At 57.5% G+C, this 110564-nt stretch carries 79 protein-coding genes, 3 tRNA genes and 5 pseudogenes; 37 read left to right on the top strand and 50 right to left on the bottom strand.

Translation table 11 applies throughout. The annotated features are described in order from the left end of the window. From IPM39_24380 to IPM39_24370, 3 genes and pseudogenes are all read right to left on the bottom strand, one after another. Positions 1–1489: pseudogene (locus tag IPM39_24380) on the bottom strand (SAM-dependent DNA methyltransferase). 265 nt (positions 1490–1754) lie between these two features. Further along, positions 1755–1826 (bottom strand) — tRNA-Gly (locus tag IPM39_24375). Positions 1827–1861: 35 nt separating this feature from the next. Then, positions 1862–3556 carry an AMP-binding protein gene (locus tag IPM39_24370; protein MBK8989162.1) on the bottom strand — a complete coding sequence of 565 codons (1695 nt, stop codon included), beginning with the start codon at positions 3554–3556 and terminating at the stop codon, positions 1862–1864. Between the two features lie 323 nt (positions 3557–3879). Between IPM39_24370 and IPM39_24365 the strand changes: the two genes are divergently transcribed. The 3 genes from IPM39_24365 (at position 3880) to IPM39_24355 (ending at position 8207) form a co-directional block, all read left to right on the top strand. Continuing rightward, positions 3880–5517, top strand: a complete 1638-nt coding sequence (locus tag IPM39_24365) for an ATP-binding cassette domain-containing protein (protein MBK8989161.1) — start codon at positions 3880–3882, stop codon at positions 5515–5517. A gap of 363 nt (positions 5518–5880) precedes the next feature. Then, positions 5881–7863: a S8 family serine peptidase gene (locus IPM39_24360; GenBank protein MBK8989160.1), complete on the top strand. Its 1983-nt coding sequence runs from the start codon at positions 5881–5883 to the stop codon at positions 7861–7863. 95 nt (positions 7864–7958) lie between these two features. Next, entirely contained in the window at positions 7959–8207 is a 249-nt protein-coding gene (locus IPM39_24355; protein MBK8989159.1) for a hypothetical protein, read from the top strand. A gap of 348 nt (positions 8208–8555) precedes the next feature. Here the strand turns inward: IPM39_24355 and IPM39_24350 are convergent, their stop codons facing one another. The 14 genes from IPM39_24350 to holB all read right to left on the bottom strand — a co-directional run bounded on the left by IPM39_24350 (position 8556) and on the right by holB (position 24774). After that, positions 8556–8819: a hypothetical protein gene (locus IPM39_24350; protein MBK8989158.1), complete on the bottom strand. Its 264-nt coding sequence runs from the start codon at positions 8817–8819 to the stop codon at positions 8556–8558. Positions 8820–8850: 31 nt separating this feature from the next. Beyond that, on the bottom strand, positions 8851–9987 hold the full coding sequence (locus IPM39_24345; protein MBK8989157.1) for a hypothetical protein: 1137 nt from the start codon (positions 9985–9987) through the stop codon (positions 8851–8853). 10 nt (positions 9988–9997) lie between these two features. Continuing rightward, the gene (locus IPM39_24340) at positions 9998–11416 is read right to left on the bottom strand and encodes an MBOAT family protein (GenBank protein ID MBK8989156.1); all 1419 of its coding nucleotides are present in this window, start codon (positions 11414–11416) and stop codon (positions 9998–10000) included. Positions 11417–11433: 17 nt separating this feature from the next. Further along, the gene (locus IPM39_24335; protein ID MBK8989155.1) at positions 11434–12525 is read right to left on the bottom strand and encodes an SGNH/GDSL hydrolase family protein; all 1092 of its coding nucleotides are present in this window, start codon (positions 12523–12525) and stop codon (positions 11434–11436) included. A 10-nt stretch (positions 12526–12535) separates the two neighbouring features. After that, on the bottom strand, positions 12536–13600 hold the full coding sequence (locus IPM39_24330) for a hypothetical protein (protein MBK8989154.1): 1065 nt from the start codon (positions 13598–13600) through the stop codon (positions 12536–12538). 161 nt (positions 13601–13761) lie between these two features. Beyond that, positions 13762–14142, bottom strand: a complete 381-nt coding sequence (locus tag IPM39_24325; GenBank protein MBK8989153.1) for a nuclear transport factor 2 family protein — start codon at positions 14140–14142, stop codon at positions 13762–13764. A gap of 594 nt (positions 14143–14736) precedes the next feature. Next, positions 14737–16485 carry a glycerol-3-phosphate dehydrogenase/oxidase gene (locus tag IPM39_24320; GenBank protein ID MBK8989152.1) on the bottom strand — a complete coding sequence of 583 codons (1749 nt, stop codon included), beginning with the start codon at positions 16483–16485 and terminating at the stop codon, positions 14737–14739. A 62-nt stretch (positions 16486–16547) separates the two neighbouring features. Then, positions 16548–18140: an FAD-binding oxidoreductase gene (locus tag IPM39_24315; protein MBK8989151.1), complete on the bottom strand. Its 1593-nt coding sequence runs from the start codon at positions 18138–18140 to the stop codon at positions 16548–16550. Between the two features lie 86 nt (positions 18141–18226). After that, on the bottom strand, positions 18227–18931 hold the full coding sequence (gene fadR, locus IPM39_24310) for a fatty acid metabolism transcriptional regulator FadR (GenBank protein ID MBK8989150.1): 705 nt from the start codon (positions 18929–18931) through the stop codon (positions 18227–18229). A gap of 234 nt (positions 18932–19165) precedes the next feature. Beyond that, positions 19166–20929, bottom strand: a complete 1764-nt coding sequence (locus IPM39_24305; protein MBK8989149.1) for a hypothetical protein — start codon at positions 20927–20929, stop codon at positions 19166–19168. Positions 20930–21223: 294 nt separating this feature from the next. Continuing rightward, complete coding sequence (locus IPM39_24300) at positions 21224–22267, bottom strand: M42 family metallopeptidase (GenBank protein ID MBK8989148.1); 1044 nt, start codon at positions 22265–22267, stop codon at positions 21224–21226. A gap of 43 nt (positions 22268–22310) precedes the next feature. Next, a complete protein-coding gene (locus IPM39_24295; GenBank protein MBK8989147.1) occupies positions 22311–23087 on the bottom strand; it encodes an inositol monophosphatase family protein in 777 nt (258 codons plus the stop codon). Between the two features lie 10 nt (positions 23088–23097). Next, positions 23098–23661: a hypothetical protein gene (locus IPM39_24290; GenBank protein ID MBK8989146.1), complete on the bottom strand. Its 564-nt coding sequence runs from the start codon at positions 23659–23661 to the stop codon at positions 23098–23100. 99 nt (positions 23662–23760) lie between these two features. Then, a complete protein-coding gene (gene holB, locus IPM39_24285; protein MBK8989145.1) occupies positions 23761–24774 on the bottom strand; it encodes a DNA polymerase III subunit delta' in 1014 nt (337 codons plus the stop codon). Between the two features lie 180 nt (positions 24775–24954). Between holB and IPM39_24280 the strand changes: the two genes are divergently transcribed. Genes IPM39_24280 through IPM39_24270 form a run of 3 tightly spaced genes read left to right on the top strand, consistent with a single transcriptional unit; the run spans position 24955 to position 28491 of the window. After that, positions 24955–25602, top strand: a complete 648-nt coding sequence (locus IPM39_24280) for a hypothetical protein (protein ID MBK8989144.1) — start codon at positions 24955–24957, stop codon at positions 25600–25602. Between the two features lie 16 nt (positions 25603–25618). Beyond that, positions 25619–27175, top strand: a complete 1557-nt coding sequence (gene hutH / locus IPM39_24275; GenBank protein MBK8989143.1) for a histidine ammonia-lyase — start codon at positions 25619–25621, stop codon at positions 27173–27175. Positions 27176–27222: 47 nt separating this feature from the next. After that, on the top strand, positions 27223–28491 hold the full coding sequence (locus IPM39_24270; GenBank protein ID MBK8989142.1) for a thiolase family protein: 1269 nt from the start codon (positions 27223–27225) through the stop codon (positions 28489–28491). A gap of 220 nt (positions 28492–28711) precedes the next feature. On the opposite strand, the gene IPM39_24265 is transcribed toward IPM39_24270, so the two are convergent. Continuing rightward, positions 28712–28903 carry a hypothetical protein gene (locus IPM39_24265; GenBank protein MBK8989141.1) on the bottom strand — a complete coding sequence of 64 codons (192 nt, stop codon included), beginning with the start codon at positions 28901–28903 and terminating at the stop codon, positions 28712–28714. A gap of 153 nt (positions 28904–29056) precedes the next feature. Here IPM39_24265 and IPM39_24260 point away from each other — a divergent pair, with 153 nt between their 5' ends. Further along, positions 29057–31990, top strand: a complete 2934-nt coding sequence (locus IPM39_24260; GenBank protein MBK8989140.1) for a tetratricopeptide repeat protein — start codon at positions 29057–29059, stop codon at positions 31988–31990. A gap of 93 nt (positions 31991–32083) precedes the next feature. On the opposite strand, the gene IPM39_24255 is transcribed toward IPM39_24260, so the two are convergent. Together IPM39_24255 and IPM39_24250 are read right to left on the bottom strand one after the other, a co-directional pair. Next, positions 32084–33373 (bottom strand): hypothetical protein, encoded by a 1290-nt coding sequence (locus tag IPM39_24255; GenBank protein ID MBK8989139.1) that lies wholly within the window; start codon positions 33371–33373, stop codon positions 32084–32086. A 218-nt stretch (positions 33374–33591) separates the two neighbouring features. After that, the gene (locus tag IPM39_24250) at positions 33592–34860 is read right to left on the bottom strand and encodes a glycosyltransferase (protein ID MBK8989138.1); all 1269 of its coding nucleotides are present in this window, start codon (positions 34858–34860) and stop codon (positions 33592–33594) included. A gap of 214 nt (positions 34861–35074) precedes the next feature. Between IPM39_24250 and IPM39_24245 the strand changes: the two genes are divergently transcribed. The 4 genes from IPM39_24245 (at position 35075) to IPM39_24230 (ending at position 39947) form a co-directional block, all read left to right on the top strand. Beyond that, positions 35075–35869, top strand: coding sequence for a thymidylate synthase (locus tag IPM39_24245; GenBank protein MBK8989137.1), 795 nt, complete (start codon positions 35075–35077; stop codon positions 35867–35869). A gap of 11 nt (positions 35870–35880) precedes the next feature. Next, the gene (locus IPM39_24240; GenBank protein ID MBK8989136.1) at positions 35881–36417 is read left to right on the top strand and encodes a dihydrofolate reductase; all 537 of its coding nucleotides are present in this window, start codon (positions 35881–35883) and stop codon (positions 36415–36417) included. Positions 36418–36446: 29 nt separating this feature from the next. Beyond that, positions 36447–38657: an ATP-dependent Clp protease ATP-binding subunit gene (locus IPM39_24235; protein MBK8989135.1), complete on the top strand. Its 2211-nt coding sequence runs from the start codon at positions 36447–36449 to the stop codon at positions 38655–38657. A gap of 81 nt (positions 38658–38738) precedes the next feature. Further along, on the top strand, positions 38739–39947 hold the full coding sequence (locus tag IPM39_24230) for a hypothetical protein (protein ID MBK8989134.1): 1209 nt from the start codon (positions 38739–38741) through the stop codon (positions 39945–39947). 31 nt (positions 39948–39978) lie between these two features. Here IPM39_24230 and IPM39_24225 read toward each other — a convergent pair whose 3' ends face one another. The 4 genes from IPM39_24225 to IPM39_24210 all read right to left on the bottom strand — a co-directional run bounded on the left by IPM39_24225 (position 39979) and on the right by IPM39_24210 (position 44231). After that, the gene (locus tag IPM39_24225) at positions 39979–41313 is read right to left on the bottom strand and encodes a ferrous iron transporter B (GenBank protein ID MBK8989133.1); all 1335 of its coding nucleotides are present in this window, start codon (positions 41311–41313) and stop codon (positions 39979–39981) included. A gap of 111 nt (positions 41314–41424) precedes the next feature. Further along, the gene (locus tag IPM39_24220; protein ID MBK8989132.1) at positions 41425–42297 is read right to left on the bottom strand and encodes a 50S ribosome-binding GTPase; all 873 of its coding nucleotides are present in this window, start codon (positions 42295–42297) and stop codon (positions 41425–41427) included. Next, positions 42294–43340 carry a FeoA domain-containing protein gene (locus IPM39_24215; GenBank protein MBK8989131.1) on the bottom strand — a complete coding sequence of 349 codons (1047 nt, stop codon included), beginning with the start codon at positions 43338–43340 and terminating at the stop codon, positions 42294–42296. Before IPM39_24215 ends, IPM39_24220 begins: the two co-directional genes overlap by 4 nt. 174 nt (positions 43341–43514) lie before the next feature. Further along, positions 43515–44231, bottom strand: coding sequence for a sulfotransferase (locus tag IPM39_24210; protein MBK8989130.1), 717 nt, complete (start codon positions 44229–44231; stop codon positions 43515–43517). Positions 44232–44561: 330 nt separating this feature from the next. Between IPM39_24210 and IPM39_24205 the strand changes: the two genes are divergently transcribed. Continuing rightward, positions 44562–44945 carry a response regulator gene (locus IPM39_24205; protein ID MBK8989129.1) on the top strand — a complete coding sequence of 128 codons (384 nt, stop codon included), beginning with the start codon at positions 44562–44564 and terminating at the stop codon, positions 44943–44945. Positions 44946–44953: 8 nt separating this feature from the next. Here IPM39_24205 and argH read toward each other — a convergent pair whose 3' ends face one another. Continuing rightward, complete coding sequence (gene argH, locus IPM39_24200) at positions 44954–46333, bottom strand: argininosuccinate lyase (protein MBK8989128.1); 1380 nt, start codon at positions 46331–46333, stop codon at positions 44954–44956. Positions 46334–46350: 17 nt separating this feature from the next. Continuing rightward, a complete protein-coding gene (locus IPM39_24195; protein MBK8989127.1) occupies positions 46351–46923 on the bottom strand; it encodes an MOSC domain-containing protein in 573 nt (190 codons plus the stop codon). A gap of 313 nt (positions 46924–47236) precedes the next feature. Between IPM39_24195 and IPM39_24190 the strand changes: the two genes are divergently transcribed. From IPM39_24190 to IPM39_24180, 3 genes are all read left to right on the top strand, one after another. Beyond that, positions 47237–48466, top strand: a complete 1230-nt coding sequence (locus IPM39_24190; protein ID MBK8989126.1) for a M20/M25/M40 family metallo-hydrolase — start codon at positions 47237–47239, stop codon at positions 48464–48466. Positions 48467–48905: 439 nt separating this feature from the next. Then, the gene (locus IPM39_24185) at positions 48906–51572 is read left to right on the top strand and encodes a valine--tRNA ligase (GenBank protein MBK8989125.1); all 2667 of its coding nucleotides are present in this window, start codon (positions 48906–48908) and stop codon (positions 51570–51572) included. Between the two features lie 32 nt (positions 51573–51604). After that, a complete protein-coding gene (locus IPM39_24180; protein ID MBK8989124.1) occupies positions 51605–51931 on the top strand; it encodes a DUF971 domain-containing protein in 327 nt (108 codons plus the stop codon). Between the two features lie 32 nt (positions 51932–51963). On the opposite strand, the gene IPM39_24175 is transcribed toward IPM39_24180, so the two are convergent. The 6 genes from IPM39_24175 to IPM39_24150 all read right to left on the bottom strand — a co-directional run bounded on the left by IPM39_24175 (position 51964) and on the right by IPM39_24150 (position 59472). Further along, entirely contained in the window at positions 51964–52197 is a 234-nt protein-coding gene (locus IPM39_24175) for a hypothetical protein (protein MBK8989123.1), read from the bottom strand. 97 nt (positions 52198–52294) lie between these two features. Further along, on the bottom strand, positions 52295–53539 hold the full coding sequence (lysA, locus tag IPM39_24170; protein MBK8989122.1) for a diaminopimelate decarboxylase: 1245 nt from the start codon (positions 53537–53539) through the stop codon (positions 52295–52297). Between the two features lie 7 nt (positions 53540–53546). Continuing rightward, positions 53547–55610: a hypothetical protein gene (locus IPM39_24165; protein MBK8989121.1), complete on the bottom strand. Its 2064-nt coding sequence runs from the start codon at positions 55608–55610 to the stop codon at positions 53547–53549. Next, positions 55611–56168: a GNAT family N-acetyltransferase gene (locus IPM39_24160; GenBank protein MBK8989120.1), complete on the bottom strand. Its 558-nt coding sequence runs from the start codon at positions 56166–56168 to the stop codon at positions 55611–55613. A gap of 7 nt (positions 56169–56175) precedes the next feature. After that, positions 56176–58119 (bottom strand): ATP-dependent zinc metalloprotease FtsH, encoded by a 1944-nt coding sequence (ftsH, locus tag IPM39_24155; protein ID MBK8989119.1) that lies wholly within the window; start codon positions 58117–58119, stop codon positions 56176–56178. A 99-nt stretch (positions 58120–58218) separates the two neighbouring features. Further along, complete coding sequence (locus IPM39_24150; protein ID MBK8989118.1) at positions 58219–59472, bottom strand: serine/threonine protein kinase; 1254 nt, start codon at positions 59470–59472, stop codon at positions 58219–58221. 22 nt (positions 59473–59494) lie between these two features. On the opposite strand from IPM39_24150, the gene IPM39_24145 reads away from it, so the two are divergent. From IPM39_24145 to IPM39_24080, 14 genes are all read left to right on the top strand, one after another. Then, positions 59495–59567: transfer RNA gene (locus IPM39_24145), tRNA-His, on the top strand. Positions 59568–59621: 54 nt separating this feature from the next. Next, positions 59622–59694 (top strand) — tRNA-Arg (locus IPM39_24140). 166 nt (positions 59695–59860) lie between these two features. After that, the gene (locus IPM39_24135) at positions 59861–60769 is read left to right on the top strand and encodes a YitT family protein (GenBank protein ID MBK8989117.1); all 909 of its coding nucleotides are present in this window, start codon (positions 59861–59863) and stop codon (positions 60767–60769) included. 53 nt (positions 60770–60822) lie between these two features. Continuing rightward, entirely contained in the window at positions 60823–61791 is a 969-nt protein-coding gene (locus tag IPM39_24130; GenBank protein MBK8989116.1) for a hypothetical protein, read from the top strand. A 67-nt stretch (positions 61792–61858) separates the two neighbouring features. Then, positions 61859–63787, top strand: coding sequence for a DNA topoisomerase (ATP-hydrolyzing) subunit B (gyrB, locus tag IPM39_24125; GenBank protein ID MBK8989115.1), 1929 nt, complete (start codon positions 61859–61861; stop codon positions 63785–63787). 5 nt (positions 63788–63792) lie between these two features. Beyond that, the gene (locus tag IPM39_24120) at positions 63793–65208 is read left to right on the top strand and encodes a F0F1 ATP synthase subunit beta (GenBank protein MBK8989114.1); all 1416 of its coding nucleotides are present in this window, start codon (positions 63793–63795) and stop codon (positions 65206–65208) included. Continuing rightward, positions 65205–65582 (top strand): F0F1 ATP synthase subunit epsilon, encoded by a 378-nt coding sequence (locus IPM39_24115; GenBank protein ID MBK8989113.1) that lies wholly within the window; start codon positions 65205–65207, stop codon positions 65580–65582. Before IPM39_24120 ends, IPM39_24115 begins: the two co-directional genes overlap by 4 nt. A gap of 62 nt (positions 65583–65644) precedes the next feature. Beyond that, complete coding sequence (locus IPM39_24110; GenBank protein ID MBK8989112.1) at positions 65645–65998, top strand: AtpZ/AtpI family protein; 354 nt, start codon at positions 65645–65647, stop codon at positions 65996–65998. After that, positions 65995–66339 carry an ATP synthase subunit I gene (locus tag IPM39_24105; GenBank protein ID MBK8989111.1) on the top strand — a complete coding sequence of 115 codons (345 nt, stop codon included), beginning with the start codon at positions 65995–65997 and terminating at the stop codon, positions 66337–66339. The genes IPM39_24110 and IPM39_24105 overlap by 4 nt, the downstream gene beginning before the upstream one ends. Further along, on the top strand, positions 66323–67015 hold the full coding sequence (locus tag IPM39_24100; protein MBK8989110.1) for a F0F1 ATP synthase subunit A: 693 nt from the start codon (positions 66323–66325) through the stop codon (positions 67013–67015). The genes IPM39_24105 and IPM39_24100 overlap by 17 nt, the downstream gene beginning before the upstream one ends. Positions 67016–67054: 39 nt before the next feature. Next, on the top strand, positions 67055–67333 hold the full coding sequence (locus tag IPM39_24095; protein ID MBK8989109.1) for a F0F1 ATP synthase subunit C: 279 nt from the start codon (positions 67055–67057) through the stop codon (positions 67331–67333). Between the two features lie 2 nt (positions 67334–67335). After that, positions 67336–68151 (top strand): F0F1 ATP synthase subunit B, encoded by an 816-nt coding sequence (locus IPM39_24090; GenBank protein MBK8989108.1) that lies wholly within the window; start codon positions 67336–67338, stop codon positions 68149–68151. Then, entirely contained in the window at positions 68141–69655 is a 1515-nt protein-coding gene (locus IPM39_24085; GenBank protein MBK8989107.1) for an alternate F1F0 ATPase, F1 subunit alpha, read from the top strand. Before IPM39_24090 ends, IPM39_24085 begins: the two co-directional genes overlap by 11 nt. A gap of 34 nt (positions 69656–69689) precedes the next feature. Then, entirely contained in the window at positions 69690–70604 is a 915-nt protein-coding gene (locus IPM39_24080) for a F0F1 ATP synthase subunit gamma (GenBank protein MBK8989106.1), read from the top strand. A 99-nt stretch (positions 70605–70703) separates the two neighbouring features. On the opposite strand, the gene IPM39_24075 is transcribed toward IPM39_24080, so the two are convergent. Next, complete coding sequence (locus IPM39_24075) at positions 70704–71750, bottom strand: LacI family DNA-binding transcriptional regulator (protein ID MBK8989105.1); 1047 nt, start codon at positions 71748–71750, stop codon at positions 70704–70706. A gap of 408 nt (positions 71751–72158) precedes the next feature. Here IPM39_24075 and IPM39_24070 point away from each other — a divergent pair, with 408 nt between their 5' ends. The 4 genes and pseudogenes from IPM39_24070 to IPM39_24055 all read left to right on the top strand — a co-directional run bounded on the left by IPM39_24070 (position 72159) and on the right by IPM39_24055 (position 77971). Continuing rightward, positions 72159–73592 carry a carbohydrate ABC transporter substrate-binding protein gene (locus tag IPM39_24070; GenBank protein ID MBK8989104.1) on the top strand — a complete coding sequence of 478 codons (1434 nt, stop codon included), beginning with the start codon at positions 72159–72161 and terminating at the stop codon, positions 73590–73592. 153 nt (positions 73593–73745) lie between these two features. After that, entirely contained in the window at positions 73746–74642 is an 897-nt protein-coding gene (locus tag IPM39_24065) for a sugar ABC transporter permease (GenBank protein MBK8989103.1), read from the top strand. Next, positions 74642–75478, top strand: a pseudogene (locus IPM39_24060) (carbohydrate ABC transporter permease). The gene IPM39_24065 and the pseudogene IPM39_24060 overlap by 1 nt, the downstream one beginning before the upstream one ends. Before the next feature lie 210 nt (positions 75479–75688). Next, a pseudogene (locus IPM39_24055) lies at positions 75689–77971 on the top strand (glycoside hydrolase family 3 C-terminal domain-containing protein). 222 nt (positions 77972–78193) lie between these two features. On the opposite strand, the gene IPM39_24050 reads toward IPM39_24055, so the two are convergent. The 3 genes from IPM39_24050 to IPM39_24040 all read right to left on the bottom strand — a co-directional run bounded on the left by IPM39_24050 (position 78194) and on the right by IPM39_24040 (position 82589). Next, positions 78194–78481, bottom strand: coding sequence for a hypothetical protein (locus tag IPM39_24050; GenBank protein MBK8989102.1), 288 nt, complete (start codon positions 78479–78481; stop codon positions 78194–78196). 196 nt (positions 78482–78677) lie between these two features. Continuing rightward, entirely contained in the window at positions 78678–80675 is a 1998-nt protein-coding gene (locus IPM39_24045; protein ID MBK8989101.1) for an acetoacetate--CoA ligase, read from the bottom strand. Positions 80676–80930: 255 nt separating this feature from the next. Next, entirely contained in the window at positions 80931–82589 is a 1659-nt protein-coding gene (locus tag IPM39_24040) for a DEAD/DEAH box helicase (GenBank protein MBK8989100.1), read from the bottom strand. A 387-nt stretch (positions 82590–82976) separates the two neighbouring features. On the opposite strand from IPM39_24040, the gene IPM39_24035 reads away from it, so the two are divergent. Further along, the gene (locus tag IPM39_24035; protein MBK8989099.1) at positions 82977–83669 is read left to right on the top strand and encodes a response regulator transcription factor; all 693 of its coding nucleotides are present in this window, start codon (positions 82977–82979) and stop codon (positions 83667–83669) included. Positions 83670–83728: 59 nt separating this feature from the next. Here IPM39_24035 and IPM39_24030 read toward each other — a convergent pair whose 3' ends face one another. Next, the gene (locus IPM39_24030; GenBank protein ID MBK8989098.1) at positions 83729–84004 is read right to left on the bottom strand and encodes a 30S ribosomal protein S20; all 276 of its coding nucleotides are present in this window, start codon (positions 84002–84004) and stop codon (positions 83729–83731) included. Positions 84005–84145: 141 nt separating this feature from the next. Then, positions 84146–91477 (bottom strand): pullulanase-type alpha-1,6-glucosidase, encoded by a 7332-nt coding sequence (gene pulA, locus IPM39_24025; protein ID MBK8989097.1) that lies wholly within the window; start codon positions 91475–91477, stop codon positions 84146–84148. 502 nt (positions 91478–91979) lie between these two features. Here pulA and IPM39_24020 point away from each other — a divergent pair. After that, positions 91980–92930 carry a MoxR family ATPase gene (locus IPM39_24020; GenBank protein MBK8989096.1) on the top strand — a complete coding sequence of 317 codons (951 nt, stop codon included), beginning with the start codon at positions 91980–91982 and terminating at the stop codon, positions 92928–92930. A gap of 3 nt (positions 92931–92933) precedes the next feature. Next, complete coding sequence (locus IPM39_24015; GenBank protein ID MBK8989095.1) at positions 92934–94244, top strand: DUF58 domain-containing protein; 1311 nt, start codon at positions 92934–92936, stop codon at positions 94242–94244. A 9-nt stretch (positions 94245–94253) separates the two neighbouring features. Here the strand turns inward: IPM39_24015 and IPM39_24010 are convergent, their stop codons facing one another. The 11 genes and pseudogenes from IPM39_24010 to IPM39_23960 all read right to left on the bottom strand — a co-directional run bounded on the left by IPM39_24010 (position 94254) and on the right by IPM39_23960 (position 107278). Further along, positions 94254–95264 (bottom strand): class I mannose-6-phosphate isomerase, encoded by a 1011-nt coding sequence (locus IPM39_24010; GenBank protein MBK8989094.1) that lies wholly within the window; start codon positions 95262–95264, stop codon positions 94254–94256. A gap of 51 nt (positions 95265–95315) precedes the next feature. Further along, a pseudogene (gene glgB, locus IPM39_24005) lies at positions 95316–97527 on the bottom strand (1,4-alpha-glucan branching protein GlgB). Positions 97528–97625: 98 nt separating this feature from the next. Beyond that, on the bottom strand, positions 97626–98543 hold the full coding sequence (locus tag IPM39_24000) for a CoA transferase subunit A (GenBank protein MBK8989093.1): 918 nt from the start codon (positions 98541–98543) through the stop codon (positions 97626–97628). Between the two features lie 100 nt (positions 98544–98643). After that, a complete protein-coding gene (locus IPM39_23995) occupies positions 98644–100203 on the bottom strand; it encodes an aldehyde dehydrogenase family protein (protein ID MBK8989092.1) in 1560 nt (519 codons plus the stop codon). Between the two features lie 313 nt (positions 100204–100516). Next, on the bottom strand, positions 100517–101104 hold the full coding sequence (locus tag IPM39_23990; GenBank protein MBK8989091.1) for a histidine phosphatase family protein: 588 nt from the start codon (positions 101102–101104) through the stop codon (positions 100517–100519). A 20-nt stretch (positions 101105–101124) separates the two neighbouring features. Continuing rightward, entirely contained in the window at positions 101125–102276 is a 1152-nt protein-coding gene (locus IPM39_23985; GenBank protein MBK8989090.1) for a site-specific integrase, read from the bottom strand. Positions 102277–102446: 170 nt separating this feature from the next. Further along, on the bottom strand, positions 102447–102659 hold the full coding sequence (locus IPM39_23980; GenBank protein ID MBK8989089.1) for a hypothetical protein: 213 nt from the start codon (positions 102657–102659) through the stop codon (positions 102447–102449). A gap of 13 nt (positions 102660–102672) precedes the next feature. Beyond that, positions 102673–103692: an ABC transporter ATP-binding protein gene (locus IPM39_23975; GenBank protein ID MBK8989088.1), complete on the bottom strand. Its 1020-nt coding sequence runs from the start codon at positions 103690–103692 to the stop codon at positions 102673–102675. Between the two features lie 138 nt (positions 103693–103830). Further along, positions 103831–104796 (bottom strand): ABC transporter ATP-binding protein, encoded by a 966-nt coding sequence (locus tag IPM39_23970; GenBank protein MBK8989087.1) that lies wholly within the window; start codon positions 104794–104796, stop codon positions 103831–103833. A gap of 5 nt (positions 104797–104801) precedes the next feature. Then, complete coding sequence (locus IPM39_23965) at positions 104802–106163, bottom strand: ABC transporter permease (protein MBK8989086.1); 1362 nt, start codon at positions 106161–106163, stop codon at positions 104802–104804. After that, on the bottom strand, positions 106160–107278 hold the full coding sequence (locus tag IPM39_23960) for an ABC transporter permease (protein ID MBK8989085.1): 1119 nt from the start codon (positions 107276–107278) through the stop codon (positions 106160–106162). Before IPM39_23960 ends, IPM39_23965 begins: the two co-directional genes overlap by 4 nt. A 399-nt stretch (positions 107279–107677) precedes the next feature. On the opposite strand from IPM39_23960, the pseudogene IPM39_23955 reads away from it, so the two are divergent. Beyond that, a pseudogene (locus IPM39_23955) lies at positions 107678–108960 on the top strand (ISNCY family transposase). A gap of 492 nt (positions 108961–109452) precedes the next feature. Here IPM39_23955 and IPM39_23950 read toward each other — a convergent pair. After that, the coding region (locus tag IPM39_23950; GenBank protein ID MBK8989084.1) for a hypothetical protein at positions 109453–110564 on the bottom strand (1112 nt) is incomplete at its 5' end.

Genomic DNA, 110564 nt, shown 5'->3' with positions numbered 1-110564 from the left:
CGGGCAAAGCCGCTATCTTCCTTTAACCGCGCTATCCGTTCCGGGCTGGCCTGGAAGTTTAGCTTCAACGGCCGTTCCACGGTAATGCGCTGATAGCCAAAATCGGCGTTGTCGAAGATTTTGCAATACGCATTTTCCGCAAAATCGCCAAACAACTGTGTGATCTTGTCAATGTCGGCCGGGGCGATCTGCTTGCGCTTGCTGCCAAACTTTTTGCGCATCGGCGTATCAAACCGGTGGCGTTAATCAGTTGAATTTTGCCCTGGCGCGGCTTCGTCTTCTGGTTGGTAATAATCCAGATATAGGTGGCGATGCCGGTGTTGTAAAACATATCGGTTGGCAGGGCGATAATCGCCTCCAGCCAATCATTCTCAATAATCCAGCGCCGGATTTCGCTTTCACCGCTGCCCGCGCTGCCCGTAAACAGCGGCGAGCCATTCAACACCACCGCCAGCCGGGAGCTATTCCCATCGCGGTTAAACTTGCTGATCATGTGCAGCACAAACAACAGCGAACCATCACTGACGCGCGGCAGCCCAGGGCCAAAGCGCCCTTTGTAGCCCCGCGTGCTGTGTTCTTTTTGGATCACGTCCTGCACCATCTTCCACTCCACGCCAAACGGCGGGTTGGAGAGCAGGTAATCAAACTGCTGATCGGGCAGCCCATCTTCGGAAAAACTGTTACCGGGGTAGATGTTTTTGGCGTTCTGCCCCTTAATCATCATGTCCGATTTGCAGATGGCGTAACTTTCGTCATTCAGTTCCTGCCCATACACTTCCAGATGGGCATCCGGGTTCAGTTCGCGCAGGTACTCTTCGGCCACGCTCAACATCCCGCCCGTGCCGCAGGCCGGGTCATACAGCTTGCGGATGATGCCCTTTTGGGTAAGGGCGGCGCTGTCTTCCTGAAAAAGCAGGTTAACCATCAGGCGGATGACTTCGCGGGGGGTGAAATGCTCCCCGGCCGTTTCGTTGCTCTGCTCCGAAAAGCGGCGGATCAACTCCTCAAATATATAGCCCATCGCCAGATTGCTCACCTTGTCGGGGTGCAAATCGGCGGCGGCAAACTGTTTGACGATAAGATAGAGCAGGTTGTGTTTATCGAGTACGGTGATTTGTTGGGGGAGCTTGAAACGCTCGATGAAGATTTCGCGGGCGTCGGCGCTGAAACCGTTGATCATGTGGTTGAGATTGGCGGCGATGTTGTGGGGGTCGTCGAGCAGTCTGGCGAAGGTGTAGCGGCTGGTATTGTGGAAATTTTGGCCGCTCGCCATGTTGAGCATTAGCTCGCGCATGGTGTCATCAATGTTGGCTGGCAGGGCGCCGACTTTGGCGAGGACGGCGTCTTTGCTCGGTTCCAGTACACAGTCGAGGCGGCGTAAAACGGTGAAGGGGAGGACGACTTTGCCATAGTCGGACTGTTTGTAGCTGCCTCGCAGGGTTTCGGCGATGCTCCAGATGAAGCTGACGTGTTGGCCGTAGTTGGTCATGGAGGTTCCTTGTATATGAGAAAAAAGCCACCCGAAAAGATTACCTGAAGTGTGTGGGTTCGGTAACGGCCGTTTGGGTGGCTGAATAACGATTCAATTGTGCAAAAAATAAGTGCTTAGGCGACTAACCCGGCAACCTGGCCGCATCCCTCTCGGTCAAACCCACACGCCCATAAAGATAACATAAAAAATAACGGCTGGCTACCGTGCCAGAGAACGCAAAACGGCCGTTTTCCACACTGGGAAACGGCCGTTTACCTTTCAGAGCGAGCGACGGGACTCGAACCCGTGACATTTAGCTTGGGAAGCTAACGTTCTACCACTGAACTACGCTCGCAACTGCTCGGATTATAGTCACCGGTCAGGGGCGTGTCAAGCGCGCCGCGCCTGCAGCCATTTGTCCCGGTTGGCGGCGCGGGCGATTTTGCCGCTGGACGTTTTGATCAGCCACTTGGCGTCTACCAGTTCCACAAAACTAACCGTCACCCCGCTCTGCCGTGCCACCTCCTGGCGGATGGCCTTCACCAACGCCTGCCGTTCGTCGGGGTCGCTGACGGCCGTTTCCACCACCACCGCAATTAATTCTGTCCCTTCCCGTTCATCGGGCACGCCAAAAACCACCGCCCGACCAGCGCGCACGCCCGGCACATTGTTCACAATCGCCTCAATGTCCTGCGGATACACATTCTTACCGGCGTTAATGATTAAATCCTTGCTGCGGCCAATTACATATACCTCGCCATCAGCCAGGTAGCCCCGGTCGCCGGTGCGCAGCCAGCCGTCCTGGAACGGCTGCAAATCGGGGCGGTGGTGGTAGCCGCTGAGCATATAGCTGCTGCGAATCGCCAATTCGCCAACGGTGCGGTTGGGCAGGCTGTGACCGATGGCGTCTAACACGCGCACGGCCGTGCCGGGGATGGGTGGGCCGCAGGAGACTTTGACGGCCGTTTCTGGCGCGTCGGGCGCACTAATCTTCGCATAGCCAGTTTGGTCCAATACCGACTGGTCCACAAAATCCAGCCGCGCCGGCTGGCCCGGCGGCGTCTGGGTGACGGCAAAAGTGTTTTCGGCCATGGCATAACTGACGCCCAACATGACGGCCGTGACGCCGTTGGCGGCGAATTTTTCCAGGAACAGTTGATGGCTGTCGTGGCGCACCGGTTCGGAGCAGTTGATGAACAGGCGCATGGCGGCCAGCGACAAGCCCTCCTTGTCCCGCTGGCGGATGCGGCGGGCCATGTGGTTGTAGGCAAAGTTGGGCAGCCAGCAGAGTGTGCCCCGGTGGGTTTGGATGGCTTGCAGCAGCAGGGCGGGGTGCTGCACCCAATCGAACGGCGACAGCAGCACCAGCGGCACGCCCTGCATCAGCGGCAGCAGGAACCCGGCGATGAGGCCCATGTCGTGGTACAGGGGCAGCCAGCTTACGATGACGTCTTGCCCGGTCAGGTGGATGGCGTCGCTGTAGGCGGCGAGTTGGTTGAGGACGGCCGTATGCGACAGCGCCACCCCTTTTTGCAGCCCGGTCGTGCCGGAGGAGTGCTGGAGCAAGGCGGGAGAATCGTGAATTGTGAATTGTGAATTGTTTCGTTCCACACTCTCAACTCCCAACTCCCAACTCCCCACTCCCAACTCCCCACTGCTGTAAACGGCGCAGGCCACGTGGGCGGCCAGGGTTGGCGCGAAGGCGTCGGTGGTGAGGATGGCGCGGACGCCGGAGAAGCGCACCAATTCGGCCAGGTTGCGCAGGTAGATGGTCGGGTCCAGCTTTTCCGTGAGGGTGGGGAACATGGAGGGCACGGCCCCGGCCAGCAGCGCCCCCCAAAACAGATAAATGCTTTCCAGGTTTTGCGTGTGGGCGATGATCACCAGGTCGCCGGGCTGGATGCCGAATTGGCCCAGGGCGTGGGCGGTGTGGGATACGGCCGTTCTAAATTCACGCCGCGTCACATGCACATCCGGCTGGTCGGTCGCCACGTAGATAATGGCGTCCTGGCTGTCGTCCGGGTCGGTGAGGACGTGGGCGTCCAGAAGGGTGTGGTAAAACGGCCGTGTGGTTTGTGTCAGCATAGCACCATTTCTCCTAACGCTTGAATTTTAAGCCCCGTGGCGAGAATTACCAAAAGAACTAAACTGAAATCAAGTTGAAACCCAGCGTTTTTGTGCATTGTCATTCCTTCGGCGCTGCTCAGAACAAGTCTGAGCGCAGTCTTCGGCCCTGAGCGAAGCCGAATGGGGAAGAATCCCTATTTGTCGGCCGCCAGGGGATTCTTCTTCGAAGACTCGTCAGAATGACAGTGCTTCCAACCAAATCGTGACCATCGCAGAATTTGATTTATTTGCCAGAAAACCCTATCATCCCTCGTTCGACATTTTACAGAAGGAAACAAATAATGATAGCGACCAGCAATCTCACCCTGTCCTTTGGACCACGGGTGCTTTTTAAGAACGTCAGTCTCAAATTTCTGCCCGGCCACTGCTACGGACTGATCGGCGCCAACGGCGCGGGCAAATCTACCTTTCTCAAGATTTTGGCCGGGGAAATCGAATCCACCAGCGGCGAAGTAATCACCGATCCGAAAGACCGTATCGCCGTGCTGCAGCAGGACCAGTTCGCCTTTGATGAGTACCGCGTGTTAGACGCGGTTATCCTGGGGCATAAAAAGCTGTATGACCTGATGCAGCAGCGCGATGCGCTGTACGCCAAAACGGATTTTTCCGATGAGGATGGTGTCTTGGCGGCGCAGTTGGAGTCGGAATTTGCCGACCTGAATGGTTACGATGCCGAAGCGGAAGCGGCCACGCTGCTGAAAGGGCTGGGCATTGACGAAACGCTGCTAGACCGGCAGATGGCCGAGTTGGAGGCAACGCAAAAGGTGCGCGTGCTGCTGGCGCAGGCTATGTTCGGCAACCCGGACATCCTGCTGCTGGACGAGCCGACCAATCAGTTGGATCTGAAAACCATCCGCTGGTTGGAAGATTATCTGATGCGCTTCAACAATACGCTTATCGTTGTTTCCCATGACCGGCACTTTCTGAACGATGTTTGCACCCACATTGTGGACATTGATTTCAACCAGATTCGCATGTACGTGGGCAATTATGAATTTTGGTATGAGGCCAGCCAGTTGGCGATGCAGCAGCGCAAGAACGAGGGCAAAAAGCGGGAAGAGAAGATCAAGGAATTGGAGTCGTTTGTGCGTCGGTTTAGCGCCAACGTGGCCAAGGCGCGGCAGGCGACGTCGCGCAAGAAGTTGATCGAGAAATTGACGGTAGATGATCTGCCGACCAGTTCGCGCCGTTTTCCGTATGTGGGCTTTGCCGCGGAACGGCCGTGTGGCAAAGTGGTCCTGCGCGTGAAAGACCTGACAAAGAGCGTGGATGGCGCCCCGGTGCTGTCGCATTTCAGCCTGGAGGTAAACCAGGGGGACAAGATCGCCTTTATCGGCGAGAATGACCTGGTGAAGACGACCTTGTTTGAGATTTTGGCGGGGGAGATGGACCCGGATGACGGCCGTTACGAGTGGGGAACCACCATCACCACATCTTATTTCCCCAAGGAAAACAGTCAATACTTCGACACCGACGACAACCTGATTGACTGGCTGCGCAAGTTTTCGCCGGGCGAAGACAGCGATACCTTCATTCGCGGCTATCTGGGGCGAATGCTTTTCTCCGGTGAAGAAGCGTTAAAACCGGCGCGGGTCCTCTCCGGCGGCGAGAAGGTGCGCTGTATGTTGGCCCGCATGATGCTCAGCGGGGCCAATGTGCTGCTGCTGGACGAACCGACCAATCATCTGGACCTGGAGGCTATCTCCGCGCTGAACGAGGGTCTCATCAAATTCCCGGAAGTGGTGCTGTTTGCTTCCCACGATTATGAATTTGTCAACACCATCGCCAACCGCATCATTGAACTGGCGCCCGGCGGGGTGATTGATAAAGTGATGAGTTTTGAAGAATATCTGGAAGACGAAGCGGTGAACCAACTGCGTCAGGCGTATTACCATGGGGACCATGCGCTGCGTTTGTAGCGGCTAACAAACTTGCAGCAATTCTCAATTTGAAATCCAGCCGTAGGGGCGGGACAGCATTTTTGCCAATCACCAATGCCTTGCCTCCCGCGCCGTCTCGCCCTTCTTTGGTCCTATTGGGCGAGACGGCGCGGGAAAATGCTGTTCGCTGCGGCTCCCGTCCGCGCCGTCCCGTCCCTACGCTAACACCAGGGCAAATTGAGAATTGTTGGAGGGCTGTTTAATCCTCGTTTTTTATCCACTTTTGCTGGAAAATAGCAGTATACTGCTGCCGACAAGCCTCGTTAAGCTGTTTTGTTACCCCGTTCTTCGATAATGTTGTTTTACAATTGCACAGTAAGCCTACACATATTAGGAGATCGTATGAATCGCAAAACCCTTTTGATTGCTTTGCTTGTTTGTTTTCTTGTTGTGGCTGTGCCGGTGAGTTTGTACGGACAAACCCCAGACACACCAGCGCCGGACGCCGGCCAGACATTTGGTGATTTGCGCGACGCCCTGCCCACCGATCAGGTCATCATCCAGTTCACCGATGCGGCGGCCGAAGCTGCCTTGTTGTCGGCCCGCAACGAAGGCCCGCTGCCAGAATTGAGCGCCGCCGCCGGGGTAGATGTGGCCTATTTTCGCGCCATGTCGGGCGATGCCCACGTGCTGAAGCTGACTGAACGGCTGCCGGCCGAAAAAGTCGCCCAGATTGCCGTGGATCTAACGGCCGTTCCCGGCGTTGCCTATGCCGAACCCGACCTGATCAAGACCACCGGCCTCGGCGCGGCGCAAATGCCCGCCGTGCCTGATCTGGCTCCCAACGACACCCGTTACGGCGATCAGTGGCATTATCGCTACACTCCCGGCACTTCTGAGGGACTCAATCTGGAACCGGCCTGGAATATCTCCACCGGTTTGGTCAGCACCGTGGTCGCTGTGCTGGATACGGGCATCCTGAACCACACCGATCTGGCCGGTAAAACGGTGGCCGGGTATGACTTTATCACTGATGTGTTTACAGCCAATGATGGCAACGGCCGTGATAGTAACCCGGCCGACCCTGGCGATTGGATTTTAGCCAATGCTTGTTTCGCCGGCAGCGATCCTTCTGATAGTTCCTGGCATGGTACGCACGTGGCTGGAACCATTGGCGCGGCTACCAACAATAGTCTGGGCGTGGCCGGGGTAAACTGGAACGCCAAGATTTTGCCCATTCGTGTTTTGGGCCGATGCGGTGGCACAACGTCCGACATTGTGGATGGGATGCGCTGGTCGGCCGGTCTGGCTGTCGCCGGCGTTCCGGCCAACGCCAATCCGGCCAAAGTGTTAAACCTTAGTTTGGGTGGGTTTGGCACTTGTACCAGCACCTGGCAGTCGGCCGTCAATGATGTTGTTGCGACCGGGGCCACCGTCGTCATTGCCGCCGGCAACGACAATGCCAACGCCGCCAATTACTCCCCCGGCAATTGCAATAACGTTATCACCGTGGCGGCCACCAATCGCAGTGGTGGCCGTGCCTATTACAGCAATTATGGCAGTGTCATTGAAGTCAGTGCCCCTGGCGGCGCGCAGAGCTTTGCCAACGACCCCAATGGCATTTTGTCAACATTGGACTCTGGCGCAACAACGCCTGCCAACAGCAATACCTACGCCTATTACCAGGGGACCAGCATGGCGACGCCGCACGTCGCCGGGTTGGCTTCGCTGATCCTGGGGATGCGGCCGGGCTACACCCAGGCGCAGGTTTTGTCGCTGCTGCAAAGCACGGCCCGCAGCTTCCCGGCCGGCAGCACCTGTAACACCAGCAATTGTGGCTCCGGCATCGTAGACGCCTATCAGGCCCTCAACGCGCTGAACGTCACCTTTACCGACTTTGTTTACCTGCCGGGCGTCTTCAAGTCAGCGGCGCCCCCACCGCCTCCGCCACCGACATGTACCCCGCAAAGCGGCGAGTCGAACAATATTAACGATGCGTTGATCACCTGCACCGGCCATACCGCCACCGGGCAAGTCAGCGCGGCCGACCGGGATGACGTGTATAAGATTATGATGCAGGCCAATCAGCATTTGCGTATTGTCATGACCGGCAGCGGCGGTGATGCGGATTTGTATCTCTTCCCACCAGGCACAACCGATGTGAATACCGACCCGGCCGCGGCTGCTTCGCTGAACGATGGCAACGATGAGCTGATCGAGGGCACAACGTTGGTCGGCGGTTATTGGTACATTGACGTTTATTCCTACTCTGGAACCACCAATTATGCTGTAACTGCTACGGTGACGAACATGTTAACCGGCGAAGCGGCGACGCTTCTGCTGACGCCGGAAAATACGCAGCCCACATCGCGCCAGAGCAAATAAACAATAAGACCTGACAGGTCTGTGACCATAAATAAAAAGCGAGGGCGAGTGTCATAAACGCTCGCTCTCGTGTTACTTCCAGCCAGGAGAACCCCATGTCTGCCATTTGTACCTTTGATTATGACATAGCCGTCACCTACCCCGACGAGCAAGTCCTTCAAGATCGCGGTGAATTTGAAATTGCCTTTGACAATGCCGCTTTGAAGGAATTGAGTGAAATTGACTTGTTTGGCGAGCTGGTGTTTGCGATTTTGGAATCATTTCACCAGGAATTCACCGAGCGCGGCGGGCTGCTAGACAGCCCAGACGTGACGGTTTCGATCCGCAATATCACCTGGGATTAGTAGGGGCTGCGTCTTTTGCCAGCGTTGTTTGGCAAAAGTCGGCGTCATTCTGACGAGTCTTCGCTCCGAAGTTAGTGCCTGGTGCAGTCTGGCGCAAGTCTTTAGCATATTTTTCCCTCTCCGCAACCCGCTCCCACTGGGAGGGGAATAAGGGGAGGGAATTTATCCAACAAAGATTTAAGCATTGGTGTACTAGCAGCCTGTCGGAGAACTCAGGATAGGTACACGGATTGAACGGATTCGACGGATTTTTACGGATAAATCACCAGAAAATCGGTGTAAATCCGTTAAATCCGTGTCATCCGTGTATCCATTTCTACTTTTCCGACAACCTGCTAGACGTTTGCTTCAACGGCCGTGCAAATCCCGCTCCACACGGGCGACCATCTGGTTGAGCGTGTCTAGTTTGTCCACCGTCAGGTCGGCGTCGGGGATGTAGACGCCAAATTCATCCTCCACATACACGCCAAACTCGGCCAGGGCAAAAGAATCTATCAACCCGCCGGTGATGATACCTTCGTCGTCTTTCAGGGGGTAGCTGGCGTCGCGGACCAACTCGCGGGTAATAAAGGCCCGCAATTTTGCGCGAATGTTTTGTTCATCGTTCATCATTCCCCGCTCCTCATTCATCATCCATCATTCATCATTCCAAAAACGGCCGTATCCCCTCCGCCACCATGTCCGCATACAACTTGCTGCCAACGGCCGTCAGATGCACCGGCGTGTCGCTAAATTCGGCGGCGGGAATGGCATCCCACAGGTCCAGGTAAGGCCAGCCGTGGGCAGCGGCCGCTGCCGCCAGCATTGCCCGATACTGGTCGTAGGCCCAACGGGGATAAAAAGAATTGTAGCGCAAATCGCTGTTCTGGCCGCGGCTGATAAACATCGGCTCGTTGATCAGCAGGACAGGCACATCCCCGGCCAGGGTGAAGCCGGCGGTCAACACGTCGAAGGCCAGGTCGCCGGTGGTGAGAGTGGCCGGTTCGGTGAAGGTCTGCCAGCTAACGTCGGCCTCGAAGTCGCTGCGGCGCGGTTCAAATTCGGCGGGGATGGTCTGGTCTATGCCGGTAGCCGCCCAGGCGAAGCCAAACTGCTGCAAGCGCAGCCAATCGGCCAGACTGCGGCGCTGCCCAACCAGGCTGCGCTGCCAAAAGGTGGGGGTGACAAAACGGCCGTCCGCCGCATCCAGGTCCAACTCATAGGTGGCAATCAGGCGGCGCAGGCGCTCCGGGTTGTTTTGCACCAGCGGCGGGAACACCTGCTTATCACGCGGGAATGATTCCAGCGTCACCGGCCACAGGATCAAGTCGGGGTCGGTTTGCCGGGCCGCATCCAGCAGCAGCAGGTCTTTGCTCAGGGCCATGACCGGGTAGCCCAGGTTGTAGACGCGCACGGAACGGCCGTCGGCTGCTGCCAGCCCCAGCCCGTTCAACTGACCGGCCAATGTGTCCGCATTGTCCAAAAACCAACCCCACGTGCCTGAATCGCCGACGAGCAGGACGCGAAATTCGTCGGCCCCTTTGGGCTGGCTGATGGCGTGGCTGGCGAGCATGGCTGGCACATTGTGCAGGCTGAGGTTGTAGCTTTCGGCCGGATTTTCGCCGTAGGGCAGGCGCAGCCGCCCTGGCAGCAGTCGGTTGTACAGCGACAATTTCCCCAATGCTTCCAGCGGGTATAACCAGGCAAACAGGGCGTTGAGCAGCAGAAAGAGAACGGCCGTTTTGCCCAAAACCCGCCCAATCACCCTCCAATTGACGATTGACGATTGACCATTGACCATTGACAATTTGCTACCAGCCTATGCCAAGTAGTTTGGCGAACGTCGCCGCCGCCTGGTCCACGTCTGGCAGCAAGAACCAGACCCAGCCGACGACGACAAAATGAAAGGTGATAAACCAGCCAAACAGCGCCCAGGCCCGTTTTTGCCCCGGCTTGCCTTCCAGGGCGCGATACCAGCGGCGGGTGCGGTCGCTCCACTGCTTGTGGATGAACAGCCCGACGCCGTGCCACAGGCCCCAAATCAGAAAGGTCCAGGTGAGGCCATGCCACAGGCCGATGGTGGTCATGGTGGCGATTTGGGCGATGAAGACGATGAGGGTGGGCGACGGCCGGGGTTTGCGCCGCAGCAGCGTGCGCGACAGCGGCGTAAAGACATAAAACCGCGCCCAACTGCTCAGAGTCATGTGCCAGCTTTGCCAGAAGGTGGTGATATTGGTCTGGAGATAGGGGCGGTTGAAGTTTTCCGGCAGGCGAATGCCCAACAGCAGCCCGACGCCGATGGCGATGTCCGTGTAGCCGGCAAAATCGAAGTAGAGGCGCAGGGCGTAGCCATACAGCAGCGCCCACAAAGCCAGCGGGGAGGTGACTTGGGTGGCGTTGACGGCCGTTAATGACATCCCTTGCGCCAGCGAATCGGCGATCACCAATTTTTTGAACAGCCCGGCGGCGATGCGCAGCCCGGCCTCGCCAAAGCGGGCGGCGTCCAGGACGACCAACTGTGGCAGGGCGCGTATATCTTGCACAAAGCGCTCGGCGCGGTCTATTGGCCCGGCGATAAAAGCCGGGGCGAAGATGATGTAGGTGACATACTCGCGCAGCGAGAGGTGGGGCAGCAGGCCGGTTTGCCGGTCGCGCAAGGTGTGGATGAGGCGGAAGGCGACGTAGGAGAAGCCTAACCAGGCCAGGTCGGCGGGGGCAGCCAGGGATGGGTTTTGGCCGCTGAGCGAACGCCAGAATTGGGCAGCGGCCGTCGCCAATGGTGCACTTTTTAACACCACAAACAAACCCACGACCAGTACAATGCTGCCGGTCAACACACGGCGCTGATCGGCCCGGTCGGTCAGGCGAGCGATGAGCAGAACAAAGCCGCCGAGCAGCAGCAGGGCGACGGCCGTTAGCCAGGGGGAGGGCGGCCGTGAAGCGGTCAGACGATAGGCGCCGTCCAGGTAGCGATTGAAGGCCATGCCTACGACCAGGGCAAATAAAACGAACAGCGTCAGGCGGTCTTCAGGCCAGGTGGTTTGGCGGGCGGCGGCGTCCGGTGGGCGGGTCAGCAGCCAGCCAAGTACAGCCAGGGCCAGGGTGGCCGTAGGCAGCAGGGTGTCGGCAAAGCGGGGAGCCAACGGCGCTTGCAGCCAGTAGATCGCCAGCGTGCTGCCAATCAACAACACCCAGCCCCACCCGTTTTGCCCTTTTCTGCCTTTGTCCATTGCCATTAAATTCTTCATCACGGCAGGGTGGAAATATCGAAAGAGGGAACGGCCGTTTCCTGGGTCAATACCGCCCGAATCTCGTCTATCATCATGATGACGGCCAGGTTATACACGCTGTAGCCACGCTGGAACGCTTCTGGCGAGACGTATTCATAGCGCTCATAGTGCGTCAGATGAATGTTGTCTGACCCCAGGCCGCGATTGGGCAGTGTGTCGGCCAGCAGGTCAAAATCCAGCAGCGGCACATTAAATTGGGCGGCGATGCGGCGCACGTCGTTGTTGTTGCGGTTGTCTTCGCCTTCGTAGCGGTCGGCTTTGGTGATGAGGACGGGGATGACGCCGTTGTCTATGGCGTAGGTCACAATTTTTTCCAGACGGTCGTCAAACTGGTCGCTCTGGTCGTTGGTTCCCAGGGCAATGAGCAGGATGCTGGGGTTGTGCAGGCGAAATTCGCAGGCCAACATGTGTTCGTTGGGGTTACAGCGCGGTTCGGTGACCAATTCGGTGCGGAAGACGGCCGTGCCGTGCAGCCCCACGTGCAGCGCCGCGCCAAAGCGCACCCAGGAGCCTTTGTAGTAATCAAGGGTCGGCTGGAGATAGGCGTAATCGCCCAGGTCGAAGACGCGCTGGTCAAAACGCATCAGGAAATCGGCCGTGGCCGCGCCGCTGTCGCCCAATTTGGCGAATGCCTGGGGGCGGCGGTCCATCGTCTGCCCGGCGGCGGCGATGGCGCGAATGTTGGTCTGTACGGCCGTTGGCAGCACAATAAACGCCGTTTTGGGCAGGCCGTTGATTTGCGCGCCGGGGGGGATGGGGGTAGGTGTGGGTGAACTGGTGTAAGTGTGGTAGCGGGTTGGTGTGGTGGTTGGTTGGCTGGTGGGGTTGGTGGTGGGTTGGATGGTGGGTTGGGTAGTCGGCTGGGCGGTGGGTTGGGTGGTGGGTTGGAGGGTGGCGGTGGGCAGTACGGCCGTTGGGTGCAGCGTGGGCAGGTCGGCGGCGGGTTGGGCGGCCAGGGTTTGGCAGCCGGCCAGCAGCAGGGTAACGGCCGTGAATAAGGCGGTCAGAGGTAACATGTTGATGGCGTGGCGGCAGTGTAAGCGGCTCATCGTTTGGGTCCTAAGAATTGGGTTGGGCGACGGCCACCACCTGGCGAATGGCGTCCAGAACCATCAGCGCCGTCAAATCGCTGACCGGGTAGCCTTTTTCCAGCACGCCGGCCTGGGTGTAATCGTTGGCGCCGGACATGGTGAGATGAATCCCGTCACCAGACAATCCCCGGTCTGGCAGTGTCTCGGCCACTACGTCATAGTCCCACAACGGAATGTGGTACGCGGCAGCCAGTTCACGCAAAATGATGTTATTGGCATTGACTTCGCCTTCAAAGCGATCGGCTTTGGTGCTGAGGACGGGGATAATGCCTTCGGCCAGCAGTTGTTCGATCAGTTTGCCCATGTTGGCCGCAAAATCGGCTGCGATCTGGTCATTGGTCCCCAGGCGGATGAGGGTGATGCTGGGGTTTTGCAGACGAATCTCGCAGGCGATGGCGTTTTCGTCTGGCAGACACACGTCCCGGTCAGCCCAGCCCAACTGGAACAGGGTGCGCGCCGACAGGCCCACATCGGCGGCCTGACCGAAGCGGGCAAAGGAGCCGGCATACTGGTTGATGGTCGCCTGTAAATGGGCGTAAATGCCCAGGTTGTACTGGTTGCTGTCGAAGCGGGCCAGGAAATGGGGCGTCAGAACGACGCTGTCGCCTATCTTGGAGAAAGCATTGGGGCTGCGCCCTAACTGCTGCCCCAGGGCGTAGATGTCGCGGATGTGGTCTTGGGTGGCTGCGTCCATGAGCAGAAATTGGTCTAACGTGAGGCCGTTGACCACTGCCTGGGGGGGAACGGCCGTTGCCGTCGCCGTTGCCGTCGCCGTAGGTGCGCGTGTTGGTGTGGGTGTGGCCGTCAGCGTGGTCGTTGTGGTCGGCTGCGGGGTGGGCGTCTCGGTGGGTACGGCCGTGCTGGTGGGCGAGGCGGTTGGTGAGGTAGTGGTGGTCGGTGAGGTCGTGGTGGTGGCGATGATGGTGGTAGGGATGGGGGAACGGCCGTTGCAGGCCGCCAGCAGCGCCAGAGCCAGGATACCGATTAACTTGTGTACAACCGGGGAATGATGAAGAGAATGATGGCGCAGCATTGGCAACGATTACTTGTCTAAAATCCCTGATAAATCCACTGCGGCGCACTGTCCGTCGTCACAATGATCAGCAAAACCACCAGCACACACAGCCCCACCACCAGCAAATTCTCCCGACTCAATACTTTGTTCCGCACGTCACAATTCACAATTCACAATGATCACTCCGCTTCCCCACACCATTTCCACTCGCCATCTTCCTGGACGACGCGATAATTGGTCAGGGGAAACTCGGTGTCTTCTGTGCCGTAAGTGGCGACGATTTTACCCTGGCAGCGCACTACGTCGCTGCTGCCGTCGCGGGTGCAGGCCATATCCTGAATCTGCACACCACTCACACTGTCGAAAGTGCGCGTTTCACGTTCCAGAAATTGCTCCATGTCGGCGCACAGCAAAGCGCGGATGGTCTCTGCATCGCCGGTGGTTTTGGCTTGCAGGTATTGTTCCACGGTTTGCGCCGGATCGCCTTCGCCGCCGCCGCCGCAGGCCGCCAGCAGCAAAAGCACAGCGGCGAAGAGTAAAATAATCAGGCGTTTGGTCATGACATGTTTCCTCAAGAGGGCCAGATTACCGGCCAGAGTGCAAATCGGTGGAATTATATGCGCCTTGAAGCTTTTGAACCAATGTCACGTTTCGTGTTGAAGTTTATCATGGTTATGCCCCTGGACTGCTCCTATCAGCAATTCTCAATTTGCGATCCAGCCGTAGGGGCGGGACAACATTTTTGCCAATCACCAACGCCTTGTCTCCCGCCTGTCCCGTCCCTACTATCACACCAGGGCAAAGCATTGGCGAAATACTGACAGCTTCGCGTTCAAAATTGAACGCGGATTTTCACGGATGCAGCGAATCTTCTCAATATTTTAGGGGTCAATCGGTGGCAAAGAGGTAAAAGCCGGGTTTACCCGGCGTTGTTTTGTAGACCGGCGCTTTAGCGCTGGTCGTCGCCGGTTATCCCCTGCGCCTGGAGCTAAAGCCCCAGGCTAAAAAATGACGCCCCGTAAACAGGGCTAAAGACGGCCGTGGCGATAGCGACAAACCTCTCGGAAGTTCCCCCGATTATTGAGATGTTACGGTGCAGCGGATTAACGCAGTTTTTGGTCATCGTTATCCGCGAAAATCTGTATTATCCGTGTTTACCCGCGTGCCATTCTTCGGGTAAACAGATACCATCCCACGACTACCAACCCGACGGCCGTCGCCAGCAGCAGCGGCCGCTGCCATCCCCCATCCGTCTCGTCCGCCACATCCGCCAACTCAGCTTGCTTCGCAGCGGCCAGCAGCGCCCGCCAATCCGGGACGAGCGCCGCGTCGGGGATGTTGTAGCAGCCGCGTACCAGCGCCAGATAAGCCGCCTGTTCGCTTTGCCAACGGCCGTCATCCCACCCCAACTCCGCCTGACAAATGGCCTGAATGCGTGGCAGCAGCGCTGCGCCGCCCGCCGGCAGCAAAATGCCTAGGCGCACCCGCCGCAGCAGCAAATCATCCAGATGAACCACCGCCTCGGCGCGGGCCGCCCAGCGTAGTTCCGCCCACACCGTCTGCGTGCCGGGGATAACCTCCAGTTCGCCCGGCTGCGCCGCGGCCGCCAATTCCGGGGCCGCCGCGCCATAGCGCCCCAACAGGCGGCGGCGTACCTCTTCGGCTAATTGTTCGCCGCCGGGCAGGGCCACGTCCACCGGATTTAGCACCGGCAGGTTGTTGTCGGCTTGCGGCAAATCGGGCAGCAGGTGGCGCACCTCCTTCAGCGCGTCCAGGGCGATGAGGCGGAAGGTGGTCAGCTTGCCGCCGGTCACCGTCAGCAGACCGTTTTCCACCCAGACTACGTGGTCGCGCGATTCTTCCGATGGGTCTTCTTTGCCGCTGCCAATCACCGGGCGCACCCCGGCAAAGGCGGCCACCACGTCGCCCAGGCCAATGCCCAGCGATGGGAACTGCGCTTCCACCGCCGCCAACAAGTAGGCCGTTTCGTCGGGCGAGATACACGGCTCTTTGTCCAGCGAATTGTGGTGGTCCACGTCGGTTGTACCCACCAGAGTCACGCCCTCCCAAGGGAAAATCATCACCGGGCGTTGGTCAATGGGGTGTAAAAAGCTGATGGCCTGGGCCACCGGCAAACGCCAATTGGGAAAGACCAGGTGGCTGCCGCGCAGCGGCCGTATCTTGGCCGCGCCGCCCACCTGTTCACGCAGCGTATCGGCCCAGGCTCCGGTGGCGCTGACCACGACGCGCGCTGTGACATCGGCCGTTTGCCCGGTGAGTGCGTCGCCTAACGTGAGGCCGGTGACACGGCCGTTTTCATCCCGCAGCACAGCTTCGGCGGCGACGTAGTTGATGGCGACGCCGCCATCGGCCACCGCCTCGGCGATGACGCGCAGCACCAGCCGGGCGTCGTCTGTCTGGGCGTCGCCGTAGCGGAAGCCGCCCTTGAGCCCGGCGCTGGTCAGGTGCGGCGCGAGCATCTGGAAGTCGCGTGGGCTGTAATACTTGTGGCTCCATTGCAGCGCCAACAAATCGTAAACCGTCAGCCCGGCGCGGAAGACCAGACGGCCGGTTTTATCGCTTTTGTAGGTCGCCAGCAAAAAGCCCAGCGGGTCAATCAGCCCTGGCCCTTCGGCCAATAACTGCTGCCGTTCCAGCACCGAGGCGCGTGTCAGACCGATTTTGCCTTCCTTGAGATAACGCAGCCCGCCATGCACCAGTTTGGAGGAGCGGCTGGATGTGCCCCAGGCGAAATCTTTCTGCTCTACCAGCAGCGCCCGCAGCCCCAACCGCGCCGCCTCGCGCAAAATGCCCGCGCCCGTTATGCCACCGCCGACGATAACCAGGTCCCACGGTTGGTCTAACTCCCGCCAAACTTCTTCACGCCAATCACCCGTCCACATAATTTTCTCCCGCAATGACAGTGAGATTGGACCAATCTCTAAAGATTGGTCCAATCTTGAGCCTACCCCACTAATTTCCCAGGATTCATCACGCCGTAGGGGTCGAAGCGGCGCAGGGCGTCTTGCAAGACGGCCATGCCCAATTCGCCCTTTTCCGCTGCCAGATAGGGCGCATGGTCTACGCCCACGCCGTGTTGGTGGCTGATGGTTCCCTGGTTGGCGACCACGGCCGTCGAAGCCGCCGCCTTCAATTTGCCCCACCGCGCCAACACCACTTCTGGGTCGTTGGTCAGCCGGAACAGATAGGTGGTGTAGATGCTGGCCCCGGTCGTATAGACGTGCGACAGGTGGGTGAAGACGTGGACCTTTTCGCCTTCGTCGGCCAGGGTGGTGTGCAGCGCCGCTTCGATGGCAGTTATGGTTTTGTCTACGTTGGACCAGGGGACGGCCGTTTCCAGCGTATCCACCGCGTAACCCATTTCCCACAAAGTGTTGCGCAAATAGGGCGTGTGGAAGCGACCCTTGATCCATTGTTTGCCAAAAGTTTGTCCCACGTGGACGCCGCCGTATTCATTGGCGGCTTCGATGGCTGTTTTGCGCGCCATCTTCACCAGCGCGCTGCTGCCCGTCGCGCCAATCATCAGCATGGCTTTGTCTTTGTCCACGCCGCGCAGCCCCAGCAGGGCCTCCAGCCCACCGATAAGCCGTTCATGCCCGGCCAGGGCCAGGGTGGTGGTGGTTTCGACGGCCGTACTCAGCCGCAGCATGGAGACGGGTACACCCGCCTGGGCCATCTGGCGCACGGCCGTTTGCCCCTGGGCAAAACTGGGGAAGAACACTGCGTGGAACTCTTCGCTTTCCGGCAGTGGGCGGGCGCGCACGGTGGCTTCCGTCAGGATGCCCAGCCGCCCCTCAGAGCCAAGCACCAATTGGCGCAAATCTGGCCCGGCAGCCGAGGCAGGGTGGGGCGGCAGCGTCCACGTCCCGGCCGGTGATTCGAGTGTGCCGCCGGCGAACAGGTCTTCGATACGGCCGTAGCCCCTGGACTGCTGCCCACTGGAGCGTGTAACCACCCAGCCGCCCACCGACGACAGTTCAAACGACTGCGGGTAATGGCCCAGCGTGCAGCCGTGGGCGCGAAGCTGCGCCTCTACGTCTGGCCCTGGCGTGCCCGCGCCAAAGGTCGCCAGCAGGCTGTGCCGGTCGAAGTGGCGCAGTTGGTTCAGCCGCCCCAGGTCCACCGTCAGCACCGGCGCATCGCCCGGCTGCGGGTTGATGTGACCGACGACGCTGGTTCCCCCGCCATAGGGGATGATTGTGACGCCAGTTTCAATGGCGTATTGGATCAGTTCCCGCACTTCGGCGTCTACGGTGGGGAAGGCGACGCCATCGGGGAAGGCCGGGAAACGGCCGTAGCGCATCGCCACCCAATCGGGCAAACTCTGGCCGCAGGCGTGGCGCAGCCGTGTTTCTGGCTCCTGGTTGATGAGTTTGTGGGCCGACAGACGGGAGGGCGGCACGCCGGTGACCACGTCGGCCAACGCCGCGTCGCGCTGCGGCGCGCCGGGTCCAACCCGTGCTGTCAGGAATTCAACGGCCGCAGCCGGTAGAGGATAATCCGTGGTGGTATCACCCCACCCATTCCATCGTCTCATCCTGAATACTCCTTTGATAGGACGCGGATTTGCGCGGATGAAATCAAAAAATCCGCGTCTATCCGCGTTTATCTGCGCCCAATTCTCTATTCTTTGGCCTGCGCTCGTGCGGCCTGCCAGAGCTGGATGCTTTCGGCCATGGTGGCGCGGGTCAGCGCTTCGGCGCGGTCGGCGTCGGCTTGTTGGGCGGCGGCGTACAATTCGGCGTAAAACGTCCGCGACCGGGCGCGGGCATCGGCGCTGGCAAAATAGACCTGGGCCAATTGCTCATAGAAGCCGGTGAAGCCATTGAGAATGAGCGTATAAATGGCGTTGTTGGATTGGATGGTGAGGTGGCGGTGCAGCTGCCAGTCGTAGGCGGCGTAGACGGCCGTTTCATCCGCCAACGTCGCATAACCGGCCAGGAAGTTGGCGACGGCCGTTGGCGCATGGCTGACGGCGGCCCGCGTGTAGGCCGGGGCCAGGTTCAGGCGTACCTCCAGCAGATTGGTCACAAAACCGCGCGGCAGGTGGTCCGGGTAGCCCACCAACGCCCCCAGGACGTTTAGTCCACCATCTTGCCAGAAATTGTTGACGGCCGTAGATTTGCCCTGATGTACCGTCAGCCAGCCGTCGCGGGCCAGCCGTTGGATGGCTTCGCGCAGCGTGGGGCGGGTGACGCCCAATTGTTCGGCCAATGCGCGCTCGGCCGGTAGGGTAGAGCCGGGCGGAAAATCACCGTCCAGTATGGCTTGTACCAATGATTGTTCGGCGTAGCCGTTAGGTTTTTGTGGTGCAGCCCAGTTGTTCATGGCGTTCGTACCTGATAGGGTGACAAGGTGACAAGAGTCGTTATTATTCGCAAATCGTTACTGGTAAGTGGTCTGACCAGTTTTTAGAAGTATGGCATATTGCCCGGCGACTGTCAAGCAGGCCAGAAAGCAAAACCGGACAGGAAAACCATGTTTCCTGTCCGGCGCAAGCACAACTAACAAGGAATCGTTGCCAGTCAATACAGAACTGTCAACCCCCAATTTTTGACGGCGCTAATCCACAAAATCCCAGCCAAAGTCCAGGTCTAACCGTTGTTCACCTTCGCTGAGAACGACGGTGTGGCGGCCGACGCCGACGGCCGGCCAGGTCCAGTTGCCGGGGATGAGCAAATCTACGTTGGCGCGGCTGAGGGCGTCCATGAAGACGCAGTACGTGCCGCCGGAGAGGTCGCCGAAGAGGTAACGGCCGTCTTCCCCCGTCACATTGGTGGTCAAAACCAGATTGGCGGCCGGAATTGTGCCATCATTGGGGCACACGCCGCTGGCCAGACTGATGGTGATGCCCGACAGAGCCGGTTCGCTGCCCGTCTGCGAGCCATCACCGATGAAGGTGTTGCTGCCGGTGGGGTACTCCCAACAGCCGCGGCCGGGATTGCTGTTGACGCAAAAGTCATCCCAGACAATGCCGCCGAGGGCGGCCGAATTGGGCGCGGGCGTGGCTAAAGGTGCGGCATTTTCGGCGACGACAATTTGCAGCCAGAAGGCATCGCCAATGAAGCCGTCAATGCCAAACGGATCGCCATTGGCGTCGGCGATTTGCCAGTTGCCGCGATAGGTTCCGGGGGTGGTGGGCGCAACCATATCTACGGCGATGTCTATCGGCTGGCCGGGAGCCACCGGACGGGTGAAGGTGATATTGCTAGCCGCCGACATCTGTTCGCCGCCGACAAAAGCCACGCTGTACTGGGTGGTCCAGATGCAGGTGCCGTTGTTGCGCAGCTGCCAACGCTTGGTGAACTCTGTGCCCGGGCGGAAGCTGGTGTCGTCGGGAATGTTCAGGTCTTGGATAAATTCGATGCTGTTGATACAGTCGGCGGCGTTTACTTCTGAAAGGGGCAAGAACTGGTAATCCCAACCAAAATTAACATCGCTGATCACGCCGCCGGCCGTCAGGTCTACGGTGGTTTCGCCCAGGTCCACTTCGGGGAAGGTCCAACTGCCGGGGATGAGGATTTCGGCGTTTTGCTCATCCAGCGGATCAATAGAAACGCAGTAGACGCCGGGGGCGAGTTCGGCGAAGGTGTAGCTGCCGGCGATGTCGGTGACGGCCGTGCCAATGCCCACCGCCGGGCATTCCCCGTCGCCCAGGCTGACGCGCACGCCTTCCAGTCCCGGTTCGCCGACTTCCAACAGCCCGTTGGCGGCAAAACCACCGTCGGCCAGAGCCACGCAGCCTTCGGGTGGGGCCGCTTCTGCGCTGCTTTCGCCGCTGGCAACGGCGCACAGGTCATGCCAAACGCGGCCGGTAATCGTGCCATTTTCGGCGGGCACGGCCGTTAACGTGTTGTCCATGTCCAGCGTAAAGGAACCACCGATGCCATTGACGCTGACGGTGTATGTTCCGGCGGGCAGGTCTAGCACGTCCAGGGCGATGGTTTCTTCAAAAGGCACTAACGCCTGGGTGCAGATGCGGTCCGGCGCCTGGACGGTGGTAACGGCGATGGTGAAGGCATTGCCGTTTTTCTGGCTGATGATTTCGTTGATGGACGCACAGCCGTTGGGCAGCATCCCGCGCGCCTGCACGTTGATCTGCACCGGAAACGATTCGAGCTTTAAGATTTGCACGCTTTCTACGGTCGCCAGACCATAGACCGGTTCGCTGAGGGGGGTGGCGGTGGGTACGGCCGTTAGCGTCGCGGTTGGTTCGACGATGGGCGTGGGTAAGGCAGTTGGTTCAGGTTCCTGGCCGCCACAGGCGACGGCCGTTAGCGCCATGAGCGCAATTAAAACAGCAAGAACTAGACGTGAATGATTCATATTCCTCTCTCCTCTTTTGCGGCCGTATTCCGTATTCCGGCATGGTTCATTGAGCAAAATATCATCTTTACAAATTTACGCGGCATTGTCATTCCTTCGGCGTTGCTCAGGACAAGGTCTGAGCGAAGCCTTCGGAGCGAAGCATCCCGCTCCCGCCAGAGGAGGGGGATGCTTCGGGGGATGCTTCGGCTTCGCTCAGCACAGGCTCTCAGCATGACGCGCTTTCTTGCCAAATTTGTAAAGCCATATCGCCTGGAATGAACCATGCCCGTATTCCGTAGACGGCCTACGGCGTCAGCTTAGCAGATAAGCGACGACAAGCTGTGTCGTTTGCAGCAGCGCATCCCGATGGGTGCGCTCGTAATGGTGGGAAGCGTCTACGCCAGGGCCAATCAGGCCAACGCGCACGTTGCCGCCGGCGCGCCAGTACGCTTGCCCATCAGAGCCGTAAAACGGATAAATGTCCGTTTTGTAATTGAGCTGATTGGCGGCGGCCAGCGCCTCCAACTCCCGCCGGAAACCCATATGATACGGTCCGGCCGAATCTTTGGCGCAAATGGTCACGGAATATTCATTCGATTCTTGCTTGGGTGCAACGACGGCCATGTCTAAGGTGAGCAAATCTGCCAGGTCCGGCGGGAAGCCGGCCGCCGCGCCGTGCCCCACTTCTTCATAATTGCTGATATGGATGGTGGTGGTCTGGCTGGGCTGCAAACCGGCCTCGGCCAGGGACAGCAGAGCGGCATAGATGATGGCGACGCACGCCTTATCGTCCAAATGGCGGGAGCGGATAAAACCAGTTTCGCTCACCTCGACGCGGGGGTCGAAGGCAATGACATCGCCCACACGGATGCCCAGGGCCAGGGTGTCGGCGGTGGAATGGGTGACGGCGTCTATGCGGACCTCGACGTTGTTGTCGTTGCGGGGGGCGTTGCGTTCTTCCCCGGTATGGGCGTGGATAGAAGCAGTGGTAGGCAAAATCGTCCCGCGATAGGTCTGCCCGCTGCTGGCGAAGATAGTGACGCCCTCGCCCTCCACAGAGGTCCACGACCAACCGCCTAACTGGGTCAGCCGGAGACGGCCGTCTTCCTTCACCTCACGCACCATCGCGCCCAACGTGTCAACGTGGGCTGTCAGGGCGCGCGGCGCACCATGATGAACACCGGTCCAGGTTCCCGCCAGAAAACCTTTGGCAGACAGGTGCATGGCAAAAGGCAGGTCGGCAAATGCCTGCTGCACATAGGCCATCGCCCGGTCGGTATCGCCGGTAGGGCTGGGCGTATTGAGCAGTCCGACTAAAAAATCCACCAGTTTTTCCAGGTTGATGGGGGGGATCATGGGCTTAGTTCTCCTATTTGTCACCTTGTCTAGTATAACACTGTCAGACCTGGTGGACACAATCCATCACCTGCGTGAAGAGACGGCCGTTGGTGGCGATGCTCTCTTCGGCGTAGATGGTGGGGTTACCCTGCCAGTCGGTAAAGGTCCCGCCTGCCTCTTCCAAAATCACCTGGAAAGGCCCGCAGTCCCACAAGGCCATAATCGGGTCTATATGAACTTCGGCGCGGCCGGTGGCTACCAGGCAGTAGCCATAGGCGTCGCCCCAGGTGCGCTGCACATAAGTGGCGTCAATCAACCGCTGCCAGACGGCCGCCCTGTCGCCGAAAGTGTTCAGGTCGCTGCCCAACAGCACGGCGTCGGCCAATTTATCTACGGTGGAGACGTGGGCGCGACGGCCGTTCCAATAACAGCCGTGTCCGCGCAAAGCGTACACCGTCTCTTTAAGCGCCGGGAAATGGGCCACGCCCAACAGCGGTTCGTCGTCTTTGGTCAGGGCCAGCAGCGTGGCGTACAGCGGCACGCCGGAGACAAACGACTTGGTCCCGTCAATGGGGTCAATCAGCCAGCGATAGCCAGACGTGCCCGGCTGCTGCCCAAATTCTTCACCCAACAGGCCATGATCCGGCCAATAGCGGGTGATCAGTTCGCGCAGTTTTTGCTCCGATTGGCGGTCGGCGATGGTGACGGGGGTGTTGTCGGCTTTGCGCTCGGCGGCCAGACCAGTCTGGAAATGGCCCAGGGTGATGCGCCCGGCCTGCCAGGCGGCATCCAGGGCAAATTCTAACAGGGTTTGCGGATTGGGTGTGTGTGTGTCCATGGTTCCTTGTTTATTCGACGACTGTCAGCCATTGCGACGGCCGTTGGCTGTAGTTCATATAGCGCAGCAAGGTGCTGCCATCGGTAAAGCCCAGCGGCAAAAATGCGCCCAGGGAAAACACCAATAAATTGTCCAAAAAGGTGATGCTGGCGACCATAAAAGGCACGCCGCCCACAAATTTGGCCGCCAGCGCCAGCCCACCAAAGATCAACGTCAGCCCGGCGCTGGCGATGGGGCCGCCCAAAGCGCGGCGGATGTGGATGTGCGGTGGTAGTGTCGGTTCTTGCGGCGGGTAGAGCGACTGCGCCAGCGGCCCGGTGAAACAAATCCCACTCATCGGATAGCCGGTCTGTTTGGCTGCCTGGGCGTGGCCCAGGTTGTGCCACAGTTCGCTGAACCAATGGAGCAAAGTTGCCAGAAAGCCGCCGAGAATGGCCTGCCCTGGTTTTAGCTTGAAGGCTTTGCGGCCGATCAGGCTGTAAGCCAACCATACCAGCGCAATGCTAAGGATGGCTGAGGGTTTGACGAGAATTTTAAGGTCGGCAAGAGAGCCGAGTTTGATGCTCTTGTTCATGAAATCGCGCCTCCCGATTGATTACGGTGGATTGTACTTGCACTTTGGGGAGCGGCAAAATGAGACCGGCGGCCAATCAAACTTTTCGGCCTGGCGGAGTCAGGCAAAAGGGTAGGTAAGAAAGAGGATTTCGACGACGAGGCGGGTGTTGGCGTTGCGCTGCAATTGGCGGATGGCGAGCTGGGTCTGCTGCAAACTGGACAGGGCTTGTTCGGCGGTCCAATTTTGCGCGGCCTGGCTGACTTCTGCCTGTTGGTCTACGTTGGTGAGGGCGAGATCACGGCCGTTTTCCCCCTGACTGAGCAGCGTGACATCGCGCCACCAACTGAGCCAGGTTTGCAGAATTTCTGGCAGCAGTTCCGGCTTGCGCCCCAGCTTATCGGCCAGGGCGAAACGGTCGGCGCGGTCACCGGCCAGGGCTTGTTGTAAATAATCCAGGTTTTGCTGCCGTTCACTGAGAATGGTGGCGTCTTCGTAGGCGCGGATGGCCCAACCTAAACGGCCGTCGGCCAGGTGGGACAGCAGGTAGGCTTTGTCCTCAGGCACTTGCCAGCGGCTTTGCAGGCTGTCTTCGATGAGGCGGGCGGGTAACGGCCGCAGCGCAATCGTCCGGCAGCGCGAGTTAATCGTCGCCAACATGGTGTCCGCGTCGTTGGCCGTCAGCAGCAAAACGACATTGCGCGGCGGTTCCTCCAGCGTTTTCAGGAAGGCGTTGGCCGCCCCTTCGGTAGCTGTGTCGAAGCGTTTCAGGATGGCAACTTTGGTGCGCGCTTCGTAGGCGGCCAGATTGAGCGCCTGCTGCAAGGCGCGAATTTCGTCAATTTTCAGCGTCAATTTACCCCGCCCGCTCACTTCTGGGGTGATCAAACGCACGTCGGGGTGGCGGTTGGCGGCAATAAGTTGGCAGGAACGGCACAGACCGCACGGCCGTGCCGCCGGGTCTGCGGCCGTGCAGTTGAGCGCCTGGGCAAACGTCCGCGCCAATGTGGTCTTGCCAATCTGGTCTGGCCCGGTGAGCAAATAGGCGTGCCCCGTGCGCTGGTGGGTGATGGACCCCGCCAATAACTGTGCGGCCCATTCGTGGCCGATTACCTGGTCCCATTGTGTCGTCATGGCGGAAATTGTAAACGGGATCATTCGGCCGGGCAAGCACGCTGTCCAAGCGCGCTGCCGATGGGTAACTGGGCAGCTGCATGATTGGCTGGCAAACCAACCATCCATGCAACTAACCAACGTCTCCAAATCAGCTATAATTACGGCTATGAGCCATCATCTTGAAAGGGAAACGCCGCGATGAAAAACCGATTGTTCTTGTTTGCCGGCATTCTCAGCTTTGTCAGCGCCTTTTTTGTCGTAGCCGGCTTACTCATTTCTTATTTGCTGACGCCGCTGCCGCCGCAGGATTTACGCGCCATAGAAGCGATTAGTCGGACCTTTATCTTCTTGTTTGCCCCCATCTTACTGCTGCCGACCATCCTGGCTGTTTATCGTCTATTGGTCCAGGATTTTCCGCTGCTGGCGCTTGTCTCGCTTATTTTGGGCCAGGTCGGGTTTGGTGGTCTGCTGATCTGGAGTTTCTTGACCGCTTTTTTGCTGCCAGCCGATACGGCCAACTATCTGCCAGTTTTGTATGTGGAGTTGATGTTGATCGGGCTGTGGACGCTGATTACGGCCGCTGCCCTTCTGGTCTTCGAGTCTAAAAACCTCATCCAGGGTAACAGGCGTTCTTTCCTGTATGGCTTCTTGTTCCTGTCTGGGTTGGTGGGCGGCATCGCGCTGATACTGTATGGCTGGAATCTTTTACGGCCGTTGTCCATGCCCAGCGCCGCCAACTACAGCATCCTTATCTGGCTTGCCAGCTACCCACTCTGGTTGATTGGCCTGGGGGCCAGCCTGCTCACCTACAGCCGCGAACCGGCTTTGCTGCTGCCTGGTAGTTAGTGATGGATTTGCGCGTATGACTCCTTTGACGATTTCTGGCGATCAATTACAGGTAGATGACGTGGTGGCGGTGGCCAACGGCCGTTCCGTGCGCCTGAACCCAGATGTTCTAACCAAAATCCAGCGCTCCCGTCAGGCGGTGGATGATCTGGTCGCTCGCGGCGAGGTTGTTTATGGCATCACCACTGGCTTTGGCCGGTTCAAGGACAAAATCATCTCCGCGGCCGAAGTCCGGCAGCTTCAGGTGAATCTGGTGCGCAGCCATGCCGTCGGCGTGGGGCCAGACCTGCCAGAGCGCGTGGTGCGGGCCATGTTGTTGGTGCGCGCCAATACTCTGGCTCTGGGCTACTCCGGCGTGCGCCCGGAACTCATCTACCTGCTGCTGGATATGCTCAACGCCGGGGTTCACCCGCGCATCCCGGCGCAAGGCTCCCTGGGCGCCAGCGGTGATCTGGCCCCGTTGGCCCATTTGGCCCTGGTGGTCATTGGCGAAGGCGAGGCGTGGCATCAGGGAGAATTGATGGACGGCCGTTCCGCCCTGCTGCGGGCTGGGTTACGGCCGTTAGAGCTTCAGGCCAAAGAAGGGTTGGCGCTGCTCAACGGCACAGCCTTCATGGTTGGCATGGGCGCGCTGCAAGTGCGCCGGGCCATCAACCTGGCCCTCACCGCCGATGTCGCCGCCAGCCTCAGCCTGGAGGCGCTGCACGGCACAGACCGCGCCTTCGACGAGCGCGTGCATCGCGTCCGCCCCCATCCCCGCCAGATTGACTGCGCCGCCTTCTTGCGCCGCGTCCTGGCCGGCAGCCAATTCCTACGCGGCCACGATTCGCGCAATGTCCAAGACCCTTACACCCTGCGCTGCGTGCCCCAGGTGCATGGCGCGGTGCGCGACGCCATCGCCTACGCCCAATGGGTCATCGGCATCGAACTCAACGCCGTCAACGACAACCCCATCATCTTTGTGGATGAGGCGACCGGTGAAACAGACGTGATTTCGGCCGGTAATTTTCATGGCGAACCGATCGCCATTGCCATGGATTACATGGGGCTGGCCCTGACCGAGTTGGGCAACATGAGCGAGCGCCGCGTCGCCCGGCTGGTAGACGCCGACAGCAACGGTGGTGTGCTGCCGATGTTCCTGACACAAAACGGCGGCCTGGAAAGCGGGCTGATGATGGTCCAATATACGGCCGCTGCCCTGGCTTCAGAAAACAAAGTGCTGGCCCATCCCGCCAGCGCCGACTCCATCCCCAGCAGCGCCAACATTGAAGACCACGTGAGTATGGGAGCAACGGCCGTGCGCCAGGTCGCTCAAATCCTCGACCATGTGGAAACCATCGTCGCCATCGAACTGCTGGCAGCCGCGCAGGGCATAGATTTCCGCCGCCAGCAGATGGGTGGGCAGCCAGTCCAGGGGGTGGGCACACAGGCGGCCTACACCCTCATCCGGCAAAAGGTTCCCTTCCTGGCGCAAGATGCCGTTTTAGCCCCCTATATCGAAGCCACGCGCCGCCTTGTCGCCACCGCCGCCATCAAAGAAGCCGTTGAAGCCTGCCTGACGCCAATCCCTTAACCAATCAACAAACCAACTCTCAAAAACCAACTCCCAAAGGATTTCCCATGAACGAAGTTGCCATTATCAACGCAGTACGCACCCCCATCGGGCGGCACGGCGGCGCATTGGCCGATGTGCGCCCTGATGACCTGGCCGCCCTGGTCGTGAGGGCGGTTGTAGACCAGGCCGGCATTGATCCGCACATTATTGAAGAGGTATACCTGGGCTGCGCCAACCAGGCTGGTGAGGATAACCGCGATGTGGCGCGAATGGCGGCGCTGTTGGCCGGGCTGCCGCAGCAGGTGGCCGCCGTCACCTTTAACCGGCTGTGCGCCAGCGGCCTGAACGCCGTCAATCAGGCGGCGCGGGCCATCATGGCCGGCGAAGGCGACGTCTTTATCGCCGGCGGCGTGGAATCTATGAGCCGCGCACCGTACTCTTTCCCTAAAAATGCGCGCGCCTGGGGGCCGCCGGGCAATATCACCGGCTACGACACCACGCTGGGTTGGCGCTACCCCAATCCCCAAATGGCCGAGCTGTTCCCGCTGGAAGCGATGGGCGAAACGGCCGAAAATATCTACGAGATGAGCCGCGATGGGCAGATCGCCGGCGGCGAGATCAGCCGGGCCGAGCAAGACGCCTTCGCCTACGAGAGCCAGCGTCGGGCGTGCGAGGCGATCAACAACGGCCGTTTCCGCGCCGAAATCCTGCCTGTGCCCCTGCCGCAGCGCAAGGGCGACCCCCTGCTGGTAGACACTGATGAACATCCACGCATCCGCCGCGCCGCCGATGGCTACGAACTGGATACCACCCTGGAAATGCTGGCCCAACTGCGCCCTGCCTTTCGCAAAGGGGGCACAGTGACGGCCGGTAACGCCAGCGGCCTGAATGATGGCGCATCCGCCCTGCTGCTGATGTCGCGCCAGAAGGCGGACGAGTTGGGCCTGAAGCCGCTGGCGCGCTGGGTGGCTTCGGCGGCGGCCGGGTTAGACCCCCGCGTGATGGGTCTGGGGCCGGTGGCGGCCACGCATAAGGCGCTGCGCCGGGCCAACCTGACCTTGGCCGATGTGAACCTGGTGGAGTTGAACGAAGCGTTTGCCGTGCAGTCGCTGGCGGTGATGCGCGAATTGGGTCTGGACCCGGCCATCGTCAACGTGAACGGCGGGGCGATTGCTCTGGGCCACCCGTTGGGCTGCTCCGGAGCGCGCATCCTGACGACGCTGCTGCATGAAATGGGCCGCCGGGCGAACGAAGGCGCGACGATGCGCTTTGGTCTGGCGACCTTGTGTGTAGGTGTTGGGCAGGGGGAAGCGACGGTTATTGAGCTGCTGTAGGTGGGGCGACGTTTAAAATAGGAACGGCCGTTAAGTACTGGCATAACTTAACGGCCGTTCCGTAGAACTCCCCGTGTCGCAAATGGGCGTCACAAAGATGCTGGTTCTAAAAAGAATGGAGCTAGTATCCGTGGGCCGAGGTCCGCATTCCGTTATCCGATGACATTTTCCAGAGATAGCACCCTGCGGATTAGCGAAAACGGGTTCCCGCTTACGGCTGCTAGGTTAACTTCACCGGTCCATCAATCTGCTCCCGCAGATAGGCCACGAAGGCATCCCAATCGGCAAATCCGACGCGCACGGCCGTTTTTGTGTTTTCCAAACTCAGCCGGACGTTGACCTGGCTGTTGTCACTCTGTAAATCACGCCAGATGCGGAGCATATGGACTTGGTAATCTGTATTTAACTGCATATTTAACCTCGATAATTGAAGTTTGGGATAATGTGCTGCCTTGCCATCACCATTGGGCATACCTTAACAGGCCATCGTTAATCTATCGCTAATTGTTTGCCGCGCTTTTAACTTTTCTCGCAGCCAGGGGCGTTGGTATAATTGTCAATTACGATGACCGAACTTCAACTTAGGCTGTTGGGCAATCTGCAAATCGGGCGAGCAAGCCAACAGGACATCACGCTGAACTTCTCGACGAAAGCGCAGGCTTTGCTCTGTTACCTGGCGGAAACGGGCCATACCCAACAGCGAACCACGCTGGTTGGCCTGTTGTGGGGCGAAAGACCGGAGGAGGATGCCCGGCGCAGTTTACGAGTCGAGTTCACCAAGATGCGCCCATACCTGGACGACCACCTGGACATTACCCGGTTAACGGCCGCATTCCTTCGTGAAAGCCCCTATTGGTTAGATACCGAAGCCTTCACCCACTTTTTGAACCTGGCGCAAACGGCCGACAGCGCCTCTGAACGCGCTTACCTGCGTGAAGCTGTCAACCTGTACCGGGGCGAATTTATGGCCGGATTTATGGTGTCTGACGCCCCAGATTTTGAGGAATGGGTGTTGGCCTGCCGCGAACGGTATCGCCAGTTGGCGATTCAGGCGTTGACCCGGCTGACAGATATTTGCCTGGAACAGCAAGATCATTCCGCCGGAATTGAGTATGCGCAGCAGGTGTTGGTGATTGATTCCTGGCGCGAAGAGGCCCACCAACAGTTGATGCGCTTGCTGCTGCTAGACGGCCAGCGCACGGCCGCGCTGCGGCAGTATGAGATTTGTCGCCAGGTGTTGGCCGACGAATTGGGCATTGAGCCAGCAGAACAAACGCAAACGTTGGCTGCCCAAATCCGCCAGATGGAGACGGGGCAGGTGTTGGCCGATAAACGGCCGTTCCCCCCACCCACCGCCGCCACACCCACGGCCCTGCCGTTCCAACCACCCGATCTCATTCCCCACTTCCTGGGCCGCGAGGCCGAACTGGACGACCTGGCCGCTCGTCTGGCCGATTCCGCTGCCCGGCCCATAATCGGTTTGGTGGGCATGGGTGGGGTTGGCAAATCGTCGTTGGCGATTCATCTGGCCCATCGTCTGCGCGCCCGGTTTGCCGATGGCGTGTTGTGGGCCGACGCCGCCAGCGAACCAACAACCATCGCCGCCCGCTGGGCCGCCGCCTTTGGCTACGACTTCAACAGCCTGCCCACCGTGTCTGAAAGATTGGCTGCCGTGCGCCGTTTGTTAGCCGACAAGCATCTGCTCATTGTGTTGGATGATGTGACGGTGGCCGCTCGTGTGAAGCCGCTGCTGCCCGAAGATGGCCGCAGCGCCATCCTTTTTACCACCCGCAGCGCCGACATCGCCGACGCCCTGGGCGCGGTCGGCGTGAATCTGGATGTGCTGACGCCTGAGAACGGCCGTTCCTTGTTAGCCAGCATCATCGGCCAGGCGCGTGTTCAGGCCGAAAGCGCCGCCGCCGAAGAGATTGTCCACGGCTTACAACACCTGCCGTTGGCCCTGTCCATTGCCGGGCGCTATCTGGCCGCCCGCCCGCGCCGCCGCCTGACCGATTTTGCCCGCCGCCTGTCCAACGAGGTGGAGCGGCTGAGGCTGCTTACGGTGGGGGATACGGCCGTATTGTCTTCCTTCAACATTAGCTGGCAGGCGCTCGATGGTGAACATCAACGGGTGTTTGCGTTGTTGGGGGTATTTAACGGCCGTGGTTTCACCGCCGAAGCCATCGCCTACATCGCCGATTTAGACCCGTATCTGGCGCAAGACCGTCTAGATCGGCTGGTCTCGCTCTCCCTGCTCAATGAACACTCGGAACGCCACTACCGCCAGCACGCCTTGCTGGCCGACTTCGCCCGCGACAAAATAGGCCCCAACGATGACCAGCCTATCGGCCGCATGGTAGACTATTTCCGCCAATTTTCCCGCCGCCACCACGCAGACTACCGCCTGCTGACGCTGGAATGGGACAATCTGGATGCGGCTCTGGATATCGCCTATCGGCGTCAATCATGGGAACAGGTGTTTGAATTTGCCCAGATGCTGCACGCGGCCTGGTTTGCCCGCGGGCGCTTTGAGTTGGCGCGGCAGGCGAACGAGTGGGGCGTCAGGGCCGCGCAAGCGGTGAACGATAGTTATCAGGAGGCGCGTGCCCTTTACCGCTGGGGACGGGCTGCCCTGGAGCAAGCCGATCTACAAGTTGCCGCCGATCTGTTTCAACGCAGTTTGGCCTTGTTCCGGCAGATCAACAATCCGGCCGGCATTGCCGATTGCCTGTACGACCTGGCGCGCATCGCCATCACCCAGGGCGAATTGTATGAGGATGTGTCGGCCTTGCTGGTCGAAAGCCTGCACATCCGCGAGCAGTTGGGTGACCAGGCGGGCGTTGCCGCTGTGTTGTTTCGCCAATCCCGGCTGGCTGAATCTTATAACCAAAAGGATGAGGCTGAAGCGTTGGCTTTGCAGGCGTTGGCCCTGCAAGAAGCAGCCGGCGACAAACTGGCTATGGTGCGCACGCTGCATCATCTAACCTGGACTTATATTGGTCTTGATGGTCTGGCCGATAAGGCTGTGGCCTTTGCGGACCGCGCCCTGCAGCTGGCCGAAGAGGTGGACGACGTGGGTGAATTGGCCCTGGCCTGGTATGCGCGAGGCGGCGCGGCGCGTGTACAGGGTAAGTATGACGAGGCGTTGTATTGGCTGGGAAAAAGTTATGAACCTTTGCAGCGCATGGGCGATAAACATTCTGTGGGGTTGGTGCTTTATCTGAAGATGCTTATTTATCGCGATGCAGCGCGTTATGAGGAAGCGCTGGTGAACGCGGAACAATGTGCGTCCATTTTTACTGAATTGGGCGATAAGCGGCGAGTCGCCTGGACGGTAGGCAATATAGCCCGACTTCATCACAAATTGGGACGAACCGTCGAGGTTCGTCCCCTGTTAATGGAATCGGTCGCGTTGGCAACTGCGGTGCAAGACACCGTTTGGGTGGGAAAGATGCAAATGGCTTTGGATTCGCTGGATGAGGCGTCGAGTGGGGAGTAGGGCAGGCGGTATTCAGTATTCAGTGTTCGGTGTCCAGTTACTGAACACCGGTCACTGAATACTGAATACTGAACATTGGACACTTCCCATTCATCAGCCGCCGCTGCCGCCGCCGCCTTCTGGTCCTTTCATCGGCCAGCCGCCGGCGGCGAAAAGTTCGGTCCACACGGCCGTTGGCAGGGCATTGTGCGGATTAGCCCGGCTTTGTGTCTTGAACCAGTCGCGCCAGGTCTGCGTTTCGCCCAATCGCCGCCGATTGTCGGTTATCTCATCCCCCGTATAAACCACAACCTGATCGCTTTCGAGCTTGAGCTGGTTAACCTGCGTGTTGGGGCTGCTTTTCAGCCACAGTTCAAAGGCGGTGTACAGCGTCTCCGGGTCTGCTTTTGCATTCGGCAGGTCTTGTGACCAAACGGCCGTCGCTTTGACGCCGCGTTGGGTGGTGAGGTATTGCAGTATGGACACGGCCGTTTCTTCCACCACCTCTCTGGCCGTTTGCACCGATACCTCGGCCAAACCACCAGACAGGCTGAGGACGCGCGGTTTACCGCGTGTGGACAGGGCTTGCTGCCAGCGCGCATCCAGGGCGACGGCCGCTTTTTTGCAGCCCATCTCTTGCAGCAGGCGGGTGTAGATAAACGGCCGTATCGCGTCCGCCGGGTGTTCACCATCATCTTGTGTTAAATGCGAGATGGGGTTATCCAGCAGCAAATCCTGAAAATCGAGGCCAATGACCGGCCCGGCCACTAATGCGCCATACACGTCGGCGAAAATCTCTTCCAGCCAGCCCTCCGCCCAGATCGGCAGCGCTGGCAGCAGCAAAGCGTCCAGCGTCGCCGCCAGGCCAGGCGCGTGGCGGTAGACGTAATGCCCCACTTCGTGCGGAATCGCCAAAAAATCATGGGCGGTGGTGACGCAGGTGAAAGGCAGCCCCACCAGGGCCAGCGGCGCATAGGGAATGACGCGGATGTGGGTGGATTTGGTGAAGTAGGTGGCTGTGGCGGCCGGTTTGATGAGCCGGGCGCGTGTCGCCAGACTCAGAGCGTCTTGGGCCAGGGCGTCGGCTTTGGCGAGGGCGTTTTGCATAGCGACCGAGCCATCTTGCCGTTGGTCTACAGCCAACTGCACGGCCGTCATGTCAAAACTGGCCTGGTCCAGCGTGGCCCGCAGCACATTCTCGGCCGGATGTTCCGGTGATGGCAGCAAACGGCCGTTCTGAAAACCCTCCAGGAAAAAATAAAACTGGTCTTTGGCAAATGCGTGCAGGCAAGCTGTCAACGCTTGAAACGTGGGCGTAGACAATTGGCTGTAATCGCTCTGCATCTCGGCCAGGGTATCGTCTACCCCTTGCCAGCGGTTATCCCACACAGATGGATTGAACATCGTTACCCCTCCTTTGGGTATTGTCGGCTGTTTGGCGATTGTTGGCACAAAAACCGGGCGCGACGAACAAAATCGTCGCCGATCATAAGTATGTGTTTGACAAACTACAGTGCTTTACACGATGTTGTAAGTATCGGCTATCGGGGGGATGCGAATCAAGCCACCGGTGGCAAAATGTACGCAAAATTCACGCAGGGGACTGGCGGAGATCTGTTGGTCTAGCGGCAGGTGTTGTTGGCAAACTGCTCAATGGCGGCGCAGCTGTCGTGCAGCGCCTGGTTGAAGTTGATGCGTGCGGCGCAGCGGCGGCTGTTGGCGGCCACGGCCGTATCGTTCAGCAGGTGGTCTAATTTGCGGGCAACGGCCGTGCCGGTAAACTTCTGCGGCCATAAATACTCGCCTACGCCCAACCGCTTCAGGCGCGCAGCGTTGTCTGGCTGGTCGTGGCTCATGGGCATCACCAGCAGCGGAATCCCGGCGGCCAACCCCTGGGCCATCGTGCCGACACCGCCATGAAACACCAGCGCGGCTGTACGTGGTAACACCTGGCTAAAGGGCAAGTAGGGCGCACAGCAGATGGTATCGGGCAGATTGGTTGGCATCTGTTCGGCGTGGCTGGAGACGAACAGGCCGCGCCGCCCCAATAATTGACACGCTTCCAGAGCCGCCTGAAAGAACCGCGCCCCGTGCTGCATGGCCGAGCCGGGCGTAAAGAGGATGGGTGGGCTGCCGTTTTCTAAGAAATCATGGATGGCCGGGGGGAACGGCCGTTCCGTCTCCCGCTCAAAGTGGATAAAGCCGGTTAATTGGGTATGTGGCGGCCAATCGGGCTGCGGCGGCGCGTACCAATCGGGGAAAAGCCCCAACACCAACTGCGTGGAGTGCATCCATTGGTGGAAGACGCGGCGGATGGGCGGCAGGCCCAATTCGGTGCGGAACCGATTGAGTTCTGGCAGCACAACCGGGTCTACCACGCCCCCATCCATCAGGCGGAACCAGAGGCTTTTTAGCGATGGGGGCAGCCAATCTGGCAGAATGACAGGGCCATTGACCGGCGCTTGATGAACGCTGCGCAAAACGGCCGCTTGCAAATGGGCGGAAATCATCGGGATGCCCAATTTCTCTTGGGCCAACCGCGCGCCAAAGGCCAGCGACGGCGCAATCACCACCGTCTTCCGGGGATCCATTGCCTGCAAAATGGCGTATAAGGTGCGAGTGGCCGGGAGGAGAAACTGGAGGGCAGTGAATTCAAACGCTTTGGTGGGATGCCATAGGAGTGGGTTCGCTGCAGCTTGCTGGTAGGCTTCGGCCGTGCCCAATGGGATAAACTCCAGGCCCATTTGGCGGATCAGGGGTTCAAAGTAGGCGCTGGTGGTGATGGTGACCTGGTGGCCGCGTGCTTGCAGCCCACGCCCCAGGCTAATCACCGGATGCACATCGCCGGCGCTGCCGATGGTGGGCAGTAGGAAATGGGTTTGTTTGTACATAGCAGTATTATGACAGAAACGGCCGTTTCCGACATTTCATTTGGGTGCGTTGTCATTCTGGCGAGTCTTCGAGGAAGAATCTTTTTCCCGCCATTTGACTAACCTTAGACCATTGCAAAAACCAGCAAAAAAGAGCGTTTGTCTGCGAAATCTGCGTCCAAAAATCTTTTTCCCACAGGCTGCTAGATGGGGGTTGTGATATACTTTTTCACCGATGAAACAATACCTGAATTTGATGCAGCATATTCTCGACAACGGCGTTCGCAAAGAAGACCGCACCGGCACGGGCACGCTGAGTGTCTTTGGCTATCAGATGCGCTTTGATTTAGCCGCCGGTTTCCCGGCCGTGACGACCAAAAAGCTCCACCTGCGCTCCATCATCTATGAGCTGCTGTGGTTTTTGCAAGGTGATACCAACGTGAAGTATCTGCAAGATCATGGCGTGACCATTTGGGATGAGTGGGCCGACGAGCATGGCGACCTGGGTCCGGTGTATGGCTACCAGTGGCGCAGTTGGCCGGCGTGCGACGGCCGTACCATAGACCAGATAGCCCAGCTCATCACCCGCTTGCAAAGCAGCCCGGATTCGCGCCGCCACATCGTTAGCGCCTGGAACCCGGCGGGCGTGGACCAGATGGCCCTGCCGCCCTGCCATACATTGTTTCAATTTTATGTGGCCAACGGCCGTCTCTCTTGCCAGCTTTACCAACGCAGCGCCGATGTGTTTTTGGGTGTGCCCTTCAACATCGCTTCTTACGCGCTGCTGACGTTGATGGTGGCCCAGGTTTGCGGCTATCAGCCCGGCGAATTTATCCACACATTTGGCGACGCCCACCTCTACCTCAACCACCTGGATCAGGCGCGTTTGCAGCTTTCGCGCCAGCCTTATCCACTGCCGCATCTGGCGCTGAATCCTGGCGTTGGCTCCATCTTCGCCTTCCACTACGAAGATTTCACCTTGCACAACTACCAAAGCCACCCGGCCATCAAAGCGCCCATTGCTGTGTAGCTCTCGCTCCTATGATCATCTCACTAATCGCCGCTATGGATAAAAACCGCATGATTGGGCAGAACGGCCGTCTCCCCTGGCGTTTGCCGGCCGATATGCAGCATTTTGTCGCCCTGACAATGGGTAAACCGGTCATTGTGGGGCGCAAGACCTATGACTCCATCCAGCCAAAATACAAACCACTGCACGGCCGTACCAACATCATCCTCACCCACAGTCTGGATTATGCTGCGCCGGGCTGCATCGTTGTTCACACCATTGACGAGGCGTTAGCCGCCGCCGGCGATGCGCCAGAAGTGATGGTCATCGGCGGGGCGAACACTTACGAGCAATTCCTGCCGCTGGCTGACCGCCTCTACCTCACCATCATCCACGCCGAATTCGACGGCGACGCCGCCTTCCCACCCTACGACGCCACCGCCTGGCGCGTCACCAGCGACGAAGCCCACCTGGCGGATGATAAAAACCCCTACCGCTACCAATTCCTGACCCTGGAGAATTGTCAATTGTCAATAGCCAATAGCCAATTGCCAACCGTTGACAATTGATAATTAACAATTGACAATTGACCATTGTTATGAACAACCTAAACCCCAACATCCCTTCCCCCGAATTGTCCCGGCTGATGACGACGGCCGTTACCAAACTGCGCGACTATCAGCTTACCCTGCTCACGCCGCAGCTGTTGCTGCGGGTGTTTTTGGACGATAATACGGCCGTTGCCCATCAGATTTTGCGCCGCCTGCAAAAAGAGCGCGGCTTCGATTGGGACGATCTGGTGCGGCGCGTGGAACAAGTGACCCACCTCAGCAAAGGGCGCGACGCCAAATTTAACTATACCGACGACTTTGGCAAAGACACGCCGCTGGCCGATGAAACCCTCATTATCCTGGATGAAGGGCTGACCCTGGCCCAATCACGCGAAGAACTCAAGGTCAACAGCGGCCACGCTCTGGCAGCGATGGCGCAAAAAAATGTGACCACGTATGCTGTTTTGCAGCGCATCGGTATCACCACGGAAGCGGTGATCGAACTGCTGGCCGAAAGCAGCGCCGATGGTATGCCCATTATTTTTGATTATGTAGACGACGCCCAACGGGGGCAGGCGCAAGCCGTCTACCAGCGGGAGGCGCTGCTGAATGAACTCATCAGCCTGCTGGCTTTGACGCGGCGGCGCCACGTCATCCTGGTTGGGCCAGAGGGCGCGGGCAAGCGGACCCTGGTCTACAGTCTGGCGCAGCTGCTGGCCGAAGGCAAAGGCCCGACCGGTTTGCGCTCGGTGGTGGAAATCAACGAACCGGCTTTGTTAGAGAATCCTCTGGCGACGATGCGCGTGGCCCTGCGGCGCAGCAGCGGCGGCATTTTGCTGGTCCCGGAAATCGAACGCTTTTTTGCCGACCGGCTGCGGGCGCGCCTGCCGGAAAACGTGACCCGCGAACTGCACAAGGCGATGTTAGGCGGCGAGCATGTCATCATCGGCACGGCCACGCCGGGGGTGTATGACCGGCTCAACAGCGACCCCATCATCCGCCAAAACACCCAGCGGCTGGACGTGCCTGCCGCCACCAAAGCGGAAGCGACGGCCATGCTGTTGTTCCACCAACAGCGTTTAGAGCAGGAGTATGAGATTGAAGTGACGCGGGAGAGCCTGGAAACGGCCGTTACCCTGGCCGGCCAATACATCAAAACCATCGCCCTGCCGGCCGCCGCCGTGCAGTTGGCCGACCGCGCCTGCGCCCTGGTGCGCATGGTCAAGCAGGAGCACATTGCCAATCTGCCCCAGGTAGAAGCCGACGGCCGTCTCAGTCCTGACGATGTGATGGTCGCCGCCAGCCAGATGACCAAAATCCCCATCGCCAAACTGAGCGCCGATGAGCGCGGCAAATACGCCAACATGGTGGACCATCTGCATCAGCGCATCATCGGCCAGGAGGAGGCGATTTTAGCCATCAGCCGCGCCGTCAAAACGGCCCGCGTGGGACTGCGCGACCCCAAACGGCCGATTGGCTCTTTCCTTTTTCTCGGTCCCAGCGGCGTGGGCAAGACAGAGCTGGCCAAGGCGTTGGCCGAATTTATGTTTGGCACAGAGCAGGCGATGTTGGTGCTGGACATGAGTGAGTACCAGGAAGAAGCCAGCGTCAACCGGCTGATCGGCTCGCCGCCGGGTTATGTGGGCCACGAGGCGGGCGGGCAGTTGACCAATTTTGTGCGGGAACGGCCGTATACCGTCGTCTTGTTCGATGAGGTGGAGAAGGCCCATCAGCGCGTCTTCGATGTGCTGCTGCAAGTGCTGGAAGAGGGCCGCCTGACTGACAGCCAGGGTCGCCTGGCGACTTTTGGCGAGACGGTGGTGATCATGACCAGCAATTTGGGGTCCGGCCACATGCAGGTCCCGGTCATCGGCCAATTGGAGCGTGAACGAGTATTAAACGACGTGAATCGCTTCTTCCGTCCCGAATTTCTCAACCGGCTGGATGAAATTATCTTGTTCCACCAGTTGGACAACGAGCAGTTGGCGCGTATTCTGGACCTGCTGCTGAAAAAAGAGCTGCAACTGGCGGGAAACCAGGGCATTCAACTGACGCTGACCGATGAGGCGAAGGTTTGGCTGCTGGCGCAAAATGATGAGCCGCAGTTTGGCGCACGGCCGTTGCGCCGCATCATCGCCCGACACCTGCGCGAACCATTGGCCGATTTTCTGCTAAGAGAAGGTGGGGAACGGCCGTCTGGCAGCCAGACCACCATCACCATCGCCGTCAACGAATTGGGGCTGGATTTTCAGATCTAAGGGTTCGTTTGCAATTAACTTTGGAGTTTCCAGATTGGACCAATCTTGGAGATTGGTCCAATCTCACCAGGTTAAAAACATATGAACCCTAAGTACTTGACTGAGTCAATGAAACCGGCCGTTAAAGTTCCCCTCCTCACGTTTCTGGCGGCCCGCGTGCTTTTGACGGTTTGGGGGATTGTGGTGCCGCTGCTCATCCCCGCGCCGCTGGGGCCGGATGATGTGGCACGGCCGTATCTCGACCAACCTCACCTCGATTCCGGCGCTGCCGGGCTGCTGCTTGGCCCCTGGCAGCGCTTCGACGCGCAGCGCTACCTGCGCATCGCCCAGGAAGGCTACGTCCACGAAGAGGATTCTGTCTTTCCACCGCTTTATCCATTGGCGATGCGCGGATTTGGCTTGCTGTTTGGCGGCGGACCAACGGCCAACCTGGTCGCGGCGCTGCTCATCAGCAACCTGGCGTTTGTTGGGCTGCTGCTGCTGTTTTATCGGGTGGTGGAAGCAGAATTAGGGGTGCAGTTTGCGCCGCGGGCGCTGTTGTATCTGACTTTTTTCCCGGTGGGTTTCTATTGGCTGGCGCCTTATTCGGAGTCGTTGTTTGTGCTGCTGGCGTTGGGTTCGGTGTGGGCGGCAAGGGGACACGGCCGTTTCCTGCTGGCGGGCATTCTCGGTTTTTTGGCGTCGCTCACCCGGCTGACGGGCTGGGTGCTGCTGGTTCCGCTGGCGTATGAGTGGTGGCGGCAGGGGGGGAAGGAGTTTTTATTACAAAGGGACAAAGGGACGAAAGGAATAAAGGGGCTTTTGGCGGTAGGACTGCCGGGGGTAGGTACGGCCGTTTTCTTGCTCTGGCGCTGGTGGGTCGGCTTGCCGCCCATCAACCAGATATATCAACAATACTGGTTCCAGACTACCGGCTTGCCGGGCACAGATTTGCTCCGCGCCCTGCAAACCATGTTTTTGGGCGGCACAGCCCGCGCCGGGGAATTTACCCTCTGGTTTGATTTTTTTTGCGCCGGGCTGCTCGTTGTTGGCGCAGTTTTGGCCTTTCGGCGGCTCAACGTCACCTATGGTCTCTATTCGGTTATGCTGCTGCTGTTCATGCTGCTGCCCGTCTCCGCGGTGAAGCCGTTGTATTCTTTTTCGCGTTATGTGCTGGCCTTTTTCCCGCTCTTTATGCTGCTGGCGTTGGCAGGCAAAAACGGCCTGGTTCACCGGTTGATTTTTTACCCATCTTTTGTGTTGTATCTCTATTTCAGCGGCCAATTTTTCTTGTGGGGTTGGGTCGCCTGAGGCAAAGGCGCTGCCCGGCAGCGCCTTTGCCTTAACTGAGCAGCCGCCAGATTTGGGCGACAAAGAAGGTGACGATGAAGCCCATCGCCAGCGGCAGCAGGGCGGCGACGGCCGTCCATTTTTTGCTGCCTGTCTCCTTATAGATGGTGTAAATGGTCGTCGAGCAAGGATTGTGCATGAGGGAAAAGAGCATCAGGTTGACGGCCGTCAACAACGTCCAGCCGCCTGCCGTAAACAGCGCCACATAGTCAGACGTGGAATTCATTTCAAACATCACGCCCGCGCCGGCGCCGCCCTCTCCACCGGTCACCAGCACTGTCAACATCAACACCGTCGGAATGACAATCTCGTTGGCCGGGATTGCCACTACATAAGCCAGCAAAATGACCCCATTCAGGCCGACGAGGATGCCCAACGGATGAAGCCAGGTGACCAGATATTCGGCTATGCTGGTCCCGCCGACAGTGATGTTGGAGATGAGCCAGATGGCCGCGCCGGCCGGCAGGGCGAAGACCACTGCCCGCCACAACACGTAAATGGTGCGGTCAATAAACGAAGTGTAGATGGTGCGCCACACCTGGGGCGGCCGATACGGCGGCAGCTCCAGGCTAAACGTAGACACCTCGCCGCGCAGCACCGTGCGCGACAAGCTCCAGGAAACGGCAAAACTGAGCAGCACGCCCAGCATCGCAATGCTGACCACCGCCAGGGCCGAAATCAGCCCGGCCAGGTAAGCCGGCGCCATCGCGCCAATGAACACAGTGGCGATGAGGATTTGGGTGGGCCAACGGCCGTTACACAAAGCAAAATTGTTGGTGATAATGGCGATCAGCCGCTCGCGCGGGCTGTCTATTACCCGCGTCGCCACCACCCCGGCGGCGTTGCAGCCGAAGCCCATCATCATGCTCAGCGCCTGTTTGCCGTGCGCCCCCGACTTGTGGAAGATGTTGTCCAGGTTGAAGGCCACGCGCGGTAAATAACCAAAATCCTCCAGCAGCGTGAACAGGGGGAAGAAAATCGCCATTGGCGGCAGCATCACGCTGACCACCCAGGCCGTTGCCAGATACATGCCGTCAATCACAAATCCGGCCAACCACCAGGGCGCGCCAACGGCATTTGCCAGACCATGCAGCCAGGGAACGGCCGTGTCAATCAGCAGCGACGCCAAAAATTGCGACGGATAGTTGGCCCCGGTGATGGTCAGCCAGAAGACCAACGTAAACAGCAAAATCATCATGGGGAAACCCCACACCTGGCTGGTCACAATCCGGTCAATCGTGCGATCCAGGTCGAAGCGCGGTTTTTCATCCGGCCGGGTTACGGCCCGGTCGGCCAGCCGCGCCGCATCGGTATAAATATCTTCCATCAGCCGGTCGTGAAAATCGCGCCCAATTTGCCAGCGCAGCGCTTCGGCCGTCTGCAAAATATCGTCCACGTTTGGTTGAGAGGGTATCAGCTGTGTCACGTCGTTTTCTCCTTAAGCCGTTTCCAGCCGCAAGACCAGGTCTTGGGCCGCCTCCGGTGACTGGCGGCTCAGGTCGCCCAGTTCGCCGCTGTGGATAGCCGCGGCGATGCGCGGATCGCCATCCAGCAGCCGCAGCGCCACCCAGCGGGCATTGGGCACGTTGGGAAATGCCTGTTGTATCTGCCGCACCAACGTCGTCAGGGCCGATTGGATGGCCGATGAGCCTGTTTGAATGCGATGCGGTTTGCATACGGTTTGCCCCGTCGCCACATCGCTGACCGCTTGCAGCAGCTCCTTCAGCCCTTCACCCTGGCGCGCGGACGTGGGCACAACCGGCACGCCTAAATCGCGCGCCAGCCGCCGGTCGTCCACCGTCAGGTGGTGGCGGCGCGCCTCGTCCATCAGATTCAGGCAGACAACGGCGCGGTCGGTCACTTCCAGCACTTGCAGCGCCAGATTCAGGTTGCGTTCCAGGCGTGTGGCATCCACGACGATAATGGTCACGTCGGGTTGGCCAAACAGCAGAAAATCGCGGGCTACTTCCTCGTCCAGACTGGTGGAAAGCAGAGAGTAGGTTCCCGGCAAATCCACCATTTTGAAGCGATTGCCACCGTAACTAAAGCCACCTTCGGCGCGGGTGACAGTTTTCCCCGGCCAGTTGCCGGTGTGCTGGCGCAAGCCGGTGAGGCTGTTGAACACCGTGCTTTTGCCGGTATTGGGATTGCCTGCCAGGGCAACCACATAATCCCAATCGGTCATGTCTACGCCCAGCTTCAGCAGGTTGCCGGCATTGTGCGCCGGGCATGTGGCGCAGGCGGAGGAAGCATGGGGGATTGGCGATTGGGCGTCAGAGATTGGGAGTTGGGGGTTGGTTTTAGCGTTCATCGTCCCTCGTTCATCGTTGGTGTTTTGATGCGGATCAGGTTAGCTTGCTCATGGCGCAGGGCAATAAGGGCGTCGCGGATGATATAGGCGGTAGGGTCGCCGCTGGGACTGCGCATTTCGGCCGTGATGCGGGTGCCGGGCAAAATACCCAGGTCCATAAAACGCCGCCGTTCGGCCCCGCGGCATTTGTTGGAAATACCGACCACTTCCGCCGATTGGCCGATAGGTAGACGGTTGAGGGTTTCGCTGCCGATTGGGTCGGTGTCTTCGATTTTGGCGGCGAACGGCTCGGCTACCACCGAAATGTTGGCGGCCAACATGGGGGCCAATAGGTGTTCATCGCCGTTGGCCCAAAAGCGCACTCGTTCAGGCCCGGCTTCGATGATGCGCACCGGCATCCCCGGATACAATCCTTCGGCGACCAGCTGCGCGTACACAATGGGCGGTTCGTCTTCCAGATGGACAATGCGGCCGGGCTTTCCCAAAGGCAGATTGGTAAGCGGCTGCCCACCGTGGCTGACGACCTGGCCCGTGGCCGTGGGAATCGGGTCGCCGTGGGGGTCGTAGCGCGGGTGGCCCAGTTGGTCGGCCAGGGCGTTTACCTGTTCTATGGTGAGGGAATGTTCCAGACGTTCGGCACGGCCGTGCCATTCAGCCTCTTCAAAACCAGTTTCTTGCGCCAGGTAATGCTCCCACAGGCGGTGGGCGCGGATGATGTGCAGCGCCGCTTCGCGCCCGGTGGCGGTCAGGTGAATGTCGCCGCCGGCTATGGCGACCAGTGCGCCATTTTGCATGGCGACCAGCAGGTGGGCGGTGTCGTCCAGGTTGGCGTGAATAGCCCCGGCAATGCTTTCGATGGTCGGGCGGCGTCCTTCCATTTCGCATTTGTAGATGTGTTTGAGGGCGTCTTCGCTTTGCACGCGCTCGTTGAGGTGGCGGCTGTGCTGCCAGCGCGCCCAGAGGCCGCGATCCGGCCAGAGGATAACGGCCGTTACCCCCAATACAGCCACTCCTATCAATAAAGCAACAGCAGGATCTGGCATATCAGACTCCTTAGTAATCGTCTAAGAATAACTTCCTGTTTTTTAGATTGGACCAATCTTGGAGATTGGTCCAATCTGGACCATGTAATTTCTCGATGATTACTTAGATATGAATTTAGATGTATCAAAATAAAAATTTGTATATGGTAAATTTTAATCTGAATCGGGGAATTGTCAAGAAAGAAGCAGAGGGGGACGGAGGTAGACGGCCGTTTCTCCCTGAAACGGCCGTCTGCTTTTGTTCAGCGATATAAGCAGCCGAGAAAACCATTCAGGCCGACTGCTGGCGGTTGCGATAAAGGTTGGGTCAACGGCCGTCGCCATGCTCGCCACGTCCAGTTTCCCGCCGAGGAATTCATTGATCTGTTCGGCCGCTGCCGCCGGATCGGCCAATACGTCGCTGTAATGGATATAAAGTGTCTGGAAATTGGGTTGTTCGGCCAGCCAGCCTTTTACCTGCTGCACATGTTTGGCGAACAGGTCGGCCATTTTGGCGTCGTCCATTTTGCTGGCGTCCTCGCCGCGATGGACGAGCATTTTGCGCTGTGAAGCCAGGATTTCAGCCATGTTGCGCTGGACGAAGATGACCCGATATTCATAACCGGGCGGCAGGTGTTTTAGCAGCGCGGCAATGACCTTGACACTTTTGCCGGGGGCATCGGCGACCCAGGCAACGTCACCTTTGTCCATTTGCTTGACACGCTCAAACTCGAAATACCCTTTGGGGTTGTCCTCGTCGGCGGCGCGAATGGCGTCGGTGAGTGGGGGGATGCCGCCGGCGGCGATCATTTTCATCATCATGGAAGTGCCGGAACGGGGCAGCCCGGAAACGATGGTGATGACGGCCGTTTTTTCTTCTGATTTGCCGAATATTCTCTTTAGGAAACCCATGTCTCTTTCTCCTTTGAGCGGTGGCTGCCAAAATCTTTGAGCAGTGGCTGCCAAAATCTTTGAGCAGTGGCTGCCAAAATCTTTGAGCAGTGGCTGCCAAAATCTGTGCGATTTTGGTGGGTTTGCTTTGTTGCCTGGTGTTTTGCCAAAAATTTAACGGTATTTTTACTGGCTAGACCCATAAAAAGCCTTTTAATTCAGTACAGGTTTAGCCGCAAGCAATTTTAGGACTATTGGTAGGATTATCTCTCAATTGGAAAAGTGTTAAAATTTGTCTGGTAAGATATTTGTGAAGCGCTTATTTGTTGAGACATTCGAAGGAGTTGACAAGTGACCTGGTCTGTAATGGTAGTTGATGATGAACCAATGACCCGTACCCTGCTGCAATTGATGCTGGCTCCGGCAGATTGCGAGGTGACGGAAGCAGAAGATGGCCTGGATGCTCTGGAGAAAATTGAGCAAAACTTACCAGACCTGGTGATTTTGGACGTGATGATGCCGCAGATGGATGGTATCACGTTGTGCCGTGCGCTGCGGGAAAATGCGGCTACGGCCGTTCTGCCCATCATTCTTCTGAGCGCCAAAACCAGCCCGGAAGCAGTGCAAGAAGGGCTGCTGGCCGGAGCCAACAAGTACCTGACCAAACCGGTAGCCCGGCACGAACTGGTCAGCAGCATCGAAGAGTTGATGGCTGAAGCCGCTGTACCCCGGTAGCGCCAGGTTTAGATGGCTGCCAGACTTTTCTGGGCAGCCTGAAGTTGGCTTCGCAGCGCTGCCGGAGACGTGCCGCCAGGCGCGTTGCGGGAAGCCAGGGAAGTGGTGAAATCGAAAACGGCCGTAACCCCTTCCCCCAATTCCTCACTGACCGCCAACAAATCGGCCGCGCTTAGTTCCGTCAACAACAGCCCCTTTTCTTCCGCCAACTGTACCACCGCGCCTACCATGTGGTGCGCCTGCCGAAACGGCATCCTCCGCTCTTTCACCAGATAGTCGGCCAGGTCGGTGGCCAGCAGCCCTGGCTCCAAATGCGCCGCCATGCGCTCTGGCCGAATTTGCAGCGTGGTGATCAGCCCGGCCATCACCGGCAGGGCCAGCGCCAGCGTGTCGAAGGCGTCGAACACCGGCTCTTTATCCTCCTGTAAGTCCTTGTCATACGTGGACGGCAGCCCCTTCAGCGTCGTCAACAAGCCCACCAGATTGCCGATGAGACGGCCGCTTTTGCCCCGCGTCAGTTCCAATGTGTCTGGATTCTTCTTCTGCGGCATGATGCTGGAGCCGGTGCTGTAGGCGTCGTCCAACGCCACGAAGCCAAATTCGGCGCTGCTAAACAGGATAAGCTGCTCGGAGAGGCGGCTGAGGTGCAGGCCGGTCATCGCCGCCGCGTAGAGAAAGTCGGCGGCGAAATCGCGGTCGGCGACGGCGTCCAGGCTGTTTTGGCTGATGGATGGGAAGCCAATCGCGTCGGCCAGCGACCCCCGGTCTACGGGGTAGGCGGTCCCGGCCAAGGCGGCGGAACCGAGGGGGAGAACGGCCGTTCGTTCTCTTGCCTGCGCCCACCGTTCCTGGTCCCGCTGCAACGGCCAGAAATGCGACAGCGCCCAATGTCCCCAGGTGATGGGTTGGGCGTGCTGCAAATGGGTGTAGCCGGGCATGGGGGTGTGCAGATTGGCGGCGGCGCTTGCCACCAATGCTGCCTGCAATTCCTTCAGATGGTTCTGCAATTGTTCGATGGCCCCCATCACCCACAAGCGGAAATCGGTAGCCACCTGGTCGTTGCGGCTGCGGCCGGTGTGCAGTTTGCCGCCAACCGCGCCGACAATTTCGGTCAGGCGACGTTCAACGGCCGTATGCACATCCTCATCGCCCGACGCAAATTCAAACTTCCCGGCGGCGAATTCGCCCCGCACCTGTTCCAACCCGGCGATGATCGTTTCCGCTTCGGCGATTGTTAGCACGCCCGCGCCCACCAGCCCCCGCGCCCAGGCCACGCTGCCGATGACGTCTTGCTCGTACAGCCGCTGGTCGAAGGGCAGGCTGTCGTGGTATTGGCGGACTAAATCGGCCGTTGCTTTCTGGAAACGGCCGCCCCATAATTTGCTCATTGTTTATTCTCCGCTGGTTAGCTGCCTGGTTGGTTTGCCGGCTCGATTTTGCTGATGGCAGCGCCAACGGCCGCAGTGCCATCCTGGATAACGCGGGCATAAATGCCGCGCAGACGCAGCGGCCAGCCATCCTGGTTGACGAATTTGAGGGCGTCATTGCCGAAACGTTGGGCATATTTCAGGCAGCCGCGGTGTTCAGCGGCGGTGATTTCGAGAACGGCCGTGCCCACTTTCACCCGCTGCCCCGGCGGCAAATTCTCCGGGCTGAGGTCCATGTCCACATAAAGCTGGTCGCCGGCCAACGGCCAGCGCGTTTCGTCGGGGGAAATAATTTGCAGGGCGCGGATGTTGACCAGGGTAAGCTGCCGGTCGGGGTCGGCGCGGCCGTCTGGTGAGTGGCGGCTTTCACGTTCCAGCCAGGTGTCACCTTCCAATCCATTGGCCTGGGTTAGAACGGCCGCTGCCAATACCACCCGCTCATCTTCGGCCGGCCGGGAGACAATGAGGGCAAGACGGCCGTTATCCGGCGGCGACTGCCGCACGTAGGGCAGCCCGGCGCGCAGCGCTTCTAGCGTGATCAATTGTTTCATGTGGCAACTCCTAACCTGGACAAGCCAGAGCGAAAAAGGGTTATCAAAGATTATGCAGATTTCACAGACTGAAGATAAAAAAGCTGCGTAATCTGCGTTTGCCCGGCGCTGCGTCTCCCCTCCGTGGCTCGCCGTGCAATTCCGAGTTCTGCTGGCGAAAGTGTAAGCTCCCAGCGTTGGCTGGTCAAGTGATTTCGTCGAATTGTTTTGCCGCCGCCGCCTGGGGATGTTATAACAGGGTCACACCGACCAGGACCCTAAAGGCATTCGCCAACCTTTAAGGACTGGATGGTTACTGGCAAAGGAACAATCTATGACTCAAACAGAAATCCAACAACAAGTTCACGCTTACCTACAGACAAAACTGCCCGATTATCTGGCCCTGCTGCGGCGCATGGTAGACATTAACAGCTTCACCGCCAATCCCACCGGGGTGGATGAATTGGGCCGACTGACGGCCGCTGCCTTTGAAGCATTGGGCTTTACGGCCGTTTTTATCCCTTCCGCCAACCCGGACTTCGGCCACCATCTCCTCCTTAACCGCCCTGGTCAATCTGGCCGTCAGATTGGCCTGGTCTCTCACCTGGACACCGTCTTCCCGCCCGACGAAGAAATCCGCCATCACTTTGCCTGGCGCGAAGACGGGGCGCGAATCTACGGTCCCGGCACGGTAGACATCAAAGGCGGCACGCTGATTATTTACATGATGCTAGATGCGCTGCAAGCCATCACCCCGGCCGTCTATAACGATGTCACCTGGACCATTCTGCTAGACGCTTCGGAAGAGACCAACGGCATGGATTTCGGCCAATTGTGCATAGAGCAGTTAGGCAGCGCCCTGGCCTGCCTGATTTTTGAGGGTGGTTACATGGAGAACGGCCGGGCCAAAGTGGTGGTGGCCCGCAAAGGCATGGCGACTTATCACCTGGAGGCGGAGGGCAAAGCCTCCCACGCTGGCAGCGCCCATGAACAAGGAGCCAACGCCATCGTGCAAATGGCCGACGTGGTGCAGCAAGTAGCCGCCATGACCGATTACGGCCGTGGCCTGACCTTCAATCCTGGCGTGATCAGCGGCGGCACGGTGACTAACCGCGTGCCCCACCAGGCCAGCCTGGATGTGGAGATGCGCGCCTTCGACCCGGCTGTGTATGCAGCGGGCGTGGCCGGGATGTTGGCGTGGAACGGCCGTTCCAGCCGCCGCAGCAGCGACGGCTACTTCGCCTGTCGTGTCTCGGTGGCGGTCACGCGCCAGACACAACCCTGGCCGCGTAATCCGGCCACCGACCATCTATTTGCCATCTGGCAGGCGGCGGGCGAAGCGCTCGGCATTCGTGTGGAGCCGGAAGAGCGTGGCGGCCTGAGCGACGGCAACTATTTCTGGCATCTTATTCCCAGCCTGGATGGCCTGGGCGCTTCGGGCGGTAATGCTCACTGCTCGGAACAAAGCGCCGATGGCAGTAAAGAGCAAGAGTATTGCACGCCGGCCGCCCTCGTGCCCAAAACGCTGCTAAACGTAACGGCCGTGCTGCTCTTGTTGGCATAGTTTGCCGCGGGAATCTCATTCAACATAGCGCCCTTAATTTGCCCTCGGTCTGGCCTGTTGTTATACTACGCAGCAATATAACAAAGATAGTGATTGGGAGTAGTAGGCAGCGTCGCCGCCGCAAGAGAGTCCGGGTCATTGGCTGGTAGGCCATTGGCTGAAAACTTTGACCGGAACGGCCGTTACCCAAGTCGCCCATGAATCGTTTTGCTGAAACCCAGTAAGCAAAACCGGGTCAGCCCGTTACAGCTCAGAGCGTCGTCGGCCGTAAGCCGTAAGCCGTTATCCGTAAGCCGTTATCCGACGGACTGCGGACTGCGGAACACGGAATACGGAACACGGAACCAAGGTGGTACCGCGTGAGACTCAGCTCTCTCGTCCGTGATTGGATGGGAGAGCTTTTTAATTGTCAATTATCAATCGTCAATCGAGGAATTCTATGCCCGACATGCCCAAAACCTACAACTTCCAGGACACCGAAGAACGCCTTTACCAGTGGTGGGAGCGAAACGGCTGGTTTAAGCCGGAAACGCGCCCGGCCGACGCCAGGCCATTTGTCATTTCCATCCCGCCGCCCAACGTTACCGGTGAACTGCACATGGGGCACGTGATGTTTGTCGCCCTGGAAGATTTGATGATTCGCCGTGCTCGGATGCAGGGGCGGGCGGCGTTGTGGGTTCCGGGCGTGGACCATGCCGGCATCGCCACGCAGCTGCAAGTGGAGAAGATGCTGCTGCGCACTCTAGAAGAGACGCGGGAGGAAATTGGCCGCGAGCGCTTTTTACAGCACACGTGGGAATGGAAGGAAAAGTACGGCAGCTATATCACCAAACAGCTACGCCGTCTGGGAGCAAGCTGCGATTGGGACCGTGAGCGATTCACCCTGGACGAGGGGTTGTCCACGGCGGTGCGCGAAGCCTTTGTGCGTATGTATCGTCTGGGGCTGATTTACCAGGCAGAGTATCTGGTCAATTGGTCGCCGGGGCTGCAAACGGCCGTATCTGACCTGGAAGTGGAGTACAGCGAAGAACCTGGTTTTCTGTACTACTTCAATTACCCGATGGCCGGCGGCGGCTCGCTGCCCGTTGCCACAACACGGCCAGAGACGATTTTGGGCGATGCGGCCGTTGCCGTTCACCCCGACGACGAACGCTACCAAGCATTCATTGGCAAAACCTGCCTGGTCCCCATGCTGGACCGCGAAATCCCGATCATCGCCGACGAGTACGTGGACATGGCCTTTGGTACAGGCGCGCTCAAAATTACCCCCGGCCACGATCCCAATGACTTTGAGATCGGCAAAAAACATGGTCTGGCAATCATCAACGTCATGAACCGCGACGCCACCATGAACCATCACGCCGGCCCTTATGCTGAGATGGAGCGCTTTGCCTGCCGTGAAAAACTGTGGGCCGACATGGAAGCCGCCGGGCTGACCATCAAAAAAGACAACTACACCCTCAATGTGCCGCGCAGCCAGCGCGGCGGCGAAATCATCGAGCCGCTGGTGAGCAAGCAGTGGTTTGTGGACGCCGAACCAACGGCCAAGATGGGGCTGCGCGCGGTCCACAGCGGCCGTATCAAAATTGTGCCCGAACGCTTTGTCAAAGTGTGGGACAACTGGCTGCAAAATATCCGCCCCTGGTGCATCAGCCGCCAATTGTGGTGGGGCCATCGCATTCCCGTCTGGTACTGCGCCGACTGCGGCGGGCAAACCGTGACCAGTACCGACCCATCCCACTGCGCCCACTGCGCCAGCCCGCACATCGAGCAAGACCCCGATGTGTTGGACACCTGGTTCAGCAGCGCCCTCTGGCCCTTCTCTACCCTGGGCTGGCCGGAGCAAACGCCCGATCTGGCCCGCTTTTACCCCACTGATGTCATGGAAACGGGTTACGACATCCTCTTCTTCTGGGTGGCGCGTATGGTGATGTCGGCGGCGCTGTTTACCAACGACATACCTTTCCATACGGTTTATCTGCATGGGCTGGTGCGCGACGAACACGGCCGTAAAATGAGCAAAAGCTACGGCAACGTTACCGACCCGCTGGAAGTGATGGGCGAATATGGTACGGATGCCCTGCGCTTTACCCTACTCACCAGCGGCACACCCGGCGCCGACCTCAATCTGGCGCTGGAAAAAGTAGCCAGCAACCGTAACTTCGCCAACAAAATTTGGAACGCCACGCGCTTCATCACCCGCAGCCTGAACAAGGCCAACCGCGCAGACAAACCGGCCACACCAGACTATACACCGGCCGACCAGTGGATTCTGACCCGGCTGGCTCAGGTGATCAAACAAGCCGACCGTCTGATGGACAACTACCTGTTTGGCGAGGCAGGACGGCAGGTGTACGATTTTCTCTGGAGCGATTTTGCCGACTGGTATGTGGAGACGGCCAAAGTGCAGTTGGAAGCGGGCGGAGCAGCGGCCTGGACGACGTTGGCCGTCTTGCGGCGCGTGCTGGACCACAGCCTGCGGCTGCTGCATCCCTACATCCCGTTTGTCACCGAAGAGACGTGGCAGCAGCTCCGGCAGGCGTTTGTGGACGCCGACTTAGGCATTGCGCCAGACGAGGGCTGGGCTGAGGCGCTGATCATCGCCGATTGGCCGATGGCCGACCGCATTTACCCTGAAGGCGCGGCGGACTATGAGCGGCTGCGCGACCTGGTGCGCGAGATTCGCGCCGCCCGGTCGGACAACCAGGTGGAACCGGCGCGCAAAATTGGGGCTGTTGTGGTGGCAGGTGAACGAACGGCCGTCTTACAATCCCAACGTGCCACCCTCGCCTTCCTGGCCCGGCTAAACGACGACCGACTGCACATCGTGCCCCAGTCCGACGCCCCCGATGCGGCCGTCACCCTGGCCCTGGGCGACGTGACCTGCTATCTGCCGCTGGCGGGTATGGTGGACCTGGAAAAGGAAAAAGCGCGGTTAAGCCAGGAACTGGCCGCGCTGGACAAAGAGGTTCAGCGGCTGACCGGTTTGTTGGATAGTCCGTTTGCAGCGAAAGCGCCAACGGCCGTTGTACAAAAAGAGCGCGACAAACTGGCCCAACTACAGGCCAGCCAGACCGAACTCCGCGAGCGGTTGGCCAGCCTGTAGTTGATTCATTCAGGTGTATTTACTGGTGAACTATGGAAAAAATAAAACCAACCGGCGTAACGGCCGATCGCAATGAGCGTGTATTGATCATCAACTGGAACGATGGGCACGTCAGTCGGCTGCCTTTTGCCGGGCTGCGGGCCATTTGTCCTTGCGTGGAGTGCCGGGGCGGGCACGAAAACATGGGTGGTCCACCCGATTTAGGGGTGATGCGCACCACCCGCGATGAAAACATGAATCTGAAGAGCGTCGAGGCTGTGGGCAGTTATGCCCTACAATTTGCATGGAGCGACGGCCATTGGACCGGCATTTACACCTGGGATTTCCTGCGCCAGGCCGACCCAGCCTTAAAATCGTGATGAACCGCCAACCGTTGGCTGTGCGCCCTTTCTTAATCGCCGTGCTGCGGTAACTTGCTGTTTGCTGTGGCGGCGGTGAGCGCCTGGATGAGTTGGATCGCCTGTTCCGGCGTCAGGTAGAGGTTTGTTTCATCGTGGCGGAAGACCTTTTCCTCTTCCGGGCAATCCTCAATGATCGAGACGCATATATTGTCGTCATAATCGCAATCGCCCTCGTCGTAGTAGATGGCGACTTTGAGGCTGTTATCAAGAAGCCAGATTGACATAATGACCTCCACTTTTTGGTTCAATAAAAAATTCAGAACGTGCCAACAGCAGCGCACCAAAGTCCGTATGGCGTTATTTTACACAAAAACGGCCGTCTCACGCACATCCATCTAGCAAATGGGCAAATTCCTGGCGACGGCGAATCACCCGGAACTGGGCGCCATCTACCAACACCTCGGCAGGGCGGACACGGCCGTTATAATTGGAACTCATCGCAAAGCCATACGCCCCGGCCTGCAACACAGCCAGCAACTCACCCGGCTGCATGGCCGACAGCGGTCGTTCCTTGGCCAAAAAATCCCCTGTTTCACAGATTGGCCCGACGACAGTTGTGGTTATTCGTTCACTGTCGTCCGCTGATTGTTTAACCGTTTGCACAGGGTGGTAGGCGCTGTACAGCGTTGGGCGAATCAGGTCGTTCATACCGGCATCTACAATGGTGAAATGTTTTTCGCCCTGATTTTTCGTGTAGACAACTTGAGTAAGTAGTATACCAGCTGGACCAACAATCGAGCGTCCCGGTTCCAGGACCACGTTGTAACCGGCTTGCAGAACAGGTTGGGCAACGGCCGCTGCCCAACCTGCAATTGTTGGAACATCATCATCCGCATAGTCAATCCCCAGTCCACCACCAACATCCAAATACCTCAGTGGGATACCTGATTCAGCTAACTGCTGCGCGGCCGTTACCAGGAAACGCGCAGCTTCGCCAAACGGAGTCACGTCGGTGATTTGCGAGCCGATGTGGGCGGCCAGACCCACCGGGCGTAAGTAGGGGGAAGCGGCTGCCAACCGCAGCAGGTGGACGGCCGTTGGCAGCGGCACGCCAAATTTATGCGAATGCTGCCCCGTGCTGATGTAGGGATGGGTCTGTACGTTGATGTCTGGGTTGACGCGCGCGCTGACAGCCGCCTGGGTTTGCAGCTCCCTGGCGACGCTTTCCACGGTTAACAGTTCCATCTCCGACTCGATGTGGAGGGCGTGAATGTTGGCGCGCACGGCCGCCTCAATTTCCGCCCGCGTTTTGCCCACGCCGGAGTAGATGATCTTTTCCGGGGCAATGCCGCCGTGCAGCGCCAGAAATAGCTCGCCGCCGCTTGTGACGTCGGCCCCCAGGCCGGCGTCAGACAGCAGGCGCAGCAGAGTCGGGTTGCCGTTGGCTTTTACGGCGTAACAAACCAGGCTGCGTGCGGACGGGACGGCCGTCTGATAAGCCGTCGCCCGCTGTTGTAGTTCGGCCCGGCTGTAGACGTAGACCGGCGTGCCTACCTGGGCGGCAATGTCGGCCAGGGGCACAGATTCACAGTGCAGGTGTTGTTGGTGGTATGTAAATGTGGTCATTGGTTGATCAACTGGCGTTTTCCAGGTTGCGGATAGGTGATTGAGGAACAGCCGTGGGCGGCTGAGAGGCGGCCGTGGGCGATTGAGTAACAATCGTTGGCGACACGGTTGGCAGGTCTTCGGGTGATACAATCGCTTCTTGCAAAACGGCTATTTCCATGGTGGCGACGGTCTGGGCCACGTTTTCGATGGCGACGCGCTGCTTGCGGTACAAGTCGCTCTCGCTCATCGCCAACCGCCGGGCCACGTCACGCACCCGCCGCCCCTGGACAAACTTCATCTCCAAAATATTGTACAAAATCCACTCGGTTGTAGACAGATTTCGTTCCCCTTCCGGCTTCTGTAATTCGATGGCGTCGGCCAGGATAGCCCGCAGGGCTGTGGTGGGATTGTTGCCGTATTCATCCAGCGTGTGCTGCACCACACGCAAGCCCAACAGTGGGCTTTTGGTCAGTTTCGGGCCACCCCAATAATGGCTAAGGGCATCCTTGACCATCGTGTTAAAATCGGGATCGTTTACCACACTTTCTGGGGATGTGGTCGAATCCACATCCACTTCAGGATCTGTCAGCACCGGCAGTCCGCCGAAGGTGGCTGCCCGGCGGCGCTCTTGCAAGGCGGTAATTTGGGGCAGCAGCCCTTCGACAGCGGCAAACACTTCTTGCTGCAGAATGCGGTCTTGGAGGGCGTTTTCAGCCTGATCCAGCAGCCGGTTCAGCACGAGATGTTCGCGGGCGTTCAGGTCTGGCTGGCTGGCGCGGGCGCGGATGCCAAAAATGCCGATGACCACATCTTGCTGTTGATTGTACAACGGCCGTATCCAATAGTTCTGCCACAGGAAAAAATCGTCAACTGCTTGCAGCTTTGCGCCGTTACCGGTTTCATGTTCCGCGTGGGTCAGTTCCACCCAATCGGCTTGCTGCCAGATGGCCTGCGCTTCTGGCTCGCCCAGCGGACCAACCACCGCTTCCAGTTTGAAGCCATCATCGCTGAGGGCGGCGACGAAAGTCGTGGGGGTGCGCAGCGCTTCACATGTGGCCGCCAGAATGCTTTCCAGGTATTGGTGAAGGTCGGCCGTTGTCAGCAAACGTTCGCTCAGTTGTTGAATGCGGCGCACATCAGGTTCGTCATTGAGTTGGAAAAAGCGTTCTAACGGCTGTTTATAAGCGTGGATCGCCCATTCCACCAGCATCACCGTGGCTACCAGGGCAAAACCGAGCGCCGTTTCGGCCGGCAGGCCTAAAATAGGACTGTTGCGGCTGACGGCAATAAACACCACCAGCACAATCGTGCCCGCCAGCGGAACCCGCGCCATAAACTTAAACAAACGCACCCGCACCACCCGGTCTGGCGAGGCTGCGCCAAAATAGACCAGGTTGGCCGTCAGCGAGGCAAACATCACCCCGACAACCAGGTTGCCGGCGATGGCTACCAGCCAAAACCAGACGGATGGGGTGGCGCTGCTGCTGCTCATAATAAGGTATGGGAACACAGCCAGGGGCGCGGCCAGAAAGGCCAACAACGTAATCGTCATACGCCAGCGGGTGGTGCTGGTGATACAGCGCTGCCGCGCTCGCCAGACGTTGTAAATGCTGGCTACCGTCACGACCCAGAAATGCAGCGCAAACAATGGGAAAAGCGGTCCCGCACTTAAGTGGGGAGCATGGGGCACAATGACCAAATCGCCAACGATTAAATCTGTCCAGAACACCAGCCCCCAAAAGACCATGCCGCTGAGATAACCAAGCATCACCATGTATCGGCGGCGCGGCGCGCCGGTGATCTCCAGCAAGGTGTCTGACAGGTGAAACTGCGCTGCTGGGGCCAGGGCAATGCCAATCCAACCCACGCGCAGCCAGTTGGCCGCATGTTCGGTGCTGATAATCCGGCTTACCAACAGTTCGCTGAGGTAGACGATGACCACAAACGAGACCAGAGCGCAGAACGCCTTCATCACCCGAATGCGTGTGCTGCGGCCAAAATTATACAAGACCACCGCCGAGCCAAAGATGACGATGACCGCCTGTAAAACGTCGTTGGTTAACGCCAAAATTTCAATCAAGTTATCCATTTATAATTTCAGGCAGAAATAGAGTTCGATGTCGTGCTGTTTAAAGTGGGCCTCATTATACCCGCAAAAGAAAAATCCGTTTTTGCGCAGAAATGTCATGGCCGGGTCGTTTTTCATGGGCAGGGCAGCCAGCAAGTGGCGGATGTTTTCTTGTCTGGCCCAGTGGACGGCGGCGGCAATCAGTTGTGAGCCATGTCCCTGGCGGCGCTGCGATGGGGCAACGGCCAGGTCGCTAATCCAGGCGGCCGGCCGCAGCGCTTCCAGCGTGGCAGTGGCATAAGCATGGATTTGTTCTTGCTGCTCGCCCACCAGGAACCAATCCGCACGCCACCAGCGTTTGGGCAGCTCTTCCTGGTCATGGGGATAGGGGATGGTGGTTGTTTTGGGTAGGCGCAGCGTTTGAAAACGCACGCCGATGGTTTCTATCGGCTGGTTGGCGGGCGGCTGGCTGACGACCATTTGCCAGATGCGGTTGGTCTGGTAGCTGTGGTCTATGGCCAGACAGGCGACAAAATCTTCTACGGCCGCCGGCCGAAAGCTCAGTTGGCATGTCTTCATGGCTGCTTCAGGCAGGCGAGGGCGAGGGCGGCAGATTAAGGGATGGGTTGCTCCAGTCGCGGGCTTCTTCTTTGCTGGGTGATGAGGGATGTTTAACGGCCGTTCCCACCGTCGGCGCGCGTTCAATCCCCTCAATAACCGCCACAAACTCTTCAGCCTCCAACGTCTCTCGCTCGATCAGCTCTCTGGCGACCCGGTCCAACGTCTCCCGATTCTCCGATAAAATTGCGCGCGCCCGGTCATATTCCTGGTCAATCAGCGCGCGCACTTCCTGGTCTATTAATTCAGCGACGGCATCGGAATAATCCCGCTGCTCGCTGATTTCCCGACCCAGAAAGACCATTTCCTGTTTCTGACCGTAAACGCGCAGACCCAGGTCACGGCTCATGCCATACTGCGTTACCATCGTCCGGGCAATTTGGGTGACACGCTGCAAATCGTTGCTGGCTCCGGCCGTTACTTCACCAAAGACGACCTCTTCAGCGACCCGTCCGCCCAGTGTGCTGGCGATCTGTGCCATTAGCTGTGACTTGTTGGGCAGCAGATTATCGTTTTCCATGTACCAGGTCAGGCCCAAACCCATGCCGCGTGGCACAATGGTGATTTTGCGCAGCGGTGGCGCGTCTGGCAAAAAATGGCTCACCAGCGCGTGCCCCGCTTCATGATAGGCGATAATCTCGCGCTCTTCCGGCGTAATGACCCGGCTTTTGCGTTCCGGGCCAAGCTGGACGCGCTCGATGGCTTCCTGAAACTCAGCCATGCTGATGTTTTTCTTGTTGCGCCGCGCAGACAACAGGGCTGCTTCGTTGACAGTATTTTCAATGTCCGCGCCGACAAACCCAGGTGTAGAACGGGCAAGCTGCGGCACGTTGACGCTGCCGGCCACCGGTTTGCCGCGTAGATGCACTTTAAATATGGCTTCCCGGCCGCGTATATCCGGCCGGTCTATCACCACGCGGCGGTCAAAGCGGCCTGGTCGCATCAGGGCCGGGTCCAGAATATCGGGCCGGTTGGTGGCGGCGACAATGATAACATGGGTATCGGTGTCGAACCCGTCCATCTCCACCAGAATCTGATTCAGGGTTTGTTCACGCTCGTCGTGGGAGCCGCCCAGGCCGGCGCCGCGCTGGCGGCCAACGGCATCAATCTCGTCAATAAAAATGATGCAGGGGCTGTGGCGTTTGGCCTGCTCAAATAAATCGCGGACCCGACTGGCCCCAACGCCGACGAACATCTCCACAAACTCCGACCCGGCGATGGAGAAGAAGGGCACGCCCGCCTCGCCGGAGACAGCTTTCGCCAGTAAGGTTTTGCCGGTTCCAGGGCTGCCCACCAGCAGCACGCCTTTGGGAATACGGGCGCCAAAACTGACGAATTTTTCTGGCTCACGCAGAAATTCGACCACTTCCTTGAGTTCTTCTTTGGCTTCATCGGCGCCGGCCACGTCGGCGAAGGTGACACTGGGGTGGTCGCTGGTGAACATACGGGCGCGGCTTTTGCCGAAGGACATGGCCTGGTTGTTGGAGCCTTGTGTCTGGCGAAAGATGAAGAAGATGAAGACGACCATCAAAATGGCCGGGAGAAAAACGCCAATCATAGACAGAAGGCCGGTGAATTGGCTGCGGCGGGCATACGTGATGGTGGGCAGGTTGTCGGCGTAGTCGCTGCCGGTGACGCCGTAGCTTTGCAAGAGTTCTTCCAGGGAGCTAACGCCGCTGACATTGGCTTTAACCGGTGGTTTGGCGTCGTTGGCGTAATGGATGACGACTTCTTGCCCGCTGCTGCTGACTTGGATGTTGGCGATTTCGTTGGTTTTGATTTGTTGGGCCAGCTGGCTGATGGAAATTTCGGCGCTGGGCGTGGCTGTGGCGCTGATGTTCCAGAGGATGGCAAGGATGGCGGCGGCAATTAACGTATAAATTAGCCATCGGGAGATTCGTGCTGCATTCATCAGGTAGCCTCTATTTTAGTATCTGGTTACTCCAGAATCGAACCGTGTTCTTGCCAAATTACAGCCAGTATAACAGAAAGGATGAGGGCTGCGAAGGTGTTAGCCAGCCCAGGCTCGGTAGACGAAATACCACAAGGGTATTAGTCCTAATAATAAAATGACGTCCACAAGTCCCAGGCCAAGAATCACCCAATCGGGGGCGGCCGGGGTGAGGGCTTTGTCGGCGACGGCTGGTATGGGTTGTCCATCTTGGGATGATTTTATGGGGCGCATGGGACGGACGGGCGTGTCTTGGGCATCAGCGGCGGTGGGTTGGGGGTGGGGGTGGAATTGGGTATCTTGTTCTGGGCGGGGCACGGCCGTTTTCACCGTCGGCTGCTGTCTGACCAGGGTGGGGTAGACGGGGCCGGTGTCGGCCAGGCTGCGTTCGCGGTAGGTACTCAGGATGCGGCCAAGCTGCCCGGCCGTGCTGTAGCGGGCGGTTGGCTCCTTGGCCAGCAGCTTATGGACGATGTCGTCTAGTTGGCGGGGCACGCCGGGGTTGTATTCCATGACGGAGGGTGGTTGTTCATTCAGGTGTTTCAGGGCAACGGCCGTCGGTGAATCACCCAAAAAAGGCAGGTGGCCGGTGAGCATCTCAAACATCACCACACCGATGGCGTAAACGTCGGAAGCCGGCGTGGGCATTTCGCCGGAGGCTTGCTCTGGCGAGATGTATTGCGGCGTGCCCCAGACCTGGCTTTCGGCCAGGTGTTGGCTGGCTTCGGTGATGGCGCGGGCGATGCCAAAATCGGCTACTTTCACCCGATCGTCGCGGGTGACAAGGACATTTTGTGGTTTCAGGTCGCAGTGGACCAGGTTGGCGCGATGGGCGTAGCCGATGCCATGACAAATCTGGATGGCGAGGTCGAGGACGCGGCTGACGGGCAGGAAACGGCCGTCTTCTGTGGCGTCGCGGATAATCTGCTTCAGGGTGAAGCCATCCACATACTCCATGACGATGTAATGCCGGTGTTCCTCCTGGCCGATGTCATGGACAGTGACGATGTTGGGGTGGGTGAGATTGGCGGCGGCGTGGGCTTCGCGCTGGAAGCGAGCCAAAAAGCCTTCATCGCTGGTCAGGCTCTCGTGCAGCATTTTGATGGCGACGATGCGCCCCAATTTCAGGTCTTGGGCGCGGTAAACGGCCGCCATGCCGCCGCTGCCAATGCGCCCTAAAAGCCGGTAACGGCCGTTCAAGGTACGTAACTCTGCGTGCATGACCGAGATTGTAAAGCGGAATGGGGAAAAGGCAAAGAGCGGGTTGGGAGGTTGGGAAACCCACTTGCCTGTCAGGGTCAGGTATGGTAGCATTCTGGCTGCATTCAAGCCTATGGCGGGTGTGGTGTAGGGGTTAACACATCTGGTTGTGGCCCAGAAGATCGTGGGTTCAAATCCCACCACTCGCCCTAAAGCTGATGGTCAACGGACTGTCAGCTTTTTTGTTCGGAAACAAAAACTTTGCGCCCGTAGCTCAATGGATAGAGTATCTGACTTCGAATCAGAGGGTTGGGGGTTCGAGCCCCTCCGGGCGTATAGGTAAAGGGAAACGGCCGTTGCCCCAGGTAACGGCCGTTTCTGTTGTGGGGTAGGGGCCAAGTCAGTATGCAGTATGCAGTGATCAGTTTTCGGTCGGCGCTCACTCTGGAAAACACGCACTGAACACTGAACACCGAACACCGCTGCTCATAGAGGTACTAAAATGGTTATCAGACAATTACCCGGTCGGGTGCGGGCACGGTTGATCACGCCCGCTAACCTGGACATTGCGCGGGATTATGTGACGATTGTGGTGGGAACGGCCGTAACCGTTGTCGCCATGCACTTCTTCTTTATCCCCAATACACTGGTCGTTGGCGGCGTCAGCGGTACGGCGCAAATCATCAACAGCTTCACCGGCTGGCCCATTGGCACGATGGTGTTCATCTTCAACGTGCCCCTGTTTCTGCTGGGATGGCGCTATTTAGGCGGCAAACGCTTCCTCATCCGCACCGTCGTTTCAGCGACCCTCTATTCGGTGATGTTGGATGGGTTGCAGTTTTTTCTACCGACCCAAGGCATCACCGACGACTTGCTGCTGAACACATTATATGGCGGTATTTTGGGCGGCATTGGCGGCGGTTTGGTGCTGCGCGCCAAAGCGACCGGCGGCGGCACAGACATTCTGGCCCGCTTCCTGGATAAAAAATATGGTATCCCTATCTCTCAGGGATACCTGTACACCGATGGTCTCATCGTGTTAATCGCCGGGTTGGCCTTCGGTTGGGAATTTGCTCTGTACGCCATTATTGGCCTGTACGTCTGGAGCATCGTCGCCGAAGTGGCGATGACCGGTTTGAACGTGGAGCGCATCGTCACCATCATCACCAATGAGCCAGAACTGGTGGCCCGGCAAATCATGAGCCAGTTGGAGCGCGGCGTGACGGCCTGGGAAGGACAGGGCATGTACACCGGGCAGGCGCGCAAAATGCTGCTGTGCGCTGTCAGCCGGGCCGAAATCGGTCAGGTGAAAGCACTGGTTTATGAAGCAGACCCTGGCGCTTTTGTGATCATTGGGCAGGCTCATGAAGTTTTGGGCGAAGGGTTCCGGCGATTGACAAAGGACGATTGAGAACACGCTTTTTCGCCTCCATAGAACATTTGAGGTAAAATTAAGCAGTTAAAATGATGACACATAAGAAAGAAAATAGCGCGCCTTTACCGGGCGTATGGCGGACCATCGCCGCCGGATTTGATCTGACCAGCAAGCATCTGTGGCTGCTTATTTTGCCTGTTGTGCTAGACACCTTCCTCTGGTTAGGACCCCGCCTGAGTGGGCGACTTCTAATTGAACGGTTGGTGGCGCTGCTGCCGTCAGACCAGGCGGTGGCCGATTTGAGCGCCCAACTGTTGGCGCTGGCCCCACGCACCAACCTGTTTACCAGCCTGTCTATTCCGTTGTTGGGCGTGCCGGCTCTGATGGTGGGGGCGACGCCGCAAAAGACGCCGCTGCCGACGCAGATAGTGGAGATGGACAGCGCCGGGTTGTGGCTGGGCTTGTTTTTGTTGTTTACTCTGGTAGGCGCACTGTTAACGGCCGTCTACTTCACCCTGATCGCCCGTGAAGTTGGCGCCGAAGACGGCCGTGCCGCCTGGCTCGCGCCTGGACCAGGGCAGGCCATCCGTCTGTGGACCCGGCTGCTGCTGCTGGGTCTGGTGCTGCTGGCAAGCGGCTTTCTGATTTACTTGCTGCTGCTGCCGGTTAGCTTGCTGCTGTCGTTTGTCAGCGCAGGGCTGGCGACCATCATCTTTTTTATGGGGCCGGTGCTGCTGATGTGGCTGGTGATTTATCTGTTTTTTGCGCCGCATGGGTTGGCTTTACACGGCCGTTCCCTCTACCAGGCGGCCACAGAAAGCTTACGGATTGTGCGGGTGTACGTTTTCTCAGTCCTGGGGCTGATCCTGACCTTGTTCATCATTCGCAACCTGGCAAGCACGCTGTTTCTACTGGCGGATGATGGCTCCTGGTTAACCCTGTTCAGCATCTTGGGCCACGCCTTCATCAGCACGTCCCTGACGACAGCAACGTTTATTTTTTATCGTGACCGATACCAATTGTTGTATACCGAGGCGCACCCCCTGCCACAGGCATAAATCACACAATAAAACGAGGCAGATCCCCAGTGTTTTCCCTTACCCGTTGGGTCTTTTAGGACAAATTATGGCAAAACAGGCAAATTCGACCAGCAAATACGACGAAACCAGCATCCAGGTGCTAAAAGGGCTGGAAGCAGTCCGCCGCCGGCCAGGCATGTATGTCGGCGGCACAGACGTGAAGGCGCTGCATCACCTGGTCTATGAAATTGTAGACAACTCCATTGATGAAGCCCTGGCCGGCCGCTGCGACCGCATCGAAGTGACCATTCACCCCGACAATGAGGTCAGTGTCAGCGACAATGGCGTGGGCATTCCGGTGGCCCTGCACCCCACCGAAAAGGTGTCGGCGCTGCAATTGGTGATGACCACGCTGCACGCCGGGGGCAAGTTCGATGAATCGGCTTATAAAGTATCTGGTGGGCTGCATGGCGTGGGCGCGGCGGCGGTGAATGCCTTGTCTGATTGGATGGAAGTCCAGGTAAAACGGGACGGCCACCTGCACCGGCAGCGTTACCAGCGCGGGCTGCCAGATGGCCCGGTAGAAAAGGTGCGCAAGTTGAAGCCAGGTGAAGATACCGGCACAACAACGACGTTTCGTTATGATGAAACGATCTTCACCGATGGCGAGACGTACCGTTTTGAGACGTTAGTTAACCGGTTCCGCGAGATGGCGTTTGTGACCAGCAGCGTCTACCTAAAACTGCGCGACGAACGGCCGTCTACGCCCCGTGAAATGAGCTTCTATTTTGAAGGCGGCGTCAAATCCTTTGTGCGCTATCTGAATCGCAACCGCAAGGTGCTGCACGATCCGATTTATGTGCAAAAAGAGGTAGACCGCATCGGCGTGGAAGTCGCGCTGCAATATACAGAAGGCGTGGCAATTTCCGAATTTGCTTTTGCCAACACCATCCATACACCCGATGGCGGAACCCATCTCACCGGGGTACGCACGGCCGTTACCCGCATCATCAACAAATACGCCCGCGACAACAACTTCCTCAAGGAGAAAGACACCAACTTCTCCAGCGACGACACCCGCGAAGGCATCACCGTCGTCGTCAGCGTCAAACACCCGGACCCGCAGTTCGAGAGCCAGACCAAAGTGAAGCTGATGAACGCCGAAGTTGCCGGCATTGTTTCCTCCGTCACCAGTGAAGCGCTGTCGGCTTATATGGAGGAGAACCCCCGCGAGGCGCGCAAGATCATTGACCGCTGCCTCACCTCTTCGCGCGCCCGTGACGCCGCCCGCAAAGCGCGCGACCTGGTGATGCGCAAGAGCGCCCTGGAAAGCCTTACCCTGCCCGGCAAACTGGCCGACTGCTCCGAGCGCGACCCGGCCAAGTGTGAGCTGTATATCGTTGAAGGTGATTCGGCCGGCGGCACAGCCAAACAAGGGCGCGACCGCCATTTTCAGGCGATTTTGCCGCTGCGTGGCAAAATTTTAAATACGGAACGGGCGCGTTTAGACAAAATTCTGGCCAATAACGAAGTGAAATCGCTCATTTCGGCGCTGGGCATTGGCATTGGCGAGACGATGGACATGGGCAATTTGCGTTACCATCGCATCCTTCTCATGACCGACGCTGACGTAGACGGCAGCCACATTCGCACACTGCTGCTGACCTTTTTCTTCCGCTATATGCCCAAGCTCATTGAGAACGGCCATCTTTACATTGCTCAGCCGCCACTTTATGCCGTAAAAGAGGGCAAAAACATCCACTACACCTACACCGAGGCGCAGCAAAGCACTTTGCTGAAGCAGTTGGAAGGCAAGAAATATGGCGTGCAGCGCTATAAAGGGCTGGGCGAGATGAACGCGCAGCAGCTATGGGAGACGACGATGAATCCGGCCGAACGCACGCTGCTGCAAGTGACGGTGGAAGATGCGCTGCTGGCGGATCGAACCTTCGATATGTTGATGGGCAGCGAAGTAGCGCCGCGCAAACGGTTTATTATGACGCACAGCAGCGAGGTGCGGAACCTGGACGTATGACCGTCATGTCTGCGCCCAGGATTCTGGCACGGAAGGCACAGGCGGCATCGAATATCGGCGTCATTGCCGCCGTGCGTGGCAGTGTTGTAGACGCCTATTTTCCGCAGCGGCTGCCCGCCCTGTACCAACGGTTAAGCGCCGGGGAAGACGGGCAGATTATCATCGAAGTAGTCGCCCATCTAAGCGCCAACCAGGTGCGGGGTATCGCCCTGACGCCGACCCAGGGATTGGCGCGCGGGACGGAAATTTTAGATGAGGAACGGCCGTTGCAAGTCCCGGTCGGGCAGCGTATTCTCGGCCGTATCTTCAATGTCTTTGGCGAAACCCTGGACAACCTGGAACCCCTCACTGGTGGTGAATGGCGCTCCATTCATCAACCCGCCATCCCTCTTCATCAACGTGTTGTCAGCGCCGAGATTTTCCAGACCGGCATCAAAGCCATAGATGTGTTGGCCCCTCTGGAGCGTGGCGGCCGCGCCGGGCTGTTTGGCGGCGCGGGTGTAGGCAAAACCGTTCTCATCACCGAACTCATCAACAACGTCGTCGGCCAGTATGAAGGCGTCAGCCTTTTCTGCGGCATTGGCGAACGCAGCCGAGAAGCGGAAGAGCTGTACCGGGAGATGAAAGACGCGGGCGTGTTGGACAACACCGTGATGATCTTCGGCCAGATGAACGAACCGCCTGGCGCGCGTTTTCGCGTCGGCCACGCCGCCCTGACCATGGCCGAATACTTCCGCGACGACGCCCATCAAGACGTGCTGCTGCTGATAGACAATATCTTTCGCTTCATCCAGGCCGGCTCTGAGGTGTCTGGACTAATGGGACAAATTCCTTCCCGCGTAGGCTACCAGCCCACCCTGGCCACGGAACTGGCCGAACTGCAAGAACGCATCTGCAACACCGCTGCCGGGGCCATCACTTCCGTGCAGGCAGTCTATGTGCCCGCCGATGATTTTACCGACCCGGCGGCCATCCACACATTTGGCTATCTGACGGCTTCTATTGTGCTTTCGCGCAAGCGGGCCAGCGAAGGGTTGTACCCGGCCATAGACCCGCTGCAATCCGGCTCCAAAATGCTGACGCCGCGTGTGGTTGGCGAACGCCATTACCACATCGCCCAGGAAATTCGCCGCACGCTGGCCGGGTATGAGGAGCTGAAAGACATCATCGCCATGTTGGGGTTGGAAGAGTTGTCGCCAGAGGATCGGCGGGTGGTGGCGCGGGCGCGCCGGTTGGAACGTTTTCTGACGCAGCCTTTCTACACCACTGAGCAGTTCACCGGCATGAGCGGTAAGCGGGTTCCCCTGGAAGCGGCTTTAGATGGCTGTGAACGGATTCTGAATGATGAATTTGCCGATTACCCGGAACGGGCGCTGTATATGATTGGCCCTATCAGCGAGGCAGAGAACAAACGATCATGATCCTGAAGGTGCTGCTGCCGAAGCAGGTGCTGCTGCACGAACAGGTCCGTAAGGTGGTGGCCGAAGGGCAAAACGGATCTTTTTGTCTGCTGCCGCGCCACGTAGATTTTGTCTCGGCGTTGGTTCCCGGATTGTTGGCTTATGAAACGGCCGTCGGCCAGGAAGCATTTCTGGCAATTGACGAAGGCATTCTGGTAAAGTGCGGCGCTGAAGTATTGGTCTCCACCCGGAACGCGGCGCAGGGCGCTGACCTGGGGCAGTTGCAAGTGGTGATCCGCGAGCAATTTGTGGAACTGGACGAGCGCGAAAAACAGACGCGCTCTGCGTTGGCTAAGATAGAGATGGATTTTGTGCGCCGGTTTATGGAGTTGTAGCCTGATGAGGCTAGACCAGACAGATTTCCAAAAAGCTGTCCGGTCTTTGCCGAGACCACGCGATGAATGAAAAAAATAACGGCCGTTCCCCCCATAAAGAGCTAGAACGCCGCATTGCCCGCAAAGAGCAGCGCAAGCTGTGGGCGCGCCGCCACGAAAAAGAGCGCGTCTGGTTTGGTCTGGGCACGTTCGGCATCGTCGGCTGGTCTGTCACCGTCCCCACCCTGCTCGGCCTGGCCCTCGGCCTGTGGATAGACGCCACCTGGCCCAGTCGTTATTCCTGGACGCTGATGCTGCTCATCGGCGGGATCTTGCTCGGCTGCTGGAACGCCTGGTACTGGGTCAGCCAGGAGCAGGCGCGCATTCAACAAGAGTTGGAAGAGATGTCGCCAGAGGAAACGGCCGATTCGTCGTGAACAGCGCGCAGCTTGTCTTTAGCCTGCTGGTTGGTGCGTTAATCGGCGCCCTTTACTTTGGCGGCCTCTGGTACACCGTGCGCCAACTGCCCACCGCCCGCCGCCCGGCGCTGCTGTTCATCGGCAGTTACCTGTTACGTCTGGCCTTGCTCCTGGGGGCTGTCTATTTGTTGGCCGGCAGCCATTGGTACAACATGCTCAGCGCCCTGGTTGGCATCCTGCTCGCCCGCACCTTGCTCATCCGCCGCTGGGGACCAGGAGCAGAGAACGATGAACAACAGGCGCGTAACCGTCAATCGTCAATTGAAAATCGAAAATCCTCTTATGGAAATAAGTCCTGACAACATCATCTATTGGTCTTATGGACCGCTCAAGCTAAACGCCACGATCCTGTTTACCTGGCTGATTATGGTGCTGCTGGTAGGCGTCTCCTGGCTGGTAACTCGTAAAATCACCAGCGACGATCATCTGACACCAGGACAAAACCTGCTGGAGGTATTGGTGCAGGCGCTGTATGACCAGATAAGCGAAATTGGGCAGCAGCGGCCGGAACGGTATTTGCCCTTCGTCGGCACGCTCTTTATCTTTATTGCCGCCGCCAATTTGTTGGCGATTGTGCCCGGCTACCAACCGCCTACGGGGTCGCTTTCGACAACGGCCGCTCTGGCCATTTGTGTTTTTGTGGCTGTGCCGCTTTATGGCATTGCCCAACTCGGCCTGTGGACCTACCTGAAGCAGTACGCCCAGCCGACGCCGGTGATGCTGCCTTTCAACATCATCGGCGAACTGTCGCGCACGTTGGCCCTGGCGGTGCGGCTCTTTGGCAATGTGATGAGTGGCACGATGATCGCCGGGGTACTGCTGTCTATTGTGCCGCTGTTTTTCCCCATCATCATGCAGGTGTTGGGGATGGTAACGGGCCTGATTCAGGCTTATATTTTTGCGGTGCTGGCGATGGTCTACATCGCTTCCGCCACCCAGGTGCAGACAAAGCAACGGCCGTTGCCCGACGAATAAACGTAACGACCACGACAGGCAGATTTTAAGGAGTTCATTATGGATAATCTCGGCTGGATAGCCATCATCTCCATCGCCACCGCTGGACTGACCATTGCCATTGGCTCATTGGGGCCAGCGTTAGGGCAGGGGCGTGCCGTAGCCCAGGCCCTTAGCTCCATTGCCCAACAACCCGATGAAGCTGGTACCATCACCCGCACCCTGTTTGTCGGCCTGGCGATGATTGAGTCTACGGCCATTTACTGCTTTGTTATCGCCATCATCCTGCTTTTTGTCAACCCCTTTTGGAACTACGCGACCGCGTTGATCGGAGGTTAACGGTGCTGATTGATTGGTTTACCGTCATCGCCCAAATCATCAACTTCCTGATTCTGGTGCTGCTGCTGCGCCGCTTCCTTTACCGGCCGATCCTGAACGCCATGGCCGAGCGCGAGCGCAAAATAGCCGACCGCCTGGCCGCTGCCGAAGCGCAGCGCGTGGCGGCGACCGCGGAAATTGAAGCCTACCGCCAGAAAAACAGCGCCTTTGCGCAAGAACGAGAACAAATGGTGCGCGAAGCAGAGGCGACGGCCGTTGCCCGCAAACAAGCGTGGCTAGAACAGGCGCGAACCGAAGTCAACGAAACGCGCACCCGTTGGCAAAAGGCGTTGGCCGAAGAGAAAGAATCCTTCTTACAAACGATGCGCCAACAGGTAGGGCAGCAAACCTATCATGTCATTCGCCGCGCCCTGACCGACCTGGCCGACGCCGGGCTGGAGGCGCGGATTGTGGATGTCTTTCTAGCCCGGCTGGCCGCTCTACCCCCGGACGACGCCCAGACCATTTATGAGGCGCTGCAGGGGGACATGGCCGTTCTGACACTTAACAGCAGCTTTGAAATTGACAATGCGCAGCGGCAGGCGCTGCGTCAGGCCCTCTTCGCCCAATTCGGGCCTGGGCAGGCCATCCGATTTGCCACAACACCAGACTTGATCTGTGGTTTGGAATTGGTAGCGCCCGGCCATAAAGTAGCCTGGAGCCTGTCCAGTTATCTGGACGAACTGGAGGAGACGCTGGGCGACGTTTTGGCGCACATACCGGCGGCTTCTGAAACCGCCGCGGCTGAGACGGCGGAGGCTCCGACCCATGCCTGGTGACCGGCTGCACGCCTTGCTGGACGAGACGTTTGTCGCCTTTGCCCAGGCGCAGGACCAGGTACGGCCGCGTCTGTATGCGCAGGAAGTGGGTCATGTGACGTATGTCGGGTCGGGCATTGCCCGCATTCAGGGGTTGATGGGGGTGCAGGCGGAGGAACTCATTCGCTTTCCTGGCGGGCTGACAGGCATGGCCTTCAACCTGGATGAGACGGAAGTTGGCGTGATTTTGTTGGGCGACAGTCAGTATTTGCGAGCAGGCGACGAGGTGCGGCGGATGCACCGGGTATTGGATGTGCCGGTGGGCGAGGGGATGCTGGGGCGGGTATTAGACCCCACCGGACGGCCGTTAGACGGCCGTGGCCCGATTCCCACCATTGAGCGCTGGCCGGTGGAACGACCGGTGACGCCCATCATGGACCGCGCCCCGGTGACAGTGCCGCTGCAAACCGGGTTGAAAGTTGTTGACGCTCTGATCCCGGTGGGGCGCGGTCAACGCGAACTGATTTTAGGCGATAGGCAGACCGGAAAAACGGCCGTTGCCCTGGATACCATCCTCAACCAGGCAGGCAAAGACGTCCTCTGTGTCTACTGCGCTGTCGGCCAGCGCAGTTCGGCCGTCGCTGGCGTTATCGCCGATTTGCGCGAACGTGGGGCAATGGAATACAGCATCGTCGTGGTCGCCGCCGGAGAAGACCCGCCCGGTTTGGAGTTCATCGCTCCCTATGCCGCCACCACCATCGCTGAATATTTCATGGAACAGGGGCGCGACGTCCTCATTGTCTATGATGACCTGACGCGCCACGCCTGGGCGTACCGCGAATTGTCACTGCTGCTGCGCCGCCCACCCGGCCGCGAAGCATTCCCTGGCGACATCTTCTACCTCCATTCGCGCCTGCTGGAACGTTCCACCCGGCTGCGCCCGGAATCCGGCGGCGGTTCGCTGACCGCCCTGCCCATTGTCGAGACTGAGGCGCAAAATGTGGCCGCCTACATCCCCACCAACATCATCTCTATCACCGACGGCCAGATTTACCTCTCGCCCGACTTGTTTCAGAAGGGAATTTTGCCAGCCGTAGACGTGGGGCGTTCTGTGTCTCGGGTGGGTGGCAAGACGCAGTTGGCCGCTTATCGCGCTGTGGCCGGTGATTTGCGCCTGTCGTATACACAGTTTGAAGAGTTGGAGAACTTCGCCCGCTTTGGCACGCGGCTGGACGAGACGACGCAGCAGACGATTGAACGTGGCCGCCGCGTGCGCGAGGTGTTGAAACAGGCGCAGTTTGCGCCGCTGCCGGTGGCGCAGCAAATTGCCGTGATGCTGGCCGTGACGGCCGGTTTGTTTGATGACGTGCCGGTGGCGCAGATTGATAGGCTGAGTCAGGTGGTGCAAGAAGCGGTGGTAAAGTTAGAAACGGCCGTTTGCCGCCGTATTGAGCGCGGCGAAAAACTGAGCGACGCCGACCGCGAGGCGCTGTTGGCGCGTATTCAAGCCACCATTCATGGGTGAATAACCTGGGTTTGTCACCTTATCAAGTTTATTGATGGAAAACATCGAAGACATCCGGCGGCGCATTAAAAACGCCAGCGATTTACACGCCATCGTGCGCACCATGCGGGCGCTGGCGATGACCAGCATTCGCCAGTATGAGCGGGCGGTCGAGTCGCTGGCGGATTACTACCGTACGACGGAACTAGGGCTGAATGTGGTGCTGACAACGGCCGTGCGTGAAGGATACGCTCTACCCCCTGCCCCGCGCGCGCCGCTGGCCGACCGGGGAACCGCTGTTCTCGTTTTTGGCTCCGACCAGAGCATGTGCGGCCAATTCAACGAACAGATTGCCGCCTATACGGCCGAAAGATTGAACCGCCTCGGCATTCCCGCGGCCAATCTACACGTCATCGCCATCGGCGCCCGCGTCGCGCCGCCGTTGGCCGAGCGCGGACTGGAAGCCATCAATCTTTTTAGTGTGCCCGGCAGCGTCGCCGGTATTACGCCGATGGTGCAAGAGCTGCTGCTGCGCAGCGACCAGTGGCAAAACCCGGCCACGCAGCCTATCATTGAACAGGTCTTCCTGTTTTATAATCAACTACAATCCACGGTCGCTTATCGTTCACGTATGCAGCGCTTGCTGCCCATCAATCTAAAACAACTTCGTCACCTGGAGAAACAGCCCTGGCCTTCACCGGTGCTGCCCGCTTTTAGTATGGATTGGCTGCCCCTTTTTTCGGCGCTGCTGCGCGAACATCTTTTTGTCTCCCTCTTTCGTGCCTTCGCCGAATCTCTGGCCAGCGAAAACGCCGCCCGCCTGGTTTCCATGCAGGCCGCCGAGCGCAACATCGAAGAGCGGCTGGGTGAACTGCACAAGCTGTACCATCATCAGCGGCAAGATGCCATTACCAGCGAGCTTCTGGACATTATTTCCGGCTTCGAGCTGCTCAGTTTACCGCAAATGTAAGCGTTCACCCCCCCTCTTGAGAATTGCTGCTATCCCTTCCCCTTTGGGGGGAGGGGGGTGAACGGATACGTGGAGTTGCTGCTGTGGCCGCCGGTCAATTCACAAAAACTGGCTCTCGTTTGGCGATTGGCAGCTCTCACGCACGATCAATTCTGTGGCAAATTCAACGCGCTTGGTCGGCAGCGTGGGATCTTCAATCCGTTCGATCAGGATGCGGGTGGCTTCCTGGCCCATGCTGCGCAGCGGTTGTCGGACGGTGGTCAGCATGGGGCGCATGTACGAGGCTTCCGGCACATCATCAAAGCCCATAATCGAGACATCTTCCGGCACACGCCCGCCGGCCGCCTGAACAGCCTTCATGACGCCAAACGCGCATATGTCGCTGGAAGCAAAAACGGCCGTTGGTGGCTTGTTTAGCTGCAAAAACTTAAGCGCCGCATCGTGACCGCTTTGTTCCAGGAAGTCGCCCTTGCATATCAACTCAGGATCAACCAAAAGGCCATGATCCCGTAACGCAGTCTGGTAGCCAGCCAAACGATCCTGGGCGCTGGCCACCTCAATAAACCCGGTGACAAACCCAATGCGTTTGTGACCCAACTCAATAAGATACCGCGTGGCATCGTAAGCCCCTTGCCAGTTCGCCGTCAACACAGCGCTGCAATCACCAATTCCAAGGCCAGGATGATCAATGAGTACGTAAGGAAAGCGTTTCCGGTCTAGGTCTCCCTGGTAAGCCTCCAAATTCCTGGGCAGCACAACCAGAAGCCCATCCGCCATGCCTTGGGTAAGCTGGGTCACGTAAGTAGACTCCTTGCCTTTGCGCTTGTGGGTCGTAGACAGCATCAAATCGTAATTAGAATTGGCGATTTCGGCATCAACCCCTTTCACAATTTCGACGTGATAACTCGTGTCCAGCTCATAAATCAACACGCCGACGACTTGAGATCGCCCGCCTGCCAGGCTGCGTGCTTTTAGATTCACCACATAGCCGAGTTTGGACATCGCCGCTTCGACGCGCTCCCGTGTTTCTGGTTTCACATGGGCGAAATTATTCACAACACGAGAGACCGTGGCATACGAGACGTTTGCTTCACGGGCCACATCTACAATGGTGACGTTGTTTGGGTTTATCAGTTCTTGAGTCATAAGGCTATCTATTGTGGTGAATAATTGCTAACTTGACAATTTAAAATGAATAACCTATAATTTTTTGCAAACGCTTTCACGATATTATATGCAGAAATAACCAAATACGTCAATAAACTGTCGTGAACATCCTAAACATGGCGCGCGCAACTGCCAATATGTACGAGGAACCGTCGTATCAAGATGATAACGTTTGCAATGACTGGTTTCACGGCCGTCATTTAGCCCAAACGTGCTGAATGGAATGGTTGGTTCAGTGGGTACATGTTTCAACAAGGAGGTGGATCAAGGTAAATTTCCAGCGCTTTTCCGGCATTAAAATTTTTTGCAACATATTGCAAGCGTTTGCAATAAATCTAAGAGAGGAGAATCAAAATGCGTAAATTCCAATATTTGTTCGTCATTGTGATGATTTTAGCTAGTATTGCTCTGGTGGCTTGTAGTGGTTCGACACCAGCAGCCAATGAAGAAACGGCCGCTGTCCAACCAACCCAATCCGCTGCACAGCCGACAACAGAAACGGCCGTTGTCCCCCCCGCAGCAACCGAAAAGACCGTCCTCAATGTCTGGTCCTTCACCAACGAAATCAACACCATGGCCGTGGCCTACGAATGCCGCAATCCCGACGTAGATGTCGTTTACACCATGATCCCCATGACCAACGGCGAGTATCAAACCAAGCTGTTGGCCTCCCTCGGAACCAGAGAAGCGCCCGACGTAATTGCCTTGGAGGCCTCTTTTGTCAAGGAGTACGTAGAAAGTGATTTTCTGGCCGATTTGGGTATGCTGCTGCCCGAAGCAGAAGCCGCCGAGACTTACCCATTTGTTATTGAAGTTGGCTCACACGAAGGCGTTACCAAAGCTTACTCCTACCAGGCCACCCCAGGCGCTCTGTTCTACCGCCGCAGCCTGGCCAGAGAATACTTCGGCACAGACGATCCCGTAGAAGTCCAGGCCCTGTTGTCCGACATGGAAAAATTCATAGAAGCAGCGGCCATCATCAAAGAGAAATCCGGTGGCGATACGTACATGGTTGCCTCCAACGGCGATTTCCAAAATCCCTTTTTCGCCAATCGGGCCCAGCCGTGGATTGTTGACGGCGAACTTGTTGTGGACCCGATGGTGGCTGAATACATAAACATCGCCAAGCTCTTCCGCGATGAAGGCTACGAAGCCCAGGCCGCCCAATGGCAAGAAGGCTGGTTCGCCGGGATGAGCGACACGCTGGTAGATGCCGCCGGCAGCCCCAAGAAGATCTTCTCCTACTTCCTGCCGACATGGGGTCTGCCCTATGTGTTGGCCCCGAATGCCGTTGCCGCGGATGGCGCCAGCGATACCACAGGCGACTGGGGTGTTATTGAAGGGCCGCTGCCCTACCAGTGGGGCGGTACCTGGGTTGGTGTTATCAATGGCAGCCCCAAGTTTGACCTGGCGACTGATTTCGTTCGCTTCGTCGCTTTGGACCAGGAAAACCTGGCCAATTGGGCAAACGGCGTTTACACCAATGAATACCTGAAAACATGCGACCCCCTGGTCCCCGGTGATCAAAACCAGGCTCCCGGCGACTTTGTCTCCAGCCAGGTGGTGGTTGAGAATATCATCCCGTCTTTTGATGACTCAGCTATGAGTGCCTTCCTCGGCGGCCAAAATTCTTACGCTGGCTTTGCCGCCGCCGCCCCCTCGGTCAACGCCGAATTGATGACCGGCTCTGATGATGCCATTCAACGGGCGCTGGCCGACCCTGTGTCTCAATATCTGAACGGCGAAATCACCGAAGATGACCTGTGGGCTTCCTGGAAAGATAACCTCCGCATCGAATTCCCGGATCTTCGCATTCCCTAGTTGTTCATGACCTGTTAAAATGGGCCAGTCCGTGCAAATATGTACTGGCCCATTTTAAAAATCCGTTTTCCAGAAATCGATGGCGAAAGAGGAAGGACTATTATGACCGTACGGAATTTAGCCACGTCTTCAGAAGCGCGTAAGACAACCACAATCAAATGGAAAAAAGATTATTACGGCTACCTCTTCATCGCGCCATTTGTCATTGCCTTTCTCATATTTGGCCTCTATCCCGTTTACAACACGTTGTATCTTAGCTTTACAGATACAACGTTAATGTCCAGAGAGTCCAATCTTGTCGGACTGCAAAACTTTGAGCGTTTGTTTGCCGACAGCACCTTCATGAATGCCGTCAAAAACACCTGGAAGATTTGGATCTTTAACTTTATTCCACAGATTGGTATCGCCATGCTTGTGTCCGTTTGGTTCACTAGCACCAGACTAAAGCTAAGAGCCATTGGTGTGTGGCGGGCTATCTACTTTTTGCCAAATTTGTTGATGCCGGCCGCCGTCGCCGCCCTCTTTTTCACCTTGTTTTCCTTCTACGGCCCGGTTAATCAATTTATGGTCCGGTCAGGGCTTCTGATTGAAGCGAAACATTATTTACAGAGTCCTACGTTTACCCGTGGATTGGTCGTGTTTATTCAGTGGTGGATGTGGTTTGGCCAAACTGTGATCATCGTGATGGCCGGGATGACTTCCATCTCGATCTCTCTCTATGAATCGGCTATGGTGGATGGCGCGAACTCCTGGCAAATGTTTCGCCGCATCACCGCCCCCTTATTGAAACCGATCCTCGTCTACATTTTTGTCACCTCGCTGGTCGGCGGGATGCAGATGTTTGATATCCCCTTCCTCTTAACCGATGGGCGGGGTGCGCCAAGCGGTTCGATTCTGACCAACAACATGCTGATGTATTTGAAATTCAGCAGCAGCAAAGGTCATATTGGCGCGGCCGCCTCGGTTGGGGTGTTAATTTTCATCATGACCACAGTTGTGGCCCTCGGTATCTTCTATTTCTTGGGAGATCGGGAGAAGAAGGAACAGTGATGACAAAAAGTTACCAGTTACAGAATAGAGTGTCTCGCTTTTTTGTCTATATTTTTCTTACTTTATTGTTAATCATCACAATTCTGCCTATCTGGCTGTTGCTGATCAACGCCACTCGTTCCACCACTGAGATTCAACAAGGGATTAGCTTTTTGCCCAGCAAATACATGCTGACAAATTACAATATCCTGGCAAACAAAGGGCTGAATCTGTTCAGAGGCTTTACCAACAGTCTCTACATTAGCGTCTTCACAACCATTCTCGCAGTTTATTTTTCTTTTTTGGCGGCCTATGGCATCGTTGTCTTTAATTTCAAAGGGAAGCGGTTCTTTGCCGGGTTTATAGTTCTCCTGGTTCTGATCCCCATGCAGCTTTCGATTATTGGCTTTTTCCAGTATATGTCGCGGCTGGGATTGGTTGACAATTACGCTTCGCTCATTTTGCCGTCCATCGCCTCTGCGTTTGCTGTCTTTTTTGCGATGCAATATCTGGAATCGGTGGTGATTCAGGACCTCATTGATGCCGGCCGAGTGGATGGGGCCAGCGAGTTGGGTATCTTCCACCGGATCATGATGCCCATCGCCATGCCTGGCGCTGTCACCCTGGGTATCTTCACTTTTATCGCCTCCTGGAACAACTTTTTTAACCCATTTATCCTGATCTCATCCATCCAAAAGTACACCCTGCCCATGTTGGTGCAAACTCTGCGCGGCGATGTTTACCGCACTGAGTATGGTGCAATCTATTTAGGGTTAGCCATCACCGCGGTACCGGTCATTATCATCTACGCCTTTTTCTCGAAGTACATTATCAACCTCGCCATAGGGTCTGTCAAGATAAGCTATCTGCCTTCTGGTTGTTGGGTTCTGTCAAAGGAACTAGGATTTATCACCTTTCCTGGCTGTTTTGCGGTTCGGCGATTTAACCATGCGAGGGTGCTGCCCTCGCTTTCAGAACCAAGACATGTTGGCTCAAGTTCCCATTCGACAATTTTCCGCGATCCGGCTCAGCCGATAGCGGCGCGGGTGCAAGATTTGCTCTCGCAGATGACGCTGAGCGAAAAGGTAGCCCAGTTGGGCAGCGCCTGGGTATTTCAACTGCTCAGCAATATGGCTTTTGATGCGGCGAAAGCGGCTGAATTGATGGCGGTTGGAATTGGACAGATTACCCGTGTGGGCGGTGCGAGCGGTTTGAAGCCGGCAGATGGCGCGCGCGTTGCGAATTAGATTCAGCGGTTTTGGTCGAAGAAACAAGCCTGGGCATTCCCGGCCATTGTCCGCGAAGAGTGTTGCAGCGGTTACATGGCCCGCAACGCCACCTGTTTTCCGCAGATTATCGGCGTGGCCAGCACCTGGGAGCCGGAGTTGGCCGAGGCGATGGCCGAGGTGGTGCGCCAGCAGATGCGGGCGGCCGGGGCGCAGCAGGGCTTGTCGCCGGTGATTGATGTGACCCGTGACCCGCGCTGGGGCCGGGTGGAGGAGACGTTTGGCGAAGACCCTTACCTGGTGTCGCAGATGGGGGTGAATTTTGTGCGCGGTTTGCAGGGAGATGATTTGCACTCTGGCGTGTTGGCGACGGCGAAGCATTTTGTGGGCTATGGCCTGCCAGAAGGGGGTATGAATTGGGCGCCGGCCCATATTCCGCCGCGAGAACTGCGCGAGGTGTTTATGCTGCCGTTTGAAACGGCCGTTAAAGAAGCCAACCTGCAATCCCTGATGAACGCCTATCACGAACTGGACGGCGTGCCGTGCGCCGCCTCCAAAGAGCTGCTCACCGACATATTGCGCGGCGAATGGGGCTTCGACGGCCTGGTCGTTTCCGACTACTTCGCCATCGCCGAGATTGAGCGCACCCACCGGCTGACCAACAGCCGGGCCAGAGCAGCGGAGATCGCCCTGGAAGCGGGCATTGACGTGGAACTGCCCAGCACCGACTATTACGGCGAATCGCTGGTGGCTGCGGTGGAAGCGGGCGAGATAGACGAATGCCTGGTGGACAAGATTGTGGCCCGCCACCTGACGATGAAATTCAAATTGGGCCTGTTTGAGAATCCGTATGTGGATGAAGGGGCGGTAACGGCCGTTTTCGACACCCCCGAACAGCGCCAGTTAGCCCGCGACATCGCCCGCAAATCCATCGTCTTGCTGAAAAACGAAGGCGATTTGCTGCCCATCTCCCCCGACCTGGCGAACATCGCCGTCATCGGCCCCAACGCCCACACCATCCGCCACATGATCGGCGATTACGCCTATCTCTGCCATGCGGAATCGCTGCAAGAGATGACCGCCGAGCAGAACGTTTTCAATATGCCCGTCCCCGACCGCGTAGACATTGTGGAGGGCTTTGTGCCGATGCGCACCGTCCTCGAAGGGCTGCAAGCGCGTGTCTCACCCCAGACGACCATCCATTACGCCGAAGGCTGTAAAGTGACCGGCGACAATACCTCCGGCTTCGCTGCCGCCATCGCCGCCGCCGCAAAATCGGACGTGGCCCTGTTATTTCTGGGTGGCAAATCCGGCCTGACCGATTCCTGCACCTGCGGCGAAGCGCGCGACCGGGTAGACCTGAATCTGACAGGCGTGCAAAACGAACTGCTTCAGGCAATTCAGGCCACCGGCACGCCGACGATTTTGGTGTTGTTGAACGGCCGTCCCCTCACCATTAATTGGGCGCAAGAAAACGTACCTGCCATTATCGAAGCGTGGCTGCCCGGCGAAGAAGGGGCGGAAGCGCTGGCCGAGATCATCTTTGGCGATATAAACCCCGGCGGCAAGCTGCCCATCACCTTCCCCCGCCACGTCGGCCAGGTTCCCATCTACTACAACCACAAACCTTCCGGCGGCCGTTCCCATTGGAAAGGGGAATATGTAGACGCCAGCAACAAGCCGCTCTACCCCTTCGGCTATGGTCTCAGTTACACCCAATTCCAATTCGGCAATTTGCGCCTGTCGCAAACGACGCTGGCAGCCGACGAAACGGTGCAGATTAGCGCCGAGGTGACGAACATCGGCCGGCGCGCCGGCGATGAGGTGGTGCAGTTATACATCCAGGACCTGTTCGCCAGCGTGACGCGCCCGGTGCAAGAGCTGAAAGGCTTCAAACGGCTGCACCTGACCCCCGGCGAGAGCAGAACGGTCACGTTTACCCTGGCGGCCAGCCAGATTGGCTTTTACAATCAGGCGATGGACTTTGTGGTGGAACCCGGCACGGTGCGGGTGATGGTGGGCAATTCGTCGGACCAGTTGCCCTTGCAGGCGGATTTGGAGGTGGTGGGGGAAACGGCCGTTGTCCACCACAAAACCTTCTTCAGCCACATCGCCATCAGTTAATCAACAGCCTCTATCAATCCTGGTTGTGTAATAGTCACGATTTGGTTGGAAGCACTGTCATTCTGACGAGTCTTCGAGTAAGAATCCCCTACTCCTGACAAGTAGGGATTCTTCGCTCGGCAGACTGCGCTCAGAATGATTTCGCCCAACTCTTGACTATTACAAAATCCTGCCAATCCGCTGTCAATTGGGCGGAATGTGCGTTTTGTCAGTCAACCAGGGTCAACCGAAATACAGCAGCAGGGCTGCAATTGCCAGGAAGGTTGTCACCACTGCCGTATTTAACAGGGCAAGCTGGCGCAGCGGCCGTTTCTTGTTCGCCAGGGCCATCACTCCCCAGGTCGCCAGCATCGTTATCCCCACCATCACCGGCCAGGCAAAACAGTTAAAAACCAGATAGGTGGGCATGGCGGCTTCCATGCTCATGTACCCATTCAGGGCAATGAGCGAGAACAGCACAAACACCGCCCCCATCCCCACGGTGAGCAGCAGCGAAGTAATAAAAGGCACAATCCGATCATCATCACCTCTCTATGCTGATTGACTGACAAAACTTATCTAACCGCGGAGAACGCAGAGAGCGCGGAGGCTGTACCAGAGAAAATCTCCGCGTCCTCCGCGCTCTCCGCGGTGAAAATCTGAGATTTGTCAGTCAACCAGCCTTTCTATGAGTTTTCTGAAAAAACGTAGAAACGCGGAAACATGGTTAACCGCTGACCAGTGGCTGGTTACGCAGCGTCCTGGCAAACTGCACAAAATAGTCCAGGCTTTCCGGATTGCGCATGGCCCCACGCTTGGCTGCCTGCTGCGCGTCCATACCCAACAAAATCTTGCGGATGGGCACTTCCATCTTTTTGCCGCTCAACGTGTACGGAACCTCGGCAATCTGGATAATCTCGTTGGGGATGTGGCGCGGCGATACTTCCTGGCGCAGCCGGTCGCTGATGCGCCGTCGCAGCTCATCTTCCAATACCAGACCGGGGCGCAATACAACAAACAGCGGCATATAGGATTCGCGCCCCAATAGTTCCAGGTCTATGATCAGGCTGTCCACCACTTCATCAAAGGCTTCCACGACGCGGTAAATCTCGCTGGTTCCCATGCGGATGCCCTGGCGGTTGATGGTGGAATCGGAACGGCCGTATATCACACAGCCACCCCGCCCATTAAACGAAATCCAATCTCCATGCCGCCAGACGCCGGGAAACATCTCAAAATAGCTCTCTGTGTAACGGCTCATCTCCGGGTCATTCCAAAAATAGAGCGGCATCGAAGGCATCGGTTCGGTGATAACCAGTTCGCCTACTTCGTTGACCACCGCCTGGCCGGCCTCGTTAAGGGCCTGCACCTTCGCCCCCAACGACGCGCCCTGAATCTCCCCGGCATAAATCGGCAAAATGCGCGCGCCGCCGACAAAAGCGGTGCATAAATCCGTACCGCCGCTCAACGATTCCAGGGCCAACTCGCCATTAACGTTGTCGTAAATCCAGCGGAAGCCTTCCATGGTTAAAGGCGAACCGGTTGAGCCGGCGCCGCGAATCCGGCTGAGGTCGTAATCCTGGTTGGGGTGAATTCCGGCCTTGATACAGGCGCCGACAAAAGCCGCCGACGTGCCGAAGTAGGTCATGCCGCTGGCCTCGGCCAGTTCAAACAAGGCGTTCATGTCTGGGTAGCCAGGGCTGCCGTTGTAGACGATGATGGACGCGCCGGAAAGCAGGCTGCCCAGCAGGTAGTTCCACATCATCCAGCCGGTGGAGGTATACCAGAAGAAGCGGTCGCCCGGCTTCAAATCGTTGTGGAAGATGGTGGCTTTGGCGTGTTCCAGCAAGATGCCGCCATGCCCCTGCACAATCGGCTTGGGCAGTCCGGTGGTTCCCGACGAGTACAGCACCCACAACGGATGATCGAAGGGAACCTGGGCGAAGCTCATCTCAGGCGATGGCGTGACGCCAGCCAGCGCCTGGTCCCACAACACGGTGTTGCGCAGGCCGTCGGTGCTGGCGGCCACGTGCGGCACGAGGATGGTGTGCCGGAGGGTGGGCAGCGCGGCTTGCAATTCGGCCAGCACATCGCGCCGGTCGAAGGTTTTGCCGCCGTAACGGTAGCCATCTACGGCGATGAGAACTTTCGGTTCGATTTGGCTGAAGCGGTCCAGCACACTGCGGCTGCCAAAATCGGGCGCACAACTGGACCAGATGGCTCCCAGACTGGCGACGGCTAACACGGCCGTTATTGCCTCTGGTATATTGGGTAAATAAGCCACCACCCGGTCGCCGGCCTGCACGCCCATCTCGCGCAGCGCCGCCGCCAGCCGGTTGGCCTGGTCGTAAACCGACTGCCAACTTAATTCGATCAGCGGATCGTCTTCGGCTTTGTAGAGCATCATCGGCCGCGCGTCGGTCATTTGGGCGAAGATGTTTTCGGCGTAATTCAGCCGCACACCGGGAAACCAGACAGCGCCGGGCATCTCGCGCCGGGCCAACGGCGTTTCCCAGGGCTGCGAGTAGGTCAGATTAAAGTACGGCCACAAGCTTTCCCAAAAATCGGCCGTGTTGTCCACCGACCAGCGCCACAGTTCGGCGTAGGTGGCGGCGTGGACACCTTTGTGGGCCGCCAGCCAGCGCATGTAGGCTGTCAGGTTGGCGTTTTCGATAACGGCCGTATCCGGCCACCAGAGCAAGGTTTCTTCTTGGTTCTCAATCATGGCGCTGCCTCCTGCTATTTACCCGCATGAACGATTATACCGGGGCCTCTTTGTCGGCGAAAATAACACCCTCTGGATAAAAATTCAACTGTTGGCGAGGATATCCCCCAAAGCCTGGTGAGTTTTGGGCAAATACCTCGTGAGATTTTGGCAAAACCTCGTGAGATTTTTAAAAAACCTCGTGAGATTTTTAGAAAATCTCACGAGGTTTTTCACCACTTATGTTTGCACCTTGCCGCGACGCTTGTTCTGATGTCAGGCCAGCTCGACGCTAACACCTTGCTTGTGAATCTGAAAATTGCCTTTATTACTCAACACCTGCGCCACATACTGCTCTGGCACATCTACAAAGGTCATTTTGTCTTGAATACGTATCGCTCCGATTACCCGGCCAGGGATGTTGGCATGGAAGGCAATGGTCCCTACCACGTCGCCGGGGCGAACACCATCCATCTTGCCAGCGCTCAGGCTGAGGCGGACCATGCCCTTTTCTTGCGCCTGGGGTTGGCGCGGGGCGGAAGGATAAGGGGAACGGCCGTTTTCCGGCATACGTCGTGGCGCTCGACCTCGTTGGAAATCGCGCGGTTGGTGTTCGCGCACTTCGCTCACCGGGGCGATAGGGCGCTGCTTTTCTTCGGCGCGGGCCAACTTCAACGCCGATGCGGCGATGAGAATGGGGTCAAAGCCAGCCTCCATCAGGTCGGCGACCATCTCCCTCTCCCGCACACAGCGGTCGCGGCGCAGCCAGACCATCATGCGTTCCACCAACTGCGCCTCGCGCAGCTCCTGAATTTCGGCCGGCGTGGGCAGCTGGGCGCGGGCGATCTTCTGTTTGGCGTAGGATTCAATCTTATGCAGACGGAACTGCTCGGCCGGCGTCACCAGCGAGAGAGCGATGCCTGTTTTGCCGGCGCGACCGGTGCGCCCCACGCGGTGTACGTAAATCTCCGGGTCGTTGGGCAGATCAAAGTTGAACACGTGGGAAATATCGTCAATGTCCAGGCCGCGCGCCGCGACGTCGGTGGCGACCAATACCTTAATTTGCCCCTGGCGGAAACGATTTAACGTCTGCTCGCGGGCGTCCTGGCTCAGGTCGCCATTTAGCGCTTCGGCCGGGAAGCCGCGCACCGTCAACTCATTGGCTAATTCGCCGGTTCCCAGGCGCGTGCGGGCAAAAATGAGGGCGCTGGTGATCGGCTCCACCTCAAACAGGCGAGTCAGCGCCGCGAGTTTGTCTGGCTCATTCACCAGATAATAGCGCTGCTCAATGGCCGCTACGGTCATTTGCTGGCTTTTGATGGCGATGGTTTGCGGGTTACGCAAATACTTCTGGGCAAGCTGGCGGATGGGGCCGGGCATGGTAGCCGAGAAAAGAGCCGTCTGGCGCGTGGCCGGTGTGGCCTGCAAGATGGCTTCGATGTCTTCGACAAAGCCCATGCTTAACATTTCGTCGGCTTCGTCCAGGACGACGGTGCGCACCGCTTCCAGGTTCAGGCGGCCGCGCTGAATGTGGTCAATCAGACGGCCGGGCGTGCCCACCACCACATCCACGCCCCGTTTGAGGTCGTAGATTTGCGGGCCATAGGCCGCGCCACCATAGACAGCCAGCACACGCACATTTTGATGACGGCCGTAATCGCCAATCGCCTGGGCCACCTGCAAAGCCAACTCGCGGGTCGGGGTGACGATCAGCGCCTGGACGTAGGGATGGTTTGGCTCCAGATTCTGCAAGATAGGCAGGCTGAAAGCGGCCGTTTTGCCGGTTCCGGTTTGCGCCTGACCAATCACGTCTTGACCGGCAAGCATGAGGGGGATAACGGCCGTTTGAATGGGCGTGGGGGTGGTAAAACCCAGATCGGATACAGCCTGCATCAACTGCGGCTGCAGGTTTAAGTCGGTAAATTCAGTTGTCATGTTTCTCCTGATTGCGTTTTGATGCGTCCGTCGCGCAGCGCACCCTTACGGGTTATGCGCCGCTGTCCTGGTCAACAGTTGACTCTATCTAACGGACTACGCCCAGGAGCCATTCTGCTGCCACAAAAATGCCCGGCGTTTATTGGCCGGGCAACCACGGGGATGATTCAAAACAAACATTTGCTAAAGATAAGCTATTCGATGATGAATAATCCTTGAAGTATAACACACTTCCGGCAAATGCAAGACCCTTATTTACCCCTACGCTCATGTTAAAAATAGGACCTTTTCTGCTTGCGTTCAGCCCAATTACCTTTATAATGGCAGACCCAACCTTCAATTTTTTAAGGTTGGCGGCAATACGAACTTGCGAGAGGAAACCAGATAGTGCCGACTGATTCTGCAACATTACTTTTGGTGGAGGGTAGGGGAATTGGCTCTCAATCGCTTTCTGGTGCGCTGCAAAAAGCTGGCTACCATCTGGAAGTTGTCCATACGGGCAAAGCAGCCCTTACCTGGAGCGATGCCCACCAACCCGATCTGATCATCTTCGATTCAACCTTCATGCGCTCGAATGGGGCGCGAAGCTGTCGGCGGCTGCGGCGCGTCTGGAGCGATACACCCATCATCCACATCCGTTTGCCCAATCATCCAGAAGATCGCTCAGCCGAAGCCGACGTATACCTGGAACACCCGTTCACCTCCCGCAAACTACTGAACCGTATTCGCGCGCTCTTGCCGGCCGACGATTGCCAGGATGAAATTGTGCGCTACGGCGCTATAACGATTTACCTCTCCAAACCGTCAGTAGATGTGGCCGGGCAAGGCGAAAAACGCCTGACGCCCAAGCTGGTGCAGCTTCTACAGGAATTCTTGCGCTACCCCAACGAGACTGTCAGCCGCCGCCAGTTGATGCAAAACGTCTGGAAGACCGATTATGTGGGCGATACCCGCACATTGGACGTACACATTCGCTGGGTACGCGAGTTGATCGAAGAAAACCCCGCCAGCCCCAAACTGCTCGTCACTGTGCGCGGCGAGGGCTACATTTTAAATATCCCCCCGCAACACGACAAATAAAAAAAACGCCACTTCCGTTAGAAAGTGACGTTCTATATGGGCAATTGCCAAAGTTAGTTTTACGCTTCTTTTGTACGTGCTGCTGCCAGAGCGGCCATAATGCGGCCTTTGCGACGGGAGGCATTACCAGGATGAATGATATTCTTCCGGGCTGCTTTGTCTAAGGTGCTGTAGGCGTTCTGAGCGGCTGCTTCGGCTTCTTCTAATTTGCCTTCATCAATCAAGCGACGGACTTTCTTGATGTAGGTTCGGGCCGATGCCTTGTACGTCCGGTTACGCGCCGTTCGCTTGTCAACTTGCCGCATACGTTTTTTGGCTGATTCTTTATTAGCCATTGTTTTACCTCCGTAATTGTCTGACGATATTCACGGAAGGCGTGAGAGCGTGCGGATGATAACATAAACATTTCTTTGCGGCAAACTCTGATTCAGACCTGGCAGGCCGCGGCCTGCCAGGTCTGACGTTTTACTTTGATGTTAGACGCTTCGACGACGCATAGGCAGCATGCCCACCAGCATGGCGGGCATCACCAGCACGGCCACCCAGGGGGTAACGGCCGTTGGCGCAGCCGCCACATCCATTGGTTCAGCCGCGGCGCTCAGGTTTCCTTGTTTGGCAATGACCGGGAAGAAATAGGTGTAGGTTTGTTCGATGACAAACACGGCCGTTGTCCGCCCCGGCACCACAAACGTGCCCGTCGCACTGTCGAAGGTGGTCTGCTTCACCACCTCGTCCACCGAGTTGGCCTGCACCGGGTGCAATGTTAACTCCTGGTTCAGCCAGGCGGTGCTGCTGATGGTTTGCGTCACGTCGTTGGCGTTGAACAAGACCACAATCCAGTCATGGCTGGGGTCCAGGTCGGTTATGCCCGCGCCCAGGTCGGCCAGATTCATGACAATGAGGCCTGGAATCTGGTTGGGGCCGACATTTTCAAAGGTCAGACGCGCCTGCACGTCGGCGGCGGTTGTCAGCCGGAACAGCGGCGAACTGCTGCGAATCGCCAGCCATTCCTGGTACAGCGCAGCCGATTGGGAGATAGCCGCGTTGTTCGGCTTGAGCGCCGGGTTGCTCAACAGCGGTTCCATCACAAACCAGTTGGCCGAATTGACCCCGGCTACCGGCAGACCCACACCCCAGTTGCTGCTGGCGTAAGTGAAGTCCAACTTGTTGAACCAATCACCGGAATTGTAGCTGTCGCGATCCAAAGATTTAGAGCGCAGCAGGTCGCTGCCAGCATGGAAGAAGGGCACGCCCTGGCTCAACGAAACGATGCTCAGCCCCATTTGCTGCACGCGCACCCGGTCAGCCATGCTCGTGCCCAGCGGCAGGGCGTAGGCGTTGATGTCGTACAACGTCTGGTTGTCGTGTTTGGAGATATAGACGATGTGTTCCTGCGGATCGGCCGTGTAGCCGGTTGGCTGACCGTTGTAGTCCACTTGCGCGCCTGTCACCAGGTTGCCATTGCGGTCTGTAAACTCGTAATCGGCCAGGTTGCCCGCCAGCCCGATGCGAATCTGGTCAGACAGCAGCAGCAGCCGCGCCAGGGCGTCTCCCTGCGGATGGCTGTTGGGGTCATAGTACAGGCCGTTGGCAAAGCCCTGGTTTTGCAGGTCCAGGCCGCTGGCAAACGGGCTGGGACCACGCACCGCGTCGCGCAGACGGTCGCTGAATGTGCCGATGCCCGTTCCGGCCATATTAAGCTGCGTCGCGTTTACGCCGCGGGCGTTGTTTGCCACTTCGCCAAAGTTCCAGCCTTCGCCGTAGACGTAGATGGCGCTGCCATCCACGCCGTCATTTTCCAGCGTCAGGGCGTCCAGGGCGGCGCGCACAGCCAGCATGTCGTCTTTCATGTGGTGGCCCATCAGGTCGAAGCGGAAGGCGTCTACCTTGTAATACTTGGCCCAGGTCACAATCGAGTCAACCATTAGTTTTTCCATCATGTCATGTTCGGTGGCCGTGTTTTGGCAGCAGGTGCTGGTTTCCACACTGCCCACGCCGTTGAGACGATGGTAATAGCCGGGCACAACCTTGTCCAAGACGGAATTGCTGCTCTGGCCGGAGGCGTTGGTGTGGTTGTAGACCACATCCATCACCACGCGCAGGTCGTTTTGATTGAGCGACTGCACCATTTGGCGGAACTCGAAGATGCGCATGGTTCCGGTGGGCACGGTGCTGTAGCTGCCTTCGGGCACAGTATAGTGGAAGGGATCGTAGCCCCAGTTGAAGGCGTCGGTATCGGCAACGGCCGTTACCGCGGCTTGTTGGTCGGGTGAAGCCGGCCCCATGTCTGCGCCGGTGAAGTCTGGCTGCTGCCAGGTAGATTTGTCCTCGTTGATGGTGGCGATGTCGAACACCGGCAGCAGGTGCAGATGGGTCAGACCCGCATCTGCCAGGCTGCGCAGGTGCAGCATCCCATAGCTGTTCATATAGGTGAACGCCTTAAACGTCCCCCGGTCCTGCGGCAGCACCAACGGGTCGCTGACGCTGAAATCACGCACATGGACTTCGTAAACCGAGATGTCTTCCGGGTTTACCAGCGGTGGCTTCACCAGCGCATCCCAGCCCACCGGCTTCAGCGCCGAATCGGCCAGATTCACCAATTGGCTGCGCGTGCTGTTCATCGCCAGACCATACGAATACGGGTCGGTGACAATATTGTGTTCGACCTCCCCGGTGCTGTGGACGTACACCTCCACTTCGTAGAGGTAATACTTGTTCTTCCAGTTAGGCGGCCCCACAAGACTCCAGATGCCGCTGTCGGGGTTCAACACCATCGTCTGGGTGATGCTGGTCGTCGCCGGATTGGCGTCGTCAAAGATGTGCAGCGTAACCGATTTGGCCGTCGGCGCCCACAACTTCAGGGCGGGCGTGCCGCCGATCCAGACTGGGCCAAGCTGTTCGCCATAGGCGGCATCGGCGTACAAATCATCCAGCACGCCGGGGATTTGCAAGCCGGTGGCGTCTACCAAATCCCCACCGGCAAAGGCGGAGACGGCGATTTGCCCCTTCAGCAGTTCCGGCGCGTTGGTCGCATCGGCCGCGTCTAGCTCCCAGGCCGGGATTCCGGCCAGATGCGGGAATTTGGCGGCGATGTCCCCGGCGATGACGCCGTTTTGCGTCAGGGTGTAGACCGCGCCACCGCTGATACCGTTTTCGTCCAGGATCAGGCCGCCGGTAGGCGCGGCGTGCAAGAAGACCTGATCGGCAGCCACCAGAGGACTCCAGCCGATGGTATTGTCTGTCAGCCAGTGGGCCATTTGCTGGTCAATGTTGCCGATGGTCGCTCCGGCGCACACCTGGTTGGCGATGGAGAAGGCGATGGGTTCAGACGTAATCTGGCGGCGAATGCCGTTTTCATCCACCACATCACCGTTGACGATCCAGATTTCGTACCCTTTGGTGACCAGATTCAACGATTGGTCGGCCGGGGTGTCTTTTTCGTCGCCGCGATGGAGAATGTAGTTGAGGGAGGCGGCGTCCGGTTGCAGCGCAACCTCAAAGACCACGCCAAAAGCATCCTGGCCGATGGGTTTGAGGGGTTCGGTCCACTGGGTGGGCGTCAGCGCGCCGGTCCACAGGTGCAGGCCCCAGAAATCGTTGAAATTGCTGCTGCTGTAATCGCCAAAGTCGCCCAGGCAGCGGTGGTAGTGGATGGTGGCCGTATCGGTGGCTGCGCCTTGTTGGCCGTACCAATCATCCTCGCCAGAGTTGACCCAGATTTCGTAGTTGACGGTGGGGGTGTAGGTGCGCTGCGGTTCTTGCACGCCCGCGCCATTGTGGACGATGAAGTTCAGCCCACGGGTGACTTCCAGAGTGGGATAGATGTTGGTGGTGATGCTGTACACCGCGCCAAAGTCGTCATAGCTGCTCGGCAGTTCGCGGTCCGGCCAGTTGGTCAGGGGCGGGGCGCCGTCTTGCCACAGGTGCAGACCCCAATCGGTATAGATTCCATCAGGGCGGTTGTAGTGGACCAATGTCTCGCCCATCGCTTCGGCGCGGGAGGGGTAGTTGGTGGTATCGCCCTGGATCAGCCAGATTTCCGGCGTTTCCGATGGCTCAAAGCTGCGGTCGGCCGGGGTGTCTTTGTCGTTACCGCGATGGATGATGAAGTTGATCGGTTGGTTGATGTCTTGCAGCTTGATGGCGACAAACGCGCCAAAGTCGTCGAACCCGGCAAACGGCTTGGGTGAGGTCCATTCGGTGACTTCGCTGGGGTCTATGGCATCGCCCCACAGGTGCAAGCCCCAAAAATCTTCCCAGTTGCTGCTGGTGAAGTCGCCATAATCACCGGCCGGCCGATAGTAGTGGATGATGGCGTAATCCTCCTGGCCGGGAACCGACTGCTGGCCGACGACGACGTTGACGATGTTGTTCTTGTAACCGCCGTTCAGGTCGTTGACGATGGCCTGGAAGATGAGGGGTGTGCCCACGGGGATGCCGCTGACATCGTAGAAGATGCGGTAAGGGGCGTTGTTGTCTGTGCCGATGTATTCGTAGGGACCAGCGCCAATTTTCACCGAGAAGTTGACTTCGGCGAAGACGGGGGCGCTGAGATTTACGCCAACTTCGACACGGCCGTTCACCGTGCTGTCGGGCGCTGGCGTCGTGAAGGTGACATCGGGCGCGTCGGCCGGGCTGCGCGTGGGCAGTGGGGCGTTGGCCCGGTAGACCACCGCGCTCAGGGCCGGGACGGAGACGTTCAGCAGCGCATCCTGGGTGGAGGTGATGACGGTGGCGGTGGGGGGGTAAACGGCCGTAAAGCCCATGTCGGCCGTATATACCGGCACATCCGCCGCCTGGGCGATGGTGGCATTGTTTAATGCCACAACATATTCCACCTTCTCGCCTCGTTCAATGCGCGAGAAAGCGTAGATACCGGCGCTGTCCTGACTGTAGCGGTGGATTTGCGCCCCACGCCGCAGCGCCAGATGGGCGTCGCGCACGGCCGCAAGGTCAGCATACGATTGATACAGCGGATGCGTCGCGTCAAAGTTGTCATCGGCGACGGTATCATCTGTGCCGATGAGGTCGCCATTGTAGGCGGCAACCTGGCTGGCGAACATATCTTCGCGGGCCAGTTTGTCGCTGCCGCCGCCGACAAAACCTTGCTCATCGCCGTAATAAAGCACCGGGAAACCGCGCCCAAAGAAAAGCAGGGCGTGTCCCAGTTCCATGCGGGCCACCAGCTCGGCGTCAGACGCGCCGCCCTGGTCCTGGCGCAGCCAATGCCCCAGCCGCTCAATGCCGCCATCATGGTTGCTGACAAACGTGCCCAACTGATAGGCATTGCTGTCGGCATCGGTGAAATAGTCGTCGTTGGCGTAGAGGTTGCGCAGGTTGTCGGTGGCCCCGCCGTTCACTGCGAAGTTGCGGGCTGCGCCGTGCAGGCCAAAATCCAACACCGACGGCATCGCGCCCTGGGTGGTGAACTGGCTCATATTGGCTGCGCTGCCATCAAACACTTCACCAAAGATGAAGAAGTCTGGCTTGCCATTGTTGGTGGCGTAAACCATCACCGCCGGGATCACCTGCTGCCAGAATTCGATGTTGACGTGTTTGACGGTATCCATGCGGTAGCCATCTACGTCGTAGGTGGCGATGGTGCTGGTGAGGATGTCGGTGAATCCGGCGACCACAAAGGGTTGTTCGGTGAACAGGTCGTCCAGGCCGAAGAAGTCGCCATAGGTGGAGCTTTCCCCGGCGAAGGTGGAATCGCCACGATTGTGGTAGTAGATGGGGTTGTTTAGCCAGGCCGGCGCTTTGCGGTTGGCGTTGGCCGGGGCTATCTGCGGTACGTAGGGGAAACTGACGGCCGGGTCCAGCGCCGGGAAAAGACCGAAGATGTAGTCGCGGTCGTCAAAAGCCACGCCGTTGGCGTCGCGGTAGGGATAATCTTCCTTGTAGCGGTAGGCCGACGCGCCGCCGACGTAGTTGATCAGGTCGCCGGTGTGGTTGGCGACAAAATCAAAGTAGACTTTGATGCCGCGCGCGTGGGCGGCGTTGATAAAGGCGACCAATTCCTGGTCTGTGCCCAGGTGGGGATCGGCCGTTTCGTAATCAAGAATCCAATAGCCATGGTAGGCCGCGCCGATGCCGTTGGTAGCCGTGCTGTCTGGCTGGGTGGGGTTGTTCTCGAAGACGGGGGTAATCCAGATGGCCGAGACGCCCAGACCTTCGATGTAATCCAGCGTAGGAGCGGCGGCCAGGCCAGACAAATCGCCGCCGTGGTAATAGCTGATGTCGGTGGGGTCGTAACCATGGTCGGTGGGACCGCCGGGGATGCCGCCGGTGTTGTTGGTGGGGTCGCCATCTTTATAGCGGTCGGTCAGGGCGAAGTAGAACACTTCGTCTTGGACCGTATGGGAGATGGGGGCGCGAATGAGCGCCGGGTCTATGGGGGGCAGCAGCGGCGCGGGGATGAAGGCAGCCAGTCGGCCGGTGCGTCCATCGAGCAAGAAGGAAACCACATCGCCATTGGTGTTGACGGTGAAGGGGATGGTGGGGGCGTTTATGTTACGGCCGTCGCTGCCAACCTGATTGCCCCAATCGCCGGTTGTGCTGGCTTTGGCTTCGTAATTACCGGCGTCGAAAGTGTAGGTCAGGATGTGGGCGCCATTGCCTAAAGCAGTCATGGCGGTGGCCGGGTTGTCATTGGCCCAACCCTGCCAGGGACCGACCATGGTGAAACTGGCGGGCATATCGTCCCAGGCATTGACGATGTTTTGCGTAGGACGGAAGGGCAGGCCAGCATCGCCGCTGTGATTGTTGGTGTCGAAGGTTATCTTGACGGTCTGGCTGGGCACTGTGGTGAACAGCCAGGCGTTGTTGCTGGGGAAACCGACGTCCCAGTTGCCACACTCCACCGCCTTAAATTCATAACGGCCGTTCGCATCAACAACCACGTCGCGGGAGAAGACGCCATCGCCACCCAACAGGTCGCCATTGCTGCCATCGTCATACAGGGGTGTGCTGGCGTTGTTCCAGCCCTGGAAATCACCGGCGGCGCACCAGGCGCCGGCGCTGCTGCCGTTGGGGGTGATGGATACGCGCCCGGCGACCACATCGAGTAAGAAGATGACTGTTTGGTTGGCTCCGGTGGTGCTAAAGGGGATGGTGGGCGCATTCTTGTTACGGCCGTCGGTCCCAAATTGATTGTCCCAACTGCCGGTCTGCACGATTTTGGCTTCATAAGAACCGGCGTTGGCAAATTCGTAAGCCAGCCGGTAGATGCCGCTGCCGATGTCGCTCAGGGTGGTGGTAACGGCCGTATTGTTCCAGCCCTGCCAGGGACCAACCGCTGTAAAACTGGTCGGCAGCGTATCACCCCAGACGTTGACAATGTTTTGCTGCGGCAGGAAAACCGCGCCAGCGTTGGCGCTGTAATTGTTGGTGTCGAAGGTGAGTTTGACCGTCTGGCTGTCGTTTGCTGTGACCAACCAGGCGTTATCGCTGGGGAACGCATTGGCCCAAACGCCACATTCAACGGCCTTAAACTCTTGGCGGCCGGCGGTGGGGAGGATGACATCCAACGAATAAACGCCGTCACCGGCAATCAGATCGCCGTTGGAACCGTCGTCGTAGATGGGGGTGCTGTTGTTGTTCCAGCCCTGAAAATCACCGGCGACACACCAGTTGGTGGCGGCTGGAGCGCGCACCTCGTCGGTGACGGCCGTTGTCTGTTCTGGCAAACTTACCTCTTCGGCCGCCTGAACCGGGGCGCGCAGCAGCCAAAACATGCCGCTCAATAACAGCAAAACCAACAGGCCGCTCATGATAAGCCGCCAGCTTGCTTTAACCTTCCTGTTCATATCTTCTCCTTTCTCTGGGATAACCTGTTCCACCCCGGGCGGGGCCATGAACGGCCGCTGTCCTGGGGCTGGAAACCGATAAAAAAACGCCCGCCTGAACACAAAGGTCCAGACAGGCGCTGCCGGAAATAACAATCATATGGGCTGCCGCCCGCCAAAGGCGAACGGCCGTAAACATCTTACTGCTTTGCTCAACTAACCAACCTCATTTGTTATGGCTGCGAAGATGATCATTGGACAAATAGTTGACAGGTCAACTATAATAGAGACTATACCACCCGCTCTTTTTTTTGTCAATAGTGACCAAAAACCACAGGCCAAAATTCGTCTGTTATGAACACCCTGCTTGCTGTTCGCTGCCCAAGAGGACAAACGTGAGCCAGCGCTGAAAAAAGCACTACGATTCCCCTACGCCAGACCCCAAATTGTCACCAAAATAGTACCGGAGTCCCGACAAAGTTGATATACTCTGGCAAGTTATCTTCCCACAAGGAGCGTCTATATGGCTGATGTTCAGGAAATTGCCAATCGCATTGTAGAAAATGTGGAGCATGTGATTATTGGTAAGCGCACGGCCGTACAGTTGACGGTGATGGGTCTGCTGTGCCAGGGCCACATTCTCATCGAGGACGTGCCCGGCGTTGGCAAAACGATGCTGGCTAAATCGCTGGCCCGTTCTGTGGGGTGTAAATTCCAACGCATCCAATTTACCCCCGATATGCTGCCGAGCGACGTCATCGGTGTTTCCGTTTTTAACCAAAAAACGCGCGAATTTGAGTTCCGCCCTGGTCCCATCCACGCCCAAATTGTGCTGGTGGATGAGATCAACCGGGCCACACCCAAAACCCAATCGGCGCTGTTGGAGTCTATGGAAGAACGCCAGGTAACGGTGGACGGCCACACCTACCCGTTGGGCAGCCCGTTTATGGTGTTGGCGACACAAAACCCGATTGAATATGAGGGCACGTTCCCGCTGCCAGAGGCGCAGCTAGACCGTTTTATGCTGCGCATTCGCCTGGGTTACGCCAGCAAAAGCGAAGAAATGGATATGTTGCAGCAGCAGCAGCGCCAACATCCCCTGGAAAGCCTGGAGCAGGTGGTTTCGGTGGAGGAGTTAACGGCCGTGCAAACCGCCATCAAAGAAGTGTATATTGACGATCTGGTCAAAGAGTACATCGTGGACCTGGTACGCAGCACGCGCGACCACCCGGAAGTGTACCTGGGGGCCAGCTCCAGAGGCGCTCTGGCAATATATCGCCTGGGGCAGGCGCGAGCGGCCATGTTTGGTCGGGATTATGTGCTGCCCGACGACGTGAAGGCGTTGGCCGGCGCGGCGCTTAATCACCGCATCATTGTTGGTCCGGCGGCGCGCATCAAAGACATTGAGCCAGACGCGATTGTGCAAGACATTTTGGACAGTACGCCGGTCCCTGGCGCAAAGGCGAGGGCTTAACCTTTGTCTCTGGTGAATCAGTTGAAGCAGCGGCGCACGGCCGTATTTGGGTTGGCGCTGCTGGCCTTGATTGGCGGGCTGGCCACCGGCCGCGACATTCTGTTCGACCTGGCCTACATGCTGGGCCTGCTGTTGATCCTCTCTTTTTTCTGGGCGTGGGTGAACCTGAATTGGGTCTATCTGTCGCGGGCTACCAGAGTGCGGCGTACCCAGGTGGGACGGCCGTTAGAAGAGCGCTTCACCATTCGCAATACCAGCATTTTGCCCAAATTGTGGCTGGAAATCCGCGACTTTTCCGATGTGCCGGGCCACCGAACCAGCCAGGTGGTTAGCAATCTGGGGCCAAGAGGCTCGTATACCTGGCGCACCATCACTGTATGCCGGGAACGCGGCCGTTACCAGTTAGGCCCCATCCGTTTGCGCACCAGCGATCCCTTTGGCCTGTTCCCCATGCAGCGCGACCTGGCGGCCACGTCCAACGTCGTCATCTATCCGCTGACTTTCGACATCTATCAGTTTACGCTGCCGATCGGCCTGCTGCCCGGTGGCGACGCCCTGCGCCGCCGCACACAATATATCACCACCAACGCCTCTGGCGTGCGCGATTATGCGCCCGGCGACAGTTTTGGCCGTATTCATTGGCGCAGCACTGCCCGCCGCGACCGCCTCATCGTCAAAGAGTTTGAATTAGACCCCATGGCCGACATCTGGATTGTGCCGGACATGGCCGTCTTCGGCCACATCGCGCCGCGCCAGCAGCCGCCTCCTGTCGAAGAACGGCCGCCCGACCTGTTGGATTGGTTGAGCCTGGAGGATTTTGCGCTGCCAGACGCCACCGAGGAATATACGGTTACGGTGGCGGCCTCGTTGGCGCAGCATTTCTTACGCAATAACCGGGCCGTGGGGATGTTGGCGTATGGACAGTCTAATGAAGTGGTGCAGCCCGACCGGGGCGAGCGGCAAATTAACCGCATTCTGGAAACGCTGTCGGTGCTGCGGGCGCAGGGGCGCGTGCCGCTGGCCGATATGCTGCACGCCGAATCTTACCTGTTCCCGCGGGGCACGACGTTGATTGTGGTGACGCCAACGGCGCAAGAAGCGTGGGCCACGTCTGCCCGGCAGTTGTCACGGCGCGGGCTGCGGCTGGTGACGGTGTTGATTGATCCGGAATCGTTTGGCGGCCGTCGTTCTGGAGCCACGCTGGCGGCGCTGCTGCAAAGCAGCGGCATGATGGCTTACCTGGTGCGGCGTGGGGACAATTTAACGGCCGTTCTCAGCCAGGGGTTTAGTCGGGCAAATCGGTTTACGGTGTGATGGCGGTTGTCAGTGGGGGGAGCGGACGTAGGTGCGCAGCAGGGTGGATGGCACGTGGGCCTGAATGACAAAATCGCCCAGAGCAGCGGGCAGCAGGGCGAAGCGCACGGCCGTTAACCCCACCGTATTGATGGCTACATCCCCATCAAGCAGCCCCCAAATCTCCAGGCTGCGGCCATCGCAGGTTCCCTGGTAGGTCGCTCCGGCGTCCATCTCCACCCGTTCGGTGACAAAATAGCGGTTTTGGCACAAGCGCCAGCGGCGCACGCCGACTACCGCTGCCGGTTCGGTCAACGGCTCTGGCTGGCAGAGGGGGGGTTGGATTTGTTGGAAGTTGATCACGTCCAGGGCGCGGTCTATGTGCAACGGCCGTGCCTTGCCATTTTGCGTCCGGTTCCAATCATACACCCGGTAAGTCGTATTGGAGTTTTGCTGGATTTCGGCGATGAGCAGGCCGCCGAGAATGGCGTGAAGCGAGCCGCTGGGCACGCAGACCACGTCGCCAGCCTGCACGGGGATGCGGTGCAGGTAAGGCGACAGGTCGCCAGACTCGATGGCGGCGCGAAATTCGGCCGGCGTGGTTGGGCGGCTGAGACCCAGAATGACGGCCGCGTCTGGGGCCGCTTGCAGCACCACCCACATCTCCGTTTTGCCCAATTCATTGCCTTCGTGGGCCAGGGCATAGTCGTCGTTGGGATGAACTTGCACCGAGAGGGCGTCGTTGGCGTCTAGCAGTTTGATGAGCAGCGGGAATTTTTGGCGCTGCTGCGCCCAGTCGTTGTGGACGCCGATAAGGTCCAGGCCAAGCTGCTGGTGCAGTTGGGTGAGGGTTAGACCGGCGAAACGGCCGTTAGCCACCACCGATGCCCCATCTGGATGAGCGGCGATTTCCCAGCTTTCGGCGATGATACCGGGGGGTAACGGCCGCCCCAATTTTGTTTCCAGGCCGCGTCCGCCCCAAACATAATCCTTCAGAACCGGGGTAAACAGCAGTGGGTACAAGCGGTGTGATTCTGGCATGGGCTTTCAGGCAAAGCTGACAGGTGTGCAAGACCTGTCAGCTTTTGCTGTTTAATCCACTTTCTTGAGATAGATTACCCCAAGCGGCGGCAAGGTCAGTTCGATAGAGTAAGGCTGGTCGTACCAGCGGGTAGGAGTGCTGCCCAGAGCGCCGGGATTCAGCACATTGCTGCCGCCATATTTTTCGGCGTCGCTGTTTAGAATTTCCTGGTAGCTGCCTTCTTGCAAAACACCTAAGCGGTAATTCTGGCGCACAACAGGGGTGAAGTTGCAGACCACCAGGATAGTTTCGCCGCTTTGTGGCGCGTGGCGGGCAAAAGCCAATACGCTGATCTGGTTGTTCTGGAAGTCAATCCAGGTGAAACCATCCCAGGAGTAATCCTCTTCGTAAAGGGCGGGTTGGGTTTTGTATAGGTGGTTTAGGTCGGCGACGTAGGTCTGCAGCTTGGCGTGACGGCCGTCGTCGGCCCCCGATTCGACCAGCGCCCAATCCAGGCTGCGCTCTTCGCTCCATTCGCGCCACTGCCCAATCTCACCGCCCATGAAGGTTAATTTTTTGCCGGGGTGGCCGTATTGGTAGCCGTATAACAGGCGCACATTGGCAAAGCGCTGCCAGACATCGCCGGGCATTTTGTCCAACATGCTGCGTTTCAGGTGGACCACCTCATCGTGCGAGAAGGGCAGCAGGAAATGTTCGCTGAAGGCGTAAAGCAGAGAAAAGGTCAACATGCCGTGGTGGTAGGCGCGGTGGATGGGTTCGTTTTTGATGTATTCCAGGGTGTCGTGCATCCAGCCCATGTTCCATTTCAGGTCGAAACCCAGGCCGCCGTCGGCCACCGGGCGAGTAACGCCGGGCCAGGCGGTGGACTCTTCGGCGATGGTCAGCACGTCGGGGTAGGATTCGTGCAAACGCTGGTTGAACATGCGAATAAATTCGATGGCTTCCAGGTTTTCGCGGCCGCCGTAGCGGTTGGGAACCCACTGGCCCGGTTCGCGGGAAAAGTCCAGGTAAAGCATGGAGGCCACAGCGTCTACGCGCAGGCCGTCTATGTGATATTTGTCCAGCCAGAAGAGAGCGTTGCTGATGAGGAATTGGCGGACTTCGGTACGGCCGTAATTAAAAATCAGTGTGCCCCAATCGGGATGCGCTCCCTGGCGCGGATCGGCGTGTTCGTATAGATGTGTGCCGTCGAAGAAACTCAGGCCATGTTCATCGGTGGGGAAGTGGGCCGGAACCCAGTCCAAGATAACACCAATGCCCGGCCTGATGGCAGGTGTCTATAAACGCCTGAAAATCGTCGGGTGTGCCAAAGCGGCTGGTGGGGGCGAAGTAGCCTGTCACCTGGTAGCCCCAGGAGCCATCGAAGGGATACTCGGCCACCGGCAGCAGTTCGATGTGGGTGTAGCCCATTTTCTGGACGTAGGGCACGAGCGTCTCGGCCAGCTCTTTGTAAGTGAGCCATTCCCAGATGTTTTTGCGCTGCCAGGAGCCAAGATGGACTTCGTAGATGTTGATGGGTGCGTTCAGGCCGTTGCGCTGCGGTCGGTCAGCCAGCCATTGGGCGTCTTGCCACTGGTATTTGTTGATGTCCCAGACAATGGAAGCGGTTTTGGGGCGCAGTTCGGCGAAAAAGCCAACCGGGTCGCTTTTGGTGACGATATAGCCCTGGTAGCGGGTTTTGATTTCGTATTTGTAGAGAACGCCTTCACCTAAACCAGGGACAAACAGCTCCCAGACGCCGGTGTCGTGGTGGAAGCGCATGGGGTGGCGACGGCCGTCCCAGGCATTAAACTCGCCGACCACGCTGACGCGAATGGCGTCGGGGGCCCACACGGCAAAATAGACTCCAGAACGGCCGTTGGCGGTGGTTAGATGCGCCCCCAACCTGGTGTAAATTTGCATATGCGTGCCTTCAGCCATCAGGTGTTCGTCGAAATGGGAGAGAACCGGCGGGAAATTGTACGGATCATCCAGCACCTGGGTTTCGCCGGCATACGCCACCACCTGAAGCTGATAATCATAGGGTAGCTGTTTGCCGGGCAGGTACACCTCAAACAAGCCACCTTCATGGGATTTGTTCATGGGCAGGGCGGCGGTTTTGTCGGCTGGCAGCAGGGATACGGCGGAGGCAAAGGGCAAAAAGGCGCGTACAATCAGGCCGTTTTCGTAATCATGGGGTCCTAACACAGAGAATGGATCGCCATGATAGGCATGGAGGATAGCGTCTACAGCCCCATCGGGCAGTGTGGGGTATTGAATCATCTCTCTATTCCCCTCAAGGTTTGTATTCGGCCAGGCGTTTGTCTGGTCGAAGGGGGTTGGGTGAAAACAACAGACTGTAACTATTGCGACAATCAGGCTCAGGTGTAGCGGCCGTAATTCACCGGTTCCGCCAACAATTCACCAGGCGCCAGGCTGTCCAGCCGTTCCTGGCCCAACTGCGCCAGATAAGCGGCGCGGTCAGGCACGTTGTAGACCCACTGCTGCAACCAGGCCTCGGTCGCTGCCTGGTCACCAGAGCTTTCGGCCCAATCCAGATAAAAAGCGTTGTCCCGATCGTAGTAACCCTGGACGTAGCTGGGATGCGCGCCATACGGCTCATGGACGACCGCGTCTACCACCAGGCCGGGGATTAAGGTGCGGTTGGGGTCACGGGCGATGACCGCCTCGTCTACGATTTCTTCCACCACAATGACGACTTTTTTGGCGGCAAAGGCGACCTCTTTTTGCATTCCCAGCAGCCCCCACAGATGGGTGTTGCCCTGGGCGTCGGCGCGTTGGGCGTGCAGGAAAGCCACGTCGGGATTCAGCGGCGGCACAACGGCGATAGGGCCATCGCCATAGGGGCTGTCTACTTGTTTGATGAGCGGGTTGGCGGCGGCCATGTCGCTGCCGGTGTAGCTGCGTAAGGGGAAAAAGGGTAGCTTGCTGGCCCCGGCAATGTAACGCCCGACCATGCCAAAGTGGGAATATTCTTCGATTTCTAACGGCCGTGGGATGCCTTTCTCTACTGCCCGGCGAATGCCATACAGGCTGCCCACGCCCGGATTACCCAGGTAACTAAAAATCAGTTTTTTGGCCACCCCGGCGGCGATCATCTGATCATACACCAGGTCCGGCGTCATGCGCGCCAGGGTCAGGTCGCGCTTGCCCTGGCGAATAATCTCGTGGGCGGCGGCAAAACAGATGAATGCGGTAAAGCCTTCAATCGCCACCACATCGCCGTCTTGCACGTACTGGCTTACCGCTTGCTGCATGGAGATGAGTTTGTTGGTCATACGTCACATTGATCGTGATGCGAAAAACCGTCTTCCGTATTCCGTATTTCGTAGTCCGTGCGCGGATGGATCACGGACTACGAAATACGGTTAACGGGCATCACGCCACAATAGTCTGGCTTTGTTCGCGCATATACTGTTGGATGTAGTAGAAGCTGCCGGCCGCTTTGCCGGTGGAGCCGCTGCCTTTCCAACCGCCAAAGGATTGGTAGCCAGGCCATGCGCCGGTGGTCGCGCCCGAAGCGCGGTTAACATACAAAACGCCGGCCTCGATATTGTCCAACCACCACTGTACTTCGGCGTCATCTTCGCTGAAGAAACCGGCCGTCAGGCCGTATTCCACATCGTTGGCTTTGGCCATTGCATCTTCCAGGTCAGTGAAGGGGTGGACAGTAACGATGGGCAGGAACATTTCCTGCTTCCACAGATAATGATCGTGGGGCAGATTGTCCACGATGGTCGGGGCGGCAAAGTAGCCATTGCCGGGCAGCGCCTCGCCGCCAAACACAATGTCGCCAGCGGCGCGCAAGTCGGCCACAAACTGCATGTAATCGTCGAAGGCGCCTTTGTTGGCTACCGGTCCCATCCAATTTTCTTTGTTAGTGGGGTCGCCGACGTGGATTTCTTTGGTCAGCGCCAGGAGTTTGTCCATGAAAGCGTTTTTGACGTCGGCGTGGACGTAGACGCGGGAGCAGGCGGAGCATTTCTGGCCTTGCAGGCCAAAGGCGGAACGCATCACACCCATAGCGGCTTTGTCCAGGTCAGCCTTTTTGCTGACGATGACCGGATTTTTGCCACCCATTTCAGCGATGACCGGACGGGGGTAACGGCCGTTGGCAAACGTCCGTAAAATGTGCATCCCCACGTCATAGCTGCCGGTGAAAGTGATGCCCGCCACATCTGGATGCGTTACTAATTTTTCGCCCACCACCCGGCCGCTGCCGGTGATGAAGTTGAACGCGCCCGCCGGGACGCCAGCGTCGCGGAAACATTCGGTGAGGAACCAGGCGGTTAGTGGCGTGTCGGTAGCCGGTTTTAAGACAACGGTGTTACCGGCGATGAGCGCTGCGCCGGCCGGACCACCGGCCAACGCGCCGGGGAAATTAAAGGGAGAAATGACCACCCAGACGCCGTAGGGCTTGAGGACACTGCGGTTGTGGTGTTTGTCGCTTTCGGCCAGAAGATCGAAGCTGAAATTGTTGTTTTTCTCGATGGCGTCGCAGTTATAGCGGATGAGATCGGCCGTTTCCTCCACGTCGCCCAACGCTTCCAGGCGATTTTTGCCGATTTCCAGGCTCATGTTGGCCCCCATGTCGAAGAGACGGTCGCTGATCAGATCGGCCGCTTTACGCATGATGGCGATGCGCTCTTGCCAGGGCAGTCCGCTCCAGTGGGGAAAAGCGGCTTTGGCGGCGGCGATGGCGTCTTCCACATCTTGCTCTGTGCCATATTGAAAATGACCCATCACCCAATCAAGATTGATGGGGCTGCGCTTGGCAAACGACTTTTCGGCAAAGCGCTCTTCGCCGTTGATGAACAGGGGATAGTTTTTGCCAAAGTTGGCTTTTGCTCGTTCAACTGCTTCTTCATAGAGTTGATGCAGTCTGGGATTAGGGCTGGCCAGGGTTGAATAGGTGACTTTTATACGTTCTTCGGACATGTATACCTCCTAAAATGTACGGGAAATTTGTGGGGTGTGAACGTTCGACAGAATAGTCCGTATGTCAGGCTCCAGGTTGGTTGAGCGACACACATCGTTATTATACCAACTTCCTCACGGACAGAAAAAACATGGACTTTCGGCCAGCAATTTTCAATTTGCCCTGGTGTGACAGTAGGGGCGGGACGGCGCAGACAGGCAGCAGCCGCGCCGAACGGCATTTTCCCGCGCCGTCTCGCCCAATGGGGACAAAGAGGGGCGAGACAGGCGGGAGGCAAGGCATACGCCTTTTTGCTCCTTTGCCTGTTTGCATTCAGCTGCTATAAGGTTGGACCAGAAAGGAGGTCTTGAGACAGAGATTGGGGAGTGTCATCAAAAAGGCGGCGGGCATGGTGAGGGATTGCCAGAAAGAAAACGGTTCAATGAAACCGTTATAGCGGCTGATGAACAGACTCAGCACGGTCCCGTGGGTAACAAGGGCCAGGGTATCATTGGGGTAAGCGGCGATTTGTTGGCGCACGGCCGTATCGAACCGGTTGAAGGCGGCAACGGCCGTTTCCTCACCCAGCACCAGTTTGTTCGGATGGGAGAAGAATTGGGAAACGGCCGTCGCAAACGCGGCTTGATCCGTGAAGAAAGGCGTGCTCTGTCGTTCGTGTTCATGCAATCCTGGCTTGGCTTGACAGGGTATATTCCAATCAGCGGCCAGGATTTCGCCAGTCTCTCCCGCTTTGCGTTCCAGGCTGGTAATGATGCGGGTTGGTGGGGTGGGGTGGGCAGCCAATGTTTGGGCCAGAGTGTGGCAGAGGGAACGGCCGTTGCCCGAAAGCGCCCATTCTGCCACCGGAATACGCGGCCTTACCATCACCGCTGAATGACGAACCAAAAAGAGATGCTGCATCTGTTGTACCCAACCACCGCTCAATAATCCAGTTCGATGCCCTCGTTTACCACTTCCGCTCGTTCGACGTAGCGGCTGGGCGTCTGCATATTCGACCAACCGCCAGCATCGCGCAGCACAAAAGGGCTGCTGTTCCTGGCCGCCTGTGTCGCCCAGGTGTGCCGCAGGTCGTGGGGACTCAGTTCCCACACACCCAAAATATCTCGCCCCAACAACTTGATGCGACTACCTATGGCGCGCACAGACATCACTTCATCTGTTAACTGCCCATTCTTGCGGCTCCCACGCAGTAGGATACCACTTTGGCGCAAAAATGGCCGATAATCTTGCAAAGCCTGCATGATGTCGGCCGATAACTTCATGCGGTCTGTCGTGTCCGTTTTTTGGCGGTGCACGGTGGCGTAGCCACGTTCTGCCAGGTCTTCCACCCTCAGCCCAGCCACTTCGCTGGCGCGCAGTCCCAGGTCCAAAAATAGAGCAATCATCAGCCGGTCACGGATGCCCTGGGGGGTGGTTGGATGCTTTTTCTTCAGTTGGCTGGCTTGTTGGGCGGTCAGGACAACGGCCGTTTCTTTCTTGTATCCCACTCTGGTCTGTTCGCGGACTTCGTCCACCCGCTTGCCTTCAGTTGCGCCATAACCGCGCACTTCCCGGATAAGCGCCTGCTCGGCAGGCGTAATGACGCCGGCTTTGGCAGCCAGACGTGTGTACACCTTAATGGCCGACAGGCGGTTATTCACGGTGGCGATGCTGTAGCCTTGGGTCAGCAACCACTTAACATAACCTTCAACCAAACCCCAAGTAATGCCTTCCCAGGCGGCCGGCGTGTTTTGGCAGTAAGCCGCCGCCCATATCTGGGGCAGGGCGACAGCCTGCGTTTCTGCATATCGTGCCGATTCGCGCTGCTGCCGCGGTGTAAAACACCCGTCAGCCCAGGTTGCCGCATCGGCCAGAAGACGGGTCGCTGCGCCAATGTATTCCAGATATTGCACCCATAAGAGCAAAGCGGCCGTTTGTGTGCGAATTGTCTTTTTCGCCCGGCGCTGCCGGTAATCGGCAAAACTGTAGTGGGCCGCTGCCTGATTCGCCGCCACGCCAATAAAAGCCAGATCACCTTGCCGCGCCAGGCGATGGTTCTCTTTTACTGTCAATCCTGTGTCGTCTTCAGCCATCAAGTGCGCCTCGCTCACGGTATGACAGCATTATAACTCGGATTATTATAGATACCAATAACTCTTACTTATCGGTATCTATTAATCTCAGAAAGCAGGGCACACCAAACACCTCAGCAGCGCCAAATGCCAAGTATGCCCTTATGCGCAACAGACCCACCGCGCCATGCCTAATTACGATTGCGCCAATCGCCTTTGCGTCTTTCTTCGCCAACAAAAGTTGCCGTCCCCAACACGCCCAGAAAGATACCGCAAACCGAAGTGGCAAACGCGATGAAATTCAACAAAAAGGTAGATGGCAAAACGCCAACAATAATCAGAAACGGCAGCACAGCGCCAGTTAAAACCAGAACAAAACCAAGCACAACCAGCCGATTAATCATCGTTACCCTCCTATCACTCATACAACCAGCAGGCCACCCTGTGTTCAGGGGTAACGATAAAGTCAGGCGGCCGTTTTACGTCACAAGTTCCAGGAATCACATGCGGGCAGCGCGGGTTGAAGCGGCAGCCAGTTGGCGGGTTCACCAGACTTGGTGGTTCTCCTCGCGGGATCTCCCGCATGACCAACGCATTGTCGGCGTCGGGGTCAGAAGATGCTTCCAAGAGCGCCAAGGTATATGGATGCTTCGGATCATTTAGTAAATCTTCCATCTTAGCGAATTCAACGATCTCGCCAGCATACATAACAAAAATATATTCAGAAAAGTAGCGGACAGTAGAAAGATCATGGGTGATGTAGATGACCGCCAGATTATGAGTTTCCTGCAAATTACGCAAAAGGCGCAAAATCTCCACACGCACCGAAGCATCCAGCATAGACACCGGCTCATCGGCCACAAGGAGTTTTGGCTCCATGATCATGGCACGAGCGATAACAACCCGCTGCTGCTGTCCACCACTAAGCATGTGTGGGAACTTCGACAATACCTCATCAACTGGCGTCAGCTTAACCTCTTCCAATGCTCGGCGAACACGGACCAATCGCTCCTCTTTGTCCTTGACGCCGTTAATAATCAACGGCTCTTCCAAAATACGCTGCACAGACATAAACGTGGGCAGCGCGCCATACGGATCCTGTTGTATATAACCTATTTTTGACCGATAGAGGCGTAGTTCCTCGCCGCGCATTTCAGTTAACTGTGCGTTATCAAATACAATGCCGCCTTTTGTGGGTTTGTTCAGGCCCAAAATCGTTTTCATCAAGCTCGACTTGCCGCAGCCGCTCTCACCCACGCAAGCCATTGCTTCACCCTGCTTCAAATTAAAGTTTACGCCATCCACCGCACGCACGTAGCCAGCATGACCGAAACCAAAGCGCTTCAACTCATACCAAACGTGTAAATCCTGAATTTGCAGGAGTGGCTGCCCATCTTCATGCCCAATACTCTTTGAATCGTCGTGTGTGTCGCTCATAATTATTCGTTTCTTCCCTAACCTGTCAGATCTTGATGGAACGTAATCTCTTACAGGACCCGGTAGCCGTAAGCCGAAGTCCGTGTGCCATTTTCCGTTGGTGGTGGCTTAGGGCCTACGGAATACGGAATACGGCTACTAGTCATAAAGCCAACATTTCACCTGGCGATCACCCTCTTGAATAGTTACTGGAGGCTCTTGATCGCACTTCTCAAAACGAGCGGGGCAGCGGGCCGCAAAACGGCAGCCGGTTGGTGGATTTAACAAACTGGGCGGCTGTCCGACTATAAAATCAGGTTCGACCGTTTCGCGCAGGCGAGGCACACTGGCCATCAGCTTTTTTGAATATGGATGCAGCGGCCCAGCAAAGAAACGACGGGCGTCACTAACTTCAACAATTTGCCCGGCATACATAACTGCCACGTTATCAGCCAATTCGCTCGACGTTGCGATATCGTGGGTAATCAAGATAAAGCTAGTCTCCATCTCTTTTTTGATGCGTTTCATCAAATTCATGATCCCGGCTTGGGTCAAAACATCGAGGGCCGACGTCGGCTCGTCCAAAATTACCAGGTCAGGCAGCGTGACCAGGGCCATAGCCAATGCGGTCCGCTGCCGCATACCCCCACTTAGCTCAAAAGCATACCGGTGAAGAAAGTCCGCCGGAACCCCAACCTGGGCGAACATACGCAGCGCCTGGGTAAGCGCATCCTTCTTGCTCAGACCCAAATGTACCATCGCCGGTTCAGCGACTTGATCACCTATCCGCATCACCGGATTCAGCGCATTCATCGCCGCCTGGGGTACCATGGAGATTTTTTTCCAGCGAATTTCCTTGCGAAAAGCCTCGTTGTTGAGCTTCATGATGTCTTGACCATACAAGTACACTTCGCCATCATACCTGTCCACATTACGCGGCAAAAGGCGCAGCATCGCTTTTGCCATTGAGCTTTTGCCACAACCCGACTCACCAAGAATGACTGTTGCCTCATTACGGGGTAAATCAAAATCAACACCGTCAACAGCTTGAACCGGGCCTCTGCTTGTCTTAAAGTGCAAACGCAGCCCTTTTACCGTCAAAAGTTCGTTGCCTTTTTCAATCATGTTATTTAAAGCTCCCGCAATCTGGGATTGAAGATACGGTCAAGGGAGAAACCAACCATGGCGAAACCAAGACCGGCTAACATTAACAGGCCGGCTGGCTGCAAAATCCAGTAATACAACCCGTTAAACAACGCGCCCTGTGAATTAGCGTCCTGAATAATTTTGCCCCAGGTTGGCAAAATGGGATCGCCCAGGCCCAGAACGGCCAATGACGCCTCCAGGAACACGAACCCAGGAACCAAAATAACGATTTGGGGGATGGTAAGTGGCAGGACACGCGGAACCATGTAACGAAAGACAATGCGCATGTTTCCCGCTCCATATGCCCGCGCCGCGTCAATATAAGGTAATTCTCGAACTTGCAAGAAGATCGCGCGGTATTGTTTTATGGATATGCCGAAAATACTCAAAAGGATGACTATCCCCAGCATCAGCCAGATACTTCGGGAATAAAAGGTTCCTACCATAATCAGAATAGGTAGCACTGGAATAATGGCATTCACCTCTGTTAGCCGCTGAATAGTCCCATCAAGCCAACCGCCAAACCAGACTCCAGTCGCCGCGATAGTCATGGTGGTGACCGTTGTGCCGAGGGCTGCCAGCAAACCAAAAGCCATAGCAATCGGTGTGCCCCATAGCAAAGCCACCATCAGGTCTCGCCGCCGGTGGTCGGTTCCGGCCAGGCCGTGTACCAGGCCATAACTCACAAACGTGGTGTCAATATCTGAATTCTCCTCAAAAAGCAGCGCTGTAACTTCAAGCCGGTATGTTCCCTGCAAAATTTGCAGGCCCTCTTTCGATGGATCATCAAACAGCCCTTTTTCTGCAGTAATGTCGGTAATTCCCGTTTCGCGCTCCAGCCGACGCTGCAAACGACTATCTTGCCCAAAGCGGAAGGAAGAAGATGACGACGAGGAGAACTCGCCAATGCGAATCTCGCGATCGTCAGGTGTAAACCAGGTCAATTCAACATGGGGCTGTTTCGACACATATTGTGCGCTGGAGTACAGAATCAGCTCTGGGGGGAATTCATCGTAGGGAAAGTCAAACTCATACACAAAGAGGACTTCACGAGTACTTTCTGATAGACGCTCGATCGTTTTGTCTCCATCGCCCTCCGCACTTCTAAATGCAATGGTCGCGGGTAAGTCACGACTGGTAAACCAATTGTACCAGAGAGGCCAGGCATAACTGGGCGATTCCCGCCAAACATCCTCACCGCCACGCCACAACCGGATGGCCTCGCTATATGGCAGGGCAATTGGCGTGACGATTGACACGACAAGAAGAAAGCCGATAATGACCATGCCAATCACCGCTGAAGGGTAACGACCGATCTGCTGAAAAAAAGAAGCGACCTTTTTCATTGACCTTTACCTCCCTCGCCAATACGCACGCGCGGGTCAACCAATGCATAAATAAAGTCCAATAAAAAGACAGTTAGCGCCAGAAGGTAGGCATATACAACAACGTTAGCCAAAATCACAGGGGTATCGAAGAGGCCGATAGCGCGGAAGTAAAGCTGACCGATACCCGGCCAGTTGAATACTGTTTCCAGAATGATGGCGCCTGTCCACAATGAGATAAGCAGCAAAGCAAAGTTGGTGATAATGGTTGGTAAGGTGGGGCGGAGAATATATCGGCGCTCAATCATACCGTTCGGTAGTCCCTTGGCTTTGGCCATTTCCACGTAATCTTCGCTGGAATAAATTAGAAAGAAGGTGCGGTAATTATAGGCTGTCAAAAATATGGCGCTCATTAGAGTGGCAGTTACGGGCAAGATCATGTGCTTTAATAGGCTGAGCGCGTAATCAATGGGATTATCGGGCGGCGGTGTGCTAACCATGCCCCCAAAGGGCAGCCATCTCAATAAACTTGCAAAAATAAGAATGAGGAATAACCCATAAAACCAGCCTGGCGCCGCTGAAGTTGGCGCCAGGCCTATGACAAGTTTGTCGGGGAGACTGCCATATCGCCGTGACAGTCCTAAGCCCATGAACAAACTTATAAAGAAAAGGAGCAGGTTTGCCGTGCCGAAAAGCAATAATGTGGAGGGTAAACGTTCCAGAATAATATTCCTGACTAAGCGTGAACCGCTGTCGCTGCTCATATTGTCAGAAAACCCCAGGTTTAGGGTGATCGCATTCCATAAATAACGAAAGCTGCGTATGACAAACGGCTGATCCAGGCCAAACTGAGCCTCCCGAATTGCTATTTGCGCCGCAATGATACTCGCGCGCTCGTCTTGGGGAAGCCGTTGAAATTGAATGTCGGCCGAATACGATGTTAAGACTTCTTCACGGATTTGGGCTTGACGGATCTTGTCAACATGACCGCCCATATTGGCCACCAATACCGTAAAGTAAACGCCTATAACCACTGTAAAAAAGAGCGCCACGACCCTTACAGCGGTGTAGCGAAGTAAACGCACCAATGAATTAACATTTGCCTTACGCGCCGATTGGGCAACGTTTTCGGACAGAGTATCTTTATCAAAAGGTAAGGCTTCTTGAGTCACGTTCTTGCACCATCTCCTTATGGGTTAGGACAAACTACTCACGTACAGAACCTGATTGACAAATGGCGGCATTGTTGAGCGATTTGCAAAACATAACATATGGGTGTCCTGAGAAATCTTCATCTGGGCGATTTAGAAAATCGCCCTACAACCGCAGGAAAAGAGTTTTCTGAATAGCAATACGATTGGTCACCAGGATTCCCCAACAATTATCGCCTATATCCCGCACATTTGCTACTGGTCAAAAATTATACCAGCAGTTCTCAATCTGAAAAACTAGTGACATGAAGGGCAAAAAGTGATAGTGTCAGGCATTTGCCCAAAGGAGAAAACATGAGCCACGCACTATCACTAGATAAAATCATGGAACATTTTCAAGAATCCTGGCGCAAGTTGCCAGACTACCGGAAACCCAATAACAACACTAAATACGAGGTAGCCGATGCTGCGTTGTCAGCCTACAGCGTCTTTTTTATGCAATCCGCTTCATTTTTAGCCCACCAGCGGGATATGAATCAACGTAAAGGTCAAGACAACGCAGGAACTTTGTTTGGCGTCAGCAAGATACCCAGTGACAATCAGATACGAAACTTGCTAGACCCAGTGACACCTGACCACTTTCATGGAGATTTCTCTTGGATTCATGGGGAATTAAAGCAAAGTGGTTGTTTGGTGAACTTTCAGGATTATAAAAGCACTTATCTGATCCCCTTTGATGGAGTTGTCTTTCATTCCTCAGAGAAAATCCATTGTGATAAGTGTAGCACACGCCAAGACCGCAACGGCACAACCCACTATTATCACAGTGCCATTATGCCCGTCATCGTCAAACCTGATTCGCCCCATGTCCTATCACTACCACCAGAGTTTATTGTGCCTCAAGATGGACATGAGAAGCAAGATTGTGAACGAACCGCAGTTAAGCGCTGGTTAAGGCAGCATCAGGGTCAGTTTGAGGCCCAAAGTGTGACCTTTCTGGGTGATGATTTGTACGCTAACCAGCCGCTGTGTCAGTTAATTGACCAAACCTATCAACAATTCTTTATCTTTGTCTGCAAACCTGATTCCCATCCCACCCTTTATCAATGGGTAGACTCTCTGGCTGGTGTCGCGGGTTTAGAGACCATGCAAGAACGCTTTTGGAATGGCCGACATGGGGAAATCTGGTCCTATCGCTTTGTCAACCAGATACCCTTACGGGCGGGCGAGGATGCTATGTTGGTCAACTGGTTAGAGTTAACCATTACCCATGAAGGCACTGGCGAACAGATCTTTCATAATGCTTGGATTACCAGCCATCAGGTCACGCTCAAGAATGTGACTTCTTTAGCTAAGAGGGGGCGTACACGCTGGAAGGTTGAAAATGAAAACATCAATGTCCTCAAGACCAAAGGTTACAATCTAGAACACAATTTTGGTCATGGGCTGAATCATTTGTCTAATGTCTTTTCTCGCTCAATATTCTGGCTTTTCTGACTCATACAGCCCAGCACTTGCTCAACAAGGCTTATCGTCTCTTACGAGATACGTTAGTTGTACGGCGCACTTTTTTCAACGATCTCAAAGCCTTAACTCGCTATATCGTTTTCGATAGTTGGGATGCCTTGTTTGCTTTTATGATAGATGGGTTGGAGTTATCCCCTTGATTCTTTCATTTAATTTCAGATTGAGAACTGCTGAAATTATACTGGTGACGGGCATACTCTGACATTTTACGGCATGGTTCATCGAGCGAAACATCTTCTTCACAAATTGACGCTGAATTGTCATGCTGAGCGGAGTCTTCGGAGCGAAGCATCCCGCTCCCAGCAGAGGAGGGGGATGCTTCGGGGGACCTCAGCATGACACGCTTTTTTGCTAAATTTGTAAAGCACATATCGCCTTAATTGAACCATGCCCATTTTACCCAAAGGTGGCGCGACCAGTTGACCATTACACAATCCTGCATATTTGCCTATTGACCAACTCGCTTGTGGAACAACACTGTCAGGTTAGAGGCAGCCTTCGCTGCCTCTAACCTGACAGTGTTGGATTAGAAGCAGCCTTCGCTGCTTCCAATCCTATCTTAGGCAAGCAACATTTTGTCGGTAGCTGCAAAAGAACGTTTCTTCTGCTCTACCAACAAAAGTGGACCCGGATTAGGGAGTTGTTACAAATGGGAACTGAGCCAGTCCCGGTAAGGCTGTCAATTGGGAGACAACGACAACTTCCAGGCGGCTGGAGCCTTCGCTCAATGCGCCGGTTGCATCGCCATCAAGGACAACCTGCCACAGACCATCTTCCACAGCTTCAGCTTCACCTTGTGCAACCAGTTCCCCGGAGGCATCAAAGAGCAGGTAAGTAACTGATTTGATGTCGTCAACTGCGTAGGCGCCGAGGAAGTATTCGATGAAAACATCAAACGAGGCCTCTTGACCGATGGTGACACGGCTATCGCCGTCAATTTCAACCACGGCCGTTGCCGGTGCAGAGAATTGAGAGAAGCGATCGGCCGGATCAGGGTAAGCATCAAAGTGCTTCAAGATAGCCTGTTTTTCAGTTGGGAAGACGCCTTGCAGGAAGTAGGGGCCGGTACCGATGTAGTAGTTGCCGTAGCGTTGGCCGAAGGTGGCTAAGTTAGCATACCGGGCAGCGGCCTCTTCTGCTGTGATGAATTGACCCAGGGTTGGCGCGTAGGGGACAAACCCTTCTTCAGCCGAAAGAGCCAATTGTTCGGTAAGGAGAGCGATGGATGGACCAGAGAGCAAGCTCACGCGTTCGATTTCTTTGTCAGTGGCTGTGCCTGTGTGGAGGGCAGTGGTGCCGTTCTCTTGCAGGCGCAGCATGGCGGCCATGTTGTGCCAGGCGGCGTCGCTGTATTGATAGGTCGAGTTTGGCCACCAGGTGACAATACTGTTTTCGGCGTCCAGAGCCACGTCATCGCCGTAATGCTCGATAACCAGAGGATCCGTCGAGATAATTCTTACGCCTTTGAAGGTCTGCAAGAACTGCCCAAAGCGAGGCGCTTCGGCCGGATCATAGTATGGGCTTTCTTCGTTGGCAACATCAAATCGGGTAATGATAGTCATGATGATGTCGGCCGCTGTGAAGGGGCTGCCATCATGCCAGGTAGTGCCATCGAAACCAGCAGGATAGTAGACGGTGCTCTTGTAAACGGCCGTTTGTGTTTCTGTATACACTTCGTCGGCCGTCAAGAAAACCTGATTGACGGCATCCCAACCAGCCCAAGCATCACCAGGTACGCTGATTT

This window comes from Candidatus Leptovillus gracilis (genome assembly GCA_016716065.1).
Lineage (GTDB): Bacteria > Chloroflexota > Anaerolineae > Promineifilales > Promineifilaceae > Leptovillus > Leptovillus gracilis.
Note: the sequence above shows the minus strand (reverse complement) of the source record. Positions and strands in the feature narration are given on the sequence as shown.

What these genes read in the sequence shown, in the direction of transcription:
- IPM39_24370 (MBK8989162.1), bottom strand. Translation starts at nt 3,556, where the DNA reads ATGCTGACACAAACCACACGGCCGTTTTACCACACCCTTCTGGACGCC.
- IPM39_24365 (MBK8989161.1), top strand. Translation starts at nt 3,880, where the DNA reads ATGATAGCGACCAGCAATCTCACCCTGTCCTTTGGACCACGGGTGCTT.
- IPM39_24360 (MBK8989160.1), top strand. Translation starts at nt 5,881, where the DNA reads ATGAATCGCAAAACCCTTTTGATTGCTTTGCTTGTTTGTTTTCTTGTT.
- IPM39_24355 (MBK8989159.1), top strand. Translation starts at nt 7,959, where the DNA reads ATGTCTGCCATTTGTACCTTTGATTATGACATAGCCGTCACCTACCCC.
- IPM39_24350 (MBK8989158.1), bottom strand. Translation starts at nt 8,819, where the DNA reads ATGATGAACGATGAACAAAACATTCGCGCAAAATTGCGGGCCTTTATT.
- IPM39_24345 (MBK8989157.1), bottom strand. Translation starts at nt 9,987, where the DNA reads ATGGTCAATGGTCAATCGTCAATCGTCAATTGGAGGGTGATTGGGCGG.
- IPM39_24340 (MBK8989156.1), bottom strand. Translation starts at nt 11,416, where the DNA reads ATGGACAAAGGCAGAAAAGGGCAAAACGGGTGGGGCTGGGTGTTGTTG.
- IPM39_24335 (MBK8989155.1), bottom strand. Translation starts at nt 12,525, where the DNA reads ATGAGCCGCTTACACTGCCGCCACGCCATCAACATGTTACCTCTGACC.
- IPM39_24330 (MBK8989154.1), bottom strand. Translation starts at nt 13,600, where the DNA reads ATGCTGCGCCATCATTCTCTTCATCATTCCCCGGTTGTACACAAGTTA.
- IPM39_24325 (MBK8989153.1), bottom strand. Translation starts at nt 14,142, where the DNA reads ATGACCAAACGCCTGATTATTTTACTCTTCGCCGCTGTGCTTTTGCTG.
- IPM39_24320 (MBK8989152.1), bottom strand. Translation starts at nt 16,485, where the DNA reads ATGTGGACGGGTGATTGGCGTGAAGAAGTTTGGCGGGAGTTAGACCAA.
- IPM39_24315 (MBK8989151.1), bottom strand. Translation starts at nt 18,140, where the DNA reads ATGAGACGATGGAATGGGTGGGGTGATACCACCACGGATTATCCTCTA.
- fadR (MBK8989150.1), bottom strand. Translation starts at nt 18,931, where the DNA reads ATGAACAACTGGGCTGCACCACAAAAACCTAACGGCTACGCCGAACAA.
- IPM39_24305 (MBK8989149.1), bottom strand. Translation starts at nt 20,929, where the DNA reads ATGAATCATTCACGTCTAGTTCTTGCTGTTTTAATTGCGCTCATGGCG.
- IPM39_24300 (MBK8989148.1), bottom strand. Translation starts at nt 22,267, where the DNA reads ATGATCCCCCCCATCAACCTGGAAAAACTGGTGGATTTTTTAGTCGGA.
- IPM39_24295 (MBK8989147.1), bottom strand. Translation starts at nt 23,087, where the DNA reads ATGGACACACACACACCCAATCCGCAAACCCTGTTAGAATTTGCCCTG.
- IPM39_24290 (MBK8989146.1), bottom strand. Translation starts at nt 23,661, where the DNA reads ATGAACAAGAGCATCAAACTCGGCTCTCTTGCCGACCTTAAAATTCTC.
- holB (MBK8989145.1), bottom strand. Translation starts at nt 24,774, where the DNA reads ATGACGACACAATGGGACCAGGTAATCGGCCACGAATGGGCCGCACAG.
- IPM39_24280 (MBK8989144.1), top strand. Translation starts at nt 24,955, where the DNA reads ATGAAAAACCGATTGTTCTTGTTTGCCGGCATTCTCAGCTTTGTCAGC.
- hutH (MBK8989143.1), top strand. Translation starts at nt 25,619, where the DNA reads ATGACTCCTTTGACGATTTCTGGCGATCAATTACAGGTAGATGACGTG.
- IPM39_24270 (MBK8989142.1), top strand. Translation starts at nt 27,223, where the DNA reads ATGAACGAAGTTGCCATTATCAACGCAGTACGCACCCCCATCGGGCGG.
- IPM39_24265 (MBK8989141.1), bottom strand. Translation starts at nt 28,903, where the DNA reads ATGCAGTTAAATACAGATTACCAAGTCCATATGCTCCGCATCTGGCGT.
- IPM39_24260 (MBK8989140.1), top strand. Translation starts at nt 29,057, where the DNA reads ATGACCGAACTTCAACTTAGGCTGTTGGGCAATCTGCAAATCGGGCGA.
- IPM39_24255 (MBK8989139.1), bottom strand. Translation starts at nt 33,373, where the DNA reads ATGTTCAATCCATCTGTGTGGGATAACCGCTGGCAAGGGGTAGACGAT.
- IPM39_24250 (MBK8989138.1), bottom strand. Translation starts at nt 34,860, where the DNA reads ATGTACAAACAAACCCATTTCCTACTGCCCACCATCGGCAGCGCCGGC.
- IPM39_24245 (MBK8989137.1), top strand. Translation starts at nt 35,075, where the DNA reads ATGAAACAATACCTGAATTTGATGCAGCATATTCTCGACAACGGCGTT.
- IPM39_24240 (MBK8989136.1), top strand. Translation starts at nt 35,881, where the DNA reads ATGATCATCTCACTAATCGCCGCTATGGATAAAAACCGCATGATTGGG.
- IPM39_24235 (MBK8989135.1), top strand. Translation starts at nt 36,447, where the DNA reads ATGAACAACCTAAACCCCAACATCCCTTCCCCCGAATTGTCCCGGCTG.
- IPM39_24230 (MBK8989134.1), top strand. Translation starts at nt 38,739, where the DNA reads ATGAACCCTAAGTACTTGACTGAGTCAATGAAACCGGCCGTTAAAGTT.
- IPM39_24225 (MBK8989133.1), bottom strand. Translation starts at nt 41,313, where the DNA reads ATGGAAGATATTTATACCGATGCGGCGCGGCTGGCCGACCGGGCCGTA.
- IPM39_24220 (MBK8989132.1), bottom strand. Translation starts at nt 42,297, where the DNA reads ATGAACGCTAAAACCAACCCCCAACTCCCAATCTCTGACGCCCAATCG.
- IPM39_24215 (MBK8989131.1), bottom strand. Translation starts at nt 43,340, where the DNA reads ATGCCAGATCCTGCTGTTGCTTTATTGATAGGAGTGGCTGTATTGGGG.
- IPM39_24210 (MBK8989130.1), bottom strand. Translation starts at nt 44,231, where the DNA reads ATGGGTTTCCTAAAGAGAATATTCGGCAAATCAGAAGAAAAAACGGCC.
- argH (MBK8989128.1), bottom strand. Translation starts at nt 46,333, where the DNA reads ATGAGCAAATTATGGGGCGGCCGTTTCCAGAAAGCAACGGCCGATTTA.
- IPM39_24195 (MBK8989127.1), bottom strand. Translation starts at nt 46,923, where the DNA reads ATGAAACAATTGATCACGCTAGAAGCGCTGCGCGCCGGGCTGCCCTAC.
- IPM39_24190 (MBK8989126.1), top strand. Translation starts at nt 47,237, where the DNA reads ATGACTCAAACAGAAATCCAACAACAAGTTCACGCTTACCTACAGACA.
- IPM39_24185 (MBK8989125.1), top strand. Translation starts at nt 48,906, where the DNA reads ATGCCCGACATGCCCAAAACCTACAACTTCCAGGACACCGAAGAACGC.
- IPM39_24180 (MBK8989124.1), top strand. Translation starts at nt 51,605, where the DNA reads ATGGAAAAAATAAAACCAACCGGCGTAACGGCCGATCGCAATGAGCGT.
- IPM39_24175 (MBK8989123.1), bottom strand. Translation starts at nt 52,197, where the DNA reads ATGTCAATCTGGCTTCTTGATAACAGCCTCAAAGTCGCCATCTACTAC.
- lysA (MBK8989122.1), bottom strand. Translation starts at nt 53,539, where the DNA reads ATGACCACATTTACATACCACCAACAACACCTGCACTGTGAATCTGTG.
- IPM39_24165 (MBK8989121.1), bottom strand. Translation starts at nt 55,610, where the DNA reads ATGGATAACTTGATTGAAATTTTGGCGTTAACCAACGACGTTTTACAG.
- IPM39_24160 (MBK8989120.1), bottom strand. Translation starts at nt 56,168, where the DNA reads ATGAAGACATGCCAACTGAGCTTTCGGCCGGCGGCCGTAGAAGATTTT.
- ftsH (MBK8989119.1), bottom strand. Translation starts at nt 58,119, where the DNA reads ATGAATGCAGCACGAATCTCCCGATGGCTAATTTATACGTTAATTGCC.
- IPM39_24150 (MBK8989118.1), bottom strand. Translation starts at nt 59,472, where the DNA reads ATGCTACCATACCTGACCCTGACAGGCAAGTGGGTTTCCCAACCTCCC.
- IPM39_24135 (MBK8989117.1), top strand. Translation starts at nt 59,861, where the DNA reads ATGGTTATCAGACAATTACCCGGTCGGGTGCGGGCACGGTTGATCACG.
- IPM39_24130 (MBK8989116.1), top strand. Translation starts at nt 60,823, where the DNA reads ATGATGACACATAAGAAAGAAAATAGCGCGCCTTTACCGGGCGTATGG.
- gyrB (MBK8989115.1), top strand. Translation starts at nt 61,859, where the DNA reads ATGGCAAAACAGGCAAATTCGACCAGCAAATACGACGAAACCAGCATC.
- IPM39_24120 (MBK8989114.1), top strand. Translation starts at nt 63,793, where the DNA reads ATGTCTGCGCCCAGGATTCTGGCACGGAAGGCACAGGCGGCATCGAAT.
- IPM39_24115 (MBK8989113.1), top strand. Translation starts at nt 65,205, where the DNA reads ATGATCCTGAAGGTGCTGCTGCCGAAGCAGGTGCTGCTGCACGAACAG.
- IPM39_24110 (MBK8989112.1), top strand. Translation starts at nt 65,645, where the DNA reads ATGAATGAAAAAAATAACGGCCGTTCCCCCCATAAAGAGCTAGAACGC.
- IPM39_24100 (MBK8989110.1), top strand. Translation starts at nt 66,323, where the DNA reads ATGGAAATAAGTCCTGACAACATCATCTATTGGTCTTATGGACCGCTC.
- IPM39_24095 (MBK8989109.1), top strand. Translation starts at nt 67,055, where the DNA reads ATGGATAATCTCGGCTGGATAGCCATCATCTCCATCGCCACCGCTGGA.
- IPM39_24085 (MBK8989107.1), top strand. Translation starts at nt 68,141, where the DNA reads ATGCCTGGTGACCGGCTGCACGCCTTGCTGGACGAGACGTTTGTCGCC.
- IPM39_24080 (MBK8989106.1), top strand. Translation starts at nt 69,690, where the DNA reads ATGGAAAACATCGAAGACATCCGGCGGCGCATTAAAAACGCCAGCGAT.
- IPM39_24075 (MBK8989105.1), bottom strand. Translation starts at nt 71,750, where the DNA reads ATGACTCAAGAACTGATAAACCCAAACAACGTCACCATTGTAGATGTG.
- IPM39_24070 (MBK8989104.1), top strand. Translation starts at nt 72,159, where the DNA reads ATGATTTTAGCTAGTATTGCTCTGGTGGCTTGTAGTGGTTCGACACCA.
- IPM39_24045 (MBK8989101.1), bottom strand. Translation starts at nt 80,675, where the DNA reads ATGATTGAGAACCAAGAAGAAACCTTGCTCTGGTGGCCGGATACGGCC.
- IPM39_24040 (MBK8989100.1), bottom strand. Translation starts at nt 82,589, where the DNA reads ATGACAACTGAATTTACCGACTTAAACCTGCAGCCGCAGTTGATGCAG.
- IPM39_24030 (MBK8989098.1), bottom strand. Translation starts at nt 84,004, where the DNA reads ATGGCTAATAAAGAATCAGCCAAAAAACGTATGCGGCAAGTTGACAAG.
- pulA (MBK8989097.1), bottom strand. Translation starts at nt 91,477, where the DNA reads ATGAACAGGAAGGTTAAAGCAAGCTGGCGGCTTATCATGAGCGGCCTG.
- IPM39_24020 (MBK8989096.1), top strand. Translation starts at nt 91,980, where the DNA reads ATGGCTGATGTTCAGGAAATTGCCAATCGCATTGTAGAAAATGTGGAG.
- IPM39_24010 (MBK8989094.1), bottom strand. Translation starts at nt 95,264, where the DNA reads ATGCCAGAATCACACCGCTTGTACCCACTGCTGTTTACCCCGGTTCTG.
- IPM39_24000 (MBK8989093.1), bottom strand. Translation starts at nt 98,543, where the DNA reads ATGACCAACAAACTCATCTCCATGCAGCAAGCGGTAAGCCAGTACGTG.
- IPM39_23995 (MBK8989092.1), bottom strand. Translation starts at nt 100,203, where the DNA reads ATGTCCGAAGAACGTATAAAAGTCACCTATTCAACCCTGGCCAGCCCT.
- IPM39_23990 (MBK8989091.1), bottom strand. Translation starts at nt 101,104, where the DNA reads ATGCAGCATCTCTTTTTGGTTCGTCATTCAGCGGTGATGGTAAGGCCG.
- IPM39_23985 (MBK8989090.1), bottom strand. Translation starts at nt 102,276, where the DNA reads ATGGCTGAAGACGACACAGGATTGACAGTAAAAGAGAACCATCGCCTG.
- IPM39_23980 (MBK8989089.1), bottom strand. Translation starts at nt 102,659, where the DNA reads ATGATTAATCGGCTGGTTGTGCTTGGTTTTGTTCTGGTTTTAACTGGC.
- IPM39_23975 (MBK8989088.1), bottom strand. Translation starts at nt 103,692, where the DNA reads ATGAGCGACACACACGACGATTCAAAGAGTATTGGGCATGAAGATGGG.
- IPM39_23970 (MBK8989087.1), bottom strand. Translation starts at nt 104,796, where the DNA reads ATGATTGAAAAAGGCAACGAACTTTTGACGGTAAAAGGGCTGCGTTTG.
- IPM39_23965 (MBK8989086.1), bottom strand. Translation starts at nt 106,163, where the DNA reads ATGAAAAAGGTCGCTTCTTTTTTTCAGCAGATCGGTCGTTACCCTTCA.